Here is a 115,343-nt window from a genome sequence, read left to right on the forward strand (position 1 = left end):
TGCTGCGCCTCGCAAGCCGGCCTCATCCCTATCGAAACTAACAACAGCTGTTAAACTCGTAGCCTTTGGCAGGGACTCACTTAAAGATTGAAGAAGCCTGACCTGAGGCTCGCTAATTGAGCTTCCCATGATTGCGACAGCAGGAAACCCGAGACTTTCAAACCGAAGTGCATCAAGAAATCCCTCACACAAATAAACTACGACGTTCTGATTACCTTTCTTCGCCTCACTTCTCACAAGCTTGAATGCGAAGTCTGCTCGATATAGTACAGTTGACTTAGGAAATTCACGCGTAAATTGGTACTTCGGCACCGTTGATCCAGCAGCAACTCTCGAAGCCCGGCCCGCCAATCCTAGCAACTGACCTTTTTCATCATGAATTGGAAATATTACTCGGTCTGCTATAAAAAAGTCACTATACCTATTTATTGACTCACTACCGGAACTCAACGGCAGGTGCATCTCTGCAGTTACTCCTGGAATCAACTTCCGGATGAGAAACGCATCCTCTAAGTCGCCAGTGTATTCGCGTCTGACAGATCGGTTGGTTTCTGCCTCAAGCGCTCGGGATAAAAAATTACGTGGCGCGTACACAAAACCGGCGCGCTTTATAACAGTAGCATCGAGTCGACGCTCATTGATCCAAGCATCTAGTGCAGCTTGATCTGTTCCCTTTTTATATAAATTGTATCCAAACTGAAGCGCTGAAAGATCAACAGTAGGGGCAGTACTATTTTTTTCAATTAATTTATTTCGCCCCCCACTACGGACAATCGACGTACTAGGGGAAAGCCATTCGACTGCATCTTTGAAACCAAGATTCAGCTTTTCCTTAACTAGATCAATGGCATCCCCATGCGCTCCGCAAGAAAAGCAATAGAAATGCTGCCTACCGCTATCTCGTCTAGCATCTATTAACAGAGAGGGGGTTTTATCATCATGAAAAGGGCATAGAGCTTTGAATTGATTCACAGCCGTTTTCTTAAGCGTCATACCTAGACGATTGGCTATATCTTCAATAGAGACATTCTGAAGCAGTTTTTCGTAGTCAATCCTAGGCAATTTTTCTTCCCTTCTTAAAATTATCAACAGCAAAGTATGTAATAAAGCTATCGAACTTTGACATACCTACACAGGAGAATCCTCCCGTTTCCAGCGTAGTGTTCTTGACGTCTTATCTCATCGTTCTTCACCGCGTCGTTTTCGGCGTGTGTAGGAATAAATCGGAAGAAGATACCGCCTGCTCTCGGTGCCGCATCACAACGTAGCTCCCGAGCTTCTCCTTTGCAATCAAACACACATTAGCAGCATGGCTCATCTTGAAATCACCTGAATCATCTCAACCCGGTCACTTCCACACTCGAAAAAGAGGGTATGAAGTCGAAACCTGTGGTTCATCTAACCCTCAATCGACCCTAACGAGAAATCCGCCAGGGCTTTGCTTGAGGTAATTCAGTGTTACACAATTGAGCTGTGTTACACGGGTAGCGAGCACACTCACAAAACCGTGTTACGCATATTATTCTCAATAAATTCAGTCAGTTAAGACTATACGTCACACCAATTACACCTGTTACACCGTTTTCTTAGAGAACGCAGCCCCCCCCACTCCCCTTCCTATAGAGCACCTTCAGCGAACGATGCTTCTCCGTCGGCTCTACAACGACATGGTATGTTCGAGCCCTAAAAAAAAGCTGGGGCCCCTGACTCATGCATACGGACACGGGGTCGGAAACCCGCGGGACTTTGTTAGCGACCAGGTGCCCAGCTTAGTGAACAGGTGAACCGAGTGAACACACCGTTCACCAGTGCAAATGCACAGGGTGTTCAGAAGTCGCCGGGGCCCCTGAGCGAATCTGAAAGACACGGGGCAGATAACCCGTGCGTTCGTGTTAGCGGCTGGATTTTTGAGGTTGGTTGACAGGTTGACGAACCCCATGCGTGCGTTATCAGCAACACAAAGGGGCATCTTTACCAACACGGTAACGATGCCCCTTTTTCGTCAGGATTCTTTCAATTTCAACGTCGAAATTTCAGTAAGGTGGGGTGCCTGTCACTAACAAGATCCCGCGGGTTTCCTACCCCGTGTGCGACGCTATCCTCCAGGGGCCCCGGCAGATATTTGGGATCTGTCATCATCAACGGGCAATATGGATAACACATCACAATGCAAGGATTTGCCACATGCCTAAATGGGATCTGAATCAGCTGAGGGCAGCGGTTGAAAGCCGTCATGGACGAAGCCAACGCAAAGCGGTATCGCCGTCAGTTGACTCAATTGAGCAGCGAAGAAACTTTGCCAGTTATCACTATCACGAAGCCCTCCGCGTAATGAAGGAAGCGACAAGCGCACATGATGGTGACCTGGCAATCATGCTCCTTATTATGGGGGCCGATGAAGATACAAGCAGCGAGTTCAGGTGGGCGAGTTTTCAAGCTGCCGCTCACGTCACCGCTTGCGTTCAGAGCATGCACAGCGTTGCCGATATCCTTGCCCACACCCTGTACTACGCATACGGCATGAATCTAGATCAGGGAAAAGCTCTGGACGCGCATCGTATTGGGATCCGTACCGTCTCCCAACGGCTGCCAGAAGGGACGGTCAAGGAGCAACTAAAAAAGCTGGTTGAACACGACTCTTTCGTCTACCTGTCGGCACTAACAAATCACTCGAAGCATCGCAGCATCGTCACTACCTCCTACTCACTGGATCTCACGGGCGAAGCCGCGTCATCACATGGTTTGAAGTTTTCTGCTTTCGAGTATGACGGTGGAAATTTTACCGAGCGGTGGGTTCGGCCCACTTTAGAGGCCGAATACACGCGACAAGCGCGTTTGATCATAAGTCTTGGACAGGCACTGAATGCCGCCTTGATTGCGGGTACTTAACAAGCCTCGTCGCCTGTATATCCCCTGTCCTGGGATCACAGCAATCCAGTTAAACGATGCAGGGTAGAGTTTGAAGAAAGGTTTGAATGGTGGTGTCGAGACGATTCATACTAGGGCAGCAAACGTGATCGTGTATCCCTACATGTATCCCGAGATAGCAAACCTCTCTGGAGGCCTTGAGTTTACTGGAACACTACAGTCTCCCTCGGGCACCATATAGCAGTATCTGAAAGTATCTACCAGGCTTTCAGACCCAGAGAAACCGGCCATTTGAGCCGGTTTTTTGTGCCTGTCTGTCTACCCCTGCCCCCAGGTGCCGCACGAAACTCAAGGACGATTCATGAACAGGATGCTCTGTGCCGCGCTGAGCCTTTCGATTATCGCCTCATCCTTGATCGGGTGCGCCGCAAAACCTGTGAAGGAACCGCTCAAAGTACCCCAGGTCTACGGCTACACCTTGAATCAGCCGCTTTCCAGCGATGAGTTCAATGCGCTTTCCGCTCCCGGAGGCGAGAACGGCATGGGCTCCCAGGTTTTCAACCGCATCGATGAGCAAGGCGATCTCTATGAGGTCTTGCTTGATGGGCGGATCCGCCCGGAACTTATCCGCAAGGAAAGTCGTGCTTTTGCCAGTCAAACTGAGTGCGCGGCTGAGTTTGAGGCGCAGATTGCCCAGTTGAAACAGCTCTTTGCCAGTCACAACACACCGACTCGCGGACTAGGGCCGGAAAGTCGAACGCTCGTGCCGGGGGACCGCTATATCAGCGTAAACACTACGCAGTGCAGAATCCGTCAGTATGATCAGACGGGAACCCATCGTTATGCCGTGAGCCTGTCCGAGAACACTGTCACGGCTCCATCTGAACGAGGTGTGGGCGATAAGATCGACGATGCCTACGAGGGCGTATGGATCACTGTGCTCATGATCCCCCTGTTGCCGTTTGTGCTGGTGGGCTGGGCCGTTGACAAGGCCACCGATTGAGCTTGGTTCGGGCTCGGTTTTAGCGCGAGGGGCAGTCCGATTTTGAGGTTACCTGGGGCGGTTGCTGCCGCATAACTAACCGAAGCCTGGATAGCTGTCCTCAAACTTCTGGGGAGCGCTTGACCGGGAACGAGACGAAAGGCTTGATCTCCTTGAGCACAAACATACTCTGCATCTCTTTGATGCCAGGCAGCTGTCGGACCACCGACATCGCAAAGTCAGAAAAAGAGTCGAGATCACGCGCCACTACCTGCATCAGGAAGTCCGCGTCGCCACCGATGCTGTAGCACGCCACCACACCCTCCAGCTGCATCACTTGCTGCTCGAACTTCTGGGCCTCGGCTTCGCTGTGATGGTCGATTCTGACCCTTACAAACACCATCACCCCTAACCCGATCTTGCGTCGGTCCAACACCGCCCGGTAGCCCTGAATATAACGATGCTCTTCCAACTGGCGAACTCTGCGCCAGCAGGGCGAGGCCGACATGCCGATCTGGTCGGCCAGGGTCTGGTTGGTGATCCTGCCATCCTGCTGCAAGGCTGTAAGGATTTTAATATCTGTCAGACTGAGCATCTGATCGGTCATAAATTCCCACCTCTCGCAATAAAAAGGTAAATCCTACCAGAACCGATCCTCCCACGGATCAAAGTAGAAAAAAATTACCCGTCTAAAGGCGATAGTATTTCTTCAGCATCTGACATCGGATGTACAGGGCCTCAGCCTCCAGGCACAAATCGACAAATATATCCAAGGCGGACTGAAGCTCAGGCATAAATGCAAGAAAACTAAAGCGCCCTAAAGTGTAATTAAGCGGAAAAACGACTGTGGATAAGTGATCGCGATCTGACGTCATTGATAAAATCAACATAACCAACGTTTTATAGATGGAATCGAGGTGTATATGAATTTCGATGCTGCCGTTCACAAATGTGTAATTGTCGTCGACAACACGCTGGGGTTGGGACATGCAGTAAATGCGGTAAGCGTAATAGGTGTCAGTCTAGGACGTTCGGTAGAGGGTCTGGTTGGACCTGACCTGCAAAGCAGTGACGAGGTTAATTACCCTGGAGTCATATACGCACCTTTGCCCATTTTGCGATCCAGCAGTGATCACTTGCAGGAACTCCATAAGAAAGCGCTGCTGGACAATGAAATTCATAGCATGCCCTTCAGCGCCCTGGCGCAATCCTGCAAGACGTATGAGGAATATGAGGCGCGCATCTGCGAGGCCGATAGTTCAGGCATAGAGTTGGTTGCCCTTGGTTTGGTCGGGCCACAGAAAAGCATCAGCAAGTTGACGGGCAATCTTTCGTTATTTAAATGAACTGCTGAGATGCCGTATTTTTTAGAACGCAGCCATGGCGTAGATGAAAGACTGAAGTGAAGTCGTTTAATTTTGACTTCCGAGCACGTAAGAAACCAGCACCTAATAATAAACAATCCGAGAAAAGCGATATGCTCAACGTATCACAAGCACTTACCTATACGGCAGCGCTGGGCATCGCAGCGGCCATTCCCGGTCCCGGCATGGCCGCGCTGGTAGCACGGAGCGTCAGCGGTGGCACCCTATCGGGCTTTTGCCTGCTGTTTGGGTTGATACTCGGCGATCTGACTTACTTGTCATTTGCCATCTTTGGACTGGCGATGATCGCCGCGCACTTCGATGCATTGTTCCAATTGGTGCGCTGGGCGGCTGCGCTGTACCTGTGCTATCTGGCTTGGCAATTCTGGTTCGCCAACCATCAGGCTATTGAAATAGGTCAACCAGCGAAGAAAAAGGAACTGCTGTCGGCGGCGATATCAGGCCTGACCATTACCTTAGGCAACCCGAAGACCATCGGCTTCTATCTTGCGTTGTTGCCGCTCGTGATCAACCTTGAAACAGTCTCGCTACAGACGTGGGGGCTGATGCTGGTGCCATTGACCATTCTCGTTCTATTGGGCGTTGGCGCACTGTTCATTGTCAGCGCGGCGCGTGTCCGGCACCTGCTATCGAGCCTGAGAGCCCAACAGTGGCTGTTCCGCGGTGCGGCGGCGATCATGGTGGCGGCCGCCGCGGCGATGCTGATTGCTTGAAGCAGGCAGAGCCCGTGAAACAACAGTTTCACGGGCTCGCTGTTGAAGTTTGCGAGACGCTATTCTAGAAACTGGTGCGCAGCGTAAAGGTCATGTTTCGCGGTGCACCATAGTAGTTTTGCGACTCTACTGGCCCGGTCTGAGCGTAATAGACACGGTCGAAGATGTTTTCGATGTTCATCGACAGGTTCACGTTTTTACTGATGTCGTAGGCTATACGGCCATTGTAGAGGGCGTAGCCCGAACCTTCGTGCTTCACACCGCTGCCCAGCATGTAGGTTCCACTCTGAATACGCGTGCCGACACCTACCTGCCACTTGGCGAATTCGTCAGGCAGTGTGTAGTTGGCCCACACCCGCGCCGCATGAGCGGGCATCTGAGTCAGGAAGCTGCGGCCTTCCAGGCTGACATCGTCCGGGTTTTCCAGGTAGCGACTGCGGGTGTAGGTGTAGCTGGCGCTGAGTTGCAACCCAGTCATGACCTGGCCGTTGATTTCGGCTTCAAACCCCTCTGAACGGACTTTGCCTCCGGCGATATAGCAAAACGTGGTGTACGGGCTAAAGCACGGCGAGGGAAAAGACTGGTCGATCTGTGCCCGACCATTGAAGTTTGTCTGGTAGATCGCGAACGAGGTGTTGAGAGCGCCCTCGTAAAACTCGCCTTTGAGGCCCAACTCATAAGTTTCTCCAGAGCGTGGGGCTAAGGTGTTGCCGGCATACGTCATGTAGTCGGTTTGTGGGGAGAAGATTTCGGCGTAGCTGGCATACGCCGACCAGTTATGCGTCAGTTCATACACCAGCCCGTAGAAGGGAACGACCTTGGCATTGGTTTTCTGGCCGGTGGGTTTAGAGACGCCGCTTGGCTCGGCGATCTGGTCCTGGCTGTAATCCCACCAACTAACGCGGGCACCGATGATGACGTCCAGCGGATCAAGCACGTTCATCCGCAAGGAACCATAGACGCCTTGCTGGTCGAGCGTTGACTTAACGGTGCGGTAGCGGGCCAGGCGATCATATTCTGGCGGGATGAATTCGAGGATGTTCGGAATGTTTTCGGTTTCTGCATACCATTGGGTGTCATAGCGACCAGAGTCGCGCTTGGCGTGCGTGGCGTTGGCCCCGAGGATGACTTCGTGGCGGCGTTCGAACAGTTCGAAGTGCCCGTTGAGGTACGCGTCGGTGTTGTACTGATAGTTGTTTTCCGAACGACTTTCCGCCCAGTTGTAGCCACCGCCATGGGTCAGCGGATCAATCAGGCCGCCGGTGTTGCTGTAAATGGTGTCCAGATTCATTTTGGTGTAGTTGGTGGTCAGGCTCATTCGCCAATCGTCGTTGAGTTGGTGCTTGGCTTCGAGGAACACCTGAGTGGTTTCCACATCGTTGTAGTCCGATGGCGAACTCAGGTTGGTCGAACGTTTCCAGTCAATGTTCGCACCGGTCTTGTAGGCTGGAAGGCCGAAGTCCATCACCCCACGGTTGTTCACGTTCTGGTAGGAAAAACCGGTGCTTATCAGGGTTTTTGGCGACAGGTCGAACTCCAGGACGCCATAGGTCGAGGACCGCTCGGTCTTGGCGTTGTCATAAAAGTACCCACGATCGCCGTAGGAAGTTACCAAACGGCCCCGAACACTCTTGCCTTCGTTAAGTGGACCCTGGACGTCGACTTGTTGTTGATAATTGTCCCAACGCCCCGCGGATGTAGTGGTGCCCAGGTGGAAGTCCGCTGATGCACGTTTGCGCACCAGGTTGATGGCACCACCCGGCGAACCGGCACCCTGAAACAGGCCGGCTGAACCCTTGAGGAATTCAACGCGTTCGTAGGGCACCAGGTCAGCCCAGTTCTGCGAGGTAATGCTGTTGCTGTTGGGCAGCGGAATGCCATTGATCTGGTAGTTGTCGATCTGGTAACCGCGGGCGTAAGGCTGGTTGTCCCCCACCATATAGCCGTAGGTGATCACACCGGGCAGGACGTTGTAGACGTCATCCAGGGTCTGGATGTTCTGGTCCTTGATGCGCTGGGCGGTGAGTACCGTAATGCTCTGTGGAATATCCTTGAGGGGACGCTCGCTTTTACCGATGCTTACGGCGCCCGTGGTGTATGAGCGGGTGTCCTCGGTATTGATGCCCAAACCGGCGCCCTGAATGGTGGTAGCACCCAGTTCCAGTGCGTCGCCCTGGTAGGGAGCGGCAATCAGGTAGCTGCCATCGGCGGTTTTTTGCGCCACCAGGCCGGTGTTACCGACGATACGCTCCAGCGCTTGCTCAACGCTCAGTTGCGCATGCAGGGCGCTCGCCTGACGACCTTCGGCAACGTCAGTGGCGAACAGTATTCGGCTCCCGGTCTGCGCCGCCAGCGCGTTCAGGGATTTATCCAGCGCCTGTGCCGGGATATCCAGCGAATAAACAGCGCCTTGTGCGTTGACGGTGCCTGCCAGCATCAGGCCGCTCGCGAGCAAGCTCAGGCGAAGCGATGACGTGTTCTTACCCATGATTTCCCCATTCGAACAGTCGATAAAAGCGTTCTTCATGGGATTGGCGTATGGGCCGAGCCAGATGTTGAGGCTGATCTGGAAATAATTCTCATTTGTTTAAATGACGGTATTTTTATCAGCGAGCTTTACTGAAAGTGATGCTGCCGTCGGCCGCGCGCGCGAGGCTTACTGGCAGGATCGATGGCAGCAGGCCGATCAGCGCTTCGACCGAGTTGCTGTCAAATTCGCCGGAGAGGCGCAATTCGCCGACCTGCGCATCTGCCAACCGCAACGGTTTGCTACGGTAATGCTGAAGGTCCGCGATCACCTCGCTCAAAGGGGTGCCGTCAAAGCGCAACTTGTTCTGACGCCAGGCGGTGAGGGCCGCGACATTGACTGGCCGCACGTCGCCCAAGTGGCTCGATGACGCCCGCAGTTGCTGGCCGCCGTTCAGTCTGACGGCTGCAGAACGATTGCTGCTGACCTCAACGGCACCCTCGATTACAGCCACGTCCACGCCACGAGCATCACTGCGCACATCAAATACCGTACCGATGTCCCGGACACTGACGCCTTGGCTGCGCACGATAAAGGGTGTGTCGGCATGCACGACGGTGAACAGCGCTTCGCCGTGACGTAATTCCATTTGGCGGCTGCGCAGGCGCTTCTCAATGATCAAGTGACTGCCGGAATTCAACTCGACGCGGCTACCGTCGGCTAATTCAAGCTGTTGCCGTTGGCCTAGTGCGACCTGAACATCTTCGGTGTGCCAGGCGGGGTCGAGTAACCACACGGCACTGCTCAGAGCCAGGACCAGGAGGCCGCCGCAAGCCGCATTCCGGCGTTTACGGCGGCTGTCAGTCATTGCCTTGCCTTCGGCCAGCAGGGCTTCCCTGGACGGAACGCGCTCGCGCAAAGCCTCGGCAAACGGTTGCAACGGATCGTCCAGGTCGGGGCGGCGTTTTTTGTCGAGCGTGTCCGGCCGATTCATGTTTTCACCTGCTTCTGTTGCCGCACAAGCCGGCGTGCAGGCTCCCAGCGCAGAATGATGGCGGCCATGGCACGGCCAAAATGCTGGGTGACCATATTCAGGGAAATATCCAACTCATCGGCAATTTCACGTTGCGGCATGCCATGGATACGGTGCAGCAAAAATACCTGGCGCTGGCGCGCCGGCAGCGCCTCGATGATTGCCAGCAGGGCATGCACGTGTTGTTCGAATTCGACTGCCCGTGCACCGTCCCAACTATCCATTCCCTCTTCCGGTGACTGGTGCGTCAGAACATACAGGCTGCGAGTGCGCTCGGCGCGGATGCGGTCGATGGCGCGGTTGAAACTCATCTTGCGCAGGAATGCCAAAGGCAGTGCGACTTTTTCCTGGGGCGGCTTTTCGAGAATCTGGATACAAACGTCGTGAACAAGATCACGAGCAAAGTGTTTGCCGTTGAAACGAAGCCGGATGTACTCCACCAGCGAATCGTAGTGAAGGGTCAGCGCAGTCATCAGCTCTTCATTGGGCGACGTCTTCGACATGGTAAGCAAACGGCATTGATGAGAATGTGTCTCATTGTATCGTCATCTTTGCGGCGTTTGCGAGCCGTCCGATGTTGTTCATTAAACTGATATGGCTAATTGAGCCGATTGGTTGTGCTCGGTCATCTCTAGCCTCACCTACTCCCGCGCCCACGCAAAACGTAACCCCACAGACCGACTAGACTTCTTCACTCCAGTGCCGCAGGTCCCTGTAGGCACTCCCCTAAGCTGTCATTCCCACCGAATTGAACTGAGTACACAATCATGTGTGAATCATGCGATTCAGGCTCTGTTTCAAAAGTGAACACTCGTCGTCATTTTCTTCGTCTGGTCGGATTGGGAGCTGGCGCCCTGCTGCTGGCCGGCGCTCTGCCCGGCAGGCTTGCGCAGGCAGCCGAAGCAACCTCCGCACCGCCCAAACCGAAAAACGTCATCAGCCCGGATGAGGCACTCAAAAGGCTGATGGCCGGCAATGAACGTTACGTTAGCGGTAACTCCGAAACCCACGATTTCAAGGACGAGCGTGAAGCCTTGGTCTCCGGCCAGAATCCTTTCGTGGCAGTCCTCAGTTGCTCCGACTCGCGTATCGCACCCGAGTACGCGTTTGATACCGCACGCGGCGATCTGTTCGCCATACGCGTGGCGGGCAACTTCGTTACCGATGAAGGTCTGGCGAGTCTTGAATACGGTGTCGCGGTGCTGGGGGCACCGCTGATCCTGGTCTTGGGGCATGAGCGGTGCGGCGCTATCGAGGCCGGTATCAAAGCCATCAAGGATCACACGGTGTTCCCCGGGCACATCCCGAAACTGACGGACGCACTCAAGCCCTCTATCGAAAGCGTGCTCAAGCAACCAGGGGAACTGGTGGAAAACGCCACCGTGCAAAACGTCAAGGACTCGGTCGAGCGCCTGAAGAAAGCCACTCCCCTGCTGAGCGATGCACTCGACAAGGGCAATCTGAAAATCGTCGGCGGCATCTATCGCCTGGCAACCGGTAAAGTCGAGCTGATTGCCTGAGCCGTGCTGGCTGCAATCCTCTACCCCTGAGATATAATCGGCCAGCCAGTTAAAAAGAGACCTTGTTTATCAAGGTCTTTTTTCGCCCGTAGAAAAGTGACCCACACCACCGCACAAGGACCTACTCCCATGGACCGCCCCCTGGAAACCGTCGCCCTCTTCGCCCTCAAGCTGGTTCACGAGAGCGAAGGTCAAAGCCCGATCCTGCGTGACGATCCGGTCATGGACGACTACCAGCGGGAGGTTTTCCAGTTGCTGGTGCGCCGTGGTGATGTGGCGGCGATCCAGTTGAAAGTGGCGACCTGCGTTGGCCTGGCGCTGGCGGCCCTGGGCGGGGTGGACAAACCCATGGGCCGTGAGCTGCAGCGCCTGGCCGCGGAGTTCAGCCAGGCGCAGACGCTGGAGCAGATGCAGGTTCCGCTCCTGGCGCTCAGGGACTACCTGAAAGACATTCAGTGAGGGCCCTCGCGCGCCCTACTCGTCCTTGCCCGACGCGCGTACTGCGACTTCGATCGCCCGCACGCTGATCGCCGCGAATATCGCGGTCATCAGCACGCCGTTGAACCCCAACAGAATTGCCAGCACCCGCGAGACGCCCAGCTTGGGTACCAGCTCGCCATAACCGATGGTCAAGCCGGTCACGAAGCCGAAGTAGATGCCGTCCAACGGCGCCCAGCCTTCCAGGTGGCTGATGATCAGGCCGCACACCACGATCAGCAAAAACAGGATGGAGAAAATCGGCCAGACGACGCGAAAGTAGAAGCCGACGGCTTTGTAGAACTCACGGCGCACGTACGCTGAATGCGTGGATGTCATGGTGTGGGCTTCCTGGGGGTGATGACCCATTGGGGGACCCCATCAGCTTGGCACAGGCCTCGGAAAATCGAGGTCAATTGTTGATTATTTGTGTTCAACGGTCGCCGCTGTCCTGGGCTGCGGTCGGCGGCCCTGGATCAACCCCGCCACCAGCGCTGCCAGTATCAACAGGATCGACAGTCCTTCATTGATATCCACTCGGTGGCCCAGCATCAGCACCGAGCCGGCAACCCCGAACACCGGGATCAGCAACGACAGCGGCGCCACCCGGGACACCGGATACTCGCGCAGCAACAGGTTCCAGCCCCAGTAACAGAAGTGAGTCGCCGCGTAGACCTGGAACAGCAGGGAAAACAGCGCCAGCCACTCGAAGTGCCGGACCAGCCCGGTAAAAGGCGCCGAACCATGGGCCAGCCAGGTCAGGAACAACAAGGGAATCGGCGGAAACAGGCTGGCCCACACCACAAAGGCAAACATCTCACGCACTTTCGACTGTTTGATAATGACGTTACCGACACTCCAACTGAATGCGCTGACCAACAACAGCACATACCCCAGGGTCGTGGCCTGGCCGGGACTGTTGACGATGATGCACAGCAAGCCCACCACGGCCAGCCCCACGCCCACCAGTTGGCCGAGACGCAAGCGCTCGCGAAACAGCAGCACGCCCCAGCCCAGGGTGAAAAAGGCACTGAACTGGACCAACAGTGCCGCCGTCCCGGGCGGCACCCCAAGCTCGATGCCCAGGTTGATCAACGCCCACATCGCCACCCCAAAAATCAGGCCATAGGCCGCCAACCAGCCCAGGGCGATCGGCGGACGGCGGACAAAAAACACCCAGGGCAACGCTGCCAGGGTGAAGCGCAGGGCCGTCAGCAACAGCGGATCAATCGCCGCCAGGCCCAGCTTGGTCACCGGAAAGTTCAGACCCCAGACCGCCGTCACCAACACGGCGAGGATCAGGTGTTTGTTTTGCATGCTCGGCCATTCCACAAAATGAGGCCGACACTATGGACAATGAGCGCCACGGCCCGCTTGCACTATCAGGTCATTGATCGGTAGATTTGGGCCATGCGCGACATTGATATCGATCCCTACGAACACACGCCCCGCGACGCCGTGGTGACTGCCAACGACTATTGCGACGGCCTGCACTTCGCTCGGCATAGCCATCAACGCGGGCAATTCGCCTACGCCGCCTGCGGGGTGATCACGGTGTTCACCGACCAGGGCAACTGGGTGGTGCCCCCACAACGGGCCGTCTGGGTCCCGGCCCATGTGCCCCACGAAATGCACATGCACGGGCCGGTGACCATGCTCAACAGCTACATCCGCCCCATCGCCGCCACACGGCTCGGCCTGCCGGCGCACTGCCAGGTGTTTGGTGTGTCGGCGCTGCTGCGCCAACTGTTGATCCGCGCCATGGACGTGCCGGCGCTGTACGCCGAGGACCAGCGGGACGGCCACCTGATGAACCTGCTGCTGCACGAAATCGCCGACATGCAGCCGCTGTCGCTCAATGCGCCGCTGCCCAGTGAGCCGCGCCTGGCCCAGGCCTGCAGCAAGCTGCTGGAGCAGCCGTCATTGGCGATCGGGATCGACGACATGTGTCGCCAGGTCGCCATGAGCCGCCGCACCTTTACCCGGCTGTTTCGCGAGCAGACCGGAATCAGCTTTGTCGAATGGCGCCAGCAGGCGTGCCTGTTGATGGCCGTGGTACGCCTGGGCAATGGCGAGGCCGTGACGCGGGTGGCAACCGATCTGGGCTACAGCAGCCCGAGTGCGTTCACCGGGGTTTTCCGGCGGGTGCTGGGGCAGGCGCCGAGTCGCTACTTCACGCAAAATAGCCAGGCTTGATTGAGCTGTGGCGCTTCACACAAACAAAGGTTCCCATGGATGAGTACACCCTTGATGATGTCCTGCACGGTAAACAACGGTCTGCCCCTCGCCCCCGCCGCCGAGCCGGTCAGCGTGCCCTGGTGGAGCTTCGGTAAAACCGTGCTGGCGGCCACGGCGCTGACCCTGGTGCGCGATGGCCTGGTGGCGCTGGACGAACCGGTACCGGAAGGTCCGTTCACCTTGCGCCAATTGCTGCGGCATGAGGCCGGGCTGGCGGACTACGGCCAACTGGCGGAGTACCACGCAGCCGTTGCCCGGCATGAAACCGCGTGGTCGGCCGAGGAGATGCTGCAACGCCTGGACGCTGCCCGGCTGCGTTATGCGCCGGGCAGTGGCTGGGGCTATTCGAATGTCGGCTACCTGTATATCGCCCGGTTGATTGAGCGTACCACCGGCCTGACGCTGGAAGAGGCGCTGATCCAGCGGGCGCTGGCGCCTTTGGATATCGTCCAGGTACGGCTCGCCAGAGTGCCCGGCGACCTGCAAGACATGGCCCCGGCCTACGATCCGGCGTGGGTGTATCACGGCCTGTTGCTCGGACCGCTGCAGCAGGCCGTGACCTTCCTTGATCGGCTACTGGCCGGGCAGTTGTTGCCGGATCATTTGTTGAGCGAAATGCAGACCCTGCGTCAGTTAGGCGGGCCAATAGCTGGCCGACCCTGGGAGTCTGCAGGTTATGGCCTGGGAGTCATGAGCGGCACGATCTCGGGGGGCTTGCACCTGTGTGGGCATACCGGCGGTGGGCCCGGCAGTGTGGTGGCGGTTTATCGGGCCACGGATGGCGAACATTCGGCGAGCTGTGGGGCGTTTCTGCAGGGGGGTATGGATGGAGAGGTCGAGGCGGCGGTGGTCCGCGACTTGAGACTAGCCTTGGCCAGTGCCCAATAACCCGGCAGCGCGTTTTTATTCGTAGGAGCAAGGCTTGCCCGCGATGCCTTCAGGGGCACCGCGTCTATCCGGCCAGCGCGCAGTATCGTTGACGTCCATCGCGAGCAGGCCGCAAGCGGGCGCCCGCTCCTGCAGGGATTCAGGGTGTTCGCAGATTTTGCAGATACCACCACCGAACCTGTGTAGGAGCGAGCCTGCTCGCGATGGTCGTCAACGATGACACGCCAAGCCAGATTCACTGCGCTGCCATGAAGTAACGGAGCACGCCTACAGCACTCAAGGAAACGTCTGATTTATCTCCCGCAAGAGCGTCATCTAGCGTGGGTCCTTTCGTCAAATCGACAGGGACCTATCTGGCATGAAGCGCTATCACATCACCGTCGGGGCCAAGACCACTGCCGACGGCACCGTAATGACCGGCTACGAATTCTGGACCATCGATGGCCAGCCCATCGCCCGCGAAGGCGACGAGGTCGCTTGTCCGGCCTGCGACAGCACTGGCGTCATCGTCTGTGACGGTCCGCACCTGGTGGATCTCATGCAAGGACGCCCCACCGCCCTGGACGGTGACCTCTGTCACTGCAAGTGCGACCCACCACCCCGCCTGATCGCCAACCAGACCCTGCAGTGCCAGGAGTTCAAGGACCTCGCACCAGATCCGCGCTTCACGCCGCCGTCCACTCCGTTCACAACCCAGCAGCCTGCAACCGGGCCGCGCTCATCCAATTTCACCTCAACACCCAGCCGCCCCACACCCACCTTCACCGAACGACCTGAAAGGGTCTGCGAAAATCTCTGGATCAGTTACCAGCAACAAGCCGAGTCCATCGTCGCACCCGGCGGCCAGTTGATCGCCGATCCCAAGGCCCGCAACCGCGCGATCAATGCCGCCTACGCCCGACTGTGGCTGCAGGACCCGCGTTTCCAGTGGGCCGGCCTCGCCGCCTTCGCCTCAAAACAGGTGGGTTGTGGCTTGCTGCATGCCGCGGATTCGATCGACCGGATCCAGGCTGAATATGACGCCGAGCAGCAACTGCAACAGAGTGCCAGGTCAGGGTTCTATGGCTTGCTCGAGCCCAGCGAACGCGAGCGACAGGCCAGACTCCAGACCTTCCGGCAAGCACAACGCGACTACGAGCACGCGCTGCGCAACAATCCGCTACCAGGTATCGACTTCAGGCCCGAGGGCGAACTGTCCTACGCGCAGCAGCTGTACCAGCACGTGTACAAGATGTTGGCCATGGGCAATACCACGCTGTTCCTGGACGTGTATCCGTTGCATGTTTTTTATCAGGAGCGGGGGATGTCTGCGCTGGAGGCCTGCTTGCCTTCGCGCAAAAACATCTATGGGAATGTTCAGAATCCGGTGCTGTGGCCTGTGGCGCAGGAAAGGCTGGAGTTCGGTACTAACTACGAGGAAATCCTGCAAGCATTTCAGGCCATTGAGATTGGTAGTATCGCCCGAAGTGTTGAGCTACTGGCGGAGCATGAACAGGTGAACATCCTGCAACCGGCAATGTACAGCGACCGAACATTGGTAGCGCTGCTGCGTGGCAACCACTTGTCCCATGTCACCAACTTTCCATCCGGAGTTGCTCAAGCCATCGAGTTGACACTGGCCAGTCAATGCCAACGAATGGATGACGGACGCACCATCGACTTCGGTCGACATCTCCTGGCCGACTTGTCCGATATCCAACAACGCATGCCGTTCGTACTCAGGGCTGCGGCGCAATTTGAAAGTCTATTGCGTAGCAATCATCGCAACCAGATTGAACAGGCCATCCAGGATATCGCCGCAGGCTGGGGAGTGCGATGAGACTGCCTGGACGGGTGTCTTGGCGACGCTGTGGAGTCGGACTGATCCTTGCTTCGCTCGTGACCGTATTGGCGTTTGAAACACAGTCGAAAGATGAAATCTCACTGGTCATTGGCGAGCCTTACGAGGCCATGCGCAAGCGGTCCAGCGCAGCTATCGGCCCGGCCATTCCCGGGCACTCCTGGTTCAATACTCCCAAGTCGGATGCTAGCCTGCGTTTCACCGACCCCCAGTACGGATTCATCACCCCGCTGGCCCGATTCTTTACGGTTAGTTTCACCGATGAACTCGTCAGAAGCGTACGGCTTTCCCCGCAAATCGAACCCCTGTTGCTCGACGATACCCTCAAGGTAGTGCTGGACCTGCAGGAGCAATGGCACAACGCTGGGTGGGTGCCGATCCGCGTCGAACAAGACCCTCCGTTCGCCGACACCCCTCAATGGCGTGCCCAGTTGCGGGATGTGAACAAAGGCGGAACCTCTTACTGGCAAGCAGGGAACCAGTATCAGGTGATGCTGGTGGTCAATCGTTTCAAAGACATCAAGCGCCCCACAGAAGAGCGCTACCTGATCAAGCTGGCACTGGCCAGACCCTGGGTGAAACCGTGATTCCGGCGCTTGCTGGCGGGCAAGTCATTGATGACTGAGCTGCGCCTTTTTGTAGGAGCGGGTGCCCGCTCCTACAAAACGCTTAACTAATCGGCGTTAAGGCTTGCCCGCGCACTCAGGGACACCGCGTCTATCCAGGCAGTACGTGTCATCGTTCACGTCCATCGCGAGCAGGCCGCAAGCGGGCGCCCACTCCTACAGTGGAATGGGGACGAGCATGCCTACCCCTCCAACACCGGCAACACCACCCGCGCCTCCAGCCCGCCGACCTTGCGGTTTCTCACGGTCAGTTCGCCGCCATGTTCCAGCACGATCGCCCGTGCAGCCGAGAGGCCGAGGCCGACGCCGCCGGTGCTTTTGTTGCGCGAACCTTCCAGGCGATAGAAGGGCACGAATACCTGTTCGTGGCTTTCCTTGGGGATGCCCGGGCCGCGGTCCAGGACGCGGATGGTCACGTGGTCGTCGTGGCTGCGCAGTTCAATGGCCGGTTCGCTGGCGTATTTGAGGGCGTTTTCCAGCAGGTTGGTGATCACCCGCTTGAGCCCCAGCGGCCGGCCGAGGTAGGCCAGGCGCGGTGGGCCGCTGAAGGGGATGTCGATGGACTGGTCGCGGTAATCGTCGATCAGGGTTTGCAGCAGTTCGGCCAGATCGAACGGCGTGGCCTCTTCGAGACGGGCGTTGTCGCGGAAGAATTCCAGGCTGGAGTTGATCATGGCGTGCATCTCATCAACGTCGCGGAACAGCTTGGCCTGCAGTTGCGGGTCGTCGATGAACTCGCCGCGCAGGCGCATGCGGGTCAGTGGTGCGCGCAGGTCGTGGGAGATGGCGGCCAGCATCTGCGTGCGGTCCTTGATGAAGTGCTGCAACTGGGCCTGCATCGCATTGAACGCGAGGATCGCCTGGCGGATTTCCAGCGGCCCCAGCGGCTTGATCGGCGGCGCACGGAAGTCCACGCCAAAGCGTCGCGCGCCCTGGGCGAAGGTCTGCAGCGGCCGGGCCAGGCGGCGGGTGGCGATCAGCGCCACCAGGCCAGTGGACAGCAACACCAGGGCGATCACGATCAGGTTGCGCGCCCAATGCTCCAGGCCCCAACTGCGCGAAGGCATGCTGAACATCAGCCAGGAACCGTCGCTCAGTTGCATCGCCATGGCGTACTGGCCGTCCTGTTGTGGCCAGTCCGTCGGTTGATAGGCTTCCAGGTGCTGGCTGTTGAACAGTTGGTGGGCCTTCGCCGTGTTGGCCCGGGTGGCCGCCTCAGGGGTTACCGGCAGGCCCAGGGCCGCATGGCTTTGGCTCCAGCGGATTCCCAGGCTACTGTCACTGGCAGCAGCAGCCAGTTGCGGGCGTTGCGCGGGCTCGGAAGCGGCAATGACCCGGCTCAGGGAGGAAATTTTTTCCAGCAGCCCGGTCTCGGTCAAAGGTGGATAGGCCCACACCCCGGCCACCTGGGTGAACAGGGCGTAGAAGCCCAGCGACGTGAGCATCGCCAGGATGGTGGTGAGGGCGATCCAGCGCGTCACGGTGTCCCGCGAGCGCAGGCACCAGCCCGCCCGCCAGCCCTTCATTGACGGGTCACGCTGGGGGTGAACAGGTAACCACCGTTGCGCACGGTGCGAATCATTTCCGGGCGTTTGCTGTCGATTTCCAGCTTGCGCCGCAAGCGGCTGACCTGGACATCGATGCTGCGGTCGAAGGCTTCATGGGTACGCCCACGGGCCAGGTCCAGCAGCAGTTCGCGGGTGAGGATGCGCTGCGGGTGTTCGACGAATACCAGCAGCAGGTCGAACTCGCCGGCCGACAACGGGATCATGACCTGGTCCGGCGAGCGCAGTTCGCGGCGCGTGAGGTCCAGTTGCCAGTCGGCGAACTTGATCAGCGGATGCGGCACCTGGCCGGTCAACGGCCGGACTTCACCCACCCGACGCAACACCGCGCGCACCCGCGCCAGCAGTTCGCGGGCGTCGAAGGGTTTGCTCAAGTAGTCGTCGGCGCCCATTTCCAGGCCCACCACCCGATCACTCAGCTCACCCATGGCGGTGAGCATGATCACCGGCGTGGTGTATTGCTGGCGCAGGCGCTGGCACAGGGTCAGGCCGTTGTCGCCGGGCATCATCAGGTCGAGGATGATCAGGTCCGGCATTTGCTGCTCGATAGCCGCCCACAGCGCGACGCCGTCGGTGGCCACGGCCACGTCATAACCTTGCTGGACAAAAAACTTACTCAGCAGATCGAGGACCTCAAGGTCGTCGTCCACGATCAAAAGATGGCTCACCGGCGGGCATCACTCAACGACTGATAGTGCGGATATCTAAAACCATTCGGCGCGCCGCGTCATTTATTTCATCCTGGTCACAAAGCGACGCAGCGGTAAAAAACCAGACATCTTTGTGCAAGGCGCAGCTGCCAGGATCAAGCTCCTTTTCTACGAAGACTGTTCGCCATGCCTTTGTTCAAGCGCTCCCCTGCACTGTTTCGCAATGCCGCACTGCTGTTGAGCTTGACCTATCTGTACGGATGCTCCAGTCGCACCTCGACCGATAACCCGATGACCTGCGCGCAAGTCAGCTACCCGTTGTATGACCCGGCCGAGCCAGTGAACCGCGGGATCTTCGCCTTCAACCAGGTGATTGACGAGTACGCCGTCGCGCCGGTCGCCCGGGGTTACGGCTACACGCCGGAATTCTTCCAGTTGGGCATGCACAACTTCACGACCAACTTCAACGAACCGACGGTGTTCCTCAACGACCTGTTGCAAGGCAATGGCCAGCGTTCGCTCAACACCCTGGGGCGCTTCACCCTCAACAGCACCGCCGGCTTGCTGGGGGTGATCGATGTCTCGGACTCCCTGGAAATCCCGCGCCACAGCTCGGACTTCGGCCAGACCTTCGGCGTCTGGGGCATCCCGGACGGGCCGATCGTCGAAGTCCCAGTGCTCGGGACCGCCAACAGTCGCGATGCCGTAGGCAAGGTGCTGGCAGTGGCCATCAACCCGTTCGGCGACCATAGCGATACCGTCGAGACCCTGACGACAGTGGCCAGTGTCGGTGGCACCATCGACAAGCGCGCCGAAGCGCTGCCGCTGACCGACGCCCTGCAAGCCCTGCCGGACCCGTACAGTGCGCTGCGTGACGTCAGCGCCGAAAAACGCGCGGACTTTGTCCAGAACGGCAAACGCGGCGCGTCCGGGCTGCACGACGATCTCTGCACAGAAGCTCCAACCGATGCCACGTAACAGCCCGTCGCTGATGCTCGAGCAACGCCTGGTCAAACGCGCCAACACCGGCCTGCACTGCAGCGAGACCAGCCTGCGGTTGTCGGAAGACCAGCGTGAATTGATCCTCAGCCGCTACATCGAACTCTACCGCCCCGAAGGCGTGGAGTGGGTCGAGCGCAGCCACCGAGTCTCGGTGACTGCCCTGCTGCGCTGGATCATCGCCCAGGGCGAAGCACTGCCGGTGGAGCAAGGCCAGGAGCTGCCGGCACGCCAGGCAATGAACTGAATTGCGCCGATAAGGGCCGCCTTCAAGTTGGGTTATCATCGCCGGCTAATTTTGCCCTGGAGCTTCGCCCCGGATGTCCACGCCAGCACCGCAGTCCACCCCCTCCACACCCTTGCCCGCCGTCCTGGTCGGCCCGCTGTTGCGGCGCCTGGAACCGACGCGCCTGGTGCTGTGGCTGGTAGGCTCGCGGGAGCTGGCGCTGACCTTGCGCCTGGCGCCTGTGGGCGACCTGGTGCTCGATGCGACGCGCTGCCAGGTCATCCCGGTCGGCACCCATGCCTTTGTCCACCTGATCGACATCCACCTGGACAGCGCCCTGCCCCAGGACATCAGCATCGACTACGACCTGTTGATCCGCGAGGACGACGCCAGCCTGGTCGGCATTGCCCAGTGGGCCCCGCACCTGCTCTACGACCAGGCACAATCGCCGAACTTCGTCCTGCGCAGCCGCATCGATCAACTGCTCCACGGCTCGTGCCGCAAACCCCATCATCCGGCCAACGACGGCTTGCTCTGCGTCGACCAGTTGCTGGCGACGCCCCATGAGCCGAGCCAGCGCCCGGCACTGCTGATGATGAGTGGCGACCAGGTCTACGCCGACGATGTCGCCGGGCCGATGTTGCGGGCCATCCATGCTCTGATCGAACGGCTGGGGCTATACGGCGAACACCTGGAGGGCGCAGTGGTGCAAGACAGCGCCGCGCTCTACCAGCACCCGGCCAGCTACTACCATCGCGCCGACCTGCTGCCGGCACTGGAAAGTAACGACAGCCTGCGCGAACGGTTTTTCGGCGGTGCGCGCAAGCCGATCTTCACCAGCAGCAGCGCCGACAATCACCTGGTGACCTTCGCCGAAGTCATGGCCATGTACCTGCTGGTCTGGGGCCCGACCGCCTGGACCCTGATCGACCCGCAGCCACCGGTGCTGACACCCGAGCGCCGCGAGCGCTACGCCCTGGAACAGACCCGGATCGATGGCTTCAAGCAGGGGCTGGGCAATGTCGCCCGGGTGTTCGCCCACCTGCCCTGCCTGATGATCTTCGACGACCACGACATCACCGACGACTGGAACCTCAGTGCCCAGTGGGAGGAAACCGCCTACGGCCATCCGTTCTCCAAGCGCATCATCGGCAACGCGCTGCTCGCCTACATGCTGTGCCAGGGCTGGGGCAACAACCCGGATGCCTTCACCGCGCTGCTGGAAAAAACCCGCGGCCTCAACCCCCAGGACGGCTACCTGGACAACAGCGCCCAGGATGAATTGATCGGCGACCTGCTGAAATTCCAGCAATGGCACTACGTGCTGCCGACCACCCCGGCACTGGTGGTGCTCGACACCCGCACCCGGCGCTGGCGCAGTGAGTTCAACCTCAAGCAGCCCTCGGGCCTGCTGGACTGGGAAGCCCTCAGCGAATTGCAGCAGGAACTGCTCGACCACCCCTGCGCCATCATCGTGTCGCCGGCGCCGGTGTTCGGCGTCAAGCTGATCGAAACCGTGCAGAAAGTCTTCAGTTGGTGCGGCTACCCGCTGCTGGTGGACGCGGAAAACTGGATGGCCCACCGTGGCGCAGCGCAGGTGATCCTCAACATCTTTCGCCACTCGCGCACGCCCGGTAATTACGTGATCCTCTCCGGCGATGTGCATTACTCGTTCGTCTACGAGGTGCTGATCCGGCATCGCACCGCCGGGCCACGGATCTGGCAAATCACCAGCAGCGGCATCAAGAATGAATTTCCGCCGAGCCTGCTGGAGTGGTTCGACCGCCTCAACCGCTGGCTGTACTCGCCGCGCTCGCCGCTGAACTGGCTGACCAAACGCCGGCGCATGCAGGTGGTGCCCCATGTGCCCGAGCACGCAGAAGCCGGCGAACGCCTGTGGAATTCGGCGGGCATCGGCCAGGTGTTTTTCAATCAGCAGGGCCAGCCGCAAGCGATCTACCAGCACAACGCCAATGGCGCAGAAAAAACCCGGATGGTGGCGCCGACGGTCGATTGACCACGGCCCCACACCAACGCAGTACTCACTAGGTCTACGAAGGATACGTATGCTCACACGGAACAAGATGGTCCCCGAACTGACGGTCAGCGACATCCAGCAGAGCCTGGCGTTCTGGACCGACCTGATTGGTTTTCAGATCGCCTACGAACGCCGCGAAGAAGGCTTTGCCTACCTGGATTTCGACGGCGTGCAAGTGATGCTCGAACAGTACATCGCCGAGGACGACGGGCAATGGCACACCGGCGCACTGCAAGCGCCGTTTGGCCGCGGGATCAATTTCCAGATGACGGTGGATCGCGTCGAGCCGATCCTGGCCCGCCTGGCCGCTGTGCAATGGCCGCTGTTTCGCCCCTTTGCCGATGCCTGGTATCGCTCGGGTGAAGTAGAGGTCGGCCAGCGTGAATTGATCGTGCAGGACCCCGACGGCTATCTGTTGCGACTGGTCGAAGCCCTGGGCGAAAGGCCTGTGCGCTAGCGCCATAGCCTGCGCCGACAGGGTTATCAGTTTATCAATAATGCTTATTTGGCCCCTGCCGCGATTGACGCTCCAGGCCTGGCGCGCCCCTAATGCAAGACCACCAGAACCCGCTCGGCGGCCTGCTGGTCGGGGGCGCGTCAGCCGGTAAACAGCCCTGCGTCGCACACCGGCTTCGCGCTCCAGCCAGCGCTGGACTACCCTTGCTGCACCTTGAATGTTCTGTGCCACACCGCGACTGCCCATCTGCCCGACACGCTGTGCAATCACTCAGAGAACGACCCATGCTCAGAGATATTTTAATTATTCTTACGGCATCGCTGGTGGTCATTGCGCTGTTCCGGCGCTTGAACCTGCCACCGATCCTTGGCTACCTGTGTGTCGGCTTGCTGGTCGGGCCACAGGCGTTGGGTTGGGTCAGTGACTCCGAAGGCCTGCCCTACCTGGCGGAGCTGGGGGTGGTGTTCCTGCTGTTTTCCCTGGGCCTGGAGTTTTCGCTGTCGAAAATGCTCGCCCTGCGCAAAGTGGTATTCGGCCTGGGCAGCCTGCAGGTGCTGGTCTCCAGCGTGCTGTTAGGCGGAGCCCTGTACATGGCGGGCGTGCAGCCCAGTGCCGCGGTCCTGTTGGGGGCCGGCCTGGCGCTGTCCTCCACGGCCATCGTCAGCAAAGAGCTGACCAGCCTGGGCGAGGTCTTCAGCCCCCATGGCCAGAACGCCATTGGCGTGCTGCTGTTCCAGGACGTGATCGCTGTCCTGCTGCTGACCATGGTGCCGGTGTTTTCCGGGACGTCCGGACAAGCCTGGTATTGGGCCCTGCCGATTACCCTGGGCAAGACCGTGGTGCTGTTTGTCGGCCTGTTCCTGATCAGTCGCTGGCTGTTGCCCAAGCTGTTCGACGAGATCGCGGCCTCGCGCTCCGCCGAGCTGTTCGTGCTGCTGGCCCTGGTGATTGTGATGCTGACGGCCTGGCTGACCCATCTGCTGGGACTGTCACCTGCACTCGGGGCATTTCTGGCGGGCATGCTGCTGGGTGAAAGCAGCTATCGCCATCAGATCGAGGCCGACATCCGGCCATTCCGGGATATTTTGCTCGGGGTGTTTTTCGTCAGTATCGGCATGCTGATCGACCTGAAAATATTCCAGAGCCACGGCTTGCTGATTGTCGGCTTGACCCTGGCGCTGCTGGTGACCAAGGGTGTGGTGGTCGCCCTGATCCTGCGGTTCACTGGCAGCAACAGCGAAACCGCCTGGCGCAGCGGCCTGGCCCTGGCCCAGGGTGGCGAGTTCTGCTTTGCCCTGATGACACAGATGCAAGCCAACAACCTGGTGTCCAAGGAGCTGAGCGGGCTGTTGCTGACCGCGACCTTCTGCTCGATGGTGGTCACCCCGCTGATGCTGCGGGTCGCGCCGGCCATCGCCAAGCGCCTGCACCGGGCGCCGAACGATGCGGTCAACATGGATGAAATCGCCCAGCAAAGCCAGGAACTGCAGGGGCACGTGATCATCTGTGGCTACGGTCGCGTCGGCCAGGCCATCGGCCGTGTGTTGCAGGGTGAGCACTATCGGTTTGTCGCGGTCGATGACGACCCGGCGCAGATCCAGCACGGGGCCGAGCACACGCATGTGCACTATGGTGATTCGCGGCGCCTGGAACTGCTCACCGCCCTGGGGATAAGTCGCGCCCGCCTGGTGGTGATCGCGGTGAATGACCCGGATGCGGCAATGGCCATTACCCACGCCGTGCGCCAGATCAACAGCACCATCGAAATCATCGTGCGCACCCAGGACGACAGCCAGACCCTCGAGTTGAAAACGGCCGGTGCCACCGAGGTCGTCCCCGAAGTGCTCGAGTCGACGCTGACCCTGGCGGCCCACACCCTGATCATGCTCGGCACCTCCAAAGAGCGGGTGCAACTGCGGGTCGAGGACGTGCGACGTAATCGTTATCGCTTGCTGTAGGCCGGATAAAAGCCAATCCACCGTCACTGATCAACGGGCGCGCGTAAACGGGCGCCCGCCAGGCGCGACTGTGCCCCTCGATGACGCCCGACGATTCTTTCAAGGCTAAAACATGCTCAATTCTGTCGCCCTCAAGCACGCCGAACCGCTGCATTGTCAAAGCTGCAAGTTAGCCGCCTTGTGCCTGCCGCTGGCGCTCAACAGCCAGGACATCAGCGCGCTGAACGAGATCATCAAACGCGAACGCCCGTTGCGCAAAGGGGACTACCTATTCCACCAGGGCGACCCCTTTACCTCCATCTACGCGATTCGTTCCGGCACCCTGAAAACCTCCAGCCTCACCAGCAACGGCGAAGAACACATCATCGGCTTTCATTTGCCGGGCGAACTGATCGGCTTCTCCGCCATGGACCTGAACGCCTACACCTCAACGGCCCAAGCCCAGGAAACCACCACGGTGTGCGAAATCCCCTTTGACCAACTGGAGAACCTGCTGGAGAAGATCCCCAAGCTGCGCCGCCAGTTGATCCACATCATGAGCCGCGAGATTCGTGACGATCAGAACATGATGCGCCTGCTGGCGAAGAAAAATGCCCAGGAGCGCCTGGCGGCTTTCCTGATCAATCTCTCAGTGCGCTTTCACGCCAATGGCTACTCGGCCCATCAGTTTCGCCTGAGCATGACCCGCCAGGAAATCGCCAACTACCTGGGGATCGCCACCGAGACCACCTGCCGCACATTCACCTTCCTGCAGCAGCAAGGCCTGATCCAGGCGCAGGGCAAATACATCAAGATCATTGACGCGCCCTCGCTGTGCGAGCTGTCCGACCGCTAGGCGCCGCGGCGTGTTCATGACGCCTTCAAGACCCCATACACCCCACGCACAATCATCTCCACTTCCCGCTCATCAAGGGTCAGGGGCGGCAGCAGGCGGATGGTCTTGCCCCGGGTGACGTTGATCAGCAGGCCATGATCGCGGGCGGCGATCAGGCTCAGGTCGCGGATCGAGTGGCTCAGCTCGATCCCGATCATCAAGCCCTGGCCACGAATCGCTACCACGTTCGCCAGGCCATCGAGCTCGGCGTGCAGCCGTGCCAACAGGCGTTCGCCCTGGCGCCTGGCGTTGTCCAGCAAGCCTTGTTCCTCGATGATCTCCAGCACCGTGCAACCCACCCGGCAGGCCAGCGGGTTGCCGCCAAAAGTGCTGCCGTGACTGCCTGGGGTGAACAGCCGCGCAGCGTTGCCCCGGGCCAGGCACGCGCCGATCGGCACTCCGTTGCCCAGGCCCTTGGCCAGCGTCATGACGTCCGGCACCACGCCCTCGTGCTGGAAGGCGAACCATTGCCCGGTACGACCGATGCCGGTCTGGATCTCATCGAGCATCAGCAGCCAATTGCGCCGGTTGCAGCGCTCGCGCACCGCGCTCAGATAGCCCGGCGGCGCCAGTTGCACGCCGCTCTCGCCCTGGATCGGCTCCATCAGGATGGCCACGATGCGCTGCCCGTGATCCTGGTGCGCTTGATCCAGCGCGGCGAGGTCGCCGAACGGTACTTTCAGGAAGTCCCCCGGCAAAGCGCCGAAGCCCAGGCGCACCGCCGGGCCGTCGCTGGCCGACAGGGTGCCGAGGGTGCGGCCGTGAAAGGCGTTTTCCATGACCACCACCAAGGGCTGCTCGATACCTTTTTGCCAGCCGTACAGGCGCGCCAGCTTCAGCGCGGTTTCATTGGCTTCGGCCCCGGAATTGCTGAAGAACGCCCGCTCCAGGCCTGACAGCTGGGTGAGCTTTTGCGCCAGTTGCTGCTGCCAGTCGATGCTGTACAGGTTGGAGGTGTGCAGCAACAGGCCGGCCTGTTCGCTGATGGCGCTGACCAGCCGTGGGTGCGAGTGGCCGACGTTGGTCACCGCCACACCCGCCACCGCGTCCAGGTACTCGCGACCGGCCTGGTCCCACAGGCGGGTCCCCAGGCCTTTGGCAAAACTCAGGGCCAGGGGTTGGTAGGTACTCATCAGGTGGGTGGCGGTCATGGCAGCGTGCTCCAGCAGGGTTCGGTGTTTTTGCAGTATCGTTAGCCACCTGAGCTGGATAAACAGCCTGAAACTTCAATCATCTTGAAGCTGGAATTGATAATGGACCTATTCCTGGCCATGACGGTGTACGTCAAAGTGGTCGAGACTGGCAGCATGACCGCCGCTGCCCGCCAATGCAGCTTGTCGACCACCATGGTCGGCAACCACTTGCGCGCCCTCGAGCAACGCCTGGGCGTCAGCCTGATCAACCGCACCACCCGCCGCCAGCGCCTGACCGAGTTTGGCGCGGCCTACTACGAGCGGTGCCTGGAGGTACTGGGGCTGGTGCAGGACAGCGAACGGCTCGCCGAAACCGTGCAGGACGAACCCGAGGGCATACTGCGCATTGCCGCCCCACCGAGCTTCGGTTCCGAATGCCTGGCGCCAGCCATGCACCTGTTCACGCAGCAATACCCGCAAATCCGCGTCGATGTGGTGCTGAGCCAGCAGGTGGTGGACCTGATCGACAACAGCGTCCACGCCGCCATTCGCCTGGGCACCCCCGAGCCATCGGGGCTGATCGCGCGGCCGTTGATGGACTTCACCCTGACCATCTGCGCCGCCCCGTCCTACCTGGAGCGCCGGGGAGTGCCCCGCACGCCGGCCGAACTGAGCCACCACGCCTGCCTGACCTACGCCTACCCTGTCGGCGATGACTGGAGCGCGGTGGGCAAACAATGGCCACTGACCGGGCCCGAAGGCGAGGTGCTGGTGCCGGTCAGCGGGCCGATGATGATCAACAGTGCACCCGGCCTGCACCAGGCCGCCCGCGCCGGCATGGGCGTGGTCATGCTGCCCGATGCGCTGGTGCAGCAGGACCTGCAGGACGGCAAGCTGGTGGCGCTGCTGCGTGACTATCAACTGCCCCGCCGGCCGATGAACCTGGTCTACGCACCGGACCGCTATCGCTTGCCGAAGCTGCGCTGTTTTGTCGAGTTCGCAGTGCAAATGTGGGGCAAACAAGGTGCCGGGCCGGTCGCACCCAAATCGCATAAATCACCGTAGGAGCAAAGCTTGCTCGCGATCGCGATCTCAAGGGCGGCATCGAGGCATCGCGGCATAGGTATCTACACAACTGTGGTGCGACCGGGATGTTGGATCAGGCCGAGTACATATCCATTTCTTCGGTAACGGCCTCCTATGGTTCCGCCTGACGGCGGCTCACTTTTGGACAGCGCAAAAGTAAGCAAAACGCTACATCCCCACCACTCGGTGCCTCGCTTAGGCTCGGCATGCCCGTACTCCGACATTGATTTGGGGGGCCGCCGCAATGGGCCCTCCCTGGCCCAGTGCGGCTAAACCGGCGTCCTGCCGGTTTACCCCCCAAATCAATATCGGATTCCGGCCAGCGTGGTTAACGGGCGCCCAGAATCAAAAACAAAGCGAGGCGGCCTAAAAGCCGACCTGATCGCTAGGGCATGCGCGGTGTAGCTTCTACTTCCTAAGACGCTGACGAAGTCAGCCATCTTTTGATCTGGCTTTGGCTTTGGCTTTTGATCCTGGGCGCCCCGTTAACCACGCTGGCCGAACGCAGGCTTGAAGCCGTGGGTAACCCGGCAGGACGCCGGGTTAGCCGCCCCGCGCCATGGATGGCGCGTGGCGGCGGCCCACGGATTCAAGCCTGCGTGAGGGCACACCGAGCCTAAGCGAGGTGCCGAGTGGTGGGGCAAGAGCGTTTTGCTTACTTTTGCGCTTCTCAAAAGTGAGCCGCCGTTGAACTGCCCCCCGAATGTTGGACACCTGACCCCTCGGGAGGGTGTTCCATGACGAAATACAACCTAGCACTCAAGCAATCACTGATTGAAGAGTGTTTGTCTGCCAGTAGCGTTCATGAGGTGGCCCTCAAGCATGGCTTGAGTCCATCGCTGCTGCGGCGCTGGATCAAGGGTTTTGAAAAACACGGTGCCTCTGGCTTGATTGCCAAGTACAGCCATTACGATGCCCAGTTTAAATTGAAGGTTTTGCAGTGCATCGAACAAGATGGACTGTCGGACCAACAGGCCTGTATACGGTTTGATATCCGTGGTCCAAGTAGTATCAGGCAGTGGCGAAAGCTGTACGATGAAGGCGGTGTAGAAGCACTACAACCGCATCGTCTTAAAGAGTCCAGCATGCCCCGCAAACCTTCTAGGCAACCCAAAGCAAGTCCTGTTCTTCCTGCGGACGCAGAGCTGACCTCTGAACAAATGCTCGCAGAACTGGCCTATCTGCGCGCGGAGAATGCCTATCTAAAAAAGCTCGATGCCTTAATCCAAGCGGATCCCCGTACTGCGCAGCCAAAAAAACGCAGTCCGTCCAAGGATTGAGGCATGAGTATCCACTTGCTCTGTTGCTACGTGCTGCGGGACTTGCACGCAGTACCTTCTATTATCAAAGCAAAACACTGCTAACCGACAAGCATGCCGACCTTAAAGATCGCATCCGCAGCGTCTATCACGGGCATAAGGGGCGTTACGGCTACCGCCGTATCACCGCAACCCTTGGAAACAGTGGTGAGTTGATCAATCACAAGAAGGTGCATCGGCTGATGCAGATGATGGGCCTCAAGTCGTTGGTCAAAGTGAAGAAATATCGCTCTTACCGAGGTGCTGAAGGGCTTGTTGCGCCTGATCTACTAAAGCGCGAATTTAAGGCAGAAGCCCCTAACCAGAAATGGGCAACCGACGTGACGGAGTTCAAGGTGAAGGGGCAGAAACTGTTTCTTTCGCCTCTCATGGATTTGTACAACGGCGAGATCCTGGCTTACCAGATCAACCGACGTCCCGAGTTCAGGATGGTTTCGACGATGCTGGAAAAGGCCTTCGGGCGACTGAATCAAGGGGACAAACCGATACTGCACTCTGACCAGGGTTGGCAGTACAGGCAGCCTACCTACCGACACATGCTGGCCGAAAAGAGCATCGAGCAGAGCATGTCGCGCAAGGGTAATTGCTTGGACAATGCCGCCATGGAAAGCTTTTTCGGCACGCTCAAGAGCGAGTTTTTCTATCTGGAATCATTTGAGAGTGTGGAGCAGCTGGCATCAGGCATAGAGGATTACATCGCCTACTACAACCAAGACCGCATAAGCCTCAGACTGAATGGCTTGAGCCCGGTACAATTTCGGACCCAGGCATTAAATCAATAGCGTCCCCTGTCCAACTTTCGGGGGGCAGTTCACGTCAGGCGGAACCATAGGAGGCCGTTACCGCAAAAATGGATATGTACTCCGCCTAATCCAACACCCCAGAGGCCGCCACGCGGGCAAGCCTTGCTCCTACAACAGCGCGTAGTCGAATCACATTATGGATTAGCCTCCAAAGGCTACTTTTGCAAATGTAGCCTTTAGAGGCTACTTTTAAGCACTACGTCTTTCCTCTAGGCACCTGCATGACGATCAAGGCAGTCCTGACCGGCGATCTGATTCATTCCCAGCACTCCCACGACACCCTGGCGTACATCGAGGGGCTTGCAGCAGTGCTGGCGACCTTGAGTGAGCGCTACGGCGCCAGCGCTGAAACCTTCCGTGGCGATGGCTTTCAACTGGTGCTCGGGCAACCGGCGCTGGCCTTCGACTGTGCGCTGGCCTTGCGGGCCGGGCTGATTGCCGCCAGTCCCAAAGGCGAGCGTTGGGACGCCCGGGTCGCCATCGGCCTCGGAACGGCGCAAGCAGACCAAGGCTACGGCGAAGTCTTTGTGCTTTCCGGGCAAGGCCTGGACAGCATGAAAAAATCGACCCTGGGGGTTTTCAGCAGCGACGGGCAGTTTCTCGAGCGCACAGAGCTGGTGACCGAGTTTGTCGGCGCCATCATCGAGCAATGGACCCAGGTGGAGGCCCAGACCTACGGCGTACACCTGACCAGCCAGGGCGATCAATCGAGTACCGCCCACTACCTGGGCAAATCCCGGGTCACGGTCAACAAGGCCTTGCAACGGGCCCAGGCACGATTGCTCGATCGTTTCCTGGAACGCACCCACCAGTGGATCGAGGAGTTGCAACATGGCTGAGCCGAGCACCCTGTTGCTGATACTGCTACTGATCCATGTGCTGGCCGACTTCTCCCTGCCGTGGAAACGCTGGTTCAGCGATGCTGCCACCGGCTTACACCGAGCGCGGGCGCTGACGGGCTATGTCGCGGTCGCCGGGCTGGGCTACTTTAGCGCGCTGGCGCTGACTGCCAACCCGCTCCCCTGGGCTGCACTGATCGCGCTGTCGCTGGCCGTGGCACGAGCGGCGCTGCATGGATTACTACCGCGGCCCGCGCCCCATCCGGTGCGCCGTTTTATCCTGGAGCAGGGACTATGCGTGCTGGCGATCCTCGGGGTCTGGGCCGTGATCGAGGGTGCCGCGCTGCCCTGGCACGCCTGGTTGAGGGGACTGGTGAGCCCGCCAAACCTGTTGATCGCCCTGGCCTACCTGCTGGTGTTGCGCCCCACTTCCAGCTTGATCGGGGCCGCCCTCGCCCCGTGGATCAGGGAAGTCGACAAGCTCGGCTCACTGGCCAATGCCGGTGCGCTGATTGGCAATCTGGAGCGGGTGTTGATCCTGACCTTCGTCCTGTTGCAGCAATGGGAGGCCGTGGGTTTCCTGATCACCGCCAAAAGCATCCTGCGCTTCAATGAAATCCAGGGGGCCAAGGTCCGCTCACTGAGCGAATACGTGCTGCTGGGCACCTTGTTGAGTTTCACCATGAGTATCGCCATCGGGCTGGCGGTGACGCGGATCCTGGCACTGTAGCCTCCTGAGGCTACTTTTCGAGATGTAGCCTCAGAAGGCTACACCTGCGCGGCGACTTCCGGCACTGGAGCGGCACTGTACCTTGGGCTAGTCTCAGCGGCGCAGGGGCCACTTCGGCATTAGCACAGCAGGGAGAGCGATCATGGGGGATGCGTCTGAATTCGAGCCATTACAGGTCCATCCGGTGGACCTCAATGAAGACATGCTGCAGGCGATTCTCGACCTGACCAGCGATGGCATCTGGGACTGGAACGCCAACACCGGCTTCGTCTACCGCAACCGTGGCTGGTACGCAATGCTTGGCTACGCCCCCCACGGCCTGGAAAACAGTGTGCTGACCTGGGAAAACCTGATCCACCCGGAAGATTTCCCCCGGGTGATGCAACTGTTCGATGACCATCTACAGCAGCGCTCGCCGCGTTACCTGGCGCAATACCGCTGCCGCATGCAGGACGGCTCCTACACCCGGATCGAAGACCACGGCTATGTGGTCGCGCGCAACGCCGATGGCTCGGTCGCGCGGATGATCGGCGCCCATCGCAGCATTGAAGACAAGCAGCGCCTGGTGGAGCAACTGGAGCAACGCAACAAGTCCCTGGAAGCGATCATCGACGAACGCACCCGCGAGCTGTCGCGAGTCAATCAACAGTTGCAGGTGCAGTTGCAGGAGAACCGCAAGCTGGCGGAGAGCGACAGCCTCACCGGCATCGCCAACCGCTACCGCCTGGAAACCGCCCTGCCCCTGGAATGCGAACGCGCCGAGCGATTTCGCCAGCCGCTGTCGCTGATCGCCATGGACATCGATGATTTCAAAGTCATCAATGACCATTACGGCCATGCCCTGGGTGATGCGGCATTGGTGCACGTGGTGGAAACCATCAAGCGCTGCGTGCGCGAAGGCGACTTGCTGGCCCGCTGGGGCGGCGACGAGTTCATCATGCTGCTGCCCAATACCCCCGTCACCACCGCCCAGGTCCTGGCCGAAACCATTCGGTTTGAACTGGAAAGCCTGGCCCCTGTAGGTGACTACCAGGTGACCATGAGCTTTGGCGTGGTCGAGCGCTTCGCCGACGAACAGAAGACCGGCCTGCTGGCCCGCGCCGACCAGGCGTTGTACCGCTCGAAGATCGTCGGCAAAAATGTGATCTCCGGATGAGCCGGGCTAGTTCCCGGCCTTCACCAACACCGGTTGCGCCGAATACCGCTGCGGGTACAGCTGTTTGAGCTGTGCCACTTTCGGCAGGTCGTTGATCACGATGTAGGGGTGGTTGGGGTGCTCGGTCAGAAAGTCCTGATGGTAATCCTCCGCCGGGTAAAAACCGCTGTCGCGCTCGATGCTGGTCACAATCGGTGCGTTGAAGGCATGGGCCGCGTCCAGCTGGGCGATGTAGGCCTGGGCGACCTTTTGTTGCCGGGCATCCTCCACGAACAGTGCCGAACGATACTGGGTGCCACGGTCCGGCCCCTGGCGGTTGAGCTCAGTGGGGTTATGGGCCACCGAAAAATAGATCTGCAGCAAGCTGCCGTAGCTGACCTGGGCCGGGTCGAAGGTCACTCGTACCGCTTCGGCGTGGCCGGTATCGCCCTCGCCGACACGTTCGTAGCGGGCTGTTTCGGCCGAGCCCCCGGCGTAGCCGGACACCGCACTGGTCACCCCTTTGACGTGCTGGAACACCCCCTGCACGCCCCAGAAACAACCACCGGCGAACACCGCGGTTTCGCTCGCAGTGTTCGGCACTTCGTCGACCACTGGCGCTGCCAGGACGACTGCTTCTTCGCTCGCGCCCAGGGAAAAGCCCAGGCACTGCCCGACCACGCCGGCAAGCGCCAGGCCGAACAAGGTGTGACGCCAGGTCAATCGGCGATTCATGGTAGGTACTCCTGATGGGGAAATTTTGCGGCTGGCGGTGCGGCCACTGACCGAGGTAAAAGCCCGGGGTCAGGCGGCAAAGGTCATGGCCAGGCCATTCATGCAGTAACGCAGTCCGGTCGGTGGCGGGCCGTCGTCGAACACATGGCCCAGGTGCCCGCCACAACGCCGGCAATGCACCTCTTCGCGCAGCACGCCGAAGCTGCGGTCCTGGCGGGTGGCCACGGCGTTGGGCAGCGGTGCCCAGAAACTGGGCCAGCCGGTGTGGCTGTCGAACTTGCGGCTTGAGGTAAACAGCGCCAGCTCGCAGCCGGCGCAGGCAAAGGTGCCGTCCCGATGCTCGTCGTTCAGTGCACTGCTGTAGGCGCGTTCGGTGCCCTCCTCCCGCAGGATGTGGTACTGCTCGGGGCTCAGCAGGGCGCGCCATTGGGCCTCGCTGTGGCTGACCTCGAAAGTCTCGGCCGCCTGCGCCGCACCGATCAACGCCGGGGGCGCCACCCGCCGGGTCAAGACCCCGGCCACCAGCGCCGCAACACCCAGCCCGCCGCCGGCCAGAAGAAACTGTCGCCGTGAGTACATGGTTCCTCTCCTTCACTGTGTTTTCTGGAACACAGCCTAGGCTTGAGGTGATCGCCAAATCCTCACGCACTGTTAAACAATTCGTGATAACTGAGCGTCGGGAAAAGCCGCACAATGGCCGCACTACGCAACCGGATCGGAGCTTTATGGACCAGCCTAAACGTGTCCTGGTGGTCGAGGACGACAGCCACATCGCCGACCTGATCTGCCTGCACCTGCGCGACGAACACTTCGAGGTGGTGCACAGCGCCGATGGCAACCAGGGCTTGCGCCTGCTCGAACAGGGCAACTGGGACGCGCTGGTCCTCGACCTGATGCTGCCCGGTGTCGACGGCCTGGAAATCTGCCGCCGCGCCCGCGCCATGGCGCGCTACACGCCGATCATCATCACCAGTGCACGCTCCAGCGAAATGCACCGCATCCTCGGCCTGGAACTGGGTGCCGACGACTACCTGGCCAAGCCGTTTTCCATGCTCGAACTGGTGGCCCGGGTCAAGGCCCTGCTACGCCGGGTCGATGCCATGGCGCGCAATCTGAAGATGGACGCCGGCAGCCTCAGCAGCGACGGCCTATTCATCGACCCGATCACCCGCGAAGTGACACTGCACGGCAAACGCCTGGACCTGACGCCACGCGAGTTCGACCTGCTGTATTTCTTTGCCCGCCAACCGGGCAAAGTGTTCTCGCGCATGGACCTGCTCAATGCGGTATGGGGCTACAGCCACGAAGGCTACGAACACACGGTCAATACCCACATCAACCGCCTGCGCGCCAAGATCGAGGCCGATCCGGCGCAGCCGGTGCGCATTCTCACGGTCTGGGGCCGCGGCTATAAATTCGCCAGCGCGCAGGAGCCGACATGAGGCTGACCCTGAGCCAACGCCTGTCGCTGGTGTTCGCCTTGCTCCTGCTGATCTGCAGTGGCAGCTCGGTGTGGATGCAGGTGCGCGCCAACCAGATGCACGAGCTGGAGGTGGTGCAAGGCTTGTCCCGCGACCTGGCGCAGCACATCGCCCGCGACACTCAGTTGATGGATGCCAACGGCCTGAAACCCGAAGCCCTGCGTGGCCTGTTCAGCCAACTGATGCTGGTCAACCCGAGTGTCGAGGTGTACCTGCTGGACAACCAGGGCCGGGTGATCGGCGATGCCGCGCCCGAGGGCCATCTGCGCCGTGAACAGGTTGACCTGGCGCCATTGCAGCGCTTGCTCAACGACGAGACCCTGCCGATTCTCGGCGACGACCCGCGCAGCCTCGACGGGCGCAAGGTATTCAGCGCCGCGCCGCTCAAGGTCAACGGCCAGCAGGCCGGTTATTTGTATGTGGTGCTGCTCAGCGAAGAACGTGATCGCTTGGCCGCGCGCGGCGCCACCAGTGCGGCGCTGAACACCGCCCTATGGTCGATTGGCCTGGTGGCGTTGCTGTGCCTGATTGCCGGCCTGACTGCGTTCACCCTGATCACCCGGCCCCTGCGGCGCCTGACCGACAGCGTGAAGAGATTCGACATCGACGGCATCCCCACCACGGCGCCCGCCCCCGCCCCTGTGGAGCCGCCCACCAGCCAGGACGAAATTGCCGTACTCGCTGCCGCGTTCCGGCAGATGCAGAACCGCCTGGGCGAACAATGGCGCTCCCTGACCCGCCAGGACCAGGAGCGCCGTGAGCTGGTGGCGAACATTTCCCACGACCTGCGCACGCCTTTGGCTTCGTTGCATGGCTACCTGGAAACCCTGTCGCTCAAGGACGCCAGCCTGACCCCGGACGAACGCCGGCGTTACCTGGGCATCGCCCTGGACCAGAGCCGCAAGGTCGGTGGCTTGGCGCAATCGCTGCTGGAACTGGTGCGCCTGGAGCACGGTTTTGTCCAGCCGGTGCTGGAGCGTTTTTCCCTGACCGACCTGGTGCAGGACATTTTCCAGAAATTCGAGCTGAACGCCGAGGCCCGGCATGTGCAACTCAAGGCCAGTTTTGCGCCGAGCGTGTCGGGGGTGTGCGCCGACCTCGGATTGATCGAACGGGTGCTGACCAACCTGTTCGACAACGCCCTGCGCTATACCCCAGTCGGTGGGGTGGTCGAGATCCGCCTGGAGCCTCAGGGCAAGTTTGTCGAAATCACCGTCAGCGACAGCGGCCCGGGGATCGCCGCCGAACTGCGCGAAGGGTTGTTCCTGCGTCCGTTCAATATTGGCGGCGCACGGCGCGATGGTGGCTTGGGCTTGCGGATTGTGCAGCGGATCCTCGAACTGCATGGGCGCCAGGTACGGCTGCTGGATGTCCCCGGCCAGGGCGCGACCCTGTGCTTTTCCCTGGCGGTGGACGAAGCAACGGCCACGGCCCTGGCAGTGCGCTCGATGAACCTCAATACACCGGGACAGGCCTGACGGACCAGAGGCGACTGCATCGCCAGCCCTGTAGGAGCGAGCTTGCTCGCGATGGCGGTATGTCAGGCGCCATGGATATTGAATGTGTCGGCCTCATCGCGGGCAAGCCCGCTCCCACGATGGCTCTGGGTGCCCACAGATCCCGCATACACGCCACAAACCCTGTGGGAGCGAGCTTGCTCGCGATGGCGGTATGTCAGGCGCCATGGATACTGAATGTGCCGGCCTCATCGCGGGCAAGCCCGCTCCCACAATGGATTTGTGGTGCCCACAGATCCCGCATACACGCCACAAACCCTGTGGGAGCGAGCTTGCTCGCGATGGCGGTGTGTCAGGCGCCATGGATACTGGATGTGCCGGCTTCATCGCGGGCAAGCCCGCTCCCACAATGGATTTGTGGTGCCCACAGATCCCGCATACACGCCACAAACCCTGTGGGAGCGAGCTTGCTCGCGATGGTGGTGTGTCAGGCGCCATGGATATTGAATGTGCCGGCCTCATCGCGGGCAAGCCCGCTCCCACGATGGTTTTGTGGTGCCCACAGATACCTGCAGTCAGTCGCGGTAGCCGGGCGCCACTCGGTCGAGCAGGCGCAGCAGGGCTTTCCAGGCCAGGTCCAGGGCGTCCGGATCACTCAGTTCGCCTGCGGCCAAGGGGCGCTGCGGCTGGTTGAACTGGCGTTCGGTGTGTTCGCAGACCGCTGTCGGAGGCAGTACCAGGTCACCGCAGGCTTGGGCGGCCAACTGAATGTCGCAGGCCTTTTCCAGGTAGTACATGCGCAGGAACGCCTGGGCCACGCTGCTGCCGACAGTCAACAGACCGTGGTTGCGCAGCATCAGCACGGGCTTGTCGCCCATGTCCGCCACCAGCCGCGCTTGCTCGGCCAGGTCCAGGGCGATGCCTTCGTAATCGTGATAGGCAACACGGCCATAGAACTCCATGGACATCTGATTCACCGGCAACAATCCGCAGGCCAGCGCCGCCACCGCACAGCCAGCCCGGGTGTGGGTGTGCAGCACGCACTGGGCGTCCTCGCGGGCCGCGTGCAGGGCGCTGTGGATCACGAAACCGGCCGGATTGACCGGGTAGGGACTGTCCTCCACCGCACGTCCGTCGAGCCCGATCTTGACCAGGTTCGAGGCGCTGATTTCGTCGAACATCAACCCATAAGGGTTGATCAGGAAATGATGTTCAGGCCCCGGCAGGCGCACCGAGATGTGAGTGAAGATCAGGTCGGTCATGCGAAAGTGCGCGATCAAGCGGTAGCAGGCCGCCAACTCCTCACGCAATTGCTGTTCGGTCGGGTTGATCACTGGCACTGCTCCAAGCCCTCGACCAGCGCGTCCCAGCCGCTGAAGCCGCGGCGGCCGATGAACACCAGGCGCGAGCCCGTGGCCTGGGCCTCGTCGGTGGCGGCAAGGAACTGGCTACGGGTGCCGACGTGTTGCAGCCAGTGCGCCTTGGTGCCCTGATCCAGCAGCACCAGGCCCTTGACCCGAAACACATCGCGGGGCAACGCCTGCAACCAGCCGCGCAGGCGCTCGACGTTCAAGGGCGTTGGGCTCTGCCAGAGAAAGCTGCTGAACATTTCACCGTGGTCGTCACTGGCAACCAGGGTCAAGGGTTTGAGCGCGCGCGTCTGCAGGTCCAGGTCCGAATCCAGCCACAGCGCGTCGGGCAGCTGCGCCTGGACGCTTTCGTGGATCCGGGTCCGCAGACCCAACGCGTCGCGCAAGGCTTGCAGTTGGACGGCGTCCACCAGGTCGGTCTTGTTCAACAGCAGCAGGTCGGCCGCCGCCACTTGCGCCCGGGCCAGGCGGGCGTACTCGCCGTCGAGCTGCAGATGACCGGTGGCATCGACCACGGTGATCACCATGTCCAGTTGCATCTGGCTGCGCAGTTGCGGGTAGGCCAGGGTCTGCACGATGCGCTGTGGATCGGATACCCCGCTGCACTCGATGACGATGCGCTCCAGCCGTGGCTGCAATTGCGCAAGGCTGCTCAACTGCGCCAGCAGGTCTTCCTGCACCGTGCAGCAGATGCAGCCGTTCTGCAGGCTGTACACCGCATCGGTGACCTCGGAAACGATCGCCGCATCGATGTTCAGCTCACCAAAATCATTGACGATCACCGCCAACCGACTGCCTTCGGCGCGGCGCACCATGCGGTTGAGCAAGGTGGTCTTGCCGGCCCCGAGAAACCCCGAGACCACGGTCACCGCGATGCGTTGAGGGTTCATTGGGCCTTGCCCTCCAGCACCGGTGGCTCACCTGTCCACACGGCCTTGAGGCCGGCGTCGGCCAGTGCGCCGTTGCGGTCATAGACCAGTTGCCCGTCGACGAAGGTCAACAGCACCTGGGTCTGGTGGATGTAATTGCGCGCCGGCTGGGCAAACAGGTCGCGGTCGATGACGATCAAGTCCGCCGATTTGCCGACTTCCAGGCTGCCGGTCGACTGCTCCAGGCCCATGGCTACGGCACCATTGAGGGTGATCACGTTCAGCGCCTGCTCGAGGCTGATCGGATCGCCGAAGCAGGACGGATCGTCGTTCCACGGGTTTTGCCGGGTGACCATGGTTTCCAGCGCCAGCCACGGGTCGATGGACGCCACCGGCCAGTCGGTGCCCATCACCGCAGTGCCGCCGGCTTCGAGCACGCCCTTGAAATCGTAGATGCGCTTGAGCCGCTCCTGGCCGTAGCCCGAACGTGCGCCGCTGGCGAATGGCGTCGGGTACCAGGCCGCAGGGGAGAATTCGGCGATCACGTTGAGTTCCTTGAAGCGCGGCAGGTTGCCAGGGTGCAGCAAGGTGCTGTGGGCGCACTGGTGGCGCACACCGCTGAAGCCGTTGCGCCGCCGGGCCTCGGCGACGGCATCGAGGAACACATCGGAAGCGCCGTCACCGGTGCAGTGGGCGATGACGCGGATGCCGCGGCTGTCCATGTCCACCACCATGTCGGTGATGTGCTCGGGGGTCAGGTTGAGCTTGCCGCGCCAGCTCGACTCTTCTGGCCAGGGGGTCAGCAGGTACGAGGACTTCGGCTCCACGGTGCCGTCGAAGTGGAATTTCACCGCGTTGGCGCTCAGGCGCGCGCTGCGGTAGTAGTGACGCTCACCACTGAGCAGCTCCCAGCGGCGACGCACCGGGAAGATGTCGTCCTGCCAACTGATGGCGGCTTCAATGCGCACCGTCAGTTCGCCGCTGTCGTCCAGCTCTTTCAGCGCCTGCAGGCGTTGCTCGCAGACGTGTACGTATTTGCTCGCGGTGACGCCACGCGAGCTCTGGAAATGCACCCCATCACGGTAGGCGCGGCGCAGCACGCTGACCGGGGTCGGCGGCATGGCGGCGTGGATCATCGCGTAGGCACCGTCGATCATCAGGCCGTTGGGTTCGCCGCTCAGTTCGTCGCGCTCCAGGTAGCCGTTGCGCGGGTCGGCGGTATGGCGGTCGATGCCCGCCAGTTCCAGGGCCTTGGAGTTGACCATCATGGTGCCCCACATGCGATCGAGCAGGGCCACCGGGCGATCCGGCATGACGCTGTCGAGCCACGCCCGGCCCGGGGTCAGGCCGGCTTCGCGGAAGGTGTAGCGCACCCAGTACTGCCCATAGATCCAACCGTCGCCGGGGTGGGCCTCGGCATAGGCCAGGATGCTCGCGCGCAACTGTTCCGGGGTCGGGTCTTCGATGCCGACATCCAGGTCGTCGCTGTAGCGCGGGGCCAGGGCCAGGTCAGGGTGGGTGTGCATGTCGTGCAGGCCCGGCATGCAGAAGGCGCCCTGCAGGTCATGCACCAGGGTGTTCGGGCCCTTGAACCCTTGCAGCTCGGCCAGGCTGGCAACCCCCACCAACTTGCCGCCGCGAATGGCCACGGCCTCAGCCCAGGGCTGCGCAGGGTTCTGGGTATAGATGCGACCGTTGCCAAGGATCAGGTCGGCATAGGTCCCTTGCGCAGAATGGGTAGAGGAAAAGTTGTCGGACTCAGCCATGCAAGCCACCTTCGAGTTCAGTGCGGGTGAAGGGTCTTCCGCGCACGTTTGGCTTCGGTGACCCTGACGAATGGCACTAGTATTGTTGAATCAACCAATACAACAATCGATTTTTTTTGGCTTAATCGTTCGATTTACGTCACCATACGATTCAACACTCAGCTCCCTTAAAGACAGGATTCTTTATGCGCTTTCCTTCGATGACAGCCCTGCGGGCTCTGGATGCGGTGGCCCGGCTGGGCAGCGTGTCGGTCGCCGCCCGCGAACTGAACCTGACCCGCAGCGCCATCAGCCACCAGATCAGCAAGCTGGAAGAGTGCGTGGGGTTTGCCCTGACCGAGCGCATCGGCCGCGGGATCGGCCTGACCTACCAGGGCGAGCGTTATGCCCGCGAAGTGCATGGGATTTTGTTGAACCTGCTCGACGCCGGCCAGCCGGTTGACGACCAGGAAGTCTCGGGACGGCTGTGTGTCAGCTGCGCGCCGGGGTTCGCCACTTACTGGCTGTGCCACCACATTGGCGCGTTCCTGCGCCAGTACCCGCAGGTGCAGTTGCAGCTGATCTCCCCCAAGTCGCCGGACGACACCCACAACACCAACGTCGACCTGTTTATCGCCTACGGCATTGGCGACTGGCCAGAAATGCACGTCGAGGAAATCGTCGCGCTACGCTTTTTCCCGGTGTGCAGCCCGCGCCTGATCAACGCCTTGAGCGGCCTGAAGAACCCGCAGGAACTCAGCGCCTACCCGCTGCTGCACATGACCGACTACTCGGACTGGCGCGTCTGGCTGACCGCCGCCGGTGCCTCGGGCGTCAATGCCATGAGCGGAATCCTGTTCTCCGACGCCCACTGCGCGCAGTCGGCGTGCATTGCCGGCCAGGGCATCGCCATCGGCGACAACCTGATCAGCGGCGACGCGCTGTCCAAGGGACTGTTGGTGCGCCCGTTCGACATCACCATCGACCTGCACCGCGGCTACTACCTGGCAACCGACCCGCAAAAAGCCGAGCGGCGGGTGGTCCAGGCCTTTAGCAGTTGGGTCAAGACTCAGTTGCAATCCTCGCACCAGACCTGGCAAGACACCCTCTGACGTGGCGGCAAACTCCGCTCTTTCATAGGGCGGAGTCAGCGGGTAATTGAGTAATTTTACTAACCAATACCCACAAAATAATTCCATTGATGTAGCGATACTTTTAACAATAATAAACCCAAAGCCCATTTCGGATTTGCATCCGTCCTCGTACGTCTTATGGGCAATAAAAAGAGGAACTCCATCGTGTCCAGCGGTTCAGCGATTCAGCTCAGCGCACAAGGTATCAGCCAGTATTACGGTCGCTTCGCAGCGCTGGATAACGTCGACCTGGACGTTCGCCAAGGCGAGTTCCTGACGTTGCTGGGGCCTTCCGGTTCGGGCAAGACCACCTTGCTGATGATCCTCGCGGGCTTCCTCAGCCCGACGTCCGGCAAGTTGATGGAACAGGGCGTCGACATCATCAAGCGCTCGGCGGAAAAACGTAACTACGGCATGGTGTTCCAGGGGTATGCGCTGTTCCCGCACATGACGGTGGCGGACAACGTGGCCTACCCGCTGCGCATCCGCAAAGTCGCCGCCGAAGAACGCCAGCGTCGGGTCAAGCACATTCTCGAAGTGGTCGGCCTCGGCGCGCACATGCACAAGAAGCCCGCCGAAATGTCCGGCGGCCAGCAACAGCGCGTGGCGATTGCCCGGGCGCTGGTGTTCGAACCGGACCTGCTGCTGCTCGACGAGCCCCTGTCGGCACTGGACAAGAACCTGCGCGAACAGCTGCAGACCGAACTGCAACGCATCCACCGCCAGGTCGGCACCAGCTTCGTGTTCGTCACCCACGACCAGAACGAAGCCCTGGCGCTGTCATCGCGCATCGCGATTTTCAACCACGGCAAGCTGACCCAGGTCGACACTCCGGAAAACATCTACAACCGCCCCGAGAGCCGGTTTGTCGCCGAGTTCCTTGGCAAGATGAACCTGTTCCCGCTGCTGGACCTGACCCGCAACGGCCCGACCGCCAGCGGCCGCTGTGGCGACAACCTGCTGCACGCCCAGGCCCCCGCGCCCCTGAGCAAACAGCCGAGCGTGCTGGCGGTGCGTCCCGAACACATGGACCTGCACAGCGAACGCCCGAACCGCGACGGCTACAACGTGATCCCGGCGCAACTCACCGACAAGGTCTACCAGGGTTCCAGCACTCACCTGTCGCTGACGGTCGGGGGCGATGCCCTGCCGATCAACCTCTCGGTTCCCGGTAATCATCCGGGGGCCCTGATGCCCAGCGGCGCCCCGGTGTGGCTGAGCTGGCCGGTCCAGCAAAGCTTCCTGCTGCAAGCCTGACCCCTGAATTACGTGCGTCACAAAGCTCTCTCCTAACGACAACAATAGGCCCTTGTCCCAACGGACACCCGCCATCTGAGGACTTGCCCATGAGCCAGGATCATCAACGCGACTGTATTGAAGTGCTTATCGAAAAGGCCCGTGGCGGGCAGATCAACCGACGCACCTTTATCCAGGCCATGGGCCTGTTGGCGGCAGTGCCTCTGGCGCTGCGCAGCGGTATCAGTTGGTCGGCCGACAAGCCGCTGGTGGTGGTCAACTGGGGCGGCGACGCACTGACCGCCTTCCGCTCGGCCTGGACCGACACCTTCACCAAGAACACCGGAATCCAGGTGCGCATCGACGGCGCCGGCCCCACCGAGGGCGCGATCCGCTCGCAACTGGCCAGCGGTCAGCCCAGCTGGGACGTAGTCGACGTCGAGAGCTACAGCGCAATCGTCCTGGGCAAGGAAAAGATCCTGCAGCCGCTGGACTACAACGTGATCAAGCGTGACCAGGTGGCGCCGGTACTGGCCTCCGACCACGGGATCGCCAGCTACCAGTTCAGCTACGTGATGGCCTGGGACAGCGAGAAGTTCGGCGATAACGGGCCGAAAACCTGGGCCGATTTCTGGGACGTGAAGAAATTCCCTGGCAAACGCACCCTCTATAAGTGGATGAACGGCATGCTCGAAGCGGCGCTGCTGGCCGACGGCGTACCGGCCGATCAGCTCTACCCGCTGGACGTAGTGCGCGCACTGAACAAGATCGACGAGATCAAGCCCCACGTGCTGTCGTTCTGGAGTTCGGGCGCCGAAAGCCAGCAACTGATGGTCGATGGCGAAGTCTCGGTGGGCGCTATCTGGCACACCCGCGCCAAGCTGCTCAGCGAAGACACCGAAGGCCGCGTGCGCTGGAGCTTCGACAACGGCTTCATCAACTCCAGCAGTTGGGCCGTGCTGTCGGGCAACCCGGCGGGCAGCCAGCCGGCGATGCAGTTCATCCAGCATGCCCTGCAACCGCAAGGCCAGCTCAAGCTCTTCGAACTGCTGGGTAACGGGCCGTCCAACAGCGCGACCGAGAAGCTGATGTCGGCCGAACAACTGCAAGCCAACTGCGCGTCAGAAGAGAACCTGAAAAAACAGATCGCGCTCAACGCCCAGTGGTACGCCGATAACTACTCCAACGCCCTGGAGCAGTACCTCACGCGGCTGTCCAAGTGAGCCATCGATCATGACCATGACCTTGACCCTGAGCAAACCCAAGCCGCGGTTCAGTTCGCCGGCGCTGGAACGCAGCTTGCTGCTGTTCCCGCTGCCAGTGTTGCTGCTGATCTTCTACGTGCTGCCGTTTATCGGCGTGGTTGGCTGGAGTTTCTCGTTGCCGACACCGGGCCTGGACCAGTACGAACGCATCGCCACCGACCCGGCCATCCACGACATGCTCTGGCGCACCCTGCGCCTGTGCCTGACCGTCAGCGTCCTGGCCCTGGTGATCGGTTACCTGCTGGCTTACTGCTGGGTGTTCAGCCCGCCGTTCTGGCAGCGGGTGGTGGAGATCTGCATCTTCATCCCGTTCTGGATCTCGGTGCTGGTGCGGGCGTTTGGCTGGTTGATCGCCCTGCGCAGCAACGGAGTGCTCAACAATGGGCTGATGGGCATGGGCCTGATCGATCAACCGCTGCAACTGAGCCGCAACGAAATCGGGGTGGTGATCGGCATGCTCCACGTGATGATTCCGTATGCGGTGTTCCCGCTGCTGTCGAGCATGCGCCAGCTGGACCAGCGCATCCTCATGGCCTCCCGCGGCCTGGGCGCCGGGCCACTGCGCACCTTCTGGCAAGTGTTGCTGCCCCAGACCCTACCGGGAGTGCTGGGTGCCTTCATCATGGTCTTCGTGTTCTGCCTGGGCTTCTTCATTACCCCGGTACTGCTGGGTGGCGGGCAGACGGTGATGATCGCCGAGTACGTGTTCCTGCAAATGTTCCAGACCAGTAACTGGGGCCTGGGAGCTGCCTTGAGCGTGGTGCTGCTGTTGTTGGTCAGCGCATTGATCTGGGTCCTGCTGAAAATGACCCGTGTGAACCGCCTGGTAGGCTGAGGTTATCTATGAACACCCATCGTACAAGCCTGAGTACCCGCCTGCTGGCCGTGACCGCCATGGCGTTCATGCTGTTCCCGCTGCTGACGGTGATACCGGTGTCGTTCACCAGCAAGCGCTTCCTGTCGATGCCCGAGGGCAACTGGTCGCTGCGCCATTACGAGGCGCTGGTGAGCAACCCGGACTGGTTCCATGCCATCAGCCAGAGCCTGACCATTGCCTTTGCCACCAGTATCATCGCGACCCTGCTGGCGGCCAGCTTCAGCCTCGGCATCTGGTACATGCGCTCGAAACTGGCCACCGCGCTGATCGGCCTGGTGCTGTTGCCCATGGCGATCCCGCCGGTGATTTCGGCGCTGGTGCTGTACTTCATGGAAACCAAGCTCGGCCGCTTCGCCCCGGGCATGGGCTACGACACCCTGACCGGGGTGGTGATCGCCCACGTGATCATGGTGGTGCCGTACGGGGTGGTGACCATGCTCGTGGCCCTCAGCCAGATCGACCGTCGGATTGAACTGGCGTCGCGCAACCTCGGCGCCAGCCTGATGCAGACCACCTTCATGGTGATCCTGCCGAACCTCAAACTGGGCCTGGCATCCACCGCCCTGCTCGGCTTCGCCCTGTCATGGGAAGAAGTGGCGGTGACCCTGTTCATCACCAGCGTCAACGTCGACACCTTGCCCAAGCGCATCTGGAGCGGCTTGCGCGACAACGTCGACCCAAGCGTGGCCGCCATCTCGGTGCTGCTGATCAGCCTGACCCTATTGGTGCTGATTGGACGCCTGGTGGTCCAGCACCTGGTCGACAAACGAGCGCAAAGGCTTCAACACCCGTGACAACACCGCCCCGGTCCAATAGATTAGGCGGCCTGAAAAGGCCGTCGTGCTTTCTCGCCTCAATTCAAGTTTAAAGAAGTAGTGAAATTTCAATGCCAGATTCCAATACCGCTGAATTCGTAGTCACCTTGTCGTCCAAAGCGGAATACGAAAACTCCATCAATCTTTCACAACACGTGCCCCAGGCCAAAACCATCAGCGAGATGGTCCTGGACGCCTTCCACACTTCCAAGGAAAGCGACCAGATTCGCGAGCTGCGCACGGCCATCCGCCAGGCCCATGACCGCTTCGACGACGACCAGGCGTACGAACTGATGGGCCAGCTCAAGCAGCTCAAGGACGCCGAGGCCGCCGACATCGCCGCCCTCGAAGACCTGAGCAGCAAGTTCCCGATCAGCCGCATCCTGTCCAGCTTCAAGGACGACCCAAGCTTCCAGGAGCTGGTCTACGGCTTGGCCCTGAAAGTCCTCAACCAGACCCACCAGGCCATCAGCAACCCAAGCGGCAGCAAGGGCAAGGCCGCCCGCGCGAAGAAAGAAGTCGAAGTGTTCAGCATCAGCAAGGACGGCCTCACCGTGACCCTGCCCCTGCGCACCCCACGCTCGAAACCCAGCGTCGATCGCCAAGCCTATGAATTCCTCGGCTTCACCTTCGTCGGCGAAGGCGACGAACTGGAACTGGAAAACGAAACCTTCCTCGACGCCAGCGGCACCGAACAACCGGCCACCCGCAAAGCCATCATCACCGCCCTGCAACAGCAGACCGCGTTTGCCGGCTACAGCATCGCGGCCCAGTAATCGCCGAGCAAAACCAGCCCAACAAAAAGCCCCTCTCTTCGTTTGAAGGCGGGGCTTTTTGCTGGGGTGAGCGAGCGCATCGGCGGAGAAAACGCAGCGCAAGAGCGGCGAGGACCAGGTCCTCGAACGCAGCCTCGCGGGCTCGACAGCTGCTATGGGGGATTGGGGGGATTGCCGGGATCTGTGGTTTGGTGCAGATCGCCATCGCGGGCAAGCCCGCTCCCACAGAGTTATCCCACAGAGATGTTTCAGCCAGAAAAAGCAGGCCGGCCGGTAGGCCGCCTCGCCCGCCCTGACCACTCAACAGGCCGAGCGTTAGCTCGCCTGCAGCTCTTGATCTTGCTCCGCCCGCCCCATCGGCAGGCTGAGCGAAGGTGTCCATCAGGGGGGAGGCGCGGAGCGCCGTGCGGCGAAGCCGCATACATCGAGAGGAGGTGCAGCGAAGCAAACCGGAGGCGATGCCCCCGGATGGATACCGTAGCGAAGGGACCCCGAGCCTAAGCGAGGGGCCGTACGCCTGGGGCAAGCGTTTTTTTGGTTACTTTTTTTAGGCGCTTGTAAAAAAAGTGACCCGCCGTTGAACTGCCCCCCGAAAGTTGGACAGGGGACGCTATTGATTTAATGCCTGGGTCCGAAATTGTACCGGGCTCAAGCCATTCAGTCTGAGGCTTATGCGGTCTTGGTTGTAGTAGGCGATGTAATCCTCTATGCCTGATGCCAGCTGCTCCACACTCTCAAATGATTCCAGATAGAAAAACTCGCTCTTGAGCGTGCCGAAAAAGCTTTCCATGGCGGCATTGTCCAAGCAATTACCCTTGCGCGACATGCTCTGCTCGATGCTCTTTTCGGCCAGCATGTGTCGGTAGGTAGGCTGCCTGTACTGCCAACCCTGGTCAGAGTGCAGTATCGGTTTGTCCCCTTGATTCAGTCGCCCGAAGGCCTTTTCCAGCATCGTCGAAACCATCCTGAACTCGGGACGTCGGTTGATCTGGTAAGCCAGGATCTCGCCGTTGTACAAATCCATGAGAGGCGAAAGAAACAGTTTCTGCCCCTTCACCTTGAACTCCGTCACGTCGGTTGCCCATTTCTGGTTAGGGGCTTCTGCCTTAAATTCGCGCTTTAGTAGATCAGGCGCAACAAGCCCTTCAGCACCTCGGTAAGAGCGATATTTCTTCACTTTGACCAACGACTTGAGGCCCATCATCTGCATCAGCCGATGCACCTTCTTGTGATTGATCAACTCACCACTGTTTCCAAGGGTTGCGGTGATACGGCGGTAGCCGTAACGCCCCTTATGCCCGTGATAGACGCTGCGGATGCGATCTTTAAGGTCGGCATGCTTGTCGGTTAGCAGTGTTTTGCTTTGATAATAGAAGGTACTGCGTGCAAGTCCCGCAGCACGTAGCAACAGAGCAAGTGGATACTCATGCCTCAATCCTTGGACGGACTGCGTTTTTTTGGCTGCGCAGTACGGGGATCCGCTTGGATTAAGGCATCGAGCTTTTTTAGATAGGCATTCTCCGCGCGCAGATAGGCCAGTTCTGCGAGCATTTGTTCAGAGGTCAGCTCTGCGTCCGCAGGAAGAACAGGACTTGCTTTGGGTTGCCTAGAAGGTTTGCGGGGCATGCTGGACTCTTTAAGACGATGCGGTTGTAGTGCTTCTACACCGCCTTCATCGTACAGCTTTCGCCACTGCCTGATACTACTTGGACCACGGATATCAAACCGTATACAGGCCTGTTGGTCCGACAGTCCATCTTGTTCGATGCACTGCAAAACCTTCAATTTAAACTGGGCATCGTAATGGCTGTACTTGGCAATCAAGCCAGAGGCACCGTGTTTTTCAAAACCCTTGATCCAGCGCCGCAGCAGCGATGGACTCAAGCCATGCTTGAGGGCCACCTCATGAACGCTACTGGCAGACAAACACTCTTCAATCAGTGATTGCTTGAGTGCTAGGTTGTATTTCGTCATGGAACACCCTCCCGAGGGGTCAGGTGTCCAACATTCGGGGGGCAGTTCACGTAAGGGCGGAACCATTAGCCGCCATCACCACAGCAACGGATATGCCCCCCCAACAAAAAGCCCCGCTCTTCTCACAAAGGCGGGGCTCCAGTTACAGCGGCAAACCTCAAGGCGCGTAAGTCAGCAACAACTCACTCGGCACCTTGAAATCCAACGACATCATCACGCTCAACGCAGTGATGGTGAAGATCGAGAACACAAACAGCTTGCGTGCCCACACCGTGTCATCCACCGCCTTGTAGCCGGTCCAGGCCATATACAACCAGTACATGCCCATGGCCGCCGCAACCGCGAGATAACTCATCCCCGCATAACCACTGAAGGTCAGCATCAAGGTCGCCACCAGGAACGCCAGGATGTAGAGCAGGATATGCCGCTTCGCCACCTGGATCCCACGCTTGACCGGCAACACCGGAATCGATGCCGCCAGGTAGTCGTTGAAACGGAAGATCGCGATCGCATAGGAATGCGGCATCTGCCACAGGCTGAACATCACCAGCAGGGTCAGCGCAGCCATGTCGAAGCTGTTGCTCACGGCCACATAACCGATCACCGGCGGCATCGCCCCCGACAGACTGCCCACCAGCGTGCCGTGTACCGACTTGCGCTTGAGATACAGGCTGTAGAAGCCGACATAGATGACAAACCCGATCACCGCGAACAGCGCCGCCAACGGGTTGGCCACCTTGTACAGCAGGGCCACGCCAGCAACACCCAGGACAGTCGCGTAGACCAGTGCCAGTTTCAGGGAGATCAGGCCCTGCACCAGCACCCGGTTCTTGGTGCGCTCCATCTTCAGGTCGATGTCACGGTCGATGCAGTTGTTGAACACGCAACCCGAGGCCACCACCAGGGACGTGCCGATCATCGCGGCCAGGAAAATGGCCAGATCGACATGCCCCTTCGAGGCCAGGAAAAATCCGCCTGCCACAGAAAGCACGTTACCGAAAATGATCCCCGGTTTGGTGATTTGGATAAAGTGCTTAAAGGACATCCGGACTTACCTCACTTCGCCATCATGAAGGTGTGGATGCTGAACATGATCCACAGCGACAGACCCACCAGCAGGACAATTACCAGTGCGGCGAAGACAAACGCGATCACGTTGTTACGCTGAGCCTGCGAACGATCCAGGTGGAGGAAGTACACCAGGTGCACCAGCACCTGGATCACGGCGAATGCCAGGACGATCCACAAGGTGATCGACTTCGGCAGCGATGGGTACATCACCAGGCCGAAAGGAATCACCGTCAGGATGACCGACAGGATGAAGCCGATGGCGTAGGACTTGACGCTGCCGTGACCGGCGTCGTCGTGGGAATGTGATGTGTTAGCCATTTACATAGTCCCCATCAGATAAACAACGGTGAATACGCAGATCCACACGACGTCCAGGAAGTGCCAGAACAGGCTCAGGCAGCTCAGACGGGTCTTGTTGGTCGCCGTCAGGCCGTTTTTCTGCACCTGGTACATCATGATCGCCATCCAGATCAGACCGCTGGTCACGTGCAGACCGTGGGTACCGACCAGGGTGAAGAACCCGGACAGGAAGCCGGAACGGCTAGGGCCGTAGCCTTCGGAGATCAGCAGGTGGAACTCGTTGATCTCCATGGCGATAAAGCCGGCGCCGAACATGAAGGTCATGGCCAACCAGCCCAGGACCTGGCTCTTCTTGCCCTTGAACAACGCCAGCATGGCGAAGCCGTAGGTGATCGAACTGAACAGCAGCAGAGCGGTTTCGCCCAGTACATACGGCAGTTCGAAGATGTCGTGGCCCGACGGGCCACCGGCGACGTTGTTTACCAGTACCGCGTATACCGCGAAGATCGACGCAAACAGGATGCAGTCGGTCATCAGGTAGAGCCAGAAGCCGTATACGGTCATCTCGCCCGAGTCGTGGTGATGGTCATCATGCCCATGTCCATCGACATGGGTGTGTCCAGCATTGGTCACTAAGTTCGACATGGTTTAAGCCTGTTCCAACGAGGTTTCAACACGGGTGGCGGTGGCTGGAACTTTCCCGGCCGCTACCAGACGCTTGTGCTGCTCGGCTTCGATGCGCTCGATCACGTCGACCGGCACCATATAGCCCTGATCATCACGCGCAGCGTGGATCACGAAGTACACCACGGTGCCGACCAGACCGAAGGCGGCCAGCCACCAGATGTGCCAGATCATCGCGAAACCGAACACTGTCAACAGTGCGCCCATGACCACACCGGTGGCGGTGTTGTTTGGCATGTGGATCGGTTCGTAACGGCTTGGCGCCTGGTACGCAGTACCGTTTTCCTTGGCTTCGGTGAACGGATCGATCACATCGGCTTTTGGCAGTACGGCGAAGTTGTAGAACGGTGGTGGCGAGGAGGTCGACCATTCCAGGGTGTGGGCATTCCACGGGTCACCGTGTTCGCACATGTTTTCTGGCTTGTTGCGATCACGCACGCTGACGTACAGCTGGATCAACTGGCAGGCGATGCCGACAGCGATCATCACGGCGCCGAACATGGCGACGTACAGGTACGGCACCCATTCCGGGTTGGTGGTGGCGTTCAGGCGACGGGTCATGCCCATGAAGCCCAGGACGTAGAGCGGCATGAATGCGACGAAGAAGCCGGTGATCCAGAACCAGAATGCAGCCTTGCCCCAGCCTTCGTGCAGCTTGAAGCCGAACGCTTTCGGGAAGTAGAAGCCAAAACCTGCGATGTAGCCGAACACGGCGCCGCCGATGATCACGTTGTGGAAGTGCGCGATCACGAACAGGCTGTTGTGCAGGACGAAGTCAGCACCCGGGATGGCCAGCAGTACGCCGGTCATGCCGCCGATGGCGAAGGTCACCATGAAGCCCAGGGTCCACAGCACTTGGCTGGTGAAACGCAGGCGGCCCTGGTAGATGGTGAACAGCCAGTTGAATAGCTTCACACCCGTGGGGATCGAAATCAGCATCGTCGCCAGGCCGAAGAAGGCGTTGACGCTGGCACCCGAACCCATGGTGAAGAAGTGGTGCAGCCAGACCATGAAGCCGAGGATCGAGATCGCGCCCGAAGCGTAGATCATCGAGTGGTGGCCGAACAGTTTCTTGCCAGTGAAGGTCGAGATGACTTCGGAGAAGATCCCGAACGCCGGCAGAATCAGGATGTACACCTCGGGGTGACCCCAGGCCCAGAACAGGTTGACGTACATCATCGGATTGCCACCAAGTTCATTGGTGAAAATGTGGAAATCCATGTAACGGTCAAGCGTCAGCAGTGCCAGGGTAGCGGTCAGGATCGGGAACGAAGCGACGATCAGGACGTTGGCCCAGGTGCAGGTCCAGGTGAAGATCGGCATGTCCATCAGCTTCATGCCCGGGGTACGCATTTTCAGCACGGTAGCCAGGAAGTTGACCCCCGTCAGCGTCGTACCTAGCCCGGATAGCTGTAGCGCCCAGATGTAGTAATCCATCCCCACGCCCGGACTGTATTGCAGGCCCGACAGCGGCGGATAGGCAACCCAACCGGTCTTGGCGAATTCGCCAACGCCCAGGGACAGGTTGATCAGCACCACGCCGGAAACCAGCAACCAGAAGCTCAAGGAGTTCAGGAACGGGAAGGCAACGTCACGCGCGCCGATCTGCAGCGGCACTGCAAGGTTCATCAGGCCGGTGAAGAATGGCATCGCCATGAAGATGATCATGATCACACCGTGAGCGGTGAAGATCTGGTCATAGTGTTCAGGAGGCAGGTAGCCCGGCGAACCCTCGGTGGCCATGGCCAACTGGGTACGCATCATGATGGCGTCGGCAAAACCGCGCAGCAGCATGACCATGGCGACGATGATGTACATCACGCCAATTTTCTTGTGGTCGACCGAGGTCAACCACTCGGTCCACAGGTAGGTCCACTTCTTGAAGTAGGTGATTGCAGCGAACAGCGCCAGACCACCGAGCGCGATCATGGCGATGGTAATCATCACGATCGGTTCGTGGAACGGGACCGCTTCCCAACTTAATTTACCAAACATCGTTTACTCCTCTGCCCCGGCAGCTGAATGCGATTCCATGTCCGTAGCGGCCACTTCTTTCTCTTTCTTCTCGTGCTTGACCTTCGGACCCGGTTTCATCCCTTCGTACTTGTCGACGATGATCTGGAACAGGTTCGGCGTAACCGAGGAGTAGAGCTCGACTGGGTTGTTCTGGCTCTGCTTGGAAAGGGCTGCGTATTCAGCTTGTTCAAGCTGTTTAGGTGCCTTTTTGACTTCGCTTACCCAGGCGTCGAACTCTTCCTGGGTGGTGGCGATTGCCTTGAATTTCATACCGGTGAAACCAGCGCCGCTGTAGTTGGCGGAGATACCGTCCATTTCAGCGTTCTGGTTGGCGATCAGGTGCAGCTTGGTCTGCATGCCCGCCATCGCGTAGATCTGGCCGCCCAGGCCCGGGATGAAGAACGAGTTCATCACGGCGTCCGAGGTCACCTTGAAGTTGATTGGCGTGTGCGCCGGGAACACGATCTTGTTGACCGTGGCGATGCCTTGTTCCGGGTAGATGAACAGCCACTTCCAGTCCAGCGCGACCACTTCGATGGTCACAGGCTTAACGTCGGACTCCAGCGGACGGTACGGGTCCAGGGCGTGGGTCGATTTGTAGGTGACGTAACCCAGGGCAATGATGATCAGAACCGGGACAGCCCACACTGCGATTTCGATCTTGGTGGAGTGGTTCCACTTAGGCGTGTAGGTGGCGCTGGTGTTGGACGCACGGTACTTCCAGGCGAACAGGAAGGTCATGACGATGACCGGAACCACGACCAGGAGCATCAGCAGCGTTGCGGTGATGATCAGGTTTCGCTCGTCCAGGCCGACCTGGCCCTTGGGATCGAGCAAGGTCATGTTGCAGCCTCCCAGCAACAGCGTGCCGAGCAGCGGCAATAAGCCTAGTAGTCTGGGGTACCTGTTTTTACTCATCTCACGACCTCTAAAGCAGCTTGCGCAATGCAGTTGGGTTTCGATCGCCAACACTTCACCCTGCCAAGGGTTGGCATTTTTCTTGGATTGAATAAGGGCTTGCCCGTCACGCGTTAAACGCTGATTGACACATCCTGGGCCAGCGGTGAGTTCTTATTCGAATTCGTGGTCAAAGGCCTTGTTACAGACCAATTCCATTTGGTGCGGATAATTGGAAAGGCACCGACACCTGGGGTCGCACGAAGCTATCGAACCGCTCCTCGACCACCCTTCTCTGCTCAGGGGTGAGCAGTGCCGGAATTTCAGTGCGGGCGATTGTAGATATGTAACGTTTTATAAACCATGTCTCATCTCGAAATAATTTTTATCGGATACGGCAACAATCATTAACCAATCCTGTAAAGATTGCCGATTTTATCGCGATTCATTCTCAACAAGAACCCCAAAAATTGTAGGCCTACTGTGCGCAGTTCAGACAGCTTCCAGGCCCCAGCTCGGTCCGCCATGCTCGCCAAAGCCCCCTTTTCACAAGGCCTGTGGCGATTCGCCGAAGCCTGTTAAAACTGCCTGTCGCGGCATTCTTGCTGGCTTTTGGCCAAGACCGGTGCCGGGCAGATCTTTGTATCTTTTCATGCCAAAACACGAAGCTTGAAATGAGTTGCGACACTTGAGCTGTGACAACATGTCGCACACTCGCCGCACCCTCGATTGCCCCACATCACGAACTTTTTACTGGCGCGCTGAAACGTCAAACGCCCCGGCCTCTTTCGAGGACCAGGGCGTTTTTTGTGCAACGACGGTGGTTGAGGGTGTCGGCCTCAGTTCAGCTGTTTGCGGTTGCGCGAAACCAGCAGCGGCACCAGGACCACGGTCAGGACGAAGGCCACCAGGGCCCATTGCGCCAGCGACAGGCCAAGGATCGGCGGATAAGGCGTGGAGCAGAAACCGTCGACCTGGAAGCCCAGCGGGAAGATCTTCGCCAGTGGCAAACCATCGACAATCGGCTGCAGCACATCAATACCGCAGCTCACCGATGGATAGAACTGGGTGTAGACGTGATGGGCCGCGGTGCCCGCCCCTGCCAGGGCAAAGATCACCACCAGGGTCTCGAACACCGTGATGCTGCGTCGGGTGCGCATGGCCGCGCCGGCGAACGCACTGAGAGCGATCAGCAGCAATGCATAACGCTGCAGGATGCACAGTGGGCACGGGGCTTCGCCCAGCACGATCTGCATGTACAGCGCGCCCCCGATCAGCGCCAGGCAGATGATGCCCAACAACACCAGAAAGCGCCGCTCACGGCCCAGGCGCATCGAATCCTCGTTCATTCCCGTTTCCTTCGTCATAAATCAGGCTATGGCCGCCAGTTTACACGCCAGGCGTGCGTATGCAGCACGTGGCGTGGTATCGGACCTTTCGCTGGGAATTAACGGTGGAGGGTATTAACAGCGGATTAACCCGTGGAATCTGTGTTGACGCGCATGACGCCATCGCGAGCAAGCTCGCACAGTGAATCTGTGGGACCAGGCCAGGCGGCGCTCCGCTTGCCCGGGATGGCGGTGGGTCAGGGGGCATAAATGTTGGCTATGCCGGCCTCATCGCGGGCAAGCCCGCTCCCACAAAGATACTCCAACGCAGGAAAGCAGGCCGACCGGCAGGTCGCCGTGCTTTTGCTCTTGATCCACCCGCCCCATCGGCAGGCTGAGCGAAGGTGTCCATCAGGGGGGAGGCGCGGAGCGCCGTGCGGCGAAGCCGCATACATCGAGAGGAGGTGCAGCGAAGCAAACCGGAGGCGATGCCCCCGGATGGATACCGTAGCGAGGGGCCGAACGCCTGGGGCAAAGACCTTTGGTTACTTTGGGGCGTTTGCCAAAGTGACCCGCCGTTGAACTGCCCCCCGAAAGTTGGACAGGGGACGCTATTGATTTAATGCCTGGGTCCGAAATTGTACCGGGCTCAAGCCATTCAGTCTGAGGCTTATGCGGTCTTGGTTGTAGTAGGCGATGTAATCCTCTATGCCTGATGCCAGCTGCTCCACACTCTCAAATGATTCCAGATAGAAAAACTCGCTCTTGAGCGTGCCGAAAAAGCTTTCCATGGCGGCATTGTCCAAGCAATTACCCTTGCGCGACATGCTCTGCTCGATGCTCTTTTCGGCCAGCATGTGTCGGTAGGTAGGCTGCCTGTACTGCCAACCCTGGTCAGAGTGCAGTATCGGTTTGTCCCCTTGATTCAGTCGCCCGAAGGCCTTTTCCAGCATCGTCGAAACCATCCTGAACTCGGGACGTCGGTTGATCTGGTAAGCCAGGATCTCGCCGTTGTACAAATCCATGAGAGGCGAAAGAAACAGTTTCTGCCCCTTCACCTTGAACTCCGTCACGTCGGTTGCCCATTTCTGGTTAGGGGCTTCTGCCTTAAATTCGCGCTTTAGTAGATCAGGCGCAACAAGCCCTTCAGCACCTCGGTAAGAGCGATATTTCTTCACTTTGACCAACGACTTGAGGCCCATCATCTGCATCAGCCGATGCACCTTCTTGTGATTGATCAACTCACCACTGTTTCCAAGGGTTGCGGTGATACGGCGGTAGCCGTAACGCCCCTTATGCCCGTGATAGACGCTGCGGATGCGATCTTTAAGGTCGGCATGCTTGTCGGTTAGCAGTGTTTTGCTTTGATAATAGAAGGTACTGCGTGCAAGTCCCGCAGCACGTAGCAACAGAGCAAGTGGATACTCATGCCTCAATCCTTGGACGGACTGCGTTTTTTTGGCTGCGCAGTACGGGGATCCGCTTGGATTAAGGCATCGAGCTTTTTTAGATAGGCATTCTCCGCGCGCAGATAGGCCAGTTCTGCGAGCATTTGTTCAGAGGTCAGCTCTGCGTCCGCAGGAAGAACAGGACTTGCTTTGGGTTGCCTAGAAGGTTTGCGGGGCATGCTGGACTCTTTAAGACGATGCGGTTGTAGTGCTTCTACACCGCCTTCATCGTACAGCTTTCGCCACTGCCTGATACTACTTGGACCACGGATATCAAACCGTATACAGGCCTGTTGGTCCGACAGTCCATCTTGTTCGATGCACTGCAAAACCTTCAATTTAAACTGGGCATCGTAATGGCTGTACTTGGCAATCAAGCCAGAGGCACCGTGTTTTTCAAAACCCTTGATCCAGCGCCGCAGCAGCGATGGACTCAAGCCATGCTTGAGGGCCACCTCATGAACGCTACTGGCAGACAAACACTCTTCAATCAGTGATTGCTTGAGTGCTAGGTTGTATTTCGTCATGGAACACCCTCCCGAGGGGTCAGGTGTCCAACATTCGGGGGGCAGTTCACGTAAGGGCGGAACCATTAGCCGCCACAACCGCAGCAATGGATATACCTCAAATCCAAGATCAAAAGATCACAACCTTCAGCAGCTCCCACAGACCCTCAACACCATAGAATCTCCCACAATTGACCTTGCCTCGACTAAAGACTGGTGGAAGCGAGCCTGCCCGCGATAGGGGCGACTCGGTCTGACCAAATCGCCCCTTTGCCGTTACTCCAGCGCCGCAGCCGGCCCAAAGAACTCGTAACGGCTCTGGCTCTCTGGCACACCCAACGCCTTGAGGTGACGCTTGATCGCCGCCATGAAACCCTTGGGCCCCAGGAAGTAGGCATCCAGGTCCCGTTGCTCGGGCAACCAGTTGCCCAACTGCTCCTGGCTCAGCAACCCGACCTGGTCAGCCGCCGGGCTGACCCCGTCATCTTCGGCGTAGCAGTAGAAGCGCTTGAGTTGCGGATGACGCGCGGCCAGGGCGTCGATCCAGTCACGGAAGGCATGCACCCCGCCGTTGCGCGCGCAATGGATAAAGTGCACCGGCCGCTCGGTTGCCAGGGCCGCTTCGAGCATGGCCAGGGTCGGGGTGATGCCCACCCCGCCGCTGATCAGCACTAGCGGCTTGTCGCTGGCCGTCAGGGTAAAGTCGCCAGCAGGCGGGAACAGCTCGATGCGGGCGCCGACCTGGAACTGGTCATGCAGGTAATTCGAAGCGCGGCCGCCGGCTTCGCGCTTGACGCTGATGCGGTACTGGCCGTCGGTACCCAGGGACGACAGCGAGTAGTTGCGACGAATCTCTTCACCGTCCAGCAGCAGCTTCATGCCGATGTACTGGCCTGGCTCTGCGGCAAGGATCGGGCCCTTGTCCGCGGGTTCAAAGTAGAACGAGGTGATTTCCGCGCTCTCCTCGACCCGCTGGGCCAGGATGAACTCGCGCGCCCCGCGCCAACCGCCGACAGCTTCGGCTTTCTGGTCGTAGATCGCGGCTTCGGCACCGATCAGGATCTCAGCCAGTTGGCCATAGGCCGCGCCCCAGGCATTCATCACTTCGGGCGTGGCGATCTCGTCACCGAGCACTTCACTGATGGCGCGCAACAGGCAGCTGCCAACAATCGGATAGTGCTCAGGAAGAATCTGCAGGGCCACATGCTTGTTGATGATCTTCGCCACCAGATCGCCCAACTGGTCGAGCTGGTCGATGTGCCGGGCGTACATCAGCACGCCATTGGCCAGGGCCCGGGGCTGGTCGCCGCTGGCCTGGTGCGCCTGGTTGAACAGCGGGCGCACTTGCGGGTATTCGCTGAGCATCATGCGGTAAAAGTGGGTGATCAGGGCTTCACCACCGCTTTCCAGCAGTGGCACAGTGGATTTGACGATGGCACGGTCTTGAGCGCTAAGCATAAGGGGATGAACTCCTGAACGACTGCTTTTAATGGATTACCCTTTGGGTATCAGTTTCCATGCCAAGAATTAAATCGTTATAAATCAATGGTTTGATTAATATGTAGTCATAACGACCCTTGGGGTTTTATAGTCACCTCGACTACATGGAGTCAATATGACTGCAAAATCCCTGCTGACCACCCTGCTGCCGCTGGTCTCTGACCTGTCCCGCGAACTGCCCGAAGGTGAGCGCTACCGGCGCCTGCTGGAAGCCATGCGTGCCCTGCTGCCCTGCGATGCCGCCGCCCTGCTGCGCCTGGATGGCGAATGGCTGGTGCCGCTGGCCGTCGACGGCTTGAGTACCGACACCCTGGGCCGGCGCTTCAAGGTCAGCGAGCACCCGCGCTTCGAGGCGCTGCTCAGCAGCCCTGGCCCGACACGCTTTGCCGCCGACAGCGAGCTGCCGGACCCTTATGACGGCCTGGTCGATGGCCTCGACGAGCACCTGGAGGTCCACGACTGCATGGGCTGCCCGCTGTTTATCGATGAGCGGCCCTGGGGCTTGCTGACCCTGGATGCGCTGGACCCGGAACGCTTCGAACCCATCGAACTGGATGCCCTGCAGGCCTTCGCCAGCCTGGCAGCCGCCACGGTCAACGCCGCCGAGCGCATTGAGCGGCTGGCCAATCGGGTCGAAGACGAACACCAGCGGGCCGAGGTCTATCGGCAGGCCAGCGGCCAGCAGGACCGCGAAATGATCGGCCAGAGCAAGGCGCACAAGCGCCTGGTGGAGGAGATCAAACTGGTGGGCGGCAGCGACCTGACGGTGCTGATCACCGGGGAAACCGGGGTCGGCAAGGAGCTGGTGGCCCAGGCAATTCACGCCGCATCAGCGCGGGCCCACAAGCCGATCATCAGCCTCAACTGCGCCGCCCTGCCCGATACCCTGGTGGAGAGCGAGCTGTTCGGCCATGTGCGCGGGGCCTTCACCGGCGCCACCAGTGACCGCCGCGGCAAATTTGAACTGGCCAATGGCGGCACCCTGTTTCTCGACGAAGTCGGCGAGTTGTCCCTGACAGTGCAGGCCAAGTTGCTGCGCGTCCTGCAAAGCGGCCAGCTGCAGCGCCTGGGGTCGGACAAGGAGCATCAGGTCGACGTGCGCCTGATCGCCGCCACCAACCGCGACCTCGCCGAAGAAGTGCGCAGTGGCCGCTACCGCGCCGACTTCTATCATCGCCTGAGCGTGTATCCACTGCTGGTGCCGGCCCTGCGTGATCGCGGGCGCGATGTGCTGCTGCTCAGTGGCTATTTCCTCGAACAGAATCGCTCGCGCATGGGCCTCAACAGCCTGCGCCTGTCCAGCGATGCCCAGGCCGCGCTGCTGGCTTACAGCTGGCCGGGCAATGTCCGCGAACTGGAACACCTGATCGGCCGCAGTGCCTTGAAGGCGCTGGGCAATTCCCGCGAGCGGCCGAAGATCCTCAGCCTCAGTGCGATCGACCTGGACTTGCCCCACGACGCCCTTGAGATCAGCGCAGTGCCTGCGCCCGCCGCACCTGCGCCAGCATTGGAGATGAACGGCGACCTGCGCCAGGCCACCGAGCAGTACCAGCGCCAACTGATCAGCGCGTGCCTGGAGCGCCACCAGCACAACTGGGCCAGCGCCGCCCGCGAACTGGGCCTGGACCGGGCGAACCTGGGGCGAATGGCCAAGCGGCTGGGCATGAAGTGATCGCCCCCAACGGTATTGCCAAGCCAAATGAACGTCCTGCAGCCGTTGACGCAGCCTCGCGGGCTCGGCAGCGGCGACAAAGGTTGTACCGGTCCTAAAGCCTGCCGCCGACAAGTCGATAACTCGTTATCAATAGTTGTCGGCGCTCCCGCGATCCTCCGCCACCTTTTCCACAGAAGGTTTTTATGTCCTCCACCAAAGCCCGCGCAGATTCACTTTCGCTTCTGCTGTTTACCTTGCGCAGTGGCAAGCTGATGGCGATCAACCTGCTGAAAGTCAGTGAAATCATCCCCTGCCCGCCGCTGACCCGGCTACCGGAGTCGCACCCCCACGTCAAAGGCATCGCCACCCTGCGCGGCAACTCGTTATCGGTCATCGACCTGAGCCGCGCCATCGGCGAGCGGCCCCTGGCGGACCCGGACGGTGGCTGCCTGATCGTCACTGACGTCAGTCGCTCGAAACAGGGCCTGCACGTGCAGGCGGTGAGCAAGATCGTGCACTGCCTGACCTCCGATATTCGCCCGCCGCCGTATGGCTCGGGCGGCGGACGTTCGTACATCACTGGCGTGACCTCGGTCGATGGCACGCTGGTGCAGGTGCTGGACATCGAGAAGGTCATCCACGGCATTGCCCCGGAGCCGGTGCAAATGGCGCCCACCGAGTTGAGCATGGAAGATGCCGAGTTGCTGGGCAACGCGCGCATCCTGGTGGTCGACGACAGCCAAGTGGCGCTGCAACAGTCGGTACATACCCTGCGTCACCTCGGGCTGTTATGCCACACCGCCCGCAGCGCCAAGGAGGCCATCGACTGCCTGCTGGAACTGCAAGGCACCGCGCAGCAGATCAACCTGATTGTCTCGGACATCGAGATGTCGGAAATGGACGGCTACGCCTTCACCCGGACCCTGCGCGAAACCCCCGATTTTGCCCACCTCTACGTGCTGCTGCATACCTCCCTGGACAGCGCGATGAACAGTGAAAAAGCCCGACTGTCCGGGGCCAATGCGGTGCTGACCAAATTCTCCTCGCCGGAGCTGACCCAATGCCTGATCGACGCCGCCAAAGCGGTGGCGCAGCAGGGTCATTGAGCCGTGGCCCAGGCTTACTGCCTGTTAATGCGCCGCGAACTGGCCGGCCCCCTGCCGCCCTGCGCCTGGCCGGCGGGTATCAGCCTGACCAGCTACCAACCGACGATGGCCGAGGCGGTGCATCAGTTGCTAGAGGCCGGCTATCGCCAGGGCGGCGGTCAGGTCTCGGCTCTGGCTACCTGGCGCGAACGTTTTGAGCGCGACCCCGAATACGATCCGCAACTGTGCTTCATCGCCTCCGACGCGCAGGGCCTGGTCGGCGTGATCCAGTGCTGGACCAGCGCCTACATCAAGCACCTGGTGGTGCATCCCCGCGCCCGGGGGCAGGGCTTGGGACGGGCGTTGCTGCTGCATGCCTTCAGCGTTTTCCAGCAGCGTCGCGAAGGGTTTGTCGATTTGAAGGTACTGGAGGACAACCATCGGGCGCGGCAGATGTATGACAGTTGCGGCATGCGCCTGGTCCGCCGGGAACCCGTTCCAGACTGAGCACCGCCTCCCCCCACAACTGCATCAGGCATACTCCCTCTCCTACCCATCAGGAGTCCTGCCATGCGATCCCCTGCCCTGCTCTTCATCGCCCTGACCAGCCTCGCACTCCACGCCCAGGCCTCGAGCCCCGACGCCTGGGCCGCCTACGACAAGGCGGTACTCGCCAGTTGCACCAAGGCCAGCCAGTTGAGCCACGCCAAGCCGGTGGGTAATGCCGCGTTGTTCGATGATCGCGTCGGCTACAGCGCCTTGCTGCTTGAGGGCCAGTACCCGCAAAAGCACATGAAGGGACAGCGGGGCACGGAGCTGTGCCTCTACCACAAGAAAAGCAAGACCGCCCATGTCACAGAATGGGACTCGGTGCGCCCGGCCACCCAGGGTCAATGACTGGCGCACAACTTGCTTCGCACCAGGCCCCGGCGCTGTTTTTTTGTCATCGCTGACGCTTTCGGACTGTGAACGCCCCCATGAACACATCGTTTTCCTGCGTAGGCTGCGGCAAATGCTGCAATGACCACCATGTGCCCCTGACTCTCGCCGAAGCCCGCATGTGGGCAGCAGATGGCGGCGCAGTGATCGTGCTGGTCGAAGGGTTCCTGGACAACGGCCTGGGCCTGCCGGCCGTGCAGCGCGAACACGCCCGCCGCCGCTCAGTGGTGGTGCCCAGCGGTGACACCCACGCCTACGTGACGATTACCTTCGCCGCCTTCAATGCGGGCCGCTGCCGGAATCTTGACGAAGACAACCTGTGCCGGATCTATGAACGTCGGCCGCTGGTGTGCCGGATCTACCCGATGGAGATCAACCCACACATCCCCCTGACACCGGGAGCCAAGGACTGCCCGCCCGAGTCATGGCAGCAGGGGCCTGAGTTGATCGTCGGCGGCCAATTGGTCGACCCGGCGCTGGCAAGCCTGATCGAAGATTCGCGCCAGGCCGATCGGGACGACATTCAAGCCAAGGAAGGGATTTGCACACAGCTGGGAATTTGCACCGCAGCCCTCAAGGGCGACGGTTTTACCGCCTATTTGCCGGATATGGCCGCGTTTGCTGCCGCCATCGACCAGGTTCAGGCCGAACCGCAATTGGCTGCGGTCGGGCAATGGCAGTTTCATCTGTCGGGGGCCGCGCTGGCCGATCAGGTGCAGGCCGCCGGAGCGCGGGTGACGACTGCGCAGCCCCTGAATTACGCCTTTATCTCGTTGCAGGCGGCCTAGGCCGCAATGGCAGTGGCCTGATGACTACTGCGCAAGCTCAGCAAATCAGCGTTTGCCCATCGAGCGACGGGTACCTGGCGGCGCAGCGCCCGGAACCTTGGTGTGGCCATTCTTGGCGCCATTCTTGTACCACGGCTGATTACCAGCCTTGGCGGCAGCCAGTTCACCTGGCTTGAACGGGAACTTGAAGGCCGGGATCGCGGCGTTGCTGTCGCTGTCGGCGCTGGAGTCGACGCTGTCTGGCAGGTCAGCCTGGTCGTCAGCCGCAGGCGCTTGTGTCGGGGAAGTCATGAATGCTCCGGGTGTAGCGTTGAGTCGCGCCCGGATGATGGGTCGCGAAAAGCCGGCAGTATAGCGGGAAGAGCCGCGGCAAGCTGCAAGCTTCAAGCGCCAAGCTGTCCGCCCTGTCAGTTAGCCGTCACCCTGCTGACCGGATCGTGGGGCTATAACGGAGGCATACTGGCTACCTATCCGACCCACCGGCCCCGGCGATTGACCTGATGCCCAGCAAAAAAACCACGCTCCTGCTTGTCGCTACCCTCGTCGTGCTTGTCGCCGCCGGGGCCTGGACCCTGCTCCAGCCGGCTTCGAGCAAACTCGCCGCGCCGACGGCGGTGCCGGTGCGTGTGGTCAGCGTCGCGCAGCGCGATGTACCGCGATATGTCAGCGGCATCGGCTCGGTGCTGTCGTTGCACAGCGTGGTCATTCGCCCGCAGATCGACGGCATCCTCACCCGCCTGCTGGTCAAGGAAGGCCAACGGGTCAAAGCCGGCGACCTACTGGCCACCATCGACGATCGCTCGATCCGCGCCAGCCTCGATCAGGCCCGCGCGCAACAGGGCGAAAGCCAGGCCCAGTTGCAGGTGGCCCTGGTCAATCTGCAGCGCTACAAGCTGCTGAGCGCCGATGACGGGGTGTCGAAACAGACCTACGACCAGCAGCAGGCCCTGGTCAATCAGTTGAAAGCCACCCTGCTGGGCAACCAGGCCACCATCGACGCGGCGCAGGTGCAACTCTCCTACACCCAGATACGTTCACCGGTGACCGGGCGGGTCGGGATTCGCACCGTGGATGAAGGCAACTTCCTGCGCATGAGCGATACCCAAGGGTTGTTCTCAGTGACCCAGATCGACCCGATCGCCGTCGAGTTCTCCCTGCCACAGCAGATGCTACCGACCTTGCAAGGCCTGATCGGCGCGACGCCCGCAGCCGCGGTCGACGCCTATCTGGGAGCCGATACCGACGGCCAGACCGGCAACTTGCTCGGGGAAGGCCACCTGACGCTGATCGATAACCAGATCAACGCCAACACCGGCACCATTCGCGCCAAGGCCGAATTCAACAACCCCGGGCAAAAGCTCTGGCCCGGGCAACTGGTGACAATCAAGATCCAGACCGCGCTGGACAAGGCGGCCCTGGTGGTACCGCCGACGGTGGTCCAGCGCGGCCTGGACCAGCACTTTGTGTACCGGGTGACGGATGGCAAGGTCGAATCGGTGCCGGTGCAGATGGTCTATCAGAACAGCGACCTGAACATCATCAAGGGCGTGCAGGCCGGTGATGTCCTGGTCAGCGATGGCCAGTCGCGACTCAAGCCGGGGAGCCGCGTGCAGATCCTCGACGAACCACCGGAACTGACCCAGGCCACCGTTTCGGAGCAGCAGCCATGACGGCCCGCAGGGGGATCAGCGCCTGGTGCATCGATCACCCGGTGGCCACCGTCCTGTTGACCTTCGCCTTGGTGCTGCTGGGCCTGATCGCCTTCCCGCGATTGCCGATTGCGCCCCTGCCGGAAGCCGAGTTCCCGACCATCCAGGTCAACGCCCTGCTGCCCGGCGCCAGCCCGGACACCATGGCCTCGTCGGTGGCCACGCCCCTGGAGGTGCAATTCAGCGCCATCCCCGGCATGACCCAGATGACTTCCAGCAGTGCCCTGGGTTCGACCAACCTGACCTTGCAGTTCACCCTCGACAAGAGCATCGACACCGCCGCCCAGGAGGTCCAGGCCGCGATCAACACCGCTGCGGGCAAACTGCCCAAGGACATGCCGACCCTGCCAACCTGGCGCAAGGTCAACCCGGCCGACAGCCCGGTGCTGATCCTCAGCGTCAGTTCGACACAAATGCCCGGCACCGAACTCAGCGACTACGCCGAAACCCTGCTCGGGCGCCAACTGAGCCAGGTCGACGGCGTCGGCCAGGTCAACATCACCGGCCAGCAGCGCCCGGCCATCCGGGTCCAGGCCTCGGCCGACAAGCTCGCCGCCATCGGCCTGACCCTGGCCGACATTCGCCTGGCCATCCAGCAGACCAGCCTCAACCTGGCCAAGGGCGCGCTGTATGGCGAGTCGAGCATTTCCACCCTGGCGACCAACGACCAACTGTTCCACCCCGAGGAATACGGCGAACTGATCGTCTCCTACAAAGACGGTGCACCGGTGCACCTGCGGGATGTCGCCCGGGTGGTCAACGGCGCGGAGGACGCTTACGTGCAGGCCTGGTCCGGCACGCAGCCGGGGGTCAACCTGGTAATTTTCCGTCAGCCGGGGGCCAATATCGTCGAGACCGTCGACCGTATCCAGGCCGCGTTGCCCAGCCTGCAGGCGATGCTGCCGGCGTCGGTCGAGGTCAAGGTGCTGATCGACCGTACCCAGACCATCCGCGCCTCGCTGCACGAGGTGGAACTGACGCTGTTGATCGCGGTGTTGCTGGTGGTGGCCGTGATGGCGCTGTTCCTGCGCCAGCTGTCGGCGACGCTGATCGTCTCCAGCGTGCTCGCGGTGTCGTTGATCGCTAGTTTTGCCCTGATGTACGTGATGGGCTTCAGCCTCAACAACCTGACCCTGGTGGCGATCGTGATTTCGGTCGGCTTCGTGGTCGACGATGCGATTGTGGTGGTGGAGAACATTCACCGCCACCTGGAGGCCGGCGACGACCAACGCGTGGCGGCGATCAAGGGCGCCAGCGAGATCGGCTTCACCGTGGTCTCGATCAGCTTCTCGCTGGTGGCCGCGTTCATTCCGTTGCTGTTCATGGGCGGGGTGGTCGGGCGCCTGTTCAAGGAGTTTGCCTTGACGGCCACCTCGACCATCCTGATTTCGGTGGTGGTGTCCCTGACCCTGGCGCCAACCCTGGCAGCGCTGTTCATGCGCGCGCCGGTGCACAATGCCCACGCCCGGCCGGGCTTCGGCGAGCGCCTGCTGGCCCTGTATGAGCGCGGCCTGCGCCGTGCCCTCGCGCACCAGAAAGTGATGCTGGGGGTGTTCGGCCTGACCCTGGCCATGGCCGTGGCGGGCTACGTGTTTATCCCCAAGGGTTTCTTCCCGGTGCAGGACACTGGATTTGTCCTTGGGACCACCGAAGCCGCTGCCGATATTTCCTATGGCGACATGGTGAAAAAGCACCTGGCGATGGCGCAGATCGTCGCCGCCGACCCCGCCGTGCAGGCGTTTTCCCACTCGGTCGGGGTTTCGGGCAACAACCAGACCATCGCCAACGGGCGCTTCTGGATCGCCCTGAAGCCACGGGGTGATCGCGATGTCTCGGCCAGCCAGTTCATCGACCGGATTCGTCCGCAACTGATGGCGGTTCCCGGCATCGTCCTGTACTTGCGGGCCGGGCAAGACATCAACCTCAGTTCCGGCCCCAGTCGGGCCCAGTATCAGTACGTACTCAAGAGCAACGACGGCCCGACCCTCAACGTGTGGACCCAACGCCTGACGGAAAAACTGCGCGGCATCCCGGCTTTCCGCGACATTTCCAACGACCTGCAACTGGGCGGCAGCATCACCCATATCACCATCGACCGAGCGGCGGCCGCGCGTTTCGGGCTAACCGCCAGTGATGTCGACGAAGCACTCTACGACGCCTTCGGCCAGCGCCAGGTCAACGAGTTCCAGACCCAGATCAACCAGTACAACGTGATCCTCGAACTGGACACCCGGCAACGGGGCAAGGCCGAAAGCCTGGCGTATTTCTACCTGCGCTCGCCCCTGAGCGGCGAGATGGTGCCGCTGTCGGCGCTGGCCCGCTTCGACGCACCGACCATCGGCCCGCTGTCCATCGCCCACGACGGCATGTTCCCCGCCGCCAACCTGTCGTTCAACCTGGCGCCTGGTGTGGCCTTGGGCGATGCGGTGATCCTGCTCAACCAGGCGAAAGCCGAAATCGGCATGCCGACCTCGGTCAACGGCAACTTCCAGGGCGCGGCCCAGGCATTCCAAAGCTCGCTGGCCAGCCAGCCCTGGTTGATCCTGGCGGCGCTGGTGGCGGTGTACATCATTCTCGGGGTGCTCTATGAGAGTTTCGTGCACCCGTTGACGATCATCTCGACCCTGCCCTCGGCCGGCCTCGGCGCCGTGATCATGTTGTGGCTGCTGGGCCAGGACTTCTCGATCATGGCGCTGATCGGCCTGGTGTTGCTGATCGGCATCGTCAAGAAAAACGGCATCCTGATGATCGACTTCGCCCTCGACGCCCAGCGCAAGGGTGGGCTTACGCCAGAGGACGCGATCTATCAGGCCTGTATCACACGCTTCCGGCCAATCATCATGACTACCCTCGCCGCCTTGCTGGGCGCCCTGCCGCTGATGCTGGGCCACGGCCCCGGCGCGGAGTTGCGCCAGCCACTGGGGATTGCCGTGGTCGGTGGCTTGCTGGTGAGCCAGGCGCTGACGCTGTTTACCACGCCGGTCATATACTTGTGGCTTGAACGGCTGTTTCATCGGCCTACACCAGCACCTGCGCTGGCGACTACACACTGAGGCGGGTCATGCGTGTCCTGATCGTTGAAGACGAAGAAAAAACCGCGGACTACCTGTATCGCGGCCTGACGGAACAAGGCTACACCGTGGACGTCGCCCCCGATGGCATCGAAGGCTTGCACCTGGCGCTGGAAAGCGACTATGCGGTGATTGTCCTCGACGTGATGCTGCCGGGGCTGGATGGCTACGGCGTGCTGCGAGCCTTGCGGGCGCGCAAACAGACGCCGGTGATCATGCTCACCGCACGCGAGCGGGTCGAGGACCGGATCCGCGGCCTGCGCGAGGGTGCCGACGATTACCTGGGCAAGCCCTTCTCGTTCCTCGAACTGGTGGCCCGCCTGCAGGCCTTGACCCGCCGTAGTGGCGGGCATGAACCGGTGCAGGTGAGCGTGGCCGACCTGTGGATAGATCTGCTCAGCCGCAAGGCCACCCGCGCCGGTACCCGTCTGGACCTGACCGCCAAGGAGTTCTCCCTGCTCAGTGTGCTGGCCCGGCGCCAGGGGGAAATCCTGTCCAAGACCGCGATTGCGGAAATGGTCTGGGACATCAATTTCGACAGTGACGCCAACGTGGTCGAGGTGGCGATCAAGCGCCTGCGGGCGAAGATCGACGGCCCGTTCGAGGAAAAGCTGCTGCACACCATCCGCGGCATGGGTTATGTACTGGAGAGCCGACGTGCCCCGTAATTCCATTGCCCTGCGCCTGAGCGTCATGTTTACCCTGGTGGCGGCGCTGGTGTTCCTGTTGATCGGCTGGGCCTTGTATCAACAGGTCGACAAGGGCCTGGGCCTGTTGCCGGAAGCGGAGCTGGATGCGCGTTATAGCGTGCTCGAATCCACGGTGGGCCGTTACGGCACGCCGGAACATTGGGTCAAGATCAATAACAAACTCAAGCTGCTGGGTGAAGAAGACAAGCGCATCAGCTTCTGGATCATCAGTGGCGACCGCCACTACGAGTACGGCGATATCTCCCCCCAAATCCGGGCCTTCGCCGAGGGCCCGCTGGGCATGCGCGACCTGCAGCTGCCGGAGCAGCCCTACCCGCTGAAGGTGCTGGTCAGCCAGTTCCCGGCCAAGGATCAGCGCCCACCGCTACGCTTCATGATCGGCATCGACACCCAGGCCGTGCATGCCACCCAGCACCATTTGCTGGTCGCCCTGATCAGCCTGGCAATCGTCGGCGTGCTGCTGGCATCGGCGCTGGGCTACTGGGTCGCGCGAATTGGCCTCAAGCCGCTGATCAGGCTGTCCCAGGAAGCGCAACGCCTGGCTCCACCGCTGCTGTCGGCGCGCTTGCAACTGTCGCCCTTGCCGCCGGAACTCGATCAGTTTGTCACCTCGTTCAACTCGACCCTGGAACGGGTCGAACAGGCCTATACCCGCCTGGAATCGTTCAACGCCGATGTGGCCCACGAACTGCGCTCCCCCCTGACCAACCTGATCGGCCAGACCCAGGTAGCCCTGACGCGCGGACGCTCGGCGGAACACTACTTCGAAGTGCTGCAATCGAACCTGGAAGAGCTCGAGCGGTTACGCTCAATCATCAACGACATGCTGTTCCTGGCCAGCGCCGACCAGGGCAGCAAGGCCACCAAACTCACCAGCACCTCGTTGGCCGATGAAGTGGCGACCACCCTGGATTACCTGGACTTCATCCTCGAGGATGCCCAGGTCCAGGTCCGGGTCAGCGGTGACGCCCAGGTGCGGATTGAAATCGCCCACCTGCGCCGGGCCTTGATCAACCTGCTGAACAACGCGGTACAACACACCGCGCCCGGACAGGTGATCGAGGTGCGGATCGACGCCGAACACCATCAGGTTCGCCTTGGAGTGACCAACCCCGGCGAGCCGATTGCCAGCGAACACCTGCCGCGCCTGTTCGAGCGTTTCTACCGGGTCGACGCCTCGCGCAGCAACAGTGGCGCCAACCACGGCCTGGGGCTGGCCATCGTCAAGGCAATTGCGCTGATGCACGGCGGCGATGTGTTTGTGCGCAGTGACGAAGGGGTCAATACCTTCGGTATCTACCTGCCCATCTAATGGCATCCGCAGACTGGGCGCGGCACCCACTATTGCTGTTCCCGCAACAGTCCTTTCTGTAATCCGCTCTGTTTCCTTTTACCCGCGCCCCTTATCTTTGCCCGCACCAAACAGCACTTGCCAAGCAAGAAGGTTTTTCAGATGTCCAACAGTATGGGTATTGCCAGCGCTTTCGTTTTGTCGTCCTTGTTCCTCTCGCCATTGGCCATGGCCGAAGAGTCGCCAGCCTTTATCGCGCAGAATGCCGCGCGTGCAGCCGCCTTCGACAAGGCCCAGAACGAACTGACCGCCAAGGCGCAAAACCCTGAGCACGCCCCGCAAGCAGCGACTGTCCAGGCTCAGCCGCAGGTTGAGAAAGACAGCTGATTGATCAGCGTTTCGAGTTTCCCTCGACACTTTACTCGGCTCTTTCCCACGTGAAGTTGTCTTAAAAGCCGCTGCTATCAGCGGCTTTTTTTTATTGTGTTTTCGCCCCGCCCGCACGCGTCCCTCTTAATAAGAAACACCGGTTTTCAAACAATGACCCTACAGGTCATTGCGCCAAGGAGCTGTACCCCACGTGAGTATCACCGTCAAACTGTGCCCTCTGTTCATTGCAATCACCGCAACGATCCCCACCGCCGCCCAGGCCACCGAAAACTCCCCGCACGAAGGTTTTGTCGAGGGTTCCAGCCTCAACCTCAGTGCCCGCAACTACTACATGAACCGCAATCGCCTGCAGCAGGCTGATGACAACATCGAGTGGGGCCAGGGTTTTCTCGGACAATTCGAGTCGGGTTACACCCAGGGTCCACTGGGTTTTGGCCTGGACGCCAATGCCATGCTCGGGCTGAAACTCGATGGCGGGGGCGGCACCGACGGCTCCAGCATCCTGCCGACCGGCGATGGCAACGGCAAAGCCCCGGGGTCGTTTTCCACCAGCGGCGCGACCCTGAAAATGCGCGCCATGGACACGGAGCTCAAGGCCGGTGACCTGTTCCTCAATAACCCGGTGATCGCCGGCGGCATGAGCCGCATGTTGCCGCAGACCTTTCGCGGCGTCAGCCTGAGCAACCACAGCTTCAACGGCTGGCTGCTCGAAGGTGGCCAGGCCAGTTTCACCAAGCCGTACAACCAGAGCGGGCACCAGCGCATCGGCACTGCCTACGGGACCTTGGCCGAGGGTGACGAAAGCCGCCACCTGAACTGGGCCGGCGTGGCCTGGAGCGCGGTGCCAGGGCTTAGCAGCAGCCTGTACGCCTCCGAGCTCAAGGACGTGTGGAACCAGTACTACTACGACCTCGACTACCGCTACGCGCTAAACGAGCACGTCAGCCTGACCCCTGGCCTGCACTACTATCACACCCAGGACAGCGGCGAAGCGCTGCTGGGGGCGATCGACAACAACACCTACAGCCTGCATTTGACCCTCGGTGTCGGCAATCACAGCCTCACGGCGGCGTACCAGCGGGTGAACGGTAATACCCCGTTTGACTACATCGCCCAGGGCGACAGCGTCTACCTCGACAACTCGCAGCAATACTCGGACTTCAACGGCCCCAACGAGCGCTCGTGGAAGCTCAAGTACGCCTATGATTTTGCCGCTGTGGGCATGCCCGGCCTGACCTCGGCCCTGTCCTATTCGCGCGGCACCCTCGACTTGCGCAAAGTCGATCCGCACAGCCCCGGCTATGGCGCCTGGTACAACGCGGACGGCCAGCACGCCAAACACTGGGAGCGCGATCTCGACCTGCAGTACGTGGTCCAGGACGGCACGGCGAAAAATCTCGCCGTGCGCCTGCAATGGGCAACCAACCGGGGTGGCAACGGCTATGGCGCACTGGACAACGACACCGATGAGTACCGGGTGATCCTCGACTACCCGCTGAACGTTTTCTAAGGCACGTCTGCGCATACCTATGGGAATGAGCCGGGCGGCCCTCCGTCTGCTCGCGATGAACCGCAGAGTGCCGGGTGTTCACGGCATTCGTGCGTTTTCGTTCACGTCCATCGCGAGCAAGCTCGCTCCTACATAATGCTTCATCGCGGGGCTGGCGTTTTTTGCGCCTGGGATCTATATATGCAATCAAGCTAACGATCAACGAACTGATATCTGCAATGCCGCCCGGTCCGTTCGGGAACTACGCTGATGATGTCCCTCTGCAGAAATCAGAACCATGAGTGCAAGCCGTACGCACCTCCACTTGACGGGTAACACCCGCCGCCCCGAGTTCATGCTGATTCTGGGCAGTTCGCTGACCGTCATTGCCATCATCGCCATCGTCACTTTCCTGCTGATACGCGAGCACGCCAACGCGATGCAGGCGGCGACTCGGAGCGCGACCAATATCGTGCAGTTGATCGACGCGGATGTGCTGCGCAACGTCGAACTCTATGACCTGTCACTGCAAGGCCTGATTGCCGCCGCCCAGCGTGACGACCTGCAACAGGTGTCGGCACAGATCCGTCACCTGGTGCTGTTCGATCGCTCCAGCACCGCACGTTTCAAAGGCGACCTGCTGTTGCTGGACAAGTATGGCAACGTGATCGCCGACTCCTCCCTGGTGACCCCGAAGCCGGGGAACTTCGCCGACCGTGATTACTTCCTGGCTCATGCGTTCAACGATGACACCGGGATGTTTATCAGCCGTCCTTTCAAACCCCGCTGTGAGTGCCCCGACAGCGAGCAGTGGCGCATCAGTTTCAGCCGGCGCATCTCTTCACCCTCCGGCGAGTTTCTCGGCGTGGCCGTGGCGTCCATGCGTCTCGCGTATTTCGACGAGTTGTTCAAGAGCCTGAACATCGGCAACGACAGCACCCTCAATGTGCTCGACAAGGACGGTATTCTGCTCGCGCAAAAACCCATGCTGCGTGACAACAGCATCGGCAAGAGCTTCGGCAACCGCCCCAATGTGGTTCGAATCATGCGCGAAGGCACAGGCAGTTTCAGCAGTGTCTCAAGCATGGACCACCGCAATCGCCTGTACACCTTCTCGCGCGTCGGCAATCTGCCATTGACGGTGATCGTGGCGCTGTCCATGGACGAAGTCTTCGCCACCTGGAAACGCACCGCCTATGTGATCAGTGGCGCCACCGGTGTGCTGTGCATCGGCCTGATGTGGCTGGCCCTACTGCTGTGTCGCGAGCTGCGTTTGCGCCAGCACGCCGAGCAGGAGCTCGCCCAGCAGGCGGCCATTGATTCGCTCACCGGAGTGGCCAACCGCCGCACCCTGGATACGGTATTGAATCGCGAATGGTCGCGTGCCCATCGCTCGGGGAAACCGCTGTCGGTGCTGATGATCGACGCCGATCACTTCAAAGCCTTCAATGACCGGCATGGTCATCAAGGCGGGGATGATGCGTTGCGCGTGCTGGCCAGGGTCATCAGCGAAAACATCCGCCGCCCGGCTGATCTCGCTGCACGCTATGGCGGCGAAGAGTTCGCCGCGGTGCTGCCGGAAACCGATACCGCCGGTGCACTGCGCATCGCTGAAAATATTCGTGCGGCGGTCGAACGACTACCGCCCTTTGCCGCCGACGAATCGCCCATGACCGTCAGCATCGGCCTCAGTACCTCCACGGGGCAACCGAACCAGAGCCTGGAAAACCTGATGTACACCGCTGACAAGGCGCTGTACCAGGCCAAGCACCGGGGACGCAACTGCGTGGTCAGTGCGCAGGAGTAGGTCCGGTATTTGCGCCAGGCATAAAAAAAGGCCACCCGAAGGCAGCCTTTAAAAACTAGAGAGGTTTTTACTTACACTGCCGCAACTGGGCGCATGTAAGAGATCGGAGCAGTGCTGGCGTCTTCAAAAGTCACGACTTCCCAAGCATCTGTCTGCTCAATCAATTTGCGCAGAAGCTGGTTGTTCAGTGCGTGGCCGGACTTGAAGCCCTTGAACTCACCAATCAGGCTATTGCCCAGCAGGTAGAGGTCGCCAATGGCGTCGAGGATCTTGTGCTTGACGAATTCGTCTTCGTAGCGAAGGCCGTCTTCGTTCAATACACCGTCCGCATCGACCACGATGGCATTTTCAACGCTACCGCCGAGTGCGAGGTTGTGCTTGCGCAGGTACTCGATATCACTCATGAAACCAAAGGTCCGGGCGCGGCTGACTTCTTTTACGAACGAAGTGCTGGAAAAATCCACGCTGGCACTTTGGGTGCGGTCACGAAACACCGGGTGATCGAAATCGATCTCGAAGCTCACCTTGAAACCTTCGAAAGGGACAAAAGTGGCGCGCTTGTCGCCATCTTCCACTGTCACTTCACGCAGGATACGGATGAACTTCTTGGCGGCATCCTGTTCTTCCAGGCCAGCCGATTGAATCAGGAATACAAAAGGTCCAGCGCTACCATCCATGATTGGCACTTCGGACGCGGAGAGCTCGACGTAGGCGTTATCGATGCCCAGGCCAGCCATGGCCGAGAGCAAGTGCTCCACCGTGTCCACTTTGACGTCACCGTTGACCAAAGTGGTCGACATAGTGGTTTCGCCAACGTTTTCTGCGCGAGCAGGAATCTGCACCACAGGGTCGAGATCGGCACGACAAAACACAATGCCAGTGTCGACAGGTGCAGGCTTGAGGGTCAGGTAGACCTTCTCCCCGGAGTGCAGGCCGACACCTGTGGCACGGATAATATTCTTCAGGGTGCGTTGTTTAATCATGGCATGGGCCGCTTCAGCGCAAAGTGCGAACTGGTATCAACAAAGGCTGGCGATAATAGCAGACCAGACCTTTGCTGAACACCAATCAACTTAATACGCCTGATACATTTCATCAATCGGCCTGACGACGCAGGAATGCCGGGATGTCCAGGTAATCCAGATCGTCTTGCGGATTGAGCTTTGCCGCCGCCGCTGCGCCGGCCTGAGCCTGGTTGCGCATCACGGTTGGACGGTCCAGGTCGCGGTAGTTCACCGACGGCATTTCCGGACGTGCGGCAGCGGCAGAAGGAGCCGGGGCGCTGGTCATGGAAGTGTGGACGGTGTTGTCGATGACCTTGACCGGCTTCTCGATTTTCGCGCCCAGACCGGTAGCAACAACGGTCACGTGCAGTTCGTCGCGCATGTCTGGATCGATAACGGTACCGACCTTGACCATCGCGTGTTCGGAAGCGAAGGCTTCGATGATGCTACCCACGTCGGAGTACTCACCCAGGGACAGGTCAGGACCGGCGGTGATGTTCACCAGGATGCCACGCGCACCTTGCAGGTTGACGTCTTCGAGCAACGGGTTGCGGATGGCCGCTTCAGTCGCTTCACGTGCACGGTTCGGACCGCTGGCGCAGCCAGTGCCCATCATCGCCATGCCCATTTCGCTCATCACGGTACGCACGTCGGCGAAGTCGACGTTGATCATGCCCGGACGCTTGATGATGTCGGAGATACCGCGCACGGCACCGGCCAACACGTCGTCAGCCTTGGCGAAAGCCGACAGCAGGCTGGCGTCCTTGCCGAGGATGGTCAGCAGCTTCTCGTTGGGAATGGTGATCAACGAGTCGACGCTTTCGGACAGCAGACGAATACCTTCGTCGGCCAGTTGCATACGCTTGCGACCTTCGAACGGGAACGGACGGGTCACCACCGCAACGGTGAGGATCCCCATTTCCTTGGCCACTTCGGCGATTACAGGTGCAGCACCGGTACCGGTACCACCACCCATGCCGGTGGTAATGAACACCATGTTGGTGCCCGCCAGTACTTCGGCGATGCGCTCACGGTCTTCCATGGCGGCCTGACGACCGACTTCAGGGTTCGCGCCGGCGCCCAGGCCTTTGGTTACGCTGGTGCCCAGTTGCAGGATGGTCCGCGCGCTGATGCTTTTCAGCGCCTGGGCATCAGTGTTGGCGCAGATGAACTCAACGCCTTCAATGTTGCTCTTGACCATGTGATTGACAGCGTTGCCGCCGCCTCCGCCAACACCGATGACTTTAATGACCGGGCTTGCGGGGATGTTGTCTACGAGTTCGAACATTTTCCCTCTCCTTCAATTCTCTAGTTTTTTTCGCCTACTGCGCCTACTGCTTGTAACGGTGTTGCGGTAAATCTTTAGAAATTGCCCTGGACCCAGCTCTTGATGCGGTCGAGCAACGGGCTCTTGGCCTCTTCGTTGCTGTAGCTATCGCGGCTGCTGCTGATCCCCGAGAAGGAAATGCCGTCGGACTGCTTTTGCAGGCCGTACATCAGCAAACCAACACCGGTTGAATAAATCGGGTTGCGTACTACATCGTCCAGGCCCTTGACGCCATGGGGTACGCCCAGGCGGACTGGCATGTGGAAAATCTCTTCGGCCAGTTCCACCGCGCCTTCCATCTTCGACGTGCCACCGGTCAGCACGATGCCGGCCGGGATCAGGTCTTCGTAGCCGCTGCGACGCAGTTCAGCCTGGATCAAGGTGAACAGCTCGTCGTAACGCGGCTCGACCACTTCGGCCAGGGCCTGGCGGGACAGCTCGCGAGGCGGACGGTCACCAACGCTTGGCACCTTGATGGTTTCACCGGCACCGGCCAGCTTGGCCAGGGCGCAGGCGTAGCGAATCTTGATTTCCTCGGCGTACTGGGTCGGGGTGCGCAACGCCATGGCGATATCGTTGGTCACCTGGTCACCGGCAATCGGGATCACCGCGGTATGGCGGATCGCGCCTTCGGTGAAGATCGCGATGTCGGTGGTACCGCCACCGATGTCCACCAGGCACACACCCAGCTCTTTCTCGTCATCGGTCAGTACCGAGTACGCCGAAGCCAGTTGCTCGAGGATGATGTCGTCGATTTCCAGGCCGCAGCGGCGCACGCATTTTTCAATGTTCTGTGCCGCATTGACCGCGCAGGTGACCACGTGGACCTTGGCTTCCAGGCGCACGCCGGACATGCCCAGCGGCTCGCGCACGCCTTCCTGGTTATCGATCACGTAGTCCTGCGGCAAGGTGTGCAGGACCCGCTGGTCGGCCGGGATCGCCACTGCCTGGGCAGCATCGAGCACACGCTCGAGGTCGGCGGAGCTGACTTCACGATCACGGATCGCGACGATGCCGTGGGAGTTCAGGCTGCGGATGTGATTACCCGCCACGCCGACGAACGCCGAGTGGATCCGGCAACCGGCCATCAGTTGCGCTTCTTCGATGGCGCGTTGGATCGACTGCACGGTGGACTCGATGTTCACCACCACGCCCTTCTTCAGGCCGCGGGAAGGATGGGTACCGATCCCGACGATTTCCAGTTGGCCATCGGCCGCGACCTCGCCTACCAGTGCCACCACCTTGGAGGTACCGATATCCAGACCGACGATCATTTTGCCGCTTTGCACGTTTGCCATGGTCCTGCCTCTTCTCAATTCTTCGCGACGGCGGGTTGGGCCGTCGTGGGCGCTACAGGTTCCCGCCAGCCGACGGCAAGGCCGTTGGCATAACGCAGGTCGATGCGCGCAATGTTCGTAATCTGTTCTTTAAGCGTCTTGTCGTAGATGGCAAAGAAGCGGCGCATCTTTTCCACCAGGTTGCCGCGGCCCAACAACAACTCGATCCCCGGCCCCGCACTGCCGGCACCTGTGGTCAGGAACCAACTGCCGCGTTCACGCAACTCCAGCCGGGCGATGGAGAAACCCAGTGGCCGAAGCATCTGGCTCAACACCTGATACTGCTGCATCACTTGCTGCTGGGCCCGCTGCGGGCCGAACAACTGTGGCAAATGTTCGTAATTGGCCAGTTCACGCGGGGTAAACGCCTGGCCCTGGTTATTCAGCAAGGCCTCGTCACCCCAACGGGCCACGGGCAGTTGTTCTTCCAGGCGAATCACCACCTGGTCAGGCCAGACGCGACGCACTTCGGCGTGGGCAATCCAGGGCATCTGTTCCAGCTCGGTGCGCATGCTCGCCAGGTCGATGGTGAAGAAGCTCGCCGCCACGTAGGGGGCGATCCGCTGCTGTACCGCTTGCTGGCTGATGTAGCTCAAGTCGCCCTGCACGTTGATCTTGGTGATCGGGCGGTCCGCGTACGGCATCAGGCGCTGGGCACCCTCATAGGTACCGAACCCCAACGCCACCAGCAGCACCGGCCAGAACACCGCTTTGAGAAAACCAAAATTGGCTTTCGGCAGGCGCACCGACATCGGCTCTTTGGCCACCATTCGGCTGGCACCCCGCGGTACCGGCTTGCGGCCGGGAGCGGGTGGCTGATGACGTAGCTGGGCGCCTTGCATGGACTTACCCTCGCGGCTCAATGCTTGCAGCCAGGATCGCCAACACCAACTGTTGGAAATCCAGGCCGGCTGCCCGGGCCGCCATCGGCACCAGGCTGTGATCGGTCATGCCCGGTGCGGTGTTGACTTCGAGGAACCAGAACTGCCCTTCGGCGTCCTGCATCACGTCAGCCCGTCCCCAACCGGCGATACCCAGCGCCTCACAGGCTTTCGCCGTAAGGTCCATGAGTTCTTGTTCCTTGGCACTGTCGAGGCCACACGGGATCCGGTACTGGGTATCGGAAGCCAGGTACTTGGCGTCGTAGTCGTAGAAAGTGTGCGGCGTACCCAGGGCGATCGGCGGCAACACCTGGTCGCGCAGCGTGGCGATGGTGAACTCCGGACCTTGAATCCATTGCTCGACCAACACTTGCGAATCGTAGGTACTGGCCGCTTTCCAGGCGTCGGTCAATTCAGACGCTGATGTCACTTTGGCCATACCGATACTTGAACCTTCATGCGCCGGTTTGACGATCAAAGGGAAGCCCAGTTCCGTCGCTGCCGAAATACAATCAGCTTCGCTGCTCAGCACGGCGTGACGCGGGGTCGGAATACCCAAGGTGTGCCAGACCTGCTTGGTGCGCAGTTTGTCCATGGCCAGGGCTGAAGCGAGGATGCCGCTGCCGGTGTACGGAATGCCCAGGCACTCGAGCAGGCCTTGCATGCTGCCGTCTTCACCGCCACGACCGTGGAGAATGATGAACGCACGGTCGATCTTTTCATCGAGCAGGCGCTGCAGGAAGTCGTCACCGACGTCGATCCCGAACGCATCCACACCGGCGCTCTGCAGGGCACTGAGCACCGCATTGCCGGATTTCAGCGAGACTTCGCGTTCGGCGCTCTTGCCACCGAACAGCACGGCGACACGCCCGAAGTCTTGCGGGGCGATAGTCGAGAACAGGTTGGCGTAGGCTGCAGTCATTTCAACTTCCCCTCGCTAGGCGCGGCAACGGCACCTGCGAACAACGAACTTTTCAACAATTTGGGTGCAAGGCCACCGATATCACCGGCGCCCTGGCACAGAAGGATGTCACCGGCACGCAGCAACGGCTTGACCAGCGGCGCAAGGTCGACGCCGCGCTCGATGTAGATCGGGTCAAGCTGGCCGCGCTGGCGAATGCTGTTGCACAGCTTGCGGCTGTCGGCGCCCGGGATCGGCTCTTCGCCGGCCGGATAGACTTCCATCAGCAGCAGCACGTTGGCATCGGCCAATACATTGACGAAGTCGTCATACAGGTCACGAGTGCGGCTGTAACGGTGCGGCTGGTAGACCATCACCAGGCGACGCTCCGGCCAGCCACCACGCACAGCCTGGATCACCGCGGCCACTTCGGTCGGATGGTGGCCGTAGTCGTCCACCAGCATCACGCTGCCGCCTTCGACCGGCAGCTCGCCGTAGACCTGGAAGCGGCGGCCGACACCCTGGAAGCCCGACAGGCCCTGGACGATGGCTTCATCGCTGACGCCTTCGTCAGTGGCGATACAGATGGTCGCCAGGGAGTTGAGCACATTGTGGTTGCCCGGCATGTTCACCGACACATCCAGCGGCTCGCGATCAGGGCGCAGCACGGTGAAGAAGGTCTGCATGCCCTGCTGGCGAACATTGATTGCGCGCACGTCGGCGTCTTCGCTGAAACCGTAGGTGACGGTTGGGCGCTTGACCTGCGGCAGGATCTCGCGAACCACCGGATCGTCCAGGCACACCACCGCCAGACCGTAGAACGGCAGGTTGTGCAGAAACTCGACGAAGGTTTTCTTCAACTTGTTGAAGTCGCCGTCGTAGGTCGCCATGTGGTCGGCGTCGATGTTGGTGACCACGGCCACCAGCGGCTGCAGGTGCAGGAAACTGGCGTCGCTTTCATCGGCTTCGGCGATCAGGTAGCGACTGGTGCCGAGCTGTGCATTGGTACCTGCTGCATTCAGGCGGCCACCGATGACGAAGGTCGGGTCCAGGCCACCGGCGGCAAACACCGAGGCGATCAGGCTGGTGGTGGTGGTTTTGCCATGGGTACCGGCGACGGCGATGCCGTGGCGGTAGCGCATCAGCTCGGCCAGCATTTCAGCACGCGGCACCACTGGGATACGGCGCTCGAGCGCGGTCGCCACTTCCGGGTTGGAGGTGTTCACGGCACTGGAGACCACCAGTACATCGGCATTCGCGGCGTTCTCGGCGCGGTGGCCGAGGAAAATCTGTGCACCAAAGGATTCCAGGCGCTCCGTCACGGGGGAAGCCTTGAGGTCGGAACCGGACACTTCATAGCCCAGGTTCAGCAACACTTCGGCGATCCCGCACATGCCCACACCGCCGATGCCGACGAAGTGGATACGACGGATACGGCGCATTTCCGGCTGCGGCATGGCTTTCTGATTCTCAACCATGAACCACCTCCAGGCAGATATCGACCACGTTACGGGTGGCATTCGGTTTGGCCAGGCGACGAGCTGCGCCAGCCATGTCGTTGAGTCGTTGTGGTTGCATCAGGACCTCGGTCAGGCGCGCAGCCAGTTCTGCGGCGCCGGTCGTTCTTTGCGGCATCAGGAAGGCAGCGCCTTCACGAGCCAAATAATCGGCATTGCGGGTCTGGTGATCGTCGATCGCGTGGGGCAGAGGCACCAGCATCGAGGGCAGACCGGCAGCAGCCAGCTCACTGACAGTCAGCGCACCTGCGCGACAGACCACCAGGTCGGCCCAGCCGTAGGCTTGGGCCATGTCTTTGATGAACGGCTGCACTTGCGCCTCGACACCGGCAGCGCGGTAGCGCTCGGCAGTCACTTCATCGTGGTTTTTGCCAGCCTGGTGGAACACTTCCGGGCGCAGTTCGACGGGAACCTGCGACAGGGCTTCAGGCAGCAATTTGTTCAAGGGTTCTGCCCCCAGGCTTCCGCCCAGGACCAGCAAACGCGCCTGGCGTCCGGCCAGGGCCGGGCGCGGCGTATCGAGGAACAACTCGGCGCGCACCGGGTTACCGGTGGTCCGCCGGCTGCCACGGGCAGCAAAGGTGTCCGGGAAAGCTTCGCAGACTCGCGCGGCCAAGGGCACCAGCAACCGATTGGCGGTACCGGCCACGGCATTCTGTTCGTGAACGATCACCGGCACGCCGGCCAACCTGGCTGCTACGCCACCAGGGCCGGTGACATACCCGCCAAAACCAAGGACACACACCGGCTTCAGCTGACGAATGATCGCCCGCGCCTGGAACACCGCCTTGAGCAGCACAAAAGGTGCCTTGAGCAGGGACAACTTGCTCTTGCCGCGCAGGCCACTGACGTTGATCAGGTGCAACGGCAGGCCCGCATTGGGTACCAGCTCGTTTTCGATGCCACGGGGCGTGCCGAGCCAGTGCACGGTGTAGCCGCGCGCCTGGAACTCGCGGGCGCAGGCCAGTGCCGGGAACACGTGGCCACCGGTGCCGCCCGCCATGATCAGCACGTTAGCGCCCATGGGTTGGCTCCTCGGCAAAATCACTCTCCTTGAACTCCATCTCTTCGCTGCCCAGGTGGGTCCGACTCTCCCACTCGATACGCAGCAACAGCCCCAGGCACGCACAGCAGATCACCAGCGAGCTGCCGCCATAGCTGAGGAACGGCAAGGTCAGGCCCTTGGTTGGCAGCAGGCCGACGTTCACCCCGATGTTGATCAGGAACTGACCAATCCACAGGAACGACAAGCCGTAGGCGATGTAGGCGGCGAAGAACTGCTTGGACTTCTCGGCCCAATAACCGATGTACATGCCACGGATGCAGACAAAGGTGAACAGTGCGACGGTGAACAGCGAGCCAATGGCACCCAGCTCTTCAGCCAGGACCGAGAACACGAAGTCGGTGTGGGCTTCCGGCAGGTAGAACTGCTTCTGCACGCTGTTGCCCAGGCCAACCCCCAGCCACTCACCGCGACCAAACGCGATCAGGGCCTGGGACAGCTGGTAACCGGCGCCGAACTGGTCTGCCCATGGGTCGGCAAAGTTGGTCAGACGCGCCATTCGATACGGCTGCACCTGAATCAACAGCACCACGGCCGCCACGGCCAGGACCACCATCAGGGAGAAGCGGAACAGCCCGACCCCGCCAAGGAACAGCATCGCTGCCGCCGCGCCCATCATCACCACGGTGGCCCCGAAGTCCGGTTCCATCAGCAACAGGCCCGCCATCGGCAGCAGCACGATGAACGGCTTGAAGAAGCCCATCCAGCTTTCACGCACTTCTTTTTGCCGGCGCACCAGATAACCGGCGAGGTAGATCACCACGAACACCTTGGCGATTTCCGAAGGCTGGACGTTGAAGAAACTGAAGCCGATCCAGCGCATCGAGCCGTTCACTTCGCGGCCGATCCCCGGGATGATCACCATCACCAGCAGGCCGAACGCACCAATCAGCATCAGCCAGCCCAGGCGTTGCCAGGTGGCGATCGGAATCATCATGGTGACGATGCAGGCCCCAAGGCCAAGCAGGACGTAGATCAGGTGACGAATCATGTAATACAGGGCGCTGCCCGACTGCACGGCTGCCACTTCAGTGGAGGCCGATGCAATCATCACCAGCCCCAGGCCGATCAGCGCCAGGCACCCGGCAAGCATCGGGAAGTCGAGGTCGATACCGCGCCCGGTGATGATCGGCGACGGGTAAGGCTTGATGATGTTTCTCAAGTTCATGCCAAGTCCTCCACGGCCTGGGCGAACAGGTGCCCACGCTCTTCGTAGTTCTTGAACATGTCGAAACTGGCGCAGGCCGGCGACAGCAGCACGGCATCACCGGGCTGGGCCACGGCGCGGCATTGCGCGACCGCTTCGAGCAGCGAGTTGACACGAATCTGCGGTACACCGTCGCCGATGGCCTGGCCGATCAGCTCGCTGTCACGGCCCATCAACACCACCGCACGGCAGTTTGCCGCGACCGGATCACGCAGGTCCTTGAATTCAGCGCCCTTGCCATCGCCGCCGGCAATCAGCACGAGCTTGCCGTCGATGTCGGCGCCCAGGCCTTCGATCGCCGCCAGGGCGGCACCGACGTTGGTGGCCTTGGAGTCGTTGTAGTAGCTCACGCCGTCCAGGTCACGCACCCACTGGCAGCGGTGCTCGAGGCCGGCGAAGGTACGCAGGGTGGCGAGCATGGCGTCGAACGGCAGGCCGACGGCGTGCCCCAGCGCCAAGGCCGCGAGGGCGTTGGACTGGTTGTGGGCGCCACGGATTTTCAGCTCGCGCACCGGCATCAGGTTGGTGAATTCGAAGGCCAGGTATTTCTCGCCGTTCTCTTCACGCAGGCCAAAGGCCTTGAAGTCAGGTTTGCCGAGGCCGAAGGTCCAGCACGGCAGGCCCTCGCCCATCAACGGCCGGCTCAGGGCGTCCTGGCGGTTGACCACCACTTGCCGCGCGCCGCGGAAGATCCGGTGCTTGGCCAGGTGGTAGGCAGGCAGGCCGCTGTAGCGGTCCATGTGGTCTTCGCTGACGTTGAGCACGGTGGCCACTTCAGCGCCCAGGTGATCGGTGGTTTCGAGCTGGAAGCTGGACAACTCCATCACGTACAGCTCGACATCGTCGCTCAGCAAGTCGAGCGCCGGCGTTCCGAGGTTGCCGCCCACGGCCACACGCTTGCCGGCCGCAGCCGCCATGTCGCCGACCAGGGTGGTCACCGTGCTTTTCGCGTTGGAGCCGCTGATGGCGACGATCGGCGCTTTCGCGTTACGCGCGAACAGCTCGATGTCACCGGACAGCTTCACGCCACGGGCAGCCGCCGCCTGCAGGGCTGGTGTAGCCAGCGCCAGGCCGGGGCTCACGTAGAGCTCGTCGGCACGGCACAGGAACTCGACATCCAGCTCGCCACAACGCACTTCCACGTGCGGGTAGTCACGGCGCAGCGTGACCAGCTCCGGTGGATTGTCCCGCGTGTCAGCCACAGCGAACGCCACGCCCCGGTTCGCCAGAAAGCGAACCAGGGACATGCCGCTCTTGCCGAGGCCGACAACGATGCGGAAGTGGTCAGAAGCGATCAGAGACACTCGTTCTACCTCAGCTTCAGGGTGGCAAGGCCGAACAGCACGAGAATCACGGTGATGATCCAGAATCGGACGATCACGCGTGGCTCGGGCCAGCCCTTGAGTTCAAAGTGGTGGTGGATCGGCGCCATGCGAAACACCCGGCGACCGGTCAGCTTGAAGGACGCGACCTGGATCACCACCGACAGGGTTTCCATCACGAACACGCCGCCCATGATGAACAGCACGATTTCCTGGCGCACGATCACTGCGATGGTGCCCAGGGCCGCGCCCAACGCCAATGCGCCGACGTCGCCCATGAACACTTGCGCCGGGTAGGTGTTGAACCACAGGAAGCCCAGGCCGGCACCAATCAGCGCGCCGCAGAACACAATCAGTTCACCCGCGCCCGGGACATAAGGGATCAACAGGTATTCGGCGAATTTCACGTTACCCGACAGGTAGCAGAAGATCCCCAGGGCGCCGCCGACCATCACGGTCGGCATGATCGCCAGGCCATCGAGGCCATCGGTCAGGTTGACGGCGTTGCTGGAGCCGACGATCACGAAGTAGGTCAGGACGATGAAGCCGGCACCCAGCGGAATGCTGTAGTCCTTGAGCATCGGCAGGATCAGGGTGGTTTCCACCGGACTGGCGGCCGTCATATAAAGGAAGATCGCCGCGCCCAGGCCAAACACCGACTGCCAGAAGTACTTCCAGCGGCTCGGCAAGCCACGGGAGTTCTTCTCGATGACTTTGCGGTAGTCGTCGACCCAGCCGATGGCGCCGAACAGCAGGGTCACCAGCAGCACGACCCAGACATAGCGGTTGGTCAGGTCGGCCCACAGCAGGGTGCTGACGCCAATGGCGGACAGGATCAGCGCGCCACCCATGGTCGGGGTGCCGGACTTGGACAGGTGCGATTGCGGCCCGTCGTTACGTACCGATTGGCCAATCTGACGATTCTGCAGGGTGCGGATCATCCACGGCCCGAAGCACAGCGACAGCGACAGCGCGGTCAGTACACCTAGAATCCCGCGCAGGGTCAGGTACTGGAAGACCGCGAAGCCTTTGTAGAACTGTTGCAGATACTCCGCTAGCAGCAGCAGCATTAATGTTTCTCCCCGCTCGAACCGCACAGAGCCGCAACGATGTTTTCCATCGCCGCGCTGCGCGAGCCCTTGATCAAAATAGTGGTGTTTGAATCGTGTTCGGCGCCCAGCGCCGCAATCAGGTCGGCCTGAGTGGCAAAGTGACGGGCCTGCTCACCGAAGGCGGCGACGGCATGCGCCATCAACGGCCCTACGGCGTAAAGTGCAGAAACCTTGCCGCTGGCATACGCGCCAACTTCGCGGTGCCCCTGCTCCGCCCACTCGCCCAACTCGCCGATATCTCCGAGCACCAGGACGGTGCGGCCGGAAAAGCCGGCAAGTATATCAACCGCAGCGCACATCGAGGTGGGGTTTGCGTTGTAAGAATCATCAATGACCCGCATGCCATTGCTCGCCAGTTGCGCCACCGCGCGTCCCTTGACCGGTTGCACGGCGTTCAGGCCGGTGACGATGCCGAACAGCGACACCCCGAGGGCGTGGGCAGCGGCGGCGGCCGCCAGGGCGTTGGCCACGTTGTGGGTGCCCAGCAGATTCAACTGGACGTGCTCGACACCCAGCGGACTGTGCAGTTTGAAGGACGGGCAGCCCCGTGCGTCGCGATCCAGGTCACTGGCATGGAAGTCGGCCTGGCTGTCGTGCAGGGCGAAGGTCAGCACCTGGCGCCCGGCTGCGCGGGCCTTCCAGATGGCGAATGCCTTGTCGTCGAGGTTCAGTACGGCGACGCCATCGGCGTCCAGCCCTTCGAGAATCTCGCCCTTGGCCTCGACGATTTTTTCCGGCCCGCCGAACTCACCGACGTGGGCGGTCCCGGCATTGTTGAGCACGGCTACGTCGGGCTTGGTCATGGCCACGGTGTAGGCGATCTCGCCGATGCGCGAGGCGCCCAGCTCGATCACCGCAGCACTGTGTTCGGCCGCCAGTTCCAGCAGGGTCAGGGGCACGCCGAGGTCGTTGTTCAGGTTGCCACGGGTCGCCAGCACCGGACCGCGGGTGCGCAGGATGCTCGCGAGCATTTCCTTGACCGTGGTCTTGCCGCTGGAACCGGTGATTGCCGCGACCGGCTTGGTAAAGGCCGCACGGTTCAGGGCGCCCAGTTGACCCAGGGCCTGCCGAGTGTCCTTGACCAGCAGTTGCGGCAAGGTGGCGTTGGCCACTGCACGCTCGACCAAGGCTGCGACCGCACCTTTGCCGGCCACTTCGTTGAGGTAGTCGTGCCCGTCGAAACGCGGACCGGCCAGGGCCACGAACAGTTGGCCCGGCACGATGGCCCGGCTGTCGATGCTCACGCCCTCGAAGCGGCTGTCGGTAGTAACCAGACGGCCACCCAATGGACCCGCCACTTCGCTCAATTGCAGGGCCTTAAGCATGGCTCACCTCCCAGGCGGTCAAGGCGCGATCGGCCTCCACCAGGTCAGAGAAGGCATGGCGTTGGCCATTGATTTCCTGATAGTCCTCATGACCTTTGCCAGCCAGGACGATCACGTCATCGGCGCTGGCGCCAGCAACAATTTCGGCAATCGCCTGGCCACGACCGGCGACAAAACGTACGTTATCTACCGCGCTGAAACCGGCGCGGATGTCGTCGAAAATCTGCAGTGGGTCTTCGCTGCGCGGGTTGTCATCGGTCACCAGCACGCCATCGGCCAGGCGCTCGACCACTTCGGCCATCAGCGGACGCTTGCCACGATCGCGATCGCCGCCGCAGCCGAACAGGCACAACAACTGACCCTTGGCGTGGGGACGCAGGGCCAGCAGGACTTTTTCCAGGGCATCGGGGGTATGGGCGTAGTCGACCACCACCAATGGCTGGGTGCCGCCACCCAGGCGCTGCATGCGACCGGCCGGGCCTTCGAGCTTGGGCAGCACACGGAGGATTTCGTCCAGCGCATAGTCCAGGCCGAGCAAGGCACCGACCGCGGCCAGCACGTTGCTCAGGTTAAAACGACCGAGCAAGGCGCTGCGCAAATGGTGTTCGCCCTGAGGCGTTACCAGCGTGGCACGCACACCCTCGTCGTCGAACTGCGCTTCGCGGCAATACAGGTAGGCGCTGGCGTCTTCCAGGCTGTAGGTGATCAGCCGCGATTCGCCCTTGTCGGCGGCCAGTTGGCGACCGAATTCGTCGTCGAGGTTGACCACCCGGCACTTCAGGTCATTCCAGGCGAACAACTTGGCCTTGGCTTCACCATAGGCCTGCATGGTGCCGTGATAGTCCAGGTGATCGCGGGACAGGTTGGTCATCACTGCCACGTCGAAGGCCAGCGCGCTGACGCGTCCCTGATCCAGGCCGTGGGAAGAAACTTCCATGGCCACCGCCTTGGCACCGGCCTTTTTCAGGTCGGCCAGGGTGGCTTGCATGTCGATCGGGTTGGGTGTGGTGTGCAGGCCGCTTTGCAGCGCGCCGTAGAAGCCACTGCCCAGGGTGCCGACGATGCCGCAGTGCTGGCCGAGCAAATCGAGGGCCTGGGCAACCAACTGGGTCACACTGGTTTTGCCGTTGGTGCCGGTGACACCGACCAGGTTCAGATGCCGGCTCGGGTCACCATAGAAGCGTCCAGCGATGTCCGACAGTTGCGCGGCCAGGCCTTTGACCGGGATCAGCGGCACATCGGTAATCGGCAGGACGGTCGCCCCTTCGACTTCATAGGCCACGGCTGCCGCACCGCGTTGCAGGGCATCGGCGATATGCGCACGGCCATCGAACTTGCCGCCAGGCACTGCGAGGAACAAGTCCCCGGCGCGTACATTGCGGCTGTCCAGGGCCAGTTCGCGAATCAACAGGTCGCGGCCGGCATGGGCGAAAATCTTGTTCAGGCTCAGAGACATCAGCCGCGCCCTCCGTTGGCTTTGAGTGGGATCGCCGGGATGGCATTGGCTTGCTGGGTCGGCGGCAGGTTGTCCGGCGAGATGTTCATCAGGCGCAGGGTGCCCGACATCACTTTGCTGAACACCGGTGCCGAAACCAGGCCACCGAAGTAGCCGGCCTTGCTCGGTTCATCGATCACCACGACGATGGCAAAACGCGGGTCGCTCATCGGGCCGAAACCGGCAAACAGCGAGCGGTAGGAATTGACGGCGTAGCCCTTGAGACCTGCGGAGGTCTTACGCGCAGTACCGGACTTGCCGGCCACGTGATAGGCCGGAACCTGCGCACGGAATACCCCGCGCGGCGCCTCGATCACTTGCTGCAGCATGCCCTGCATGGTCTTGGCGACGTCTTCCGGGATCACCTGGGTGGTTTGCGGCAGCTTGTCGGTCTTGACCAGGGTCAGGGGCGCGATACGGCCGTTGTTGGCCAATGCCGAGAACGCGTGGACCAACTGGATCGCGGTTACCGACAGACCGTAGCCGTACGACAGCGTGGCCGTCTCGGCCTTGCGCCATTCGCGGTAGTTGGGCAGGTTGCCGACGCGCTCGCCCGGGAAGCCCAGGCCAGTGTCCTGGCCCAGGCCGATTTTCTGAGCCAGGCGGAAAATAGTCTCACCGCCAATATCGAAGGCGATCTTGCTCATGCCCACGTTACTGGAGTTGATCAGGATCCCGGTCAGGTCGAGCACCGGGCCTTCGCTCCTGGACACGTCACGAATGGTGTACTTGCCCAGTTGCAGGGTGCCCGGATAGACCTCGACCCGATCACTCGGCTTCCAGCGCCCGGTTTCCAGGGCGGCACTCATGGAGATGGCCTTCATGGTCGAGCCCGGCTCGAACACGTCGATCATCGCGCGGTTACGCATCATCGCCGGCTGCAGGTTGCGACGGTTGTTCGGGTTGTAGGTCGGCTGGTTGACCATGGCCAGGATCTCGCCGGACTTGACGTCCATGATCACCAGGCTGCCAGCCTTGGCACCGTTCTCGATGATCGCGTTGCGCAGTTCGCGGTTGGCCAGGTATTGCAGGCGCAGGTCAATCGACAACGCCAAGGGCTTGCCGGCCTTGGCGTTTTTGGTGACCTGAACATCTTTGATCAGTCTGCCGCGCCGGTCCTTGATGACCTGGCGTTTACCGGGGACCCCGGCCAGCCATTCGTCATAGGCCAGCTCCACGCCTTCGCGGCCATGGTCGTCGATATCGGTAAAGCCGACCATATGGGCGGTGACTTCCCCGGCCGGGTAGAAGCGCCGGAACTCTTCGATGCCATAGACGCCAGGCACTTTCAGGTCGAGCACCACCTGGCCTTGCTCCGGCGTCAGGCCGCGCACCAGGTAGATGAATTCTTTATTGGCCTGGGCTTCCAGGCGCTCGGTCAGCGCACGCGGGTCCTGGCCCAATGCGGCAGCCAGGGCCGGCCAGCGGTCCTTGGCGCTCTGCATTTCCTTGGCGTTGGCCCACAGGGTGGTGACCGGAGTACTGACCGCCAAAGGCTCGCCGTTACGGTCGGTGATCAGGCCACGGTGCGCGGGAATCGGGATGTGCCGCATGCTACGCGCGTCACCCTGGCCCTTGAGGAAGGCACGGTCGACCACTTGCAAGTCAATGATGCGCCAGGCAATCGCGGCCACCATGATCCCGAGCAAGCCCACGACCAAGCGAAACCGCCACGGAAAGAGTGCCCCCTCGAGTTTCATCATGGCGCCACCATCCGCACTTCTGCCGCGCCGGGAATGCGCATCTTCAGTTGTTCGGTGGCCAGCACTTCAATACGGCTATGAGCGGTCCAGGTGCTCTGCTCGAGAATCAACCGCCCCCACTCCGCCTGCGCCTTGTCGCGCACACTCAACTCGCCGTACAACGAGTTGAGCAATTGCCGATTCCAGTGGGCGCTGTAGGACACCGCGATCGCGGAAACCAGCACGCCGATAAACAGCAGCAGCATGATAAAGCTGCCGCCTGGAAGAGGCTTGGCGAAAAGCTTGCTCACCGCAGCTTCTCCGCGACACGCATGACAGCGCTACGGGAACGTGGGTTGGCTTTGAGTTCGGCTTCGCCGGCGAACTGCGCTTTGCCATGGACTTTGATTTTCGGCACAAAAGCTTCGAAACGTACCGGCAGGTTGCGCGGCAGGTTGTCGGTTTCACCCTTGACCAGTTTGCGCATGAACAGCTTGACGATGCGATCTTCCAGCGAGTGGAAGCTGATCACTACCAGGCGGCCGCCGATTTCCAGCGCCTCGAGTGCTGCTTCGAGGCCGGCTTCGAGATCGCCCAGTTCATTGTTGACGTGAATTCGCAGGCCCTGGAAGGCACGGGTAGCTGGGTTCTTACCTTTTTCCCACGCCGGGTTGGCGACTTTCAGCACTTCTGCCAGGTCACCAGTGCGCTCGAACGGCTTGATGTCGCGACGCTCAGCCACGGCACGGGCCATGCGCCCGGAGAAACGTTCTTCGCCATATTCCTTGAACACCCGGGCGATTTCTTCGACGGGCGCGGTGTTGACGAATTCGGCAGCACTGATCCCGCGGGACGGATCCATGCGCATGTCCAGGGGGCCGTCATTGAGGAAGCTGAAGCCACGCTCAGGGTCGTCTAGCTGGGGCGAAGACACGCCCAGGTCGAGCAGCACACCGCTGACCTTGCCGGCCAGGCCGCGCTCGGCAACTTCCGAACCCAGTTCGGCAAAGCTGCGCTGCACAACGACAAAGCGGCCGTCTTCGGCCGCTAGCGTTTGCCCGGTGGCAATCGCTTGAGGATCTTTGTCAAACCCCAGCAACCGGCCATCAGGACCGAGCTGGCTGAGTATCAGGCGGCTGTGGCCGCCGCGCCCGAACGTGCCATCGAGATAGCAACCATCAGGGCGTACGGCGAGAGCCTCGACGGCTTCGTCAAGCAGTACGGTGATGTGGTTAAAGCCGCTATCAATAGTCACAGGATCAAATCACGCAGTTCATCAGGCATAGCGCCCGGTTGTTGAATAGCAGCCAGGTCAGCAGCAGACACTGCATCCCAGGCATCCTCGTCCCACAATTGGAACTTGTTCAGTTGGCCTACCAACATCGCGCGCTTATCCAACTTGGCATATTCACGCAGACGCGGCGGAACCAGAAAACGACCACTGCCGTCGAGTTCGAGGTCGACGGCATTACCAATCAGCAAACGTTGCAGGCGACGGTTCTCTTCGCGAAGCGAAGGCAGTGCGCGCAGTTTGGTTTCAATCAGCTCCCACTCATCGAGGGGGTAAACACACAAACAAGGATCAACCGCATCAATGGTCACGATCAGTTGCCCGGAACTACGCGAAACCAACTCGTCACGATACCGGCTCGGCATAGCGAGACGGCCTTTTGCATCGAGACTGATAGCGTTAGCTCCGCGAAACACGTCAGCGTTTCTCCAAATTCTAGCGTTTTACGCTCAAAAAACCCACTTCATGCCACTTTCCGCCACTTGCGCACACTATAGGAATGCGCCTACCGCACCGTCAAGGCGCGCAGTAAAGGAAAACCCTTACAGATCGGAGATTTAGCGGTACAAAAGAAGGGGTTACGAGTATTTGGCGGATGACTCAGCTCAATAACTTGAAGCAGCGCAGGAGGCTACGTTCAGAAGTTAAAGTAATTTGTTAAGAGTAAGATTTTTTCGGTATTACGAAAGCGCTTCTGCTATTGATTCAGCAGGGTGGGTAATTGCTACTACACGCGCGCCTCTACAAGGGGGTCAAACGAGATGATGGCATATCGACATCAAGCAACACGTGCCCACAACATGCTGCGGGCGGTGAACCGATAATACCAAGCCCCTGTGCCGGTGATTCAAGCACAAAAGCGAAAAAAAGGTGGAGAGTCGATCTATAAGCCGGGTTCTGTCTTGAACAGTCATTCGTCTACGATGGCCATCACTGGACACCTTTAGCAACCTACCCGGTCCCAGCGCGGGCCACGCCTTGGGACCCTATTTGGTCTTGCTCCAAGTGGGGTTTACCTAGCCACGAACTGTTGCCAGTCGTGCGGTGCGCTCTTACCGCACCTTTTCACCCTTACCGGCACCGAAGCGCTTAGGCGGTTATTTTCTGTGGCACTTTCCGTAGGCTCACGCCTCCCAGGCATTACCTGGCACTTCGCCCTATGGAGCCCGGACTTTCCTCCCCCCCCTAATTTTCATAGAGGGCAGCGACTGTCCAATCGACTCTCCGCCGCGAAGGTTAACGGCACAGCGCCCGAAGAACAAGCAATAAAAGCCTTTTGCCGCTCTGCAGGCCCCGTTCTTACTCGCCCTTCTGTTTTTCCAGGGCCACTTGATAGAGCACATTCTTGCGCTCACCGGTAATTTGCGCCGCCAATGCTGCGGCACGCTTGAGCGGCATCTCCTCGAGCAACAGATTGAGGATGCGCATGGCCTCGCTGCTGACCGCCTCCTCAGTCTCTGGCGCGGTCCAGCCCGCCACCAGCACCACGCACTCGCCACGCTGCTGATTGCTGTCGCCCTCGACGAACGCACGCAGCTCGGCCAGGGGCAGGCCCTTAAGGGTCTCGAAGGTCTTGGTCAGCTCGCGCGCCAACAAGGCTGGCCGCTCGGGGCCGAACACCAACTCCATGTCCTGCAGGCATTCGAGGATCCGGTGAGGCGCCTCATAGAAGATCAGGGTCCGCGGCTCTTCCTTAATGGACTCCAGGCGCGCGCGCCGGCCAACGGCCTTGGCCGGCAGGAAACCTTCGAAGATAAACCGGTCGGACGGCAATCCCGCCGCCGACAATGCGGCGATCAGCGCGCACGCCCCGGGAACCGGGACTACATTGATACCGGCAGCGCGGGCCTGGCGCACCAAGTGATAACCCGGATCGGAAATCAGCGGCGTGCCGGCATCGGAAATCAGCGCAACATTGTCACCGGCCAGCAACCGCGTGATGAAGCGACTGCCTTCGTCGCGTTCGTTGTGTTCGTGACAAGCCGCCAAGGGCGTAGCGATGCCGAAATGTTGCAGCAACCGCAGGGAGTGGCGCGTGTCTTCGGCGGCGATCAACGCCACCTCACGCAAGATCTTCAGCGCGCGGGCACTGATGTCATCCAGGTTGCCGATGGGCGTCGCCACCACATAAAGCGAGCCAGCAGCGGAATTCAAAGCACCTGGAGCAGTCAAAGCGCACACCTCATGATCGGTAAAAGCGCCATTGTAGCGCGTAGAAGCCCGCTGGATGCGCACCACTGTCATCAGGACGCACTACCTTTTCGTGAGCACGGCAACATTTACACGACCTAAATTGCACGATTCACGCCAGTAACATCGCGCCCCGGCCAGTGCTTGGGTACAATTCCACGCTAATTTGATCGAGTATCAGGAACACTTACATGATCGCTTGCCTGCGGCTGTTCACTGCCCTCTGCCTCGCTGCCCTGTTGGCGGCTTGCGCCAGCTCGCCCTCGTCCAGCCTTGGCGACCTTCCACGGACGGCCGATGCCAGTATCGAGCAACTGCTCGAACAGGCTGCCACCAGCACCAATCCGGAAAAGGCTGCCCTGCTGCGCCTGAGCGCGGCCGACCTGGCGTATCGCCAGGGTAACGCCGGCCAGTCCGCGCAAATCCTGCAACAGGTTCCGCTGGAAACGCTCAAGCCGGGCCAACAGGTCTATGCCAGCACCCTGGCCGCCGAACTGGCGATGACCCGCAACCAGCCCAAGGCGGCACTGACCGCCCTGAGCCACCCAAGCCTGCAGCGCCTGAGCGAATTGCCGGACGAGCAACAGGTTCGCACCGGCACCGTGCGTGCCCGCGCCCTCGAAGCCGACGGCCAGACGCTGGCCGCCGCCCGCGAGCGAATTGCCATCGCGCCGATGCTCGAAGGCGAAGCCGCGAACAAGAACCACGAGGCGATCTGGGCACTGATTGCCTCGCTGCCCACCGACCAGTTGCAACCGATCACCGACGACGTGCTCGGCGGCTGGATGAGCCTGGCCGTGGCGGTAAAAACCGCCGGCACCCTGGAACTGCAACAGGCCGCCATCGACAACTGGAAAGCCCAGCACCCGAAACACCCTGCCGCCCTGCAGTTGCCACTGCCACTGACCCAACTCAAGCAACTGGCCAGCCAGCCGCTCGGCAAGATCGCCCTGCTGCTGCCCCAGGAAGGCCCGCTGGCCTCGGTGGCCAAGGCCCTGCGCGAAGGTTTCATGGCTGCTCACTACCAGGCCCAACAGGCCGGACAGAACCCACCCGCCATCGAGTTCTATGACAGCTCGCGCCTGACCTCGCTGGACGACTTCTATCGCAAGGCCCAAGCCGATGGCGTGCAACTGGTAGTCGGCCCGCTGGAAAAACCTCTGGTCAAGCAACTCAACGCGCGCCCTCAACTGCCGATCACCACCCTGGCGCTGAACTACAGCGAAGGCGAGCAAGGCCCGGCCCAACTGTTCCAGTTCGGCCTCGCGGCCGAGGACGAGGCGCGCGAAGTATCCCGTCGCGCACGTGCCGACGGCCTGCATCGCGCTGCGGTACTGGTACCTAAAGGCGAATGGGGCGACCGCGTCCTCAAGGCCTTCAGCCAGGACTGGCAAGCCAATGGCGGCAGCATCATCGGTGTCGAACGTGTAGACCAACCCGTGCAACTGGCCCAGCAGATCGCCGACCTGTTCCAACTGCGCCAGAGCGAAGGTCGCGCCAAGAGCCTGCAAAGCACCGTCGGCTCGCAGATCGCCGCACAGCCGTCGCGCCGCCAGGACATCGAGTTCATCTTCCTCGCCTCGACCCCACAACAGGCGCAACAGATCAAACCCACGCTGAACTTCCAATACGCGGGTGACGTGCCGGTCTACGCCACGTCCCACGTGTACAGCGCCAGTGGCGACCAGAACCAGTACAACGACATGAACGGCGTGCGCTTCTGCGAAACCCCATGGCTGCTCAACACCAGCGACCCGCTGCGCCAGCAAGTGACTGCACAATGGCCACAAGCCAATAGCAGCCTGGGTCGGCTGTACGCCATGGGCGTCGACGCCTACCGCCTGGCCCCGCGCCTGGGTCAACTCAAGGCCCTGCCGGACAGCACCATCGAAGGCCAGTCGGGCAACCTGAGCATGAGCCCGACGCAACGGGTTCAACGCCAGCTGCCTTGGGCGCAATTCGTCAACGGCCAGGTCCAACGCCTGCCGGACACCCCGCGCTGATGCCCGACAGGTCACGCCAGCAAAGCGGTCGAGATGCTGAAAGCCAGGCGCTCCAGCATCTCCAGCAACAGGGACTGCGCCTGCTGGCGCAGAACTGGTTGTGTAAACGCGGCGAGCTTGATCTGGTCATGCTTGACGGCGATACAGTAGTATTCGTCGAAGTCCGCTACAGAAAAAACACCCAATGGGGTGGCGCGCTCGGCAGTATCGATGCGCGCAAGCGTCAAAAACTGGTACTCGCCGCGCAGTATTTCCTGCAGAGCGAGTCACGCTGGGCCGACTCCCCCTGCCGTTTTGATGTGGTTGCCATAGACAGCACTGCAGCGCATCTGAACTGGCTACGGAATGCCTTTGATAGCTGACCGCTGTCGGGCAGGACCGATTTTCACCCAACACTTTTGCTCTTTGCTTTGCGGGCCGCACATTGCTGTGCCACCAGGCCGCGCCACTTAAGGTCACACAGATGGACATGCAATCCCGAATTCGCCAGCTTTTTCAGGCCAGTATCGATACCAAGCAACAGGCGATGGACGTACTTGCACCGCACATCGAGCAAGCCAGCCAAGTGATGGTCAACGCCCTGCTCAACGAAGGCAAAATGCTCTCGTGTGGCAACGGCGGTTCGGCCGGTGACGCACAGCACTTTTCCTCCGAACTGCTCAACCGCTTCGAGCGCGAACGCCCCAGCCTGCCGGCCATCGCCCTGACTACTGACAGCTCGACGATCACCTCGATCGCCAACGACTACAGCTACAACGAAATCTTCTCCAAGCAGATCCGCGCCCTGGGCCAACCCGGTGACGTCCTGCTGGCGATTTCCACCAGCGGCAACTCGGCCAACATAATTCAAGCGATCCAGGCCGCACATGATCGCGAAATGATTGTCGTAGCATTGACCGGTCGCGATGGCGGCGGCATGGCGTCGCTGCTATTGCCGGAAGACGTGGAGATTCGCGTACCGGCCAACGTCACCGCACGCATTCAGGAAGTCCACCTGCTGGCGATCCATTGCCTCTGCGACTTGATCGACAGCCAATTGTTCGGGAGTGAAGAATGACCCCTAATCGCCTAGGCCTACTGGCCCTGACGCTGTGCCTCGGCATCAGCGGATGTACCTCGGTGGTGAACGCCAGCCGTGAAAGCCCTATCCAGGATGACCGTGGCACCCGCACCTTCGGCAGCAAGATCGACGACTCGTTGATCGAAACCAAGGTTGGCGTGAACGTGGCCAAGGCCAACCCGGACCTGGACACCCAATCGCACATCGTCGTCACCAGTTTCAACGGCGTGGTGCTGCTGGCCGGGCAAACGCCCCGTGCCGACCTCAAGGCCCAGGCCGAGCAGGCCGCTGCCGCTGTGCAGCGGGTCAAGACGGTGCACAACGAACTGCAGGTCATGCAACCCTCGTCACTGTTGGCACGCAACAACGACGCCTGGCTGACCACCAAGATCAAGACCCAGATGCTCACCGACGCCAGCATTCCCGGCTCACGCATCAAGGTCGTGACTGAAAACGGCATCGTCTACCTGCTGGGCTTACTGACCAAGCAGGAAGCGGCCCAGGCCACCAACCTGGTGCAGGGCGTTTCCGGGGTGCAGAAGATCGTGAAACTGTTTGAGTACATTGACTGACACGCTCTCCTGCAGGAGCACGGCTGCGATGGCGCCTTTGAAAATGCCATCGCGAGCAAGCTCGGCTCCTACAGCAATAAAAAAGGCGATCCATTCGGATCGCCTTTTTTATTACTTCACCACCTTCAAGCTTGGCCGTCCGCTAGGGCGCGGTGGCTCGTTGTCGGGTGGCGGCAGATCATCTTCGGGCTCGAACTCGTCCTCGCCCTCTACCGGCGACTCCAAGTCAAACACCATACCCTGGCCATTCTCCCGAGCGTAAATACCCAGGATCGCAGCTATAGGCACGTACAGGGTGTGCGGCACACCACCGAAGCGACCTTCAAAGCTCACTGCATCGTTATCCATGTGCAGATGACGCACGGCAGCGGGCGAAACGTTCAGGACAATCTGTCCGTCACTGGCAAAACCTTGTGGCACCTGCACCGAAGGAAACTCGGAGTTGACCAGCATGTGCGGGGTGCAATCGTTATCGACAATCCACTCATAGAGCGCACGGACGAGATAAGGACGACTGGAGTTCATAGCGGCTCCTTAAGCCTTAGCGCATATCGCGTTCGACACCAGACAGGCTCGCCTGGAATGCCTCACGCGCAAACTGGCGCTCCATATAATCAAGCAGCGGCTTGGCCGGCCGCGGCAGTTCAATACCCAGGATCGGCAAACGCCAGAGTATCGGTAGTAGGCAGCAATCCACCAGACTTTGTTCCTCACTGAGGAAAAACGGCTTGTCGGCGAACAACGGCGAGACACCCGTGAGGCTCTCTCGCAGTTCCTTGCGCGCCTGCACGCGTGCTGGCTCCTTGGTCCGTGAGTCCAGGATCAGATCCACCAGGCCACACCAGTCACGCTGGATGCGATGGATCAGCAGGCGGCTATTGGCCCGCGCCACCGGATAAACCGGCAGCAAAGGTGGATGGGGATAACGCTCATCCAGGTATTCCATCACCACGGTCGACTCCCACAACGCCAGGTCACGATCGACCAGGGTGGGCAAGCTGCCGTAAGGGTTCACTTCGATCAGCTTTGGCGGCTGACGGCCCGCCTCCACACTGATGATCTCGGCGCTGACACCCTTCTCTGCCAGTACGATTCGCACTCGGTGGGAATAGTGGTCGGCGGGGTCGGAGTAACAGGCCAACCGGTTGGTCACGCCCATGGCGGTCCTCCTCGCTTGTTGAAATTATTGAAAGCGGAAAAACGAGCGCGCCCAGAGGGCGTCTCCCGTAACGCCTGGATGACCAGATTCGTTACGTTTACAGAGACGCCCTTGGGCGCGCGCGATTAACAGCAAATGCTTGAAGCTAGATCAATGCACATCTTTCCAGTATTCGCGCTTGAGCAAGTAAGCGAATACGAAGAAGAACGCCAGGTACAACAGTACGTAGGTACCAATGCGCTGATGCTCCAGCTTAACCGGGTTAGCCGAGTAAGCGAGGAAGGTTACCAGATTCTTGACCTTCTCATCGAACTGCTCTTCGGTCAGGGCACCGGACTTCGGCACGATGGTCAACTGATCGCACGCTTCATGAGTCAGCGGCGTACCGGTCAGCGGATCATATTGCTTCTTGCCGTCCTCGACGATCTGCACCTGTTTGCAGCCTACGACCTGGCGACCTTGCAGGCCGACCAGCACGTTGGGCATGCCGACGTTCGGGAACACCTTGTTGTTCACGCCCCAAGGACGCGACGGATCTTCGTAGAACGACTTCAGGTAGCCGTAGAGCCAGTCAGTGCCACGCACCCGAGCTACCAGGGTCAGGTCAGGCGGCGCAGCGCCGAACCAGGCCTTGGCGTCTGCCGGCTGCATGCCAATGTTCATGTGGTCGCCGATCTTGGCGCCGGTGAACACCAGGTTCTTGAGCATCAGATCGTGAGGAATCCCCAGATCGTCGGCAACGCGCTCATAGCGCTGGAACTTGGCACTGTGGCAGCCCATGCAGTAGTTGGCGAAGGTACGTGCGCCATCTTGCATTGCCGCTTTATCGGAGACGTCGATGTCGACCTTTTCCAGCTCAGGACCGCCCGCGGTGGATGCGAACGAGAACACAGGCAAAGCAGCAAGAATCAGTACAGCAAATAGCTTTTTCATCAGCCAGTCACCCTTTCCGGAACCGGTTTTGTCTTCTCGAGCCGGGTGTAGAACGGCATCAGAATGAAGTAGGCGAAGTACAGGAAGGTACATACCTGCGACAACAGCGTACGACCTGGCGTTGGCGCCAGAACACCCAACACACCCAGGATCACGAACGAAATGCAGAACACCCAGAGCCAGATCTTGCTCATCCAGCCCTTGTAGCGCATGGATTTGACCGGGCTACGGTCAAGCCATGGCAGGACGAACAGCACGGCGATCGCGGCGCCCATGGCGATAACGCCCAGGAGCTTGTCGGGAACGGCACGCAAGATCGCGTAGAACGGGGTGAAGTACCAGACCGGAGCGATGTGCTCTGGGGTCTTGAAGGCGTTCGCCACTTCGAAGTTCGGCTTCTCGAGGAAATAACCGCCCATTTCCGGGAAGAAGAACACGATCGAGCAGAAGATGAACAGGAACACCACCACGCCGACGATATCTTTCACGGTGTAGTACGGGTGGAAGGCAATGCCGTCCAGCGGTACGCCGTTTTCGTCTTTGTATTTCTTGATGTCGACGCCGTCCGGGTTGTTCGAACCGACTTCGTGCAGCGCCAGGACGTGCAGCACTACCAGGCCAAGAATAACGATCGGCAAGGCCACCACGTGCAAGGCGAAGAAGCGGTTCAGGGTGATCCCGGAAATCAGGTAGTCACCACGGATCCACTGGGTCAGGTCGTCGCCGATGACCGGAATCGCACCAAACAGCGAGATGATCACCTGGGCACCCCAGTAGGACATCTGGCCCCACGGCAGCAGGTAACCCATGAAGGCTTCCGCCATCAGGGCCAGGTAGATCAGCATGCCGAACACCCACACCAGCTCACGCGGCTTCTGGTACGAACCGTAGAGCAAGCCACGGAACATATGCAGATAGACCACGACGAAGAACGCCGAAGCGCCGGTGGAGTGCAGCAGACGCAGGATCGAGCCGTACTCGACGTCGCGCATGATGTATTCGACGGAGGCAAACGCCTCTTCCGCCGACGGGGTGTAGCTCATGGTCAGCCAGACACCGGTAACGATCTGGTTAACCAGAACCAGCAGTGCCAGGGAGCCAAAGAAGTAGAAGAAGTTGAAGTTCTTCGGAGCGTAATACTTGCTGAGATGGTCTTCCCACATCTTGGTCGCAGGAAAGCGCGCATCAACCCAATCCATCAACTTGCTCATCACGCGTTCTCCGTATCGACGCCGACGACAATGATGTCGTCCGACTCATAGGAATGCGGGGGAACTGGCAGGTTCAAAGGCGCAGGCTGCGATTTGAAGACACGGCCAGCCAGGTCGTAGTGGGAGCCATGGCAAGGGCAGAAGTAGCCGCCCACCCATTTTGGACCGAGGTCGGCCGGCGCCACTTCTGGACGGAAGGTCGGTGAACAGCCCAGGTGCGTGCAGATACCGATCAGCAGCAGCACTTCCGGCTTGATCGAACGCGTCTTGGGATCCACATAGGTCGGTTGTACCGAGGCCTTGGAGTCCGGATCGGAGAGATCCCCCTCGATCTTCGTCAGGTTCCCCAGAATCTCTTGGGTGCGGCGGACGATGAATACCGGCTGACCGCGCCATTCGGCAATCATTTGCTGACCTGGCTCGATTTTGCTGACATTCACTTTCACCGGTGCACCTGCGGCTTTCGCCTTGGCACTGGGAAACCACGACCCCACGAACGGGACCGCAGCCCCCACCGCTCCTGCAGCACCCACCACGGATGTGGCTGCTACCAAGAAGCGACGCCGGCCTGTATTCACGCCGTCATTGCTCATCCAGTCCTCTCCCATCAGCTTTGTGGCCTGTTAAATCAGGCATCTACTAAGTAAAAATCTGAACTTATAAAAATTTTGCAGAATGGTAATGAAAAGCCCCAATTCTGACAAGGTAATTACCACCCATGGGTACCGCCAAGCCTTGTAGTATAGGGCTTCTGCGGATGTGGCAAGTTGTCACACCAAAAATCATCGCCCATAAAAAACGCCCAGCTCCGCGAGGAGACTGGGCGCTTTGAACGCGAAAGCGAATTAACGCTTCGAGTACTGCGGACGCTTACGCGCTTTACGCAGACCAACTTTCTTACGTTCAACTTCACGCGCGTCACGGGTTACGAAGCCAGCTTTACGCAGTGCACCGCGCAGAGTTTCGTCGTAATCCATCAGAGCGCGAGTGATGCCATGGCGGATTGCGCCAGCTTGACCACTTACACCACCACCGATCACGGTGACGTAGATGTCGAACTTCTCGACAGTCTCAGTCAATTCCAGCGGCTGACGAACTACCATGCGGGCAGTTTCGCGACCGAAGAAATTTTCCAGCGAACGGTTGTTGATGGAGATGTTACCAGTGCCCGGACGCAGGAAAACGCGTGCGGTTGCGGTCTTGCGACGGCCAGTGCCGTAATTTTGAGTCGCCGACATAATGAACTATTCCGTTAAAACTTCAGTTCTTGGGGCTGCTGAGCAGTATGAGGGTGAACAGCGCCCGCATAGACTTTCAGCTTACGATACATGTCGCGACCCAGTGGGTTCTTAGGCAGCATGCCTTTAACCGCGGTCTCGATCACGCGCTCAGGGGCTTTAGCGATCAGCTTTTCGAAGTTGATCGACTTGATGCCGCCCGGGAAACCGGAGTGGGAGTAGTAGATTTTGTCGGTGGTTTTAGCACCGGTTACACGAATCTGCTCGGCATTGATAACGACGATGTAGTCGCCGGTGTCAACGTGAGGAGTGTACTCAGCTTTATGCTTGCCACGCAGACGGCTCGCGATTTCGGTGGCCAGACGACCCAGGGTCTGACCTGCAGCGTCGACGACAAACCAGTCGCGCTGTACTGTTTCCGGTTTAGCAGTAAAAGTTTTCATTCTTTATAGCCTCAGGGGCCGCCCTGTAAATTAGACGGCGGATCTTACTGAATAGTGCGTACTTTGACAAGTCAAAGGCAGCCGGGTACAGACGCTATCGGGGGCTCGGGTCGGCGCGTCCGTTCAACGGCAAGATTCTTCGGCGGCGGCGCATCACTTCCACTGCAGAAAGAGGTGCGCAATTATGCAGATTGCGAAAAATTTTTCAACCTGCTTTTATGATTGTTTTGCCAAGGGAGCACCCGATGGACTATCGCCAGCTAGGCCGCACCGACCTGAATGTCAGTGCCATCTGCCTCGGAACCATGACCTGGGGCGAGCAAAACAGCGAGGCAGAGGCCTTCGCGCAGATCGAGCGAGCCAAGAGCGCCGGGATTAACTTCATCGACACCGCCGAGATGTACCCGGTCCCACCCAAGGCGCAAACCTACGCCAGCACCGAACGCTACATCGGCAACTACTTCAAGAGCCATGGCGACCGAGCCGACTGGATTCTGGCCAGCAAGATCGCCGGCCCCGGCAACACCATCGACTATATTCGCGACGGTCACCTCAAGCACAACCGCGAACACATCGTCCAGGCCCTGGACGCCAGCCTCAAGCGTCTGCAAACCGACTGGATCGACCTCTACCAGTTGCATTGGCCAGAGCGCAGCACCAACTTTTTTGGCCAACTGGGCTACAAGCACAAGAGCGAAGTCAACCTGACGCCGCTTGAGGATACCCTCCAAGCCCTGGATGAACAGGTCAAGGCCGGCAAGATCCGTCACATCGGCCTATCCAACGAAACCCCATGGGGCACCATGCGTTTTCTCGCCCTGGCCGAAGCCCGTGGCTGGCCGCGTGCGGTGACCATCCAGAACCCCTACAACCTGCTCAACCGCAGCTTTGAAGTGGGCCTGGCGGAAATCGCCATCCGCGAACAATGCGGCCTGCTCGCCTACTCGCCGCTGGCGTTCGGTTTCCTGTCAGGCAAATACGAAGGTGGCGCGCGCCCGGCAAAAGGCCGCCTGAGCCTCTACAGTCGCTTCAGTCGCTATTTCAACCCGCAATCGGAAGCTGCCTGCAGCCGTTATGTCGCGCTGGCCCGTGAACACGGCCTGGACCCGGCACAAATGGCCCTGGCCTTCGTCACCCAGCAACCGTTCGTCACCAGCAACATCATCGGGGCGACCACGATCGAACAACTGGACAGCAACATTGCCAGCTTCGACCTGAAGCTGTCGGATGAAGTGCTGGCGGGGATCGAGGCGATCCACCAGGATCACCCGAACCCGGCGCCATAACCCCCACGTGTAGGAGCGAGCTTACTCGCGAAAAGCCTGAGCACACCGCTGGGTGCCAGGCTTTCAACGCTATCGTTGACGACCATCGCGAGCGAGCTGTTCCTACAATGATCTGGCAATGATCTCCTTCATGATCTCGTTGGTCCCCGCATAAATCCGCTGCACCCGCGCATCGGCCCAGGCCCGGGCGATCGGGTATTCCCACATGAAGCCGTAGCCGCCATGCAACTGCACGCATTCGTCGAGCACCTTGCATTGCAGGTCAGTGCCCCAGTACTTGGCCATCGCCGCCGTCGGCACGTCTAGCTTGCCTTGCAGGTGCAGTTCCAGGCAGCGATCGACAAACACCCGGCCAATCTGGATCTCAGTGGCCATTTCCGCCAGCTTGAAGCGGGTGTTCTGGAAGTCCGCAATCGACTTGCCGAACGCCTTGCGCTCGCGGGTGTAATCCAGGGTCCATTGCAGGGCGGCCTCCGCCGACGCCAGGCCGCCTACGGCCACCGTCAGGCGCTCCTGTGGCAACTCCTGCATCAGATAGGCGAAGCCCATCCCGGCCTGCCCCAGCAGGTTCTCCTTGGGCACCCGGACGTCCTGGAAGAACAGCTCCGAGGTGTCCTGGGCCTTCATGCCGACCTTTTCCAGGCGCTTGCCCTTGGCAAAGCCCGGGGTGTCGGCTTCCACCAGGAACAGGCTGGTGCCCTTGGCCCCGGCCTTGGGATCGGTCTTGGCGACGACAATCACCAGGTCCGCCAGGTAGCCGTTGGTGATAAAGGTCTTCGAGCCGTTGATCACATATTCGTCGCCATCCAGCACTGCAGTGGTCTTCACCCCTTGCAGGTCGGACCCCGCGCCCGGCTCGGTCATGGCAATGGCCGTGACCATCTCGCCCGAAACCAGCTTGGGCAGGTATTTGTGTTTCAAGGCCTCACTGCCGTAATGCAGGATGTACGGCGCAACGATGTCCGAATGCAGGGAGAAGCCGATGCCGGTCAAGCCCAGCCGCCCGACTTCCTCGATCACCACCGTGCTGTAGAGAAAGTCCGCCCCCAGGCCACCGTATTCCTCCGGCAGATGGGAGCAGAGCATCCCCGCCTCCCCCGCCTTGTTCCACAACTTGCGGTCGATGTAGCCCTGTTTTTCCCATTGAGCATGAAACGGCACGGCTTCCTTTTCGAGGAAGGTGCGCACGCTATCGCGAAACAATTCGTGCTCGGAGCTGAACAAGGTTCTAGGGATCATCGGCGCACCTGTCGTTATTGTTGAACGAAAATGTATGCCAGAGACTAATCCCACCACCTGCAACGGGACACTGGACACATCCGCCAAAAAATAAGACGATCCAGCCGCTTGGTGACCACTTTCCCCTATAAGAATAAATTGAATTATGTCTATCCAATCTTCTGCGCCGTTGCGGCGCGTCAGCATCCTGGCGATCGACCGGGTGTTTGCCTACACCCTCATGCAGGCCAAGGATTTTTTCCACCTGGCCAGCCTGCGGTACGGCAAGCAACAGGGCCAGGGCCTGACCCCCGGCTTTGAAACCCGTGTAGTCAGCCCCGACGGCAAACCCGTCAACAGCTTCAGCGATGTGCTGATGCCGGTGGACGGCGGCCTGGAAAATGCCGATATCATCATCCTCCCGGCGTTCTGGGACGACTTCGACACGCTGTGCCAGCGTTATCCACAGGTGTTGCCGTGGCTGCGTGAGCAGCATGCACGGGGCGCAGTGCTCTGCGGCGAAGCCACCGGGGTGTTCTGGCTGGCCGAGGCCGGCCTGCTCGATGGCAAGGAAGCGACCACCTACTGGCGCTTTTTCAACACTTTCGAAGAGCGTTTCCCCAAGGTCCAGCTCAACAAAGACAAGCACCTCACGGATGCCGACAACCTGTTTTGTGCCGGCGGCACCACCTCGGCCTGCGACCTCTACATTTACCTGATCGAGCGCTTCTGCGGGGCCAATGTGGCCCAGGCCGTGGCCCGCGACATCCTGTATGAAGTGCAACGCAGCTATTCCCCCGGCCGCATCGGCTTCGGCGGACAGAAGCTGCACCAGGACGTAATCATCCTGCAGATCCAGCACTGGCTCGAAGAGCATTTTGCCGACAAGTTCCGCTTCGAAGACGTCGCCCGCGAGCACGGCATGAGCATCCGCAACTTCATGCGTCGCTTCCAGACCGCCACCGGCGACAAGCCGCTGCACTACCTGCAACGCCTGCGCATCGAAACCGCCAAGGGCTTGCTCTCCGGCAGCCGCAAGAGCATCAAGACCATCAGCTACGAAGTCGGCTACGACGATGCGAGCTTCTTCGCCCGACTGTTCCGCCAGCACACCGAACTGTCGCCGAACCAGTATCGGCAGCAGTTTCAGCAGGCGGCGTAGCCGAACACCAACCGAATGTGGAAGCGAGCCTGCTCGCTTCCACACAGAATCTTGCGCCGGCCACGCAGTTCTTTCGCTGTGCATTTTCCTACGCAAAAAGCGGAATACATAGCGCCGGAGAACCCAACCCTACCCACAGACGCAACCCCTTAAAAACTTCAACATCTTCCCTGCAGACCATCAGGGAAGATCAAACATGACTATCGGATCAAGCTACAACTACCCTTCATACATCGCCAAGGAGACCGACCGAACAAAGCGCTCGGCTAAAAATAAATGGGCGGCTCGCTTTCCCAATCCGCCGGATTTGTGCTTTGACTATCGTGCACTGGTAGAGCAGGAAAACGGCATCGCCAGGGCAACTGACCCGCAACATAAAATCTGCATCATCGGCGCCGGCGTCACAGGCCTGACCGCCGCCAGAGAGCTCTATCGCTGCGGCTTTACCCATATCACTCTCATCGAGCAATCCAGGCGCATCGGCGGCAGGCATCTGACCGTTCCCGGCAGCCGAAACTCGACAGCAAGCCATACACCGTTTGAAATGGGCGCCATGCGCATGCCCTTCTTCAACCGGGCGGATGAGCCACCGACAGAAGGTCGGTCGCTGATGGCTTACTACGCCAATCAATTTGAATTGGCGTTTTCAGACTTCGCCAACCCCGGCAGCCAATGGGTTAACTCGACAGGCATCTATCTCCGGGAGGGCAGCATGGGCGGCGGATCGGCGCCGCAAATGTTGATATGGAAAAACGAAGACGGCGTCACACCGCCTCCCGGCGATGAGTTGCAAAAGGTTTATTCCAAATGGAAAGCCTTTGCCGATCGCATGACCCGCCACGTTGCTGAGCTCTACGCGAGCCAGGAATGGGAAGCCATATGGGCTTCTATCGTTGAAAAATACGAGAGTGTCTCGTTCCGCGACCTGGTCAGCATGCCAGCACTGGAAGCTTGGGATGCCCGCTCACCCGGGGATTTCGGTGGAATGGGAATGTCTGCGCAAGAGTCCGCAATTTTTTACGCAATAGGTATAGGTGACGGTAGCTGGGGAGCTTTTTATGACGTCTGCTGCCTCTACCCTCTGCGTACTGCGATTTTCGGTTTCAGCAGCCAATTGCAACTGATCCATGGTCGTGTGGACTCAAACGGCGATCCACTGGATTCGCCCTACCTGAATAGCGAAGCCGTTTTTGACTCAATGGGGCAGAGTTTTGACAAGCCCCGCTACATCGGTCTCGCCGCTTTGGACGAATGCCTGCTGTTTGTGAAAACCGATGAAACCGGAAAGTCCATCTACGAACATTGCCTCGAAAGAAGCAATGGGCTTCTCACCGACTCATCCGTTACAAAACTGGAAAAGCTGACCAATCAAAAAATACGCGTCCATTACAACTGGAAACACAATCAACCCGAGCAAATCCAGGAGCAATTTGATGACTTTGACTCGGTCATCATGACACTACCCTCCTGGCTGATTGAAACTCGAATCAAGCTCGAAAATTTCACCCGGGAGATGCTGCCTTTCGAGACGATTAACGCCTACAAAACCGCACACTGGGAAACTAGCTGCAAAGTGTTTGCACCGCTGAAAAAATCATTTCTCTCGAAAAACAAAAACATCCCGCAAGCCATCGTAACCGACAGTTTCATCCACGATGTCTATACCTACCGCTACAACGACAATTACAGCTATGACTGCATCCTGCTGAGTTATACCTGGGAAGATGACGCAACCAAACTCGCCTCATTCAGCGATAAGGAGCTGGTATCAAGATGCGCCGAAGAGCTGGATCGCATACTCATGAACTCTGCCAACGTCCAGGAAAAAATCTCTCCCTACATCGGCATTGAGCAAGCCGTGGTTCAGCGCTGGATCACTGATAAAAATGCTCTGGGCTGTGCCAAGCTTTACCGACCGGGCACCTACTACGATGCCGTCAGCCTGATGAAGTACAACCGGGACTTTGCTCATGTTTCAGGCTTGTATTTGTCCGGCGAGTCATTTTCCGTCGATGCCGGTTGGACGGAGCCATGTTTTCGCGGTGCTGTCGATGCAGTGATTCATATCTGCAACAAAACCGCCGCGACGTTCAATGGCGGATTTTCCTTGAGCGACTACCCGCACTACCAAATCAAAATCTGATCCCCCCGTTTCAGAGCCATGTACGCAATACATGGCTCTACCTCTCGCGCCGGCTACCCAGGGCCATCAAACATCACTCTGATCCATTTTCGGACAAGGACTACGACCTAAACGGAAGTAGCTGACTTACACCCCATTCCTGATTCCTCTCTCATACACAAGCCATTTAACAGCTTGAAAAACAATAAAAAGAGGAACGACGAAAATGAATGAGCCAACAAGCCCTGTTCGTGTAGCAGTCGTGCAATTCGATCCACAAGTCGGCATCGAAAAATGTGTAGGTAATCTGCGTCGCAGCCTGGAATTGGCGCTTGAAGCGGTAAACCGAGGTGCGAATCTCATCGTTCTGCCCGAACTTTCCAATACCGGCTATTTCTTCAGCAATCGACAGGATGCCTTCGCCCATGCCGAAGCGGTTCCTGACGGGCCAAGCGTGCAGAGCTGGATCGACTTCGCCCGCGAGCACAACGTTTACCTCGTGGCCGGTCTCGCCGAACGCGACGGCATGCGACTCTTCAACACCGGCGTTCTGGTGGGACCAGATGGTTTTATCGGCAAATACCGCAAAGCCCATTTGTGGAATCTGGAGAAGCTCTGGTTCACCCCCGGCGACCTGGGTTTCCCGGTTTTCGACACACCGATCGGCCGCATCGGGCTATTGATCTGCTGGGACATCTGGTTCCCGGAGGTGCCACGGATCCTCGCCCAGCAAGGCGCAGACATCATTTGCAGCCTGAACAACTGGGTCTGGACACCGCCGCCGCTGTTCGACGATGCCGGTAAGTGCATGGCGTCTTATCTGACGATGACCGCCGCTCACGTCAACAACGTGTTTATCGCTGCCGCCAGCCGGATCGGCGAGGAGCGCGGCGCACGCTATCTGGGTTGCTCGCTGATTGCCGGAACCAACGGCTGGCCGATTGGCGCCGTGGCTTCGGCAGACAGGCAGGAAATCCTGTTTGCCGATGTCGACCTGACCAGCTCCCGCAGTGCGCCCATCTGGAACAACCTGAACGATCTGCATCGCGATCGTCGAGCCGATCTTTACGATCAGATGCTCGGCTACACCCAACACCCTTGCCTCCCACGTTGATCAGGAGGCCTATCGCATGGAAGTTACAACCGACAAAAACCAACCATCGCGCAAATCACCGATTGATACAGCCGTCGCCCTGCTAATGATCGGCGCGACACTGCTGATCGTCTGGCTTTCTTTCAGCAACCGGACTTTCTGGGGAGCGCATTGGCCCGGGTACGGCGACATGGTATCGCTGCTACCCGAACCGAGTGCCTGGTTGCGTTGGGTGTTAGGTGACATCAGCGAGGTGGCTTTCTACAAGCACGAGTTCGCCTCGATCGGCCTGCTGGCGGGCGCTTATCTGGCTTACTGGGCGAATCGAACGGGGAAATCCTGGCAAGGGTTTGCCATCTCCTATGGAACGGGACTTTGGCCCTGGCTGGTCACCAGTTCGTTGCTCGGGCTGCTGCTGAGCAATCTGCTGTGGGGCTGGACGGTGACAGCCACAACCTGGCAACCCACATTCGTAGCATTCGTCTCGCTGCCAGCGGCGATGGTGCTGATGTTTGGCGGGGGCTGGAAGGTCACGATCAACGGCGCACTCATGGGCGCCGTACTCGTCACACCGATGTGCCTGCTGATCGTCAACTACGTGTGCCAACCCCTGGCCTTGCCTGCAGTGATTGGCAATGTGCTGGGCATGGCGGTTGCCAGCGTCCTGGCGTTTCTGCTCTGCCGCTATTGGCCGAACCTGGTGAAATCCAGGTCGTCGCAAACGCCACCCGCCTCCATAGCCCCCGCCAACGCGCCCGACTATGGCGTTATCTGGAGCCTGCGCCGGATTCTGGCGGACTTTTCCGAAGCACCGTTCTTCGGCAATGAGCTGGCCAGCCTTGGCCTGATACTGGGTGCACTGCTGGCGTACAGCTTGAACCCTTCAAGCCCCGCGTACGGATCAGGCCTGTTGCTGCACATCATTGGCGCGCAGGCATTAGCCTCGGCCATCGGCGTGCTGATCTGGCGTCGACAATGGATGTTGCGCGGCTGGTATCCCACTTACATCCCGCTGGTTTCAGTGGTGCCCGCGGCGATCCTGGCCTATGGCGGCAACTGGCAGATAATCGTCTCAAGTGCACTGCTGGGGGCATTGCTCGCACCACCGCTGGCCTGTGTGATTGCCAGGAGATTACCGGCCGACATGCATGCCTACATCGCCAATGTACTGTCGATGGCCATCAGTACACTGCTGATCGTGCCGCTGATCGGTTTTCTGATCGCTGATTAATGCCCCAGCCATTCGGCTGTATCGCGGCCTCAATAGCGGATACAGCCACTTTTCATTACAAACAAGCGAGGTATCCCATGGACCTGCCCAAACTGTCCATCGCGGCACTTGGCGGCACGGTAAGCATGCAAGCGAGCAATGCCGGTGAAGGCGTCATCCCGACCGTCAGCGGCGAAGCCCTGCTGACTTCCATACCGGAACTGACGACACTGGCCGGAGTCACCGTCGAGACCCTCGGCCTGCTGCCCAGTGCGTCCCTGGATTTCGAGTTTTTGTTGAACGTATTGTCCTGGGCTGAGTTTCAGGTCAAACAGGGCGCCGTTGGGGTCGTGATAACCCAGGGCACCGACACCCTCGAAGAAGCCGCGGTGTTTTTGGATTACCTGTGGCCCTACGACACCCCCTTGGTGCTGACCGGTGCCATGCGTTCCGCAGCTCAGCCAGGTGCCGATGGACCGGCCAATCTACTGGATGCATGTCGCGTTGCCTTGGCGCAGAACAGCCGGCAGCGCGGTGTCCAGGTCGTAATGAACGGACAGATTCATCAAGCGTGCAGCGTACGCAAAACCGATTCGCTGGCATTGCAGGCGTTTTCCTCTCCAGTCGTGGGGCCCGCGGGCCTACTGTTGGAAGACCGTGTTCGCTACCTGCGCCCGCCGGGGCCGCGCACGGTGTTACCGATGCCGCAACGGACCACACAGAAGGTTGCACTACTTGAGGCCTCACTTTCGGCCGACACCCTGCTACTGGAAAATATTCTCGCACTCGATTACGACGGGCTGGTGATCGGCGGTTTCGGCGCTGGCCACATCTCGCAGCGCTGGGCGACAACGATTGAGCATATTGCCAAACGAATCCCGGTGATCATTGCGACCCGAACCGGCTCCGGCTCCACCGCACGTGCCTCTTACGGTTTTGGCGGTGGTGAAATGGACTTGATCCGCAAGGGGGCATCGATGGCGGGTTTTCTATGTCCGCGAAAAGCCAGAATTCTGCTTTGGTTGCTGCTTGGTTGCCAACGGCAGCACGAGCTTGCGCAGTATCTCAACGAAGATATTTGACTTCAAAACAATGCACAAACCTGTGGGCGGAGGATTTGCGCTGACAAAAAAGGGCCTGCAATCGCAGGCCCTTTTTTATATTCCGAAACACCTTACGGCTTATGCGCCCGCGACAGGAACTCGTGGGATTGCATCTCCAGCAGGCGACTCAAGGTGCGCTGGAACTCGAAGTTCAAGCGACCGCCGGTGTACAAGTCTTTGAGCTCGACTTCGGCAGAAATGATCAGTTTCACGTTACGGTCGTAGAACTCGTCGACCATGTTGATGAAACGTCGGGCGATGTCGTCGGTGGTAACGCTCATCTGCTCCACGCCACTGAGCAGCACGGCATGGAAGATCTTGCCCAGTTCGATGTAGTCGTTCTGGCTGCGTGGGCCGTCGCACAGTTCGCGGAAGTCGAACCAGGCCACGTCGTCACACGTACGCAGGGCACGAATCTCGCGGTTCTCGATCATCAGCACGTCGTTTTCCACCGCGGCCGTGCATTCCGGTGTCAGTGCGCGGAAGCTTTTGCGCAGGCTCTCGTGGGACGCTTCGTCGAGCGGGAAGTGGAACAGCTCTGCCTGCTCAAGGTGACGCAGACGGTAATCGACGCCGCTGTCGACGTTGACGATGTCGGTGTTCTGCTTGATCAGCGCAATCGCCGGCAGGAACCGCGCACGTTGCAGACCGTCCTTGTACAGGCCGTCCGGCACAATGTTGGAAGTCGCGACCAGGGTCACGCCGTTCTTGAACAACTCTTCCATCAAGGTGCCGAGGATCATCGCGTCGGTGATATCGGAAACGAAGAACTCATCGAAGCAGATGACCCGCGCCTCGTTGGAAAAACGCTTGGCGATGATGGTCAGCGGGTTCTTCTCGCCACCGAGGGTCTTCATCTCTTCGTGCACGCGCTTCATGAAGCGGTGGAAGTGGGTCCGGGTCTTTTCCTTGAACGGCAGCGCTTCATAGAAGGTGTCGACCAGGTACGTCTTGCCGCGACCTACGCCGCCCCAGAAGTACAGGCCCTTGACCGGCGCCTGGTCTTTCTTGCCGAACAGCTTGCCGAGCAGGCCCGGCTTGTTCTGCGAGGCTGCAACCAGGTCGTCGTACAGGCGCTGCAAATGACGCACGGCAGTTTCCTGGGCGGCGTCATGGAAGAACTCCGGACGTTTGAGATCAGCTTGATATCGTTCTAGGGGCGTCATAATTCGTTAGCAAGGCAACAAAAACGGGCCGTCACTGTAGCGACGGCCCGAAAGAATGGCAATCGGCCCTTGGTCGGGCCGCGCCGCTGATTATTCCTGGACTGGCATCAGAGCGACCCGCAGGGCGTCGATGGCCAGGTCCCGCGCTGCACTGTCGGCAAAGGCCGGGCTGTCGCCGACGCACGCGCCTTCGAGCCAGACGCTGAAACCCAGGTCGTCGCTGCGCACATCCAGCGCCTGGCCGGATTGCAGCTGCTTGGTCACCTGCCCTGCGGCTTTGCCATCGGCAAAGTTGCGCGACAGCAACAGTTGCTCGCCATCGGCCGCCAGCAGACGGAAGCGGAAACTGCCGTCGTCTTCACGGAAGCTGACAAAACGCGCGGCCTTGGCGGGTTTTTTCTTGGTGCTGGCAGCGACTTGCGTCTGATTGACGAAAGAACGCAGGCCGACCGCCTCACGCAGTTCGTTGAGGAACGGGGTGGCCACGGCGCGGGCTTTTTTCGCACCGACCTGCAGGATGTCTTCCAGGTCCGATGGACGCGCAATCAGTTGGTGATAACGCTCGCGGGACTCGCCCAGTTCGCTGTCGAGCAGCTGGAACAGACGATTTTTCGCTTCCCCCCAACCCAGGCCCTGCAACAGTTCGCTGCGGAACTCAGCGGCTTGGGCCGCAGTGGCAAACGCTTGGAACAGGGTGAACAGGTGCGAGTTGTCCGGGTCCTTGGCTTCGCCCGGGGCGCGGGAGTCGGTGACGATGCGCGAGATCGCATCCTTCATGTCCTTGGCGCTGGTGAACAACGGAATGGTGTTGTCGTAGCTTTTCGACATCTTGCGCCCATCCAGGCCGGGCAAGGTGGCGACGCTTTCTTCGATCAGCGCCTCGGGCATGGTGAAAAACTCCTTGCCCTGGCCAAACAGGTGGTTGAAGCGCTGGCCGATGTCGCGGGCCATTTCCACGTGCTGGATCTGGTCACGGCCGACCGGCACCTTGTGCGCGTTGAACATCAGGATGTCCGCGGCCATCAGCACCGGGTAGCTGTACAGGCCCATGGTGATGCCGGCGTCCGGGTCTTCGCCGGTCTCCAGGTTCTTGTCCACCGACGCCTTGTAGGCGTGCGCACGGTTGAGCAGGCCCTTGGCCGCAACGCAGGTCAGCAGCCAGGTCAGCTCAGGAATCTCCGGGATATCGGACTGACGGTAGAAGGTTACCCGGTCCACATCCAGGCCACCGGCCAGCCAGGTCGCGGCGATTTCCAGGCGCGAGCGCTGGATACGCAGCGGGTCGTCGCACTTGATCAAGGCGTGGTAGTCGGCCAGGAAATAGAACGAATCGGCATTGCTGTCGCGGCTGGCGACGATCGCCGGGCGGATCGCCCCGGCGTAGTTGCCCAGGTGCGGGGTGCCGGTGGTGGTGATGCCGGTGAGGATGCGCGTACGAGTAGTCATGGGTAATCGCTTATCAGACTGCTATCAATTCGAAAGGCGCGGCAGCAGCAGATCCTTGAGATCGGTCAGCTTGCCGTGAAAAAAGTGTCCGCATTCTGCCACTTTCAGCAGCTCATGGGGGCGATCAAGGGCCGCGGACCAATCGTAAACCAGCTGCGGGTCGATCACTTCGTCGGTTTCCGGCTGGATCAGGGTCAGGGCGCCGTGCTGGGGCAACGGGTCCTGATCCCCCAGGCGCATCACCGCCGGTGCCACCATGAACAGCCGGGCCAGGGTTTCGCCCTTGGCCTCCAGGCGCCCACCGAGGCTGGCCGCGACAAAACCGCCGAAGGAAAAACCGAGCAAGGTCAGGGGCAAGTCAGGGTGCCGGGCCCGTAACCATTGGGCAGCCGCCTGGGCATCGTCGACTTCACCAGTGCCCATGTCATGGCTGCCGGCACTCGCACCCACGCCACGGTAGTTGAATCGCAAAGTAATAAAGCCGGCATCGCGCGCGGTGCGCTGCAGGGTCGAAACCACTTTATTGAGCATGGTGCCGCCCTGCACCGGGTTGGGATGGCAGATCAGCGCCAGGCCACGTGGTTCGGGGGAATCCAGGTACAAGGCTTCCAATTGACCCACCGGGCCAGCAATCTCTACAGGGGTTTCACGCATAAGCAAGGAAGGAACTCCGTGACCTCTCGAAGGGTCGACTCGTCTAGCTAAAAGTCTGCGCCTGGCATGATTGCGATCTCGTCGCGGTATACAGCGCAGGTCCGAGCCGTTAACGTAAAGCAAAGCCGTTTATAGAGGAAGGACTCGTGGAACACTCGCTCTTAGTTTGGTTGTTGCCGACTCTTGCCCTGGTTGCCGGTGTCGCTATTGGATTCCTGGTTGCGCGTCTGCTGCCCAATGCCGTGCCTAACAGCACGCAGCGTCAGCTGGATGACATTCAGGAACGTTTTGACAGCTATCAGAATGAAGTGGTCACCCACTTCAACAGCACCGCAACGCTGGTGAAAAAACTCACCCAGAGCTACCAGGAAGTACAAGACCACCTCGCCGAGGGTGCCAACCGCCTGGCCCTGGACGAGCAAACTCGCCAACGCCTGCTGGCCGCGCTGCACGCCGATGCCGCCCAGGCCCCACGGGAACGCCTGACGCCACCGCGCGACCAGGAACCACCTCGCGACTACGCGCCAAAAACGCCCAACGCACCGGGCATGCTCGATGAGCATTACGGCCTGAAGAAGTAATACGCTTTCAGGCGATCGCCAAAAGCCCCCGGACGAGTGATTGCCCGGGGGCTTTTTTGTGCCTGTGCGTCTTGCCCACGAGAGGCCGTCAATGGCCATAAAAAAGCCCGCCCGGTCACCAGGACCGGGCGGGCTTGTCTGACACCTGGGGTTCAGTCAGATGTTCATGGGTACTGCTGCACTTGCCCTTGCTGCTGGCCGCCATACTGCTGGCCAGGAATTGCCTTGAGGTTGACCTCGACACGGCGGTTCTGCGCCCGACCGTTGACGTCGCCGTTGCTGGCAACCGGGTTGTCCGGGCCTGCACCACGTGCCGACAGGTTGGCACCGCTGACGCCCTGGGACGTCAGGTAGGTCGCGACGCTTTGCGCACGACGCTGGGACAGGTCCATGTTGTGCTGGCGGCTGCCGGTGCTGTCGGTGTAGCCAACGATTTCGATCTGGTTCTGGTTGAACTCTTTCAGCGAGCCGGCCAGGTTGTTGAGCGGCTGGTAGAAACTTGGGGCAATGTTCGCCGAATCGGTGGCGAAGGTGATGTTGCCCGGCATGATCAGCTTGATCTGATCGCCCTGGCGCTGCACTTCAACCCCGGTGTTGGCCATGCTGGCGCGCAGTTTCTTTTCCTGCTGGTCGGCGTAGTAGCCATAACCGGCGGCGGAAGCACCGACCACGGCGGCGCCGATCAGCGCCCCCTTGCCACGGTTGTTGTGGTCGATGGCAGCACCCGCCAAGGCGCCAGCCAGGGCTCCCAAGCCACCGTACTT

General features: G+C 60.3%; 106 protein-coding genes and 1 other RNA gene (2 of these 107 running past the window's edge). 52 read left to right on the top strand and 55 right to left on the bottom strand.

The features are described 5' to 3' along the window. Positions 1-1,062: the start of a CHC2 zinc finger domain-containing protein gene (locus PspS04_RS22310; protein ID WP_159997815.1), read on the bottom strand. The gene continues 6,465 nt to the left of window position 1, outside the view; the window shows 1,062 of its 7,527 coding nt (coding positions 1-1,062); the start codon lies at positions 1,060-1,062; the stop codon falls past the left edge of the window. Between the two features lie 1,122 nt (positions 1,063-2,184). Between PspS04_RS22310 and PspS04_RS22315 the strand changes: the two genes are divergently transcribed. Further along, positions 2,185-2,889 (top strand): hypothetical protein, encoded by a 705-nt coding sequence (locus PspS04_RS22315; protein WP_159997817.1) that lies wholly within the window; start codon positions 2,185-2,187, stop codon positions 2,887-2,889. 340 nt (positions 2,890-3,229) lie between these two features. Beyond that, the gene (locus PspS04_RS22320) at positions 3,230-3,871 is read left to right on the top strand and encodes a hypothetical protein (RefSeq protein ID WP_159997819.1); all 642 of its coding nucleotides are present in this window, start codon (positions 3,230-3,232) and stop codon (positions 3,869-3,871) included. A gap of 100 nt (positions 3,872-3,971) precedes the next feature. Here PspS04_RS22320 and PspS04_RS22325 read toward each other — a convergent pair whose 3' ends face one another. Next, the gene (locus PspS04_RS22325) at positions 3,972-4,457 is read right to left on the bottom strand and encodes an Lrp/AsnC family transcriptional regulator (RefSeq protein ID WP_159997821.1); all 486 of its coding nucleotides are present in this window, start codon (positions 4,455-4,457) and stop codon (positions 3,972-3,974) included. Positions 4,458-4,773: 316 nt separating this feature from the next. Here PspS04_RS22325 and PspS04_RS22330 point away from each other — a divergent pair, with 316 nt between their 5' ends. Next, positions 4,774-5,196, top strand: coding sequence for a DUF2000 domain-containing protein (locus PspS04_RS22330; RefSeq protein WP_159997823.1), 423 nt, complete (start codon positions 4,774-4,776; stop codon positions 5,194-5,196). A gap of 131 nt (positions 5,197-5,327) precedes the next feature. Continuing rightward, entirely contained in the window at positions 5,328-5,948 is a 621-nt protein-coding gene (locus PspS04_RS22335) for a LysE family translocator (protein ID WP_159998908.1), read from the top strand. A gap of 64 nt (positions 5,949-6,012) precedes the next feature. Here PspS04_RS22335 and PspS04_RS22340 read toward each other — a convergent pair whose 3' ends face one another. The 3 genes from PspS04_RS22340 to PspS04_RS22350 form a co-directional block, all read right to left on the bottom strand. Then, a complete protein-coding gene (locus PspS04_RS22340) occupies positions 6,013-8,436 on the bottom strand; it encodes a TonB-dependent siderophore receptor (RefSeq protein ID WP_159997825.1) in 2,424 nt (807 codons plus the stop codon). A 118-nt stretch (positions 8,437-8,554) separates the two neighbouring features. Beyond that, positions 8,555-9,409 carry a FecR family protein gene (locus PspS04_RS22345; protein ID WP_174244597.1) on the bottom strand — a complete coding sequence of 285 codons (855 nt, stop codon included), beginning with the start codon at positions 9,407-9,409 and terminating at the stop codon, positions 8,555-8,557. Next, a complete protein-coding gene (locus PspS04_RS22350) occupies positions 9,406-9,921 on the bottom strand; it encodes an RNA polymerase sigma factor (RefSeq protein WP_095166148.1) in 516 nt (171 codons plus the stop codon). The genes PspS04_RS22345 and PspS04_RS22350 overlap by 4 nt, the downstream gene beginning before the upstream one ends. Positions 9,922-10,215: 294 nt before the next feature. Between PspS04_RS22350 and PspS04_RS22355 the strand changes: the two genes are divergently transcribed. Together PspS04_RS22355 and PspS04_RS22360 are read left to right on the top strand one after the other, a co-directional pair. Beyond that, the gene (locus PspS04_RS22355; RefSeq protein WP_159997827.1) at positions 10,216-10,968 is read left to right on the top strand and encodes a carbonic anhydrase; all 753 of its coding nucleotides are present in this window, start codon (positions 10,216-10,218) and stop codon (positions 10,966-10,968) included. 129 nt (positions 10,969-11,097) lie between these two features. After that, complete coding sequence (locus PspS04_RS22360) at positions 11,098-11,427, top strand: hypothetical protein (RefSeq protein WP_159997829.1); 330 nt, start codon at positions 11,098-11,100, stop codon at positions 11,425-11,427. A 15-nt stretch (positions 11,428-11,442) separates the two neighbouring features. On the opposite strand, the gene PspS04_RS22365 is transcribed toward PspS04_RS22360, so the two are convergent. Next, positions 11,443-11,784, bottom strand: a complete 342-nt coding sequence (locus PspS04_RS22365; protein WP_159997831.1) for a potassium channel family protein — start codon at positions 11,782-11,784, stop codon at positions 11,443-11,445. An 84-nt stretch (positions 11,785-11,868) separates the two neighbouring features. Continuing rightward, on the bottom strand, positions 11,869-12,762 hold the full coding sequence (locus tag PspS04_RS22370; protein WP_159997833.1) for an EamA family transporter: 894 nt from the start codon (positions 12,760-12,762) through the stop codon (positions 11,869-11,871). 93 nt (positions 12,763-12,855) lie between these two features. Between PspS04_RS22370 and PspS04_RS22375 the strand changes: the two genes are divergently transcribed. The 4 genes from PspS04_RS22375 to PspS04_RS22395 all read left to right on the top strand — a co-directional run bounded on the left by PspS04_RS22375 (position 12,856) and on the right by PspS04_RS22395 (position 16,998). Continuing rightward, positions 12,856-13,641: an AraC family transcriptional regulator gene (locus PspS04_RS22375; RefSeq protein WP_159997835.1), complete on the top strand. Its 786-nt coding sequence runs from the start codon at positions 12,856-12,858 to the stop codon at positions 13,639-13,641. Positions 13,642-13,695: 54 nt separating this feature from the next. Further along, positions 13,696-14,571: a serine hydrolase domain-containing protein gene (locus PspS04_RS22380; protein WP_159998912.1), complete on the top strand. Its 876-nt coding sequence runs from the start codon at positions 13,696-13,698 to the stop codon at positions 14,569-14,571. Between the two features lie 358 nt (positions 14,572-14,929). Then, a complete protein-coding gene (locus PspS04_RS27890) occupies positions 14,930-16,390 on the top strand; it encodes a PAAR domain-containing protein (protein WP_237234939.1) in 1,461 nt (486 codons plus the stop codon). Further along, a complete protein-coding gene (locus PspS04_RS22395) occupies positions 16,387-16,998 on the top strand; it encodes a hypothetical protein (RefSeq protein WP_159997837.1) in 612 nt (203 codons plus the stop codon). The genes PspS04_RS27890 and PspS04_RS22395 overlap by 4 nt, the downstream gene beginning before the upstream one ends. A 221-nt stretch (positions 16,999-17,219) precedes the next feature. Here the strand turns inward: PspS04_RS22395 and PspS04_RS22400 are convergent, their stop codons facing one another. Both PspS04_RS22400 and PspS04_RS22405 read right to left on the bottom strand, forming a co-directional pair. Next, positions 17,220-18,563 carry an ATP-binding protein gene (locus PspS04_RS22400; protein ID WP_159997839.1) on the bottom strand — a complete coding sequence of 448 codons (1,344 nt, stop codon included), beginning with the start codon at positions 18,561-18,563 and terminating at the stop codon, positions 17,220-17,222. Further along, positions 18,560-19,270, bottom strand: coding sequence for a response regulator (locus PspS04_RS22405; protein ID WP_095166105.1), 711 nt, complete (start codon positions 19,268-19,270; stop codon positions 18,560-18,562). Before PspS04_RS22405 ends, PspS04_RS22400 begins: the two co-directional genes overlap by 4 nt. Positions 19,271-19,438: 168 nt before the next feature. On the opposite strand from PspS04_RS22405, the gene PspS04_RS22410 reads away from it, so the two are divergent. From PspS04_RS22410 to fnr, 6 genes are all read left to right on the top strand, one after another. After that, entirely contained in the window at positions 19,439-20,230 is a 792-nt protein-coding gene (locus tag PspS04_RS22410; protein ID WP_095166107.1) for an MlaA family lipoprotein, read from the top strand. Then, positions 20,220-20,498, top strand: coding sequence for a hypothetical protein (locus PspS04_RS22415; RefSeq protein ID WP_095166109.1), 279 nt, complete (start codon positions 20,220-20,222; stop codon positions 20,496-20,498). The genes PspS04_RS22410 and PspS04_RS22415 overlap by 11 nt, the downstream gene beginning before the upstream one ends. Positions 20,499-20,571: 73 nt before the next feature. Beyond that, positions 20,572-22,494, top strand: a complete 1,923-nt coding sequence (locus tag PspS04_RS22420) for an alkaline phosphatase D family protein (RefSeq protein WP_159997841.1) — start codon at positions 20,572-20,574, stop codon at positions 22,492-22,494. 49 nt (positions 22,495-22,543) lie between these two features. Beyond that, complete coding sequence (locus PspS04_RS22425) at positions 22,544-22,972, top strand: bleomycin resistance protein (protein ID WP_095166112.1); 429 nt, start codon at positions 22,544-22,546, stop codon at positions 22,970-22,972. A gap of 284 nt (positions 22,973-23,256) precedes the next feature. After that, entirely contained in the window at positions 23,257-24,930 is a 1,674-nt protein-coding gene (locus PspS04_RS22430) for a cation:proton antiporter (protein WP_095166114.1), read from the top strand. Positions 24,931-25,042: 112 nt separating this feature from the next. Beyond that, positions 25,043-25,765, top strand: coding sequence for a fumarate/nitrate reduction transcriptional regulator Fnr (gene fnr, locus PspS04_RS22435; protein WP_095166116.1), 723 nt, complete (start codon positions 25,043-25,045; stop codon positions 25,763-25,765). 14 nt (positions 25,766-25,779) lie between these two features. Here the strand turns inward: fnr and PspS04_RS22440 are convergent, their stop codons facing one another. Beyond that, positions 25,780-26,955 carry an aspartate aminotransferase family protein gene (locus PspS04_RS22440; protein ID WP_095166118.1) on the bottom strand — a complete coding sequence of 392 codons (1,176 nt, stop codon included), beginning with the start codon at positions 26,953-26,955 and terminating at the stop codon, positions 25,780-25,782. Between the two features lie 102 nt (positions 26,956-27,057). Here PspS04_RS22440 and PspS04_RS22445 point away from each other — a divergent pair, with 102 nt between their 5' ends. The 5 genes from PspS04_RS22445 to PspS04_RS22470 all read left to right on the top strand — a co-directional run bounded on the left by PspS04_RS22445 (position 27,058) and on the right by PspS04_RS22470 (position 32,870). Next, positions 27,058-28,002, top strand: coding sequence for a LysR family transcriptional regulator (locus PspS04_RS22445; RefSeq protein WP_159997843.1), 945 nt, complete (start codon positions 27,058-27,060; stop codon positions 28,000-28,002). Positions 28,003-28,760: 758 nt separating this feature from the next. Then, a protein-coding gene (locus tag PspS04_RS22455; RefSeq protein WP_159993877.1) for an IS3 family transposase occupies positions 28,761-30,124 on the top strand; the annotation gives its coding sequence in 2 pieces (ribosomal slippage) (positions 28,761-29,226 and positions 29,226-30,124; 1,365 coding nt in all). 242 nt (positions 30,125-30,366) lie between these two features. Beyond that, entirely contained in the window at positions 30,367-30,984 is a 618-nt protein-coding gene (locus PspS04_RS22460) for a hypothetical protein (protein WP_095168897.1), read from the top strand. Then, a complete protein-coding gene (locus PspS04_RS22465) occupies positions 30,977-31,714 on the top strand; it encodes a hypothetical protein (RefSeq protein WP_159997847.1) in 738 nt (245 codons plus the stop codon). The genes PspS04_RS22460 and PspS04_RS22465 overlap by 8 nt, the downstream gene beginning before the upstream one ends. Before the next feature lie 142 nt (positions 31,715-31,856). Continuing rightward, the gene (locus PspS04_RS22470) at positions 31,857-32,870 is read left to right on the top strand and encodes a sensor domain-containing diguanylate cyclase (RefSeq protein WP_159997849.1); all 1,014 of its coding nucleotides are present in this window, start codon (positions 31,857-31,859) and stop codon (positions 32,868-32,870) included. Between the two features lie 6 nt (positions 32,871-32,876). On the opposite strand, the gene msrA is transcribed toward PspS04_RS22470, so the two are convergent. Next, positions 32,877-33,584, bottom strand: coding sequence for a peptide-methionine (S)-S-oxide reductase MsrA (msrA, locus tag PspS04_RS22475; RefSeq protein ID WP_159997851.1), 708 nt, complete (start codon positions 33,582-33,584; stop codon positions 32,877-32,879). A 69-nt stretch (positions 33,585-33,653) separates the two neighbouring features. After that, complete coding sequence (gene msrB, locus PspS04_RS22480; RefSeq protein ID WP_095168901.1) at positions 33,654-34,163, bottom strand: peptide-methionine (R)-S-oxide reductase MsrB; 510 nt, start codon at positions 34,161-34,163, stop codon at positions 33,654-33,656. A 146-nt stretch (positions 34,164-34,309) separates the two neighbouring features. Between msrB and PspS04_RS22485 the strand changes: the two genes are divergently transcribed. Then, entirely contained in the window at positions 34,310-35,026 is a 717-nt protein-coding gene (locus tag PspS04_RS22485) for a response regulator transcription factor (RefSeq protein WP_159997853.1), read from the top strand. Continuing rightward, the gene (locus PspS04_RS22490) at positions 35,023-36,543 is read left to right on the top strand and encodes a HAMP domain-containing sensor histidine kinase (RefSeq protein WP_159997855.1); all 1,521 of its coding nucleotides are present in this window, start codon (positions 35,023-35,025) and stop codon (positions 36,541-36,543) included. Before PspS04_RS22485 ends, PspS04_RS22490 begins: the two co-directional genes overlap by 4 nt. Positions 36,544-37,097: 554 nt before the next feature. On the opposite strand, the gene PspS04_RS22495 is transcribed toward PspS04_RS22490, so the two are convergent. The 3 genes from PspS04_RS22495 to PspS04_RS22505 are packed head-to-tail and all read right to left on the bottom strand — an operon-like array spanning position 37,098 to position 40,527. After that, positions 37,098-37,853: a class II aldolase/adducin family protein gene (locus PspS04_RS22495; protein ID WP_159998916.1), complete on the bottom strand. Its 756-nt coding sequence runs from the start codon at positions 37,851-37,853 to the stop codon at positions 37,098-37,100. After that, positions 37,853-38,782: a CobW family GTP-binding protein gene (locus PspS04_RS22500; RefSeq protein ID WP_159997857.1), complete on the bottom strand. Its 930-nt coding sequence runs from the start codon at positions 38,780-38,782 to the stop codon at positions 37,853-37,855. Before PspS04_RS22500 ends, PspS04_RS22495 begins: the two co-directional genes overlap by 1 nt. Further along, on the bottom strand, positions 38,779-40,527 hold the full coding sequence (locus PspS04_RS22505) for an amidohydrolase (RefSeq protein WP_159997859.1): 1,749 nt from the start codon (positions 40,525-40,527) through the stop codon (positions 38,779-38,781). The genes PspS04_RS22500 and PspS04_RS22505 overlap by 4 nt, the downstream gene beginning before the upstream one ends. 185 nt (positions 40,528-40,712) lie before the next feature. Between PspS04_RS22505 and PspS04_RS22510 the strand changes: the two genes are divergently transcribed. From PspS04_RS22510 to PspS04_RS22535, 6 genes are all read left to right on the top strand, one after another. Further along, entirely contained in the window at positions 40,713-41,618 is a 906-nt protein-coding gene (locus PspS04_RS22510; RefSeq protein ID WP_095168906.1) for a LysR substrate-binding domain-containing protein, read from the top strand. Between the two features lie 186 nt (positions 41,619-41,804). Next, entirely contained in the window at positions 41,805-42,896 is a 1,092-nt protein-coding gene (locus PspS04_RS22515) for an ABC transporter ATP-binding protein (RefSeq protein WP_095168907.1), read from the top strand. Positions 42,897-42,985: 89 nt separating this feature from the next. Continuing rightward, the gene (locus PspS04_RS22520) at positions 42,986-44,098 is read left to right on the top strand and encodes an ABC transporter substrate-binding protein (protein ID WP_095168908.1); all 1,113 of its coding nucleotides are present in this window, start codon (positions 42,986-42,988) and stop codon (positions 44,096-44,098) included. 10 nt (positions 44,099-44,108) lie between these two features. Further along, positions 44,109-44,975 (top strand): ABC transporter permease, encoded by an 867-nt coding sequence (locus tag PspS04_RS22525; RefSeq protein ID WP_095168909.1) that lies wholly within the window; start codon positions 44,109-44,111, stop codon positions 44,973-44,975. Between the two features lie 8 nt (positions 44,976-44,983). Further along, positions 44,984-45,811, top strand: coding sequence for an ABC transporter permease (locus PspS04_RS22530; RefSeq protein ID WP_159997861.1), 828 nt, complete (start codon positions 44,984-44,986; stop codon positions 45,809-45,811). A 92-nt stretch (positions 45,812-45,903) separates the two neighbouring features. Then, on the top strand, positions 45,904-46,608 hold the full coding sequence (locus tag PspS04_RS22535; protein ID WP_159997863.1) for a hypothetical protein: 705 nt from the start codon (positions 45,904-45,906) through the stop codon (positions 46,606-46,608). Between the two features lie 610 nt (positions 46,609-47,218). On the opposite strand, the gene PspS04_RS22540 is transcribed toward PspS04_RS22535, so the two are convergent. From PspS04_RS22540 to hmpA, 9 genes are all read right to left on the bottom strand, one after another. Beyond that, positions 47,219-48,582 (bottom strand): IS3 family transposase gene (locus tag PspS04_RS22540; protein WP_159993877.1). Its coding sequence is split into 2 segments (ribosomal slippage): positions 47,219-48,117 and positions 48,117-48,582, totalling 1,365 coding nucleotides; the frame shifts between segments, so codons are not numbered across the junction. Between the two features lie 157 nt (positions 48,583-48,739). Then, positions 48,740-49,627, bottom strand: coding sequence for a heme o synthase (gene cyoE / locus PspS04_RS22545; RefSeq protein ID WP_095168912.1), 888 nt, complete (start codon positions 49,625-49,627; stop codon positions 48,740-48,742). An 11-nt stretch (positions 49,628-49,638) separates the two neighbouring features. After that, a complete protein-coding gene (gene cyoD, locus PspS04_RS22550; protein ID WP_095168913.1) occupies positions 49,639-49,971 on the bottom strand; it encodes a cytochrome o ubiquinol oxidase subunit IV in 333 nt (110 codons plus the stop codon). Next, positions 49,972-50,598, bottom strand: coding sequence for a cytochrome o ubiquinol oxidase subunit III (locus tag PspS04_RS22555; protein WP_095168914.1), 627 nt, complete (start codon positions 50,596-50,598; stop codon positions 49,972-49,974). 3 nt (positions 50,599-50,601) lie between these two features. Continuing rightward, a complete protein-coding gene (cyoB, locus tag PspS04_RS22560) occupies positions 50,602-52,632 on the bottom strand; it encodes a cytochrome o ubiquinol oxidase subunit I (RefSeq protein WP_095168915.1) in 2,031 nt (676 codons plus the stop codon). 3 nt (positions 52,633-52,635) lie between these two features. Then, entirely contained in the window at positions 52,636-53,571 is a 936-nt protein-coding gene (gene cyoA, locus PspS04_RS22565) for a ubiquinol oxidase subunit II (protein ID WP_095168916.1), read from the bottom strand. Between the two features lie 818 nt (positions 53,572-54,389). Continuing rightward, positions 54,390-54,899 (bottom strand): disulfide bond formation protein B, encoded by a 510-nt coding sequence (locus PspS04_RS22570; RefSeq protein WP_095168917.1) that lies wholly within the window; start codon positions 54,897-54,899, stop codon positions 54,390-54,392. 590 nt (positions 54,900-55,489) lie between these two features. Further along, positions 55,490-56,853 (bottom strand): IS3 family transposase gene (locus PspS04_RS22575; RefSeq protein WP_159993877.1). Its coding sequence is split into 2 segments (ribosomal slippage): positions 55,490-56,388 and positions 56,388-56,853, totalling 1,365 coding nucleotides; the frame shifts between segments, so codons are not numbered across the junction. A gap of 255 nt (positions 56,854-57,108) precedes the next feature. Further along, positions 57,109-58,290 (bottom strand): NO-inducible flavohemoprotein, encoded by a 1,182-nt coding sequence (gene hmpA / locus PspS04_RS22580; RefSeq protein WP_159997865.1) that lies wholly within the window; start codon positions 58,288-58,290, stop codon positions 57,109-57,111. A gap of 157 nt (positions 58,291-58,447) precedes the next feature. Between hmpA and norR the strand changes: the two genes are divergently transcribed. From norR to PspS04_RS22605, 5 genes are all read left to right on the top strand, one after another. After that, a complete protein-coding gene (norR, locus tag PspS04_RS22585) occupies positions 58,448-60,004 on the top strand; it encodes a nitric oxide reductase transcriptional regulator NorR (protein ID WP_159997867.1) in 1,557 nt (518 codons plus the stop codon). A gap of 185 nt (positions 60,005-60,189) precedes the next feature. Beyond that, positions 60,190-61,092, top strand: a complete 903-nt coding sequence (locus PspS04_RS22590; RefSeq protein ID WP_095168920.1) for a chemotaxis protein CheV — start codon at positions 60,190-60,192, stop codon at positions 61,090-61,092. Positions 61,093-61,119: 27 nt separating this feature from the next. Beyond that, positions 61,120-61,578, top strand: coding sequence for a GNAT family N-acetyltransferase (locus tag PspS04_RS22595; protein WP_159998918.1), 459 nt, complete (start codon positions 61,120-61,122; stop codon positions 61,576-61,578). Positions 61,579-61,641: 63 nt separating this feature from the next. Continuing rightward, entirely contained in the window at positions 61,642-61,968 is a 327-nt protein-coding gene (locus tag PspS04_RS22600; RefSeq protein WP_159997869.1) for a hypothetical protein, read from the top strand. 80 nt (positions 61,969-62,048) lie between these two features. After that, a complete protein-coding gene (locus tag PspS04_RS22605; protein ID WP_159997871.1) occupies positions 62,049-62,798 on the top strand; it encodes a YkgJ family cysteine cluster protein in 750 nt (249 codons plus the stop codon). A 45-nt stretch (positions 62,799-62,843) separates the two neighbouring features. Here PspS04_RS22605 and PspS04_RS22610 read toward each other — a convergent pair whose 3' ends face one another. Then, positions 62,844-63,089, bottom strand: coding sequence for a hypothetical protein (locus PspS04_RS22610; protein ID WP_159997873.1), 246 nt, complete (start codon positions 63,087-63,089; stop codon positions 62,844-62,846). A 209-nt stretch (positions 63,090-63,298) separates the two neighbouring features. Here PspS04_RS22610 and PspS04_RS22615 point away from each other — a divergent pair, with 209 nt between their 5' ends. The 7 genes from PspS04_RS22615 to PspS04_RS22645 all read left to right on the top strand — a co-directional run bounded on the left by PspS04_RS22615 (position 63,299) and on the right by PspS04_RS22645 (position 73,265). Beyond that, complete coding sequence (locus PspS04_RS22615) at positions 63,299-64,468, top strand: efflux RND transporter periplasmic adaptor subunit (protein WP_159997875.1); 1,170 nt, start codon at positions 63,299-63,301, stop codon at positions 64,466-64,468. Continuing rightward, on the top strand, positions 64,465-67,560 hold the full coding sequence (locus PspS04_RS22620; RefSeq protein WP_159997877.1) for a multidrug efflux RND transporter permease subunit: 3,096 nt from the start codon (positions 64,465-64,467) through the stop codon (positions 67,558-67,560). The genes PspS04_RS22615 and PspS04_RS22620 overlap by 4 nt, the downstream gene beginning before the upstream one ends. An 8-nt stretch (positions 67,561-67,568) precedes the next feature. Then, complete coding sequence (locus tag PspS04_RS22625; protein ID WP_159997879.1) at positions 67,569-68,246, top strand: heavy metal response regulator transcription factor; 678 nt, start codon at positions 67,569-67,571, stop codon at positions 68,244-68,246. Continuing rightward, on the top strand, positions 68,236-69,600 hold the full coding sequence (locus tag PspS04_RS22630; RefSeq protein WP_159997881.1) for a heavy metal sensor histidine kinase: 1,365 nt from the start codon (positions 68,236-68,238) through the stop codon (positions 69,598-69,600). Before PspS04_RS22625 ends, PspS04_RS22630 begins: the two co-directional genes overlap by 11 nt. Positions 69,601-69,741: 141 nt before the next feature. Then, the gene (locus PspS04_RS22635) at positions 69,742-69,966 is read left to right on the top strand and encodes a hypothetical protein (RefSeq protein ID WP_095168929.1); all 225 of its coding nucleotides are present in this window, start codon (positions 69,742-69,744) and stop codon (positions 69,964-69,966) included. A 193-nt stretch (positions 69,967-70,159) separates the two neighbouring features. Further along, on the top strand, positions 70,160-71,479 hold the full coding sequence (locus PspS04_RS22640; protein WP_159997883.1) for an OprD family porin: 1,320 nt from the start codon (positions 70,160-70,162) through the stop codon (positions 71,477-71,479). Between the two features lie 277 nt (positions 71,480-71,756). Next, positions 71,757-73,265 (top strand): sensor domain-containing diguanylate cyclase, encoded by a 1,509-nt coding sequence (locus PspS04_RS22645; RefSeq protein ID WP_095168931.1) that lies wholly within the window; start codon positions 71,757-71,759, stop codon positions 73,263-73,265. 71 nt (positions 73,266-73,336) lie between these two features. On the opposite strand, the gene lpxC is transcribed toward PspS04_RS22645, so the two are convergent. The 18 genes from lpxC to rsmI form a co-directional block, all read right to left on the bottom strand. Continuing rightward, entirely contained in the window at positions 73,337-74,248 is a 912-nt protein-coding gene (gene lpxC, locus PspS04_RS22650) for a UDP-3-O-acyl-N-acetylglucosamine deacetylase (protein ID WP_007939852.1), read from the bottom strand. 112 nt (positions 74,249-74,360) lie between these two features. Beyond that, positions 74,361-75,557 carry a cell division protein FtsZ gene (ftsZ, locus tag PspS04_RS22655; protein ID WP_095168932.1) on the bottom strand — a complete coding sequence of 399 codons (1,197 nt, stop codon included), beginning with the start codon at positions 75,555-75,557 and terminating at the stop codon, positions 74,361-74,363. Positions 75,558-75,631: 74 nt separating this feature from the next. Continuing rightward, positions 75,632-76,894: a cell division protein FtsA gene (gene ftsA, locus PspS04_RS22660; protein ID WP_095168933.1), complete on the bottom strand. Its 1,263-nt coding sequence runs from the start codon at positions 76,892-76,894 to the stop codon at positions 75,632-75,634. A 14-nt stretch (positions 76,895-76,908) separates the two neighbouring features. After that, positions 76,909-77,775, bottom strand: a complete 867-nt coding sequence (locus PspS04_RS22665) for a cell division protein FtsQ/DivIB (RefSeq protein ID WP_095168934.1) — start codon at positions 77,773-77,775, stop codon at positions 76,909-76,911. A gap of 4 nt (positions 77,776-77,779) precedes the next feature. After that, positions 77,780-78,736: a D-alanine--D-alanine ligase gene (locus tag PspS04_RS22670; protein ID WP_095168935.1), complete on the bottom strand. Its 957-nt coding sequence runs from the start codon at positions 78,734-78,736 to the stop codon at positions 77,780-77,782. Continuing rightward, positions 78,733-80,193 (bottom strand): UDP-N-acetylmuramate--L-alanine ligase, encoded by a 1,461-nt coding sequence (gene murC, locus PspS04_RS22675; protein WP_095168936.1) that lies wholly within the window; start codon positions 80,191-80,193, stop codon positions 78,733-78,735. The genes PspS04_RS22670 and murC overlap by 4 nt, the downstream gene beginning before the upstream one ends. Further along, the gene (gene murG / locus PspS04_RS22680) at positions 80,186-81,256 is read right to left on the bottom strand and encodes an undecaprenyldiphospho-muramoylpentapeptide beta-N-acetylglucosaminyltransferase (RefSeq protein WP_159997885.1); all 1,071 of its coding nucleotides are present in this window, start codon (positions 81,254-81,256) and stop codon (positions 80,186-80,188) included. Before murG ends, murC begins: the two co-directional genes overlap by 8 nt. Beyond that, entirely contained in the window at positions 81,246-82,463 is a 1,218-nt protein-coding gene (gene ftsW / locus PspS04_RS22685) for a putative lipid II flippase FtsW (protein WP_159997887.1), read from the bottom strand. Before ftsW ends, murG begins: the two co-directional genes overlap by 11 nt. Next, positions 82,460-83,806 (bottom strand): UDP-N-acetylmuramoyl-L-alanine--D-glutamate ligase, encoded by a 1,347-nt coding sequence (gene murD, locus PspS04_RS22690; protein WP_159997889.1) that lies wholly within the window; start codon positions 83,804-83,806, stop codon positions 82,460-82,462. Before murD ends, ftsW begins: the two co-directional genes overlap by 4 nt. A 5-nt stretch (positions 83,807-83,811) precedes the next feature. Beyond that, the gene (mraY, locus tag PspS04_RS22695) at positions 83,812-84,894 is read right to left on the bottom strand and encodes a phospho-N-acetylmuramoyl-pentapeptide-transferase (protein ID WP_095168940.1); all 1,083 of its coding nucleotides are present in this window, start codon (positions 84,892-84,894) and stop codon (positions 83,812-83,814) included. Continuing rightward, complete coding sequence (locus PspS04_RS22700) at positions 84,894-86,261, bottom strand: UDP-N-acetylmuramoyl-tripeptide--D-alanyl-D-alanine ligase (RefSeq protein WP_159997891.1); 1,368 nt, start codon at positions 86,259-86,261, stop codon at positions 84,894-84,896. The genes mraY and PspS04_RS22700 overlap by 1 nt, the downstream gene beginning before the upstream one ends. Further along, positions 86,254-87,717, bottom strand: coding sequence for a UDP-N-acetylmuramoyl-L-alanyl-D-glutamate--2,6-diaminopimelate ligase (locus tag PspS04_RS22705; RefSeq protein WP_159997893.1), 1,464 nt, complete (start codon positions 87,715-87,717; stop codon positions 86,254-86,256). The genes PspS04_RS22700 and PspS04_RS22705 overlap by 8 nt, the downstream gene beginning before the upstream one ends. Further along, positions 87,717-89,456: a peptidoglycan D,D-transpeptidase FtsI family protein gene (locus tag PspS04_RS22710; protein ID WP_174244635.1), complete on the bottom strand. Its 1,740-nt coding sequence runs from the start codon at positions 89,454-89,456 to the stop codon at positions 87,717-87,719. Before PspS04_RS22710 ends, PspS04_RS22705 begins: the two co-directional genes overlap by 1 nt. Then, positions 89,456-89,749, bottom strand: a complete 294-nt coding sequence (gene ftsL, locus PspS04_RS22715) for a cell division protein FtsL (protein ID WP_095168944.1) — start codon at positions 89,747-89,749, stop codon at positions 89,456-89,458. Before ftsL ends, PspS04_RS22710 begins: the two co-directional genes overlap by 1 nt. Then, entirely contained in the window at positions 89,746-90,693 is a 948-nt protein-coding gene (gene rsmH, locus PspS04_RS22720) for a 16S rRNA (cytosine(1402)-N(4))-methyltransferase RsmH (protein WP_162530210.1), read from the bottom strand. Before rsmH ends, ftsL begins: the two co-directional genes overlap by 4 nt. Next, positions 90,690-91,145 (bottom strand): division/cell wall cluster transcriptional repressor MraZ, encoded by a 456-nt coding sequence (gene mraZ, locus PspS04_RS22725; protein ID WP_019693566.1) that lies wholly within the window; start codon positions 91,143-91,145, stop codon positions 90,690-90,692. Before mraZ ends, rsmH begins: the two co-directional genes overlap by 4 nt. A gap of 454 nt (positions 91,146-91,599) precedes the next feature. Then, positions 91,600-91,953, bottom strand: an RNA gene (rnpB, locus tag PspS04_RS22730) — RNase P RNA component class A. A gap of 75 nt (positions 91,954-92,028) precedes the next feature. Beyond that, entirely contained in the window at positions 92,029-92,901 is an 873-nt protein-coding gene (gene rsmI / locus PspS04_RS22735; RefSeq protein ID WP_095169036.1) for a 16S rRNA (cytidine(1402)-2'-O)-methyltransferase, read from the bottom strand. Between the two features lie 209 nt (positions 92,902-93,110). Between rsmI and PspS04_RS22740 the strand changes: the two genes are divergently transcribed. The 4 genes from PspS04_RS22740 (at position 93,111) to PspS04_RS22755 (ending at position 96,554) form a co-directional block, all read left to right on the top strand. Next, entirely contained in the window at positions 93,111-94,922 is a 1,812-nt protein-coding gene (locus tag PspS04_RS22740) for a penicillin-binding protein activator (RefSeq protein WP_159997897.1), read from the top strand. After that, on the top strand, positions 94,922-95,284 hold the full coding sequence (locus tag PspS04_RS22745; protein WP_095168946.1) for a YraN family protein: 363 nt from the start codon (positions 94,922-94,924) through the stop codon (positions 95,282-95,284). The genes PspS04_RS22740 and PspS04_RS22745 overlap by 1 nt, the downstream gene beginning before the upstream one ends. 101 nt (positions 95,285-95,385) lie before the next feature. Next, positions 95,386-95,979 carry a phosphoheptose isomerase gene (locus PspS04_RS22750; protein ID WP_007904374.1) on the top strand — a complete coding sequence of 198 codons (594 nt, stop codon included), beginning with the start codon at positions 95,386-95,388 and terminating at the stop codon, positions 95,977-95,979. Next, positions 95,976-96,554, top strand: a complete 579-nt coding sequence (locus PspS04_RS22755) for a BON domain-containing protein (protein WP_095168947.1) — start codon at positions 95,976-95,978, stop codon at positions 96,552-96,554. The genes PspS04_RS22750 and PspS04_RS22755 overlap by 4 nt, the downstream gene beginning before the upstream one ends. Positions 96,555-96,665: 111 nt before the next feature. On the opposite strand, the gene PspS04_RS22760 is transcribed toward PspS04_RS22755, so the two are convergent. From PspS04_RS22760 to rplM, 7 genes are all read right to left on the bottom strand, one after another. Further along, entirely contained in the window at positions 96,666-97,079 is a 414-nt protein-coding gene (locus tag PspS04_RS22760; RefSeq protein WP_095168948.1) for a ClpXP protease specificity-enhancing factor, read from the bottom strand. A 16-nt stretch (positions 97,080-97,095) separates the two neighbouring features. After that, complete coding sequence (locus PspS04_RS22765; RefSeq protein WP_095168949.1) at positions 97,096-97,713, bottom strand: glutathione S-transferase N-terminal domain-containing protein; 618 nt, start codon at positions 97,711-97,713, stop codon at positions 97,096-97,098. Positions 97,714-97,863: 150 nt separating this feature from the next. Continuing rightward, positions 97,864-98,646 carry a cytochrome c1 gene (locus PspS04_RS22770; RefSeq protein WP_095168950.1) on the bottom strand — a complete coding sequence of 261 codons (783 nt, stop codon included), beginning with the start codon at positions 98,644-98,646 and terminating at the stop codon, positions 97,864-97,866. Continuing rightward, complete coding sequence (locus PspS04_RS22775; RefSeq protein WP_159997899.1) at positions 98,646-99,857, bottom strand: cytochrome b; 1,212 nt, start codon at positions 99,855-99,857, stop codon at positions 98,646-98,648. The genes PspS04_RS22770 and PspS04_RS22775 overlap by 1 nt, the downstream gene beginning before the upstream one ends. After that, positions 99,857-100,450, bottom strand: a complete 594-nt coding sequence (petA, locus tag PspS04_RS22780) for a ubiquinol-cytochrome c reductase iron-sulfur subunit (RefSeq protein WP_095168952.1) — start codon at positions 100,448-100,450, stop codon at positions 99,857-99,859. Before petA ends, PspS04_RS22775 begins: the two co-directional genes overlap by 1 nt. Positions 100,451-100,702: 252 nt before the next feature. After that, positions 100,703-101,095, bottom strand: coding sequence for a 30S ribosomal protein S9 (gene rpsI / locus PspS04_RS22785; protein ID WP_008080273.1), 393 nt, complete (start codon positions 101,093-101,095; stop codon positions 100,703-100,705). Between the two features lie 14 nt (positions 101,096-101,109). Beyond that, complete coding sequence (gene rplM, locus PspS04_RS22790) at positions 101,110-101,538, bottom strand: 50S ribosomal protein L13 (RefSeq protein ID WP_007905295.1); 429 nt, start codon at positions 101,536-101,538, stop codon at positions 101,110-101,112. Positions 101,539-101,783: 245 nt separating this feature from the next. On the opposite strand from rplM, the gene PspS04_RS22795 reads away from it, so the two are divergent. After that, a complete protein-coding gene (locus PspS04_RS22795; RefSeq protein WP_159997901.1) occupies positions 101,784-102,824 on the top strand; it encodes an NADP(H)-dependent aldo-keto reductase in 1,041 nt (346 codons plus the stop codon). A gap of 102 nt (positions 102,825-102,926) precedes the next feature. Here PspS04_RS22795 and PspS04_RS22800 read toward each other — a convergent pair whose 3' ends face one another. After that, the gene (locus tag PspS04_RS22800; protein ID WP_095168954.1) at positions 102,927-104,063 is read right to left on the bottom strand and encodes an acyl-CoA dehydrogenase family protein; all 1,137 of its coding nucleotides are present in this window, start codon (positions 104,061-104,063) and stop codon (positions 102,927-102,929) included. Positions 104,064-104,307: 244 nt separating this feature from the next. Between PspS04_RS22800 and PspS04_RS22805 the strand changes: the two genes are divergently transcribed. The 5 genes from PspS04_RS22805 to PspS04_RS22825 all read left to right on the top strand — a co-directional run bounded on the left by PspS04_RS22805 (position 104,308) and on the right by PspS04_RS22825 (position 110,711). Continuing rightward, on the top strand, positions 104,308-105,204 hold the full coding sequence (locus tag PspS04_RS22805; protein ID WP_174244637.1) for a GlxA family transcriptional regulator: 897 nt from the start codon (positions 104,308-104,310) through the stop codon (positions 105,202-105,204). Positions 105,205-105,400: 196 nt separating this feature from the next. Further along, positions 105,401-107,347, top strand: a complete 1,947-nt coding sequence (locus PspS04_RS22810) for a flavin monoamine oxidase family protein (protein ID WP_159997903.1) — start codon at positions 105,401-105,403, stop codon at positions 107,345-107,347. A 205-nt stretch (positions 107,348-107,552) separates the two neighbouring features. Continuing rightward, positions 107,553-108,440 (top strand): nitrilase family protein, encoded by an 888-nt coding sequence (locus PspS04_RS22815; RefSeq protein WP_095168956.1) that lies wholly within the window; start codon positions 107,553-107,555, stop codon positions 108,438-108,440. A 16-nt stretch (positions 108,441-108,456) separates the two neighbouring features. After that, on the top strand, positions 108,457-109,650 hold the full coding sequence (locus PspS04_RS22820) for a hypothetical protein (protein ID WP_159997905.1): 1,194 nt from the start codon (positions 108,457-108,459) through the stop codon (positions 109,648-109,650). 77 nt (positions 109,651-109,727) lie between these two features. Next, positions 109,728-110,711, top strand: coding sequence for an asparaginase (locus PspS04_RS22825; protein WP_159997907.1), 984 nt, complete (start codon positions 109,728-109,730; stop codon positions 110,709-110,711). 92 nt (positions 110,712-110,803) lie between these two features. Here the strand turns inward: PspS04_RS22825 and zapE are convergent, their stop codons facing one another. The 3 genes from zapE to PspS04_RS22840 form a co-directional block, all read right to left on the bottom strand. Further along, positions 110,804-111,898, bottom strand: a complete 1,095-nt coding sequence (zapE, locus tag PspS04_RS22830) for a cell division protein ZapE (RefSeq protein WP_095168959.1) — start codon at positions 111,896-111,898, stop codon at positions 110,804-110,806. A 90-nt stretch (positions 111,899-111,988) separates the two neighbouring features. Next, the gene (locus PspS04_RS22835) at positions 111,989-113,344 is read right to left on the bottom strand and encodes a tryptophan--tRNA ligase (RefSeq protein ID WP_159997909.1); all 1,356 of its coding nucleotides are present in this window, start codon (positions 113,342-113,344) and stop codon (positions 111,989-111,991) included. Between the two features lie 24 nt (positions 113,345-113,368). Beyond that, a complete protein-coding gene (locus PspS04_RS22840; protein ID WP_159997911.1) occupies positions 113,369-113,998 on the bottom strand; it encodes an alpha/beta hydrolase in 630 nt (209 codons plus the stop codon). A 146-nt stretch (positions 113,999-114,144) separates the two neighbouring features. On the opposite strand from PspS04_RS22840, the gene PspS04_RS22845 reads away from it, so the two are divergent. Continuing rightward, entirely contained in the window at positions 114,145-114,579 is a 435-nt protein-coding gene (locus PspS04_RS22845) for a YhcB family protein (protein WP_095168962.1), read from the top strand. 164 nt (positions 114,580-114,743) lie between these two features. On the opposite strand, the gene PspS04_RS22850 is transcribed toward PspS04_RS22845, so the two are convergent. Continuing rightward, on the bottom strand, positions 114,744-115,343 hold the 3' portion of the coding sequence (locus PspS04_RS22850) for an OmpA family protein (protein ID WP_095168963.1). The gene runs 129 nt beyond the window's last position; only the last 600 of its 729 coding nucleotides appear in the window; the start codon falls outside the window, past its right edge; the stop codon is at positions 114,744-114,746.

Source organism: Pseudomonas sp. S04 (assembly GCF_009834545.1).
Classification (GTDB): Bacteria; Pseudomonadota; Gammaproteobacteria; order Pseudomonadales; family Pseudomonadaceae; genus Aquipseudomonas.

What these genes read in the sequence shown, in the direction of transcription:
- PspS04_RS22315 (WP_159997817.1), top strand. Translation starts at nt 2,185, where the DNA reads ATGCCTAAATGGGATCTGAATCAGCTGAGGGCAGCGGTTGAAAGCCGT.
- PspS04_RS22320 (WP_159997819.1), top strand. Translation starts at nt 3,230, where the DNA reads ATGAACAGGATGCTCTGTGCCGCGCTGAGCCTTTCGATTATCGCCTCA.
- PspS04_RS22325 (WP_159997821.1), bottom strand. Translation starts at nt 4,457, where the DNA reads ATGACCGATCAGATGCTCAGTCTGACAGATATTAAAATCCTTACAGCC.
- PspS04_RS22330 (WP_159997823.1), top strand. Translation starts at nt 4,774, where the DNA reads ATGAATTTCGATGCTGCCGTTCACAAATGTGTAATTGTCGTCGACAAC.
- PspS04_RS22335 (WP_159998908.1), top strand. Translation starts at nt 5,328, where the DNA reads ATGCTCAACGTATCACAAGCACTTACCTATACGGCAGCGCTGGGCATC.
- PspS04_RS22340 (WP_159997825.1), bottom strand. Translation starts at nt 8,436, where the DNA reads ATGGGTAAGAACACGTCATCGCTTCGCCTGAGCTTGCTCGCGAGCGGC.
- PspS04_RS22345 (WP_174244597.1), bottom strand. Translation starts at nt 9,409, where the DNA reads ATGAATCGGCCGGACACGCTCGACAAAAAACGCCGCCCCGACCTGGAC.
- PspS04_RS22350 (WP_095166148.1), bottom strand. Translation starts at nt 9,921, where the DNA reads ATGACTGCGCTGACCCTTCACTACGATTCGCTGGTGGAGTACATCCGG.
- PspS04_RS22355 (WP_159997827.1), top strand. Translation starts at nt 10,216, where the DNA reads ATGTGTGAATCATGCGATTCAGGCTCTGTTTCAAAAGTGAACACTCGT.
- PspS04_RS22360 (WP_159997829.1), top strand. Translation starts at nt 11,098, where the DNA reads ATGGACCGCCCCCTGGAAACCGTCGCCCTCTTCGCCCTCAAGCTGGTT.
- PspS04_RS22365 (WP_159997831.1), bottom strand. Translation starts at nt 11,784, where the DNA reads ATGACATCCACGCATTCAGCGTACGTGCGCCGTGAGTTCTACAAAGCC.
- PspS04_RS22370 (WP_159997833.1), bottom strand. Translation starts at nt 12,762, where the DNA reads ATGCAAAACAAACACCTGATCCTCGCCGTGTTGGTGACGGCGGTCTGG.
- PspS04_RS22375 (WP_159997835.1), top strand. Translation starts at nt 12,856, where the DNA reads ATGCGCGACATTGATATCGATCCCTACGAACACACGCCCCGCGACGCC.
- PspS04_RS22380 (WP_159998912.1), top strand. Translation starts at nt 13,696, where the DNA reads ATGATGTCCTGCACGGTAAACAACGGTCTGCCCCTCGCCCCCGCCGCC.
- PspS04_RS27890 (WP_237234939.1), top strand. Translation starts at nt 14,930, where the DNA reads ATGAAGCGCTATCACATCACCGTCGGGGCCAAGACCACTGCCGACGGC.
- PspS04_RS22395 (WP_159997837.1), top strand. Translation starts at nt 16,387, where the DNA reads ATGAGACTGCCTGGACGGGTGTCTTGGCGACGCTGTGGAGTCGGACTG.
- PspS04_RS22400 (WP_159997839.1), bottom strand. Translation starts at nt 18,563, where the DNA reads ATGAAGGGCTGGCGGGCGGGCTGGTGCCTGCGCTCGCGGGACACCGTG.
- PspS04_RS22410 (WP_095166107.1), top strand. Translation starts at nt 19,439, where the DNA reads ATGCCTTTGTTCAAGCGCTCCCCTGCACTGTTTCGCAATGCCGCACTG.
- PspS04_RS22415 (WP_095166109.1), top strand. Translation starts at nt 20,220, where the DNA reads ATGCCACGTAACAGCCCGTCGCTGATGCTCGAGCAACGCCTGGTCAAA.
- PspS04_RS22420 (WP_159997841.1), top strand. Translation starts at nt 20,572, where the DNA reads ATGTCCACGCCAGCACCGCAGTCCACCCCCTCCACACCCTTGCCCGCC.
- PspS04_RS22425 (WP_095166112.1), top strand. Translation starts at nt 22,544, where the DNA reads ATGCTCACACGGAACAAGATGGTCCCCGAACTGACGGTCAGCGACATC.
- PspS04_RS22430 (WP_095166114.1), top strand. Translation starts at nt 23,257, where the DNA reads ATGCTCAGAGATATTTTAATTATTCTTACGGCATCGCTGGTGGTCATT.
- fnr (WP_095166116.1), top strand. Translation starts at nt 25,043, where the DNA reads ATGCTCAATTCTGTCGCCCTCAAGCACGCCGAACCGCTGCATTGTCAA.
- PspS04_RS22440 (WP_095166118.1), bottom strand. Translation starts at nt 26,955, where the DNA reads ATGACCGCCACCCACCTGATGAGTACCTACCAACCCCTGGCCCTGAGT.
- PspS04_RS22445 (WP_159997843.1), top strand. Translation starts at nt 27,058, where the DNA reads ATGGACCTATTCCTGGCCATGACGGTGTACGTCAAAGTGGTCGAGACT.
- PspS04_RS22460 (WP_095168897.1), top strand. Translation starts at nt 30,367, where the DNA reads ATGACGATCAAGGCAGTCCTGACCGGCGATCTGATTCATTCCCAGCAC.
- PspS04_RS22465 (WP_159997847.1), top strand. Translation starts at nt 30,977, where the DNA reads ATGGCTGAGCCGAGCACCCTGTTGCTGATACTGCTACTGATCCATGTG.
- PspS04_RS22470 (WP_159997849.1), top strand. Translation starts at nt 31,857, where the DNA reads ATGGGGGATGCGTCTGAATTCGAGCCATTACAGGTCCATCCGGTGGAC.
- msrA (WP_159997851.1), bottom strand. Translation starts at nt 33,584, where the DNA reads ATGAATCGCCGATTGACCTGGCGTCACACCTTGTTCGGCCTGGCGCTT.
- msrB (WP_095168901.1), bottom strand. Translation starts at nt 34,163, where the DNA reads ATGTACTCACGGCGACAGTTTCTTCTGGCCGGCGGCGGGCTGGGTGTT.
- PspS04_RS22485 (WP_159997853.1), top strand. Translation starts at nt 34,310, where the DNA reads ATGGACCAGCCTAAACGTGTCCTGGTGGTCGAGGACGACAGCCACATC.
- PspS04_RS22490 (WP_159997855.1), top strand. Translation starts at nt 35,023, where the DNA reads ATGAGGCTGACCCTGAGCCAACGCCTGTCGCTGGTGTTCGCCTTGCTC.
- PspS04_RS22500 (WP_159997857.1), bottom strand. Translation starts at nt 38,782, where the DNA reads ATGAACCCTCAACGCATCGCGGTGACCGTGGTCTCGGGGTTTCTCGGG.
- PspS04_RS22505 (WP_159997859.1), bottom strand. Translation starts at nt 40,527, where the DNA reads ATGGCTGAGTCCGACAACTTTTCCTCTACCCATTCTGCGCAAGGGACC.
- PspS04_RS22510 (WP_095168906.1), top strand. Translation starts at nt 40,713, where the DNA reads ATGCGCTTTCCTTCGATGACAGCCCTGCGGGCTCTGGATGCGGTGGCC.
- PspS04_RS22520 (WP_095168908.1), top strand. Translation starts at nt 42,986, where the DNA reads ATGAGCCAGGATCATCAACGCGACTGTATTGAAGTGCTTATCGAAAAG.
- PspS04_RS22525 (WP_095168909.1), top strand. Translation starts at nt 44,109, where the DNA reads ATGACCATGACCTTGACCCTGAGCAAACCCAAGCCGCGGTTCAGTTCG.
- PspS04_RS22530 (WP_159997861.1), top strand. Translation starts at nt 44,984, where the DNA reads ATGAACACCCATCGTACAAGCCTGAGTACCCGCCTGCTGGCCGTGACC.
- PspS04_RS22535 (WP_159997863.1), top strand. Translation starts at nt 45,904, where the DNA reads ATGCCAGATTCCAATACCGCTGAATTCGTAGTCACCTTGTCGTCCAAA.
- cyoE (WP_095168912.1), bottom strand. Translation starts at nt 49,627, where the DNA reads ATGTCCTTTAAGCACTTTATCCAAATCACCAAACCGGGGATCATTTTC.
- cyoD (WP_095168913.1), bottom strand. Translation starts at nt 49,971, where the DNA reads ATGGCTAACACATCACATTCCCACGACGACGCCGGTCACGGCAGCGTC.
- PspS04_RS22555 (WP_095168914.1), bottom strand. Translation starts at nt 50,598, where the DNA reads ATGTCGAACTTAGTGACCAATGCTGGACACACCCATGTCGATGGACAT.
- cyoB (WP_095168915.1), bottom strand. Translation starts at nt 52,632, where the DNA reads ATGTTTGGTAAATTAAGTTGGGAAGCGGTCCCGTTCCACGAACCGATC.
- cyoA (WP_095168916.1), bottom strand. Translation starts at nt 53,571, where the DNA reads ATGAGTAAAAACAGGTACCCCAGACTACTAGGCTTATTGCCGCTGCTC.
- PspS04_RS22570 (WP_095168917.1), bottom strand. Translation starts at nt 54,899, where the DNA reads ATGAACGAGGATTCGATGCGCCTGGGCCGTGAGCGGCGCTTTCTGGTG.
- hmpA (WP_159997865.1), bottom strand. Translation starts at nt 58,290, where the DNA reads ATGCTTAGCGCTCAAGACCGTGCCATCGTCAAATCCACTGTGCCACTG.
- norR (WP_159997867.1), top strand. Translation starts at nt 58,448, where the DNA reads ATGACTGCAAAATCCCTGCTGACCACCCTGCTGCCGCTGGTCTCTGAC.
- PspS04_RS22590 (WP_095168920.1), top strand. Translation starts at nt 60,190, where the DNA reads ATGTCCTCCACCAAAGCCCGCGCAGATTCACTTTCGCTTCTGCTGTTT.
- PspS04_RS22595 (WP_159998918.1), top strand. Translation starts at nt 61,120, where the DNA reads ATGCGCCGCGAACTGGCCGGCCCCCTGCCGCCCTGCGCCTGGCCGGCG.
- PspS04_RS22600 (WP_159997869.1), top strand. Translation starts at nt 61,642, where the DNA reads ATGCGATCCCCTGCCCTGCTCTTCATCGCCCTGACCAGCCTCGCACTC.
- PspS04_RS22605 (WP_159997871.1), top strand. Translation starts at nt 62,049, where the DNA reads ATGAACACATCGTTTTCCTGCGTAGGCTGCGGCAAATGCTGCAATGAC.
- PspS04_RS22610 (WP_159997873.1), bottom strand. Translation starts at nt 63,089, where the DNA reads ATGACTTCCCCGACACAAGCGCCTGCGGCTGACGACCAGGCTGACCTG.
- PspS04_RS22615 (WP_159997875.1), top strand. Translation starts at nt 63,299, where the DNA reads ATGCCCAGCAAAAAAACCACGCTCCTGCTTGTCGCTACCCTCGTCGTG.
- PspS04_RS22620 (WP_159997877.1), top strand. Translation starts at nt 64,465, where the DNA reads ATGACGGCCCGCAGGGGGATCAGCGCCTGGTGCATCGATCACCCGGTG.
- PspS04_RS22625 (WP_159997879.1), top strand. Translation starts at nt 67,569, where the DNA reads ATGCGTGTCCTGATCGTTGAAGACGAAGAAAAAACCGCGGACTACCTG.
- PspS04_RS22635 (WP_095168929.1), top strand. Translation starts at nt 69,742, where the DNA reads ATGTCCAACAGTATGGGTATTGCCAGCGCTTTCGTTTTGTCGTCCTTG.
- PspS04_RS22645 (WP_095168931.1), top strand. Translation starts at nt 71,757, where the DNA reads ATGAGTGCAAGCCGTACGCACCTCCACTTGACGGGTAACACCCGCCGC.
- lpxC (WP_007939852.1), bottom strand. Translation starts at nt 74,248, where the DNA reads ATGATTAAACAACGCACCCTGAAGAATATTATCCGTGCCACAGGTGTC.
- ftsZ (WP_095168932.1), bottom strand. Translation starts at nt 75,557, where the DNA reads ATGTTCGAACTCGTAGACAACATCCCCGCAAGCCCGGTCATTAAAGTC.
- ftsA (WP_095168933.1), bottom strand. Translation starts at nt 76,894, where the DNA reads ATGGCAAACGTGCAAAGCGGCAAAATGATCGTCGGTCTGGATATCGGT.
- PspS04_RS22665 (WP_095168934.1), bottom strand. Translation starts at nt 77,775, where the DNA reads ATGCAAGGCGCCCAGCTACGTCATCAGCCACCCGCTCCCGGCCGCAAG.
- PspS04_RS22670 (WP_095168935.1), bottom strand. Translation starts at nt 78,736, where the DNA reads ATGACTGCAGCCTACGCCAACCTGTTCTCGACTATCGCCCCGCAAGAC.
- murC (WP_095168936.1), bottom strand. Translation starts at nt 80,193, where the DNA reads ATGGTTGAGAATCAGAAAGCCATGCCGCAGCCGGAAATGCGCCGTATC.
- murG (WP_159997885.1), bottom strand. Translation starts at nt 81,256, where the DNA reads ATGGGCGCTAACGTGCTGATCATGGCGGGCGGCACCGGTGGCCACGTG.
- ftsW (WP_159997887.1), bottom strand. Translation starts at nt 82,463, where the DNA reads ATGAACTTGAGAAACATCATCAAGCCTTACCCGTCGCCGATCATCACC.
- mraY (WP_095168940.1), bottom strand. Translation starts at nt 84,894, where the DNA reads ATGCTGCTGCTGCTAGCGGAGTATCTGCAACAGTTCTACAAAGGCTTC.
- PspS04_RS22700 (WP_159997891.1), bottom strand. Translation starts at nt 86,261, where the DNA reads ATGCTTAAGGCCCTGCAATTGAGCGAAGTGGCGGGTCCATTGGGTGGC.
- PspS04_RS22705 (WP_159997893.1), bottom strand. Translation starts at nt 87,717, where the DNA reads ATGTCTCTGAGCCTGAACAAGATTTTCGCCCATGCCGGCCGCGACCTG.
- PspS04_RS22710 (WP_174244635.1), bottom strand. Translation starts at nt 89,456, where the DNA reads ATGAAACTCGAGGGGGCACTCTTTCCGTGGCGGTTTCGCTTGGTCGTG.
- PspS04_RS22740 (WP_159997897.1), top strand. Translation starts at nt 93,111, where the DNA reads ATGATCGCTTGCCTGCGGCTGTTCACTGCCCTCTGCCTCGCTGCCCTG.
- PspS04_RS22745 (WP_095168946.1), top strand. Translation starts at nt 94,922, where the DNA reads ATGCCCGACAGGTCACGCCAGCAAAGCGGTCGAGATGCTGAAAGCCAG.
- PspS04_RS22750 (WP_007904374.1), top strand. Translation starts at nt 95,386, where the DNA reads ATGGACATGCAATCCCGAATTCGCCAGCTTTTTCAGGCCAGTATCGAT.
- PspS04_RS22755 (WP_095168947.1), top strand. Translation starts at nt 95,976, where the DNA reads ATGACCCCTAATCGCCTAGGCCTACTGGCCCTGACGCTGTGCCTCGGC.
- PspS04_RS22760 (WP_095168948.1), bottom strand. Translation starts at nt 97,079, where the DNA reads ATGAACTCCAGTCGTCCTTATCTCGTCCGTGCGCTCTATGAGTGGATT.
- PspS04_RS22765 (WP_095168949.1), bottom strand. Translation starts at nt 97,713, where the DNA reads ATGGGCGTGACCAACCGGTTGGCCTGTTACTCCGACCCCGCCGACCAC.
- PspS04_RS22770 (WP_095168950.1), bottom strand. Translation starts at nt 98,646, where the DNA reads ATGAAAAAGCTATTTGCTGTACTGATTCTTGCTGCTTTGCCTGTGTTC.
- PspS04_RS22775 (WP_159997899.1), bottom strand. Translation starts at nt 99,857, where the DNA reads ATGAGCAAGTTGATGGATTGGGTTGATGCGCGCTTTCCTGCGACCAAG.
- petA (WP_095168952.1), bottom strand. Translation starts at nt 100,450, where the DNA reads ATGAGCAATGACGGCGTGAATACAGGCCGGCGTCGCTTCTTGGTAGCA.
- rpsI (WP_008080273.1), bottom strand. Translation starts at nt 101,095, where the DNA reads ATGTCGGCGACTCAAAATTACGGCACTGGCCGTCGCAAGACCGCAACC.
- rplM (WP_007905295.1), bottom strand. Translation starts at nt 101,538, where the DNA reads ATGAAAACTTTTACTGCTAAACCGGAAACAGTACAGCGCGACTGGTTT.
- PspS04_RS22795 (WP_159997901.1), top strand. Translation starts at nt 101,784, where the DNA reads ATGGACTATCGCCAGCTAGGCCGCACCGACCTGAATGTCAGTGCCATC.
- PspS04_RS22800 (WP_095168954.1), bottom strand. Translation starts at nt 104,063, where the DNA reads ATGATCCCTAGAACCTTGTTCAGCTCCGAGCACGAATTGTTTCGCGAT.
- PspS04_RS22810 (WP_159997903.1), top strand. Translation starts at nt 105,401, where the DNA reads ATGACTATCGGATCAAGCTACAACTACCCTTCATACATCGCCAAGGAG.
- PspS04_RS22815 (WP_095168956.1), top strand. Translation starts at nt 107,553, where the DNA reads ATGAATGAGCCAACAAGCCCTGTTCGTGTAGCAGTCGTGCAATTCGAT.
- PspS04_RS22820 (WP_159997905.1), top strand. Translation starts at nt 108,457, where the DNA reads ATGGAAGTTACAACCGACAAAAACCAACCATCGCGCAAATCACCGATT.
- PspS04_RS22825 (WP_159997907.1), top strand. Translation starts at nt 109,728, where the DNA reads ATGGACCTGCCCAAACTGTCCATCGCGGCACTTGGCGGCACGGTAAGC.
- zapE (WP_095168959.1), bottom strand. Translation starts at nt 111,898, where the DNA reads ATGACGCCCCTAGAACGATATCAAGCTGATCTCAAACGTCCGGAGTTC.
- PspS04_RS22835 (WP_159997909.1), bottom strand. Translation starts at nt 113,344, where the DNA reads ATGACTACTCGTACGCGCATCCTCACCGGCATCACCACCACCGGCACC.
- PspS04_RS22840 (WP_159997911.1), bottom strand. Translation starts at nt 113,998, where the DNA reads ATGCGTGAAACCCCTGTAGAGATTGCTGGCCCGGTGGGTCAATTGGAA.